The organism is Nostoc sp. DSM 114159 (assembly GCF_053470285.1).
The window spans coordinates 6,507,843-6,623,185 of sequence record NZ_JBPFEH010000001.1 but is presented as its reverse complement, the minus strand read 5'-3'; the positions used below and the strand labels follow the sequence as shown (position 1 = coordinate 6,623,185).

General features: G+C 41.6%; 96 protein-coding genes, 1 tRNA gene, 2 pseudogenes, 1 CRISPR repeat array and 1 riboswitch (2 of these 101 cut by a window edge). Of the genes and pseudogenes, 44 read left to right on the top strand and 55 right to left on the bottom strand.

Annotation, left to right across the window (positions count from 1 at the left end; genetic code table 11):
- From ACR5KR_RS27995 to ACR5KR_RS27955, 9 genes and pseudogenes are all read left to right on the top strand, one after another.
- Positions 1-975 carry the 3' portion of an amidohydrolase family protein gene (locus tag ACR5KR_RS27995; protein WP_448268761.1) on the top strand. It extends 564 nt beyond the left edge of the window, so the window shows 975 of its 1,539 coding nt (coding positions 565-1,539); its start codon lies beyond the left edge, outside the window; its stop codon occupies positions 973-975.
- A gap of 324 nt (positions 976-1,299) precedes the next feature.
- The gene (locus tag ACR5KR_RS27990; protein ID WP_445628498.1) at positions 1,300-1,968 is read left to right on the top strand and encodes a carboxylesterase family protein; all 669 of its coding nucleotides are present in this window, start codon (positions 1,300-1,302) and stop codon (positions 1,966-1,968) included.
- 151 nt (positions 1,969-2,119) lie between these two features.
- Positions 2,120-2,719 (top strand): GDSL-type esterase/lipase family protein, encoded by a 600-nt coding sequence (locus tag ACR5KR_RS27985; RefSeq protein ID WP_448268760.1) that lies wholly within the window; start codon positions 2,120-2,122, stop codon positions 2,717-2,719.
- 160 nt (positions 2,720-2,879) lie between these two features.
- Positions 2,880-3,878: an aldo/keto reductase gene (locus ACR5KR_RS27980; protein WP_448268759.1), complete on the top strand. Its 999-nt coding sequence runs from the start codon at positions 2,880-2,882 to the stop codon at positions 3,876-3,878.
- Between the two features lie 25 nt (positions 3,879-3,903).
- Positions 3,904-5,766 carry an ABC transporter ATP-binding protein gene (locus ACR5KR_RS27975; RefSeq protein ID WP_448268758.1) on the top strand — a complete coding sequence of 621 codons (1,863 nt, stop codon included), beginning with the start codon at positions 3,904-3,906 and terminating at the stop codon, positions 5,764-5,766.
- 635 nt (positions 5,767-6,401) lie between these two features.
- Entirely contained in the window at positions 6,402-6,638 is a 237-nt protein-coding gene (locus tag ACR5KR_RS27970) for a hypothetical protein (RefSeq protein WP_448268757.1), read from the top strand.
- Between the two features lie 14 nt (positions 6,639-6,652).
- Positions 6,653-6,901 (top strand): annotated as a pseudogene (locus ACR5KR_RS27965) (type II toxin-antitoxin system RelE family toxin).
- Between the two features lie 136 nt (positions 6,902-7,037).
- Positions 7,038-7,226 carry a hypothetical protein gene (locus tag ACR5KR_RS27960; protein WP_094347334.1) on the top strand — a complete coding sequence of 63 codons (189 nt, stop codon included), beginning with the start codon at positions 7,038-7,040 and terminating at the stop codon, positions 7,224-7,226.
- The gene (locus ACR5KR_RS27955) at positions 7,223-7,513 is read left to right on the top strand and encodes a type II toxin-antitoxin system RelE/ParE family toxin (RefSeq protein WP_448268756.1); all 291 of its coding nucleotides are present in this window, start codon (positions 7,223-7,225) and stop codon (positions 7,511-7,513) included. Before ACR5KR_RS27960 ends, ACR5KR_RS27955 begins: the two co-directional genes overlap by 4 nt.
- A 110-nt stretch (positions 7,514-7,623) precedes the next feature.
- Here the strand turns inward: ACR5KR_RS27955 and ACR5KR_RS27950 are convergent, their stop codons facing one another.
- From ACR5KR_RS27950 to ACR5KR_RS27855, 20 genes are all read right to left on the bottom strand, one after another.
- Positions 7,624-9,801, bottom strand: coding sequence for a tetratricopeptide repeat protein (locus ACR5KR_RS27950; RefSeq protein ID WP_448268755.1), 2,178 nt, complete (start codon positions 9,799-9,801; stop codon positions 7,624-7,626).
- Complete coding sequence (locus ACR5KR_RS27945) at positions 9,758-11,104, bottom strand: P-loop NTPase fold protein (RefSeq protein ID WP_448268754.1); 1,347 nt, start codon at positions 11,102-11,104, stop codon at positions 9,758-9,760. Before ACR5KR_RS27945 ends, ACR5KR_RS27950 begins: the two co-directional genes overlap by 44 nt.
- 822 nt (positions 11,105-11,926) lie before the next feature.
- A complete protein-coding gene (locus ACR5KR_RS27940) occupies positions 11,927-13,336 on the bottom strand; it encodes a hypothetical protein (RefSeq protein ID WP_448268753.1) in 1,410 nt (469 codons plus the stop codon).
- Between the two features lie 342 nt (positions 13,337-13,678).
- A complete protein-coding gene (locus tag ACR5KR_RS27935; RefSeq protein WP_448268752.1) occupies positions 13,679-14,674 on the bottom strand; it encodes a hypothetical protein in 996 nt (331 codons plus the stop codon).
- Positions 14,675-15,466: 792 nt separating this feature from the next.
- Entirely contained in the window at positions 15,467-17,725 is a 2,259-nt protein-coding gene (locus tag ACR5KR_RS27930) for a pentapeptide repeat-containing protein (RefSeq protein WP_448268751.1), read from the bottom strand.
- Between the two features lie 9 nt (positions 17,726-17,734).
- Complete coding sequence (locus tag ACR5KR_RS27925; RefSeq protein WP_448268750.1) at positions 17,735-18,742, bottom strand: zinc-dependent alcohol dehydrogenase family protein; 1,008 nt, start codon at positions 18,740-18,742, stop codon at positions 17,735-17,737.
- A 284-nt stretch (positions 18,743-19,026) separates the two neighbouring features.
- Positions 19,027-20,145, bottom strand: a complete 1,119-nt coding sequence (tyrA, locus tag ACR5KR_RS27920) for a bifunctional chorismate mutase/prephenate dehydrogenase (protein WP_448268749.1) — start codon at positions 20,143-20,145, stop codon at positions 19,027-19,029.
- A 108-nt stretch (positions 20,146-20,253) separates the two neighbouring features.
- The gene (gene aroH, locus ACR5KR_RS27915; protein WP_448270356.1) at positions 20,254-20,646 is read right to left on the bottom strand and encodes a chorismate mutase; all 393 of its coding nucleotides are present in this window, start codon (positions 20,644-20,646) and stop codon (positions 20,254-20,256) included.
- Between the two features lie 153 nt (positions 20,647-20,799).
- Positions 20,800-22,548 carry a cupin domain-containing protein gene (locus ACR5KR_RS27910; RefSeq protein ID WP_448268748.1) on the bottom strand — a complete coding sequence of 583 codons (1,749 nt, stop codon included), beginning with the start codon at positions 22,546-22,548 and terminating at the stop codon, positions 20,800-20,802.
- A 612-nt stretch (positions 22,549-23,160) separates the two neighbouring features.
- Entirely contained in the window at positions 23,161-23,313 is a 153-nt protein-coding gene (locus tag ACR5KR_RS27905; protein WP_448268747.1) for a hypothetical protein, read from the bottom strand.
- Between the two features lie 63 nt (positions 23,314-23,376).
- Positions 23,377-24,288: an SDR family oxidoreductase gene (locus ACR5KR_RS27900; RefSeq protein ID WP_448268746.1), complete on the bottom strand. Its 912-nt coding sequence runs from the start codon at positions 24,286-24,288 to the stop codon at positions 23,377-23,379.
- Positions 24,288-25,277, bottom strand: coding sequence for a hypothetical protein (locus ACR5KR_RS27895; protein ID WP_448268745.1), 990 nt, complete (start codon positions 25,275-25,277; stop codon positions 24,288-24,290). The genes ACR5KR_RS27900 and ACR5KR_RS27895 overlap by 1 nt, the downstream gene beginning before the upstream one ends.
- Before the next feature lie 195 nt (positions 25,278-25,472).
- Positions 25,473-27,578: a calcium-binding protein gene (locus tag ACR5KR_RS27890; protein ID WP_448268743.1), complete on the bottom strand. Its 2,106-nt coding sequence runs from the start codon at positions 27,576-27,578 to the stop codon at positions 25,473-25,475.
- A 137-nt stretch (positions 27,579-27,715) separates the two neighbouring features.
- The gene (locus ACR5KR_RS27885) at positions 27,716-28,864 is read right to left on the bottom strand and encodes a 3-oxoacyl-ACP synthase III family protein (protein ID WP_448268741.1); all 1,149 of its coding nucleotides are present in this window, start codon (positions 28,862-28,864) and stop codon (positions 27,716-27,718) included.
- 26 nt (positions 28,865-28,890) lie between these two features.
- Positions 28,891-30,693 carry a thiamine pyrophosphate-dependent enzyme gene (locus ACR5KR_RS27880; RefSeq protein WP_448268740.1) on the bottom strand — a complete coding sequence of 601 codons (1,803 nt, stop codon included), beginning with the start codon at positions 30,691-30,693 and terminating at the stop codon, positions 28,891-28,893.
- A gap of 53 nt (positions 30,694-30,746) precedes the next feature.
- Entirely contained in the window at positions 30,747-32,267 is a 1,521-nt protein-coding gene (locus ACR5KR_RS27875) for a class I adenylate-forming enzyme family protein (protein WP_448268738.1), read from the bottom strand.
- A gap of 185 nt (positions 32,268-32,452) precedes the next feature.
- Positions 32,453-33,877: a cytochrome P450 gene (locus tag ACR5KR_RS27870; RefSeq protein WP_448268737.1), complete on the bottom strand. Its 1,425-nt coding sequence runs from the start codon at positions 33,875-33,877 to the stop codon at positions 32,453-32,455.
- A gap of 18 nt (positions 33,878-33,895) precedes the next feature.
- Positions 33,896-35,599 carry an HAL/PAL/TAL family ammonia-lyase gene (locus ACR5KR_RS27865; protein ID WP_448268735.1) on the bottom strand — a complete coding sequence of 568 codons (1,704 nt, stop codon included), beginning with the start codon at positions 35,597-35,599 and terminating at the stop codon, positions 33,896-33,898.
- A gap of 76 nt (positions 35,600-35,675) precedes the next feature.
- Positions 35,676-36,776, bottom strand: a complete 1,101-nt coding sequence (gene aroF / locus ACR5KR_RS27860) for a 3-deoxy-7-phosphoheptulonate synthase (RefSeq protein WP_445628475.1) — start codon at positions 36,774-36,776, stop codon at positions 35,676-35,678.
- Between the two features lie 858 nt (positions 36,777-37,634).
- A complete protein-coding gene (locus ACR5KR_RS27855; RefSeq protein ID WP_445628474.1) occupies positions 37,635-38,447 on the bottom strand; it encodes a DUF3102 domain-containing protein in 813 nt (270 codons plus the stop codon).
- 618 nt (positions 38,448-39,065) lie between these two features.
- Between ACR5KR_RS27855 and ACR5KR_RS27850 the strand changes: the two genes are divergently transcribed.
- Together ACR5KR_RS27850 and ACR5KR_RS27845 are read left to right on the top strand one after the other, a co-directional pair.
- Complete coding sequence (locus tag ACR5KR_RS27850) at positions 39,066-39,746, top strand: HEAT repeat domain-containing protein (protein ID WP_448268734.1); 681 nt, start codon at positions 39,066-39,068, stop codon at positions 39,744-39,746.
- 75 nt (positions 39,747-39,821) lie between these two features.
- Positions 39,822-40,388: a phycobiliprotein lyase gene (locus ACR5KR_RS27845; protein ID WP_448268733.1), complete on the top strand. Its 567-nt coding sequence runs from the start codon at positions 39,822-39,824 to the stop codon at positions 40,386-40,388.
- A 74-nt stretch (positions 40,389-40,462) separates the two neighbouring features.
- Here the strand turns inward: ACR5KR_RS27845 and ACR5KR_RS27840 are convergent, their stop codons facing one another.
- On the bottom strand, positions 40,463-40,966 hold the full coding sequence (locus ACR5KR_RS27840; RefSeq protein ID WP_104905232.1) for a 2TM domain-containing protein: 504 nt from the start codon (positions 40,964-40,966) through the stop codon (positions 40,463-40,465).
- Between the two features lie 305 nt (positions 40,967-41,271).
- Between ACR5KR_RS27840 and ACR5KR_RS27835 the strand changes: the two genes are divergently transcribed.
- Positions 41,272-41,988 (top strand): ROK family protein, encoded by a 717-nt coding sequence (locus ACR5KR_RS27835; protein ID WP_448268732.1) that lies wholly within the window; start codon positions 41,272-41,274, stop codon positions 41,986-41,988.
- Between the two features lie 598 nt (positions 41,989-42,586).
- Positions 42,587-43,138 carry a peptidoglycan-binding domain-containing protein gene (locus ACR5KR_RS27830; RefSeq protein ID WP_448268731.1) on the top strand — a complete coding sequence of 184 codons (552 nt, stop codon included), beginning with the start codon at positions 42,587-42,589 and terminating at the stop codon, positions 43,136-43,138.
- Between the two features lie 167 nt (positions 43,139-43,305).
- On the opposite strand, the gene ACR5KR_RS27825 is transcribed toward ACR5KR_RS27830, so the two are convergent.
- The 3 genes from ACR5KR_RS27825 to ACR5KR_RS27815 form a co-directional block, all read right to left on the bottom strand.
- Positions 43,306-43,962, bottom strand: a complete 657-nt coding sequence (locus ACR5KR_RS27825; protein WP_448268730.1) for a DUF4276 family protein — start codon at positions 43,960-43,962, stop codon at positions 43,306-43,308.
- Positions 43,959-45,053, bottom strand: a complete 1,095-nt coding sequence (locus ACR5KR_RS27820) for an AAA family ATPase (protein ID WP_448268729.1) — start codon at positions 45,051-45,053, stop codon at positions 43,959-43,961. Before ACR5KR_RS27820 ends, ACR5KR_RS27825 begins: the two co-directional genes overlap by 4 nt.
- 403 nt (positions 45,054-45,456) lie before the next feature.
- Complete coding sequence (locus ACR5KR_RS27815; protein ID WP_448270354.1) at positions 45,457-47,877, bottom strand: sucrose synthase; 2,421 nt, start codon at positions 47,875-47,877, stop codon at positions 45,457-45,459.
- Positions 47,878-49,104: 1,227 nt separating this feature from the next.
- On the opposite strand from ACR5KR_RS27815, the gene ACR5KR_RS27810 reads away from it, so the two are divergent.
- Positions 49,105-51,798, top strand: a complete 2,694-nt coding sequence (locus tag ACR5KR_RS27810) for a two-partner secretion domain-containing protein (RefSeq protein ID WP_448268727.1) — start codon at positions 49,105-49,107, stop codon at positions 51,796-51,798.
- Positions 51,799-51,995: 197 nt separating this feature from the next.
- On the opposite strand, the gene ACR5KR_RS27805 is transcribed toward ACR5KR_RS27810, so the two are convergent.
- A tRNA-His gene (locus tag ACR5KR_RS27805) sits at positions 51,996-52,068 on the bottom strand.
- 124 nt (positions 52,069-52,192) lie between these two features.
- Between ACR5KR_RS27805 and ACR5KR_RS27800 the strand changes: the two genes are divergently transcribed.
- From ACR5KR_RS27800 to cobA, 3 genes are all read left to right on the top strand, one after another.
- Positions 52,193-52,576: a DUF4359 domain-containing protein gene (locus ACR5KR_RS27800; RefSeq protein WP_445628468.1), complete on the top strand. Its 384-nt coding sequence runs from the start codon at positions 52,193-52,195 to the stop codon at positions 52,574-52,576.
- A gap of 142 nt (positions 52,577-52,718) precedes the next feature.
- A complete protein-coding gene (locus ACR5KR_RS27795; protein ID WP_448268726.1) occupies positions 52,719-53,465 on the top strand; it encodes a sirohydrochlorin chelatase in 747 nt (248 codons plus the stop codon).
- Positions 53,462-54,241, top strand: a complete 780-nt coding sequence (gene cobA, locus ACR5KR_RS27790; RefSeq protein WP_448268724.1) for a uroporphyrinogen-III C-methyltransferase — start codon at positions 53,462-53,464, stop codon at positions 54,239-54,241. Before ACR5KR_RS27795 ends, cobA begins: the two co-directional genes overlap by 4 nt.
- A 186-nt stretch (positions 54,242-54,427) precedes the next feature.
- Here the strand turns inward: cobA and ACR5KR_RS27785 are convergent, their stop codons facing one another.
- The 6 genes from ACR5KR_RS27785 to ACR5KR_RS27760 all read right to left on the bottom strand — a co-directional run bounded on the left by ACR5KR_RS27785 (position 54,428) and on the right by ACR5KR_RS27760 (position 58,875).
- A complete protein-coding gene (locus ACR5KR_RS27785) occupies positions 54,428-54,982 on the bottom strand; it encodes a hypothetical protein (protein WP_448268723.1) in 555 nt (184 codons plus the stop codon).
- Between the two features lie 189 nt (positions 54,983-55,171).
- Positions 55,172-55,915 carry an SDR family oxidoreductase gene (locus tag ACR5KR_RS27780; RefSeq protein WP_445628461.1) on the bottom strand — a complete coding sequence of 248 codons (744 nt, stop codon included), beginning with the start codon at positions 55,913-55,915 and terminating at the stop codon, positions 55,172-55,174.
- Positions 55,916-56,219: 304 nt separating this feature from the next.
- On the bottom strand, positions 56,220-56,918 hold the full coding sequence (locus tag ACR5KR_RS27775) for a hypothetical protein (RefSeq protein ID WP_448268721.1): 699 nt from the start codon (positions 56,916-56,918) through the stop codon (positions 56,220-56,222).
- Positions 56,919-56,990: 72 nt separating this feature from the next.
- Complete coding sequence (locus ACR5KR_RS27770) at positions 56,991-57,236, bottom strand: hypothetical protein (protein WP_445628459.1); 246 nt, start codon at positions 57,234-57,236, stop codon at positions 56,991-56,993.
- A 137-nt stretch (positions 57,237-57,373) separates the two neighbouring features.
- Positions 57,374-57,781 (bottom strand): hypothetical protein, encoded by a 408-nt coding sequence (locus ACR5KR_RS27765; RefSeq protein ID WP_448268720.1) that lies wholly within the window; start codon positions 57,779-57,781, stop codon positions 57,374-57,376.
- A gap of 155 nt (positions 57,782-57,936) precedes the next feature.
- Positions 57,937-58,875, bottom strand: coding sequence for an NAD-dependent epimerase/dehydratase family protein (locus tag ACR5KR_RS27760; protein WP_445628457.1), 939 nt, complete (start codon positions 58,873-58,875; stop codon positions 57,937-57,939).
- Between the two features lie 89 nt (positions 58,876-58,964).
- Between ACR5KR_RS27760 and ACR5KR_RS27755 the strand changes: the two genes are divergently transcribed.
- Together ACR5KR_RS27755 and ACR5KR_RS27750 are read left to right on the top strand one after the other, a co-directional pair.
- Entirely contained in the window at positions 58,965-59,132 is a 168-nt protein-coding gene (locus tag ACR5KR_RS27755) for a hypothetical protein (protein WP_445628456.1), read from the top strand.
- Positions 59,078-59,484, top strand: a pseudogene (locus tag ACR5KR_RS27750) (CHASE2 domain-containing protein); the annotation flags it as partial. The gene ACR5KR_RS27755 and the pseudogene ACR5KR_RS27750, both read left to right, overlap by 55 nt.
- Before the next feature lie 135 nt (positions 59,485-59,619).
- Here the strand turns inward: ACR5KR_RS27750 and ACR5KR_RS27745 are convergent.
- From ACR5KR_RS27745 to ACR5KR_RS27735, 3 genes are all read right to left on the bottom strand, one after another.
- On the bottom strand, positions 59,620-63,693 hold the full coding sequence (locus tag ACR5KR_RS27745) for a beta strand repeat-containing protein (RefSeq protein WP_448268719.1): 4,074 nt from the start codon (positions 63,691-63,693) through the stop codon (positions 59,620-59,622).
- 309 nt (positions 63,694-64,002) lie between these two features.
- Positions 64,003-65,169 (bottom strand): DUF1822 family protein, encoded by a 1,167-nt coding sequence (locus ACR5KR_RS27740; protein ID WP_445628454.1) that lies wholly within the window; start codon positions 65,167-65,169, stop codon positions 64,003-64,005.
- A gap of 202 nt (positions 65,170-65,371) precedes the next feature.
- The gene (locus ACR5KR_RS27735) at positions 65,372-66,538 is read right to left on the bottom strand and encodes a sigma-70 family RNA polymerase sigma factor (RefSeq protein ID WP_448268718.1); all 1,167 of its coding nucleotides are present in this window, start codon (positions 66,536-66,538) and stop codon (positions 65,372-65,374) included.
- A gap of 184 nt (positions 66,539-66,722) precedes the next feature.
- Here ACR5KR_RS27735 and ACR5KR_RS27730 point away from each other — a divergent pair, with 184 nt between their 5' ends.
- The 5 genes from ACR5KR_RS27730 (at position 66,723) to ACR5KR_RS27710 (ending at position 76,513) form a co-directional block, all read left to right on the top strand.
- On the top strand, positions 66,723-67,157 hold the full coding sequence (locus tag ACR5KR_RS27730) for a hypothetical protein (RefSeq protein ID WP_448268717.1): 435 nt from the start codon (positions 66,723-66,725) through the stop codon (positions 67,155-67,157).
- A gap of 669 nt (positions 67,158-67,826) precedes the next feature.
- The gene (locus ACR5KR_RS27725; protein ID WP_448268715.1) at positions 67,827-68,252 is read left to right on the top strand and encodes a hypothetical protein; all 426 of its coding nucleotides are present in this window, start codon (positions 67,827-67,829) and stop codon (positions 68,250-68,252) included.
- Between the two features lie 292 nt (positions 68,253-68,544).
- Positions 68,545-69,330 (top strand): hypothetical protein, encoded by a 786-nt coding sequence (locus ACR5KR_RS27720; RefSeq protein WP_448268714.1) that lies wholly within the window; start codon positions 68,545-68,547, stop codon positions 69,328-69,330.
- Positions 69,327-70,961 (top strand): ATP-grasp domain-containing protein, encoded by a 1,635-nt coding sequence (locus ACR5KR_RS27715; RefSeq protein WP_448268713.1) that lies wholly within the window; start codon positions 69,327-69,329, stop codon positions 70,959-70,961. Before ACR5KR_RS27720 ends, ACR5KR_RS27715 begins: the two co-directional genes overlap by 4 nt.
- 335 nt (positions 70,962-71,296) lie before the next feature.
- Positions 71,297-76,513 (top strand): nSTAND1 domain-containing NTPase, encoded by a 5,217-nt coding sequence (locus ACR5KR_RS27710; RefSeq protein ID WP_448268711.1) that lies wholly within the window; start codon positions 71,297-71,299, stop codon positions 76,511-76,513.
- Here ACR5KR_RS27710 and ACR5KR_RS27705 read toward each other — a convergent pair.
- The 3 genes from ACR5KR_RS27705 to ACR5KR_RS27695 all read right to left on the bottom strand — a co-directional run bounded on the left by ACR5KR_RS27705 (position 76,467) and on the right by ACR5KR_RS27695 (position 79,000).
- The gene (locus tag ACR5KR_RS27705) at positions 76,467-76,808 is read right to left on the bottom strand and encodes a hypothetical protein (protein WP_445628448.1); all 342 of its coding nucleotides are present in this window, start codon (positions 76,806-76,808) and stop codon (positions 76,467-76,469) included. The two genes, ACR5KR_RS27710 and ACR5KR_RS27705, sit on opposite strands and share 47 nt — an antisense overlap.
- A gap of 420 nt (positions 76,809-77,228) precedes the next feature.
- Positions 77,229-78,416 (bottom strand): NADH:flavin oxidoreductase/NADH oxidase, encoded by a 1,188-nt coding sequence (locus tag ACR5KR_RS27700; protein ID WP_448268710.1) that lies wholly within the window; start codon positions 78,414-78,416, stop codon positions 77,229-77,231.
- A gap of 71 nt (positions 78,417-78,487) precedes the next feature.
- Positions 78,488-79,000 carry a hypothetical protein gene (locus tag ACR5KR_RS27695; RefSeq protein ID WP_448268709.1) on the bottom strand — a complete coding sequence of 171 codons (513 nt, stop codon included), beginning with the start codon at positions 78,998-79,000 and terminating at the stop codon, positions 78,488-78,490.
- A 413-nt stretch (positions 79,001-79,413) separates the two neighbouring features.
- On the opposite strand from ACR5KR_RS27695, the gene ACR5KR_RS27690 reads away from it, so the two are divergent.
- The 7 genes from ACR5KR_RS27690 (at position 79,414) to ACR5KR_RS27660 (ending at position 86,916) form a co-directional block, all read left to right on the top strand.
- Positions 79,414-81,069, top strand: coding sequence for an alpha-keto acid decarboxylase family protein (locus ACR5KR_RS27690; RefSeq protein WP_448268708.1), 1,656 nt, complete (start codon positions 79,414-79,416; stop codon positions 81,067-81,069).
- 485 nt (positions 81,070-81,554) lie between these two features.
- Positions 81,555-81,726, top strand: a riboswitch (cobalamin riboswitch).
- Between the two features lie 22 nt (positions 81,727-81,748).
- On the top strand, positions 81,749-82,165 hold the full coding sequence (locus tag ACR5KR_RS27685; protein ID WP_445628444.1) for a DUF1636 domain-containing protein: 417 nt from the start codon (positions 81,749-81,751) through the stop codon (positions 82,163-82,165).
- 2 nt (positions 82,166-82,167) lie between these two features.
- Positions 82,168-82,905, top strand: coding sequence for a cobalt-precorrin-6A reductase (locus tag ACR5KR_RS27680; protein WP_448270353.1), 738 nt, complete (start codon positions 82,168-82,170; stop codon positions 82,903-82,905).
- 89 nt (positions 82,906-82,994) lie between these two features.
- Positions 82,995-83,597 carry a PEP-CTERM sorting domain-containing protein gene (locus ACR5KR_RS27675; protein WP_448268707.1) on the top strand — a complete coding sequence of 201 codons (603 nt, stop codon included), beginning with the start codon at positions 82,995-82,997 and terminating at the stop codon, positions 83,595-83,597.
- A 756-nt stretch (positions 83,598-84,353) separates the two neighbouring features.
- Entirely contained in the window at positions 84,354-85,223 is an 870-nt protein-coding gene (locus tag ACR5KR_RS27670; protein ID WP_445628442.1) for an inositol monophosphatase family protein, read from the top strand.
- An 83-nt stretch (positions 85,224-85,306) separates the two neighbouring features.
- The gene (locus ACR5KR_RS27665; RefSeq protein ID WP_448268705.1) at positions 85,307-85,825 is read left to right on the top strand and encodes a GNAT family N-acetyltransferase; all 519 of its coding nucleotides are present in this window, start codon (positions 85,307-85,309) and stop codon (positions 85,823-85,825) included.
- A 110-nt stretch (positions 85,826-85,935) separates the two neighbouring features.
- Positions 85,936-86,916, top strand: coding sequence for a 2-dehydropantoate 2-reductase (locus tag ACR5KR_RS27660; RefSeq protein WP_448268704.1), 981 nt, complete (start codon positions 85,936-85,938; stop codon positions 86,914-86,916).
- 111 nt (positions 86,917-87,027) lie between these two features.
- On the opposite strand, the gene ACR5KR_RS27655 is transcribed toward ACR5KR_RS27660, so the two are convergent.
- The gene (locus ACR5KR_RS27655; RefSeq protein WP_448268703.1) at positions 87,028-87,234 is read right to left on the bottom strand and encodes a hypothetical protein; all 207 of its coding nucleotides are present in this window, start codon (positions 87,232-87,234) and stop codon (positions 87,028-87,030) included.
- A 387-nt stretch (positions 87,235-87,621) separates the two neighbouring features.
- Between ACR5KR_RS27655 and ACR5KR_RS27650 the strand changes: the two genes are divergently transcribed.
- Complete coding sequence (locus ACR5KR_RS27650; RefSeq protein WP_448268702.1) at positions 87,622-89,112, top strand: ABC transporter permease subunit; 1,491 nt, start codon at positions 87,622-87,624, stop codon at positions 89,110-89,112.
- Positions 89,105-89,839, top strand: a complete 735-nt coding sequence (locus ACR5KR_RS27645) for an amino acid ABC transporter ATP-binding protein (RefSeq protein WP_448268701.1) — start codon at positions 89,105-89,107, stop codon at positions 89,837-89,839. The genes ACR5KR_RS27650 and ACR5KR_RS27645 overlap by 8 nt, the downstream gene beginning before the upstream one ends.
- 341 nt (positions 89,840-90,180) lie before the next feature.
- Here the strand turns inward: ACR5KR_RS27645 and ACR5KR_RS27640 are convergent, their stop codons facing one another.
- The 3 genes from ACR5KR_RS27640 to ACR5KR_RS27630 are packed head-to-tail and all read right to left on the bottom strand — an operon-like array spanning position 90,181 to position 91,353.
- Positions 90,181-90,669, bottom strand: coding sequence for an NUDIX hydrolase (locus ACR5KR_RS27640; RefSeq protein ID WP_448268700.1), 489 nt, complete (start codon positions 90,667-90,669; stop codon positions 90,181-90,183).
- Between the two features lie 55 nt (positions 90,670-90,724).
- Entirely contained in the window at positions 90,725-91,114 is a 390-nt protein-coding gene (locus ACR5KR_RS27635) for a type II toxin-antitoxin system VapC family toxin (protein WP_445628434.1), read from the bottom strand.
- Positions 91,111-91,353: a hypothetical protein gene (locus tag ACR5KR_RS27630; RefSeq protein ID WP_322697324.1), complete on the bottom strand. Its 243-nt coding sequence runs from the start codon at positions 91,351-91,353 to the stop codon at positions 91,111-91,113. Before ACR5KR_RS27630 ends, ACR5KR_RS27635 begins: the two co-directional genes overlap by 4 nt.
- A gap of 161 nt (positions 91,354-91,514) precedes the next feature.
- On the opposite strand from ACR5KR_RS27630, the gene ACR5KR_RS27625 reads away from it, so the two are divergent.
- Complete coding sequence (locus ACR5KR_RS27625) at positions 91,515-92,099, top strand: NADPH-dependent FMN reductase (RefSeq protein WP_445628433.1); 585 nt, start codon at positions 91,515-91,517, stop codon at positions 92,097-92,099.
- 43 nt (positions 92,100-92,142) lie between these two features.
- Positions 92,143-93,263: a CRISPR direct-repeat array (repeat unit 37 nt; unit sequence GTTTCAATCCCTAATAGGGATTTTGATAAATTGCAAT).
- Positions 93,264-93,530: 267 nt separating this feature from the next.
- Here ACR5KR_RS27625 and cas2 read toward each other — a convergent pair.
- The 3 genes from cas2 to cas4 all read right to left on the bottom strand — a co-directional run bounded on the left by cas2 (position 93,531) and on the right by cas4 (position 95,577).
- Positions 93,531-93,818, bottom strand: coding sequence for a CRISPR-associated endonuclease Cas2 (gene cas2, locus ACR5KR_RS27620; RefSeq protein WP_152590239.1), 288 nt, complete (start codon positions 93,816-93,818; stop codon positions 93,531-93,533).
- Positions 93,819-93,849: 31 nt separating this feature from the next.
- On the bottom strand, positions 93,850-94,854 hold the full coding sequence (gene cas1d, locus ACR5KR_RS27615; RefSeq protein ID WP_448268699.1) for a type I-D CRISPR-associated endonuclease Cas1d: 1,005 nt from the start codon (positions 94,852-94,854) through the stop codon (positions 93,850-93,852).
- A 171-nt stretch (positions 94,855-95,025) separates the two neighbouring features.
- Complete coding sequence (gene cas4, locus ACR5KR_RS27610) at positions 95,026-95,577, bottom strand: CRISPR-associated protein Cas4 (protein WP_448268697.1); 552 nt, start codon at positions 95,575-95,577, stop codon at positions 95,026-95,028.
- A 230-nt stretch (positions 95,578-95,807) separates the two neighbouring features.
- On the opposite strand from cas4, the gene ACR5KR_RS27605 reads away from it, so the two are divergent.
- The 6 genes from ACR5KR_RS27605 to ACR5KR_RS27580 all read left to right on the top strand — a co-directional run bounded on the left by ACR5KR_RS27605 (position 95,808) and on the right by ACR5KR_RS27580 (position 99,184).
- A complete protein-coding gene (locus tag ACR5KR_RS27605) occupies positions 95,808-96,242 on the top strand; it encodes a hypothetical protein (protein WP_448268696.1) in 435 nt (144 codons plus the stop codon).
- Between the two features lie 105 nt (positions 96,243-96,347).
- The gene (locus ACR5KR_RS27600) at positions 96,348-96,923 is read left to right on the top strand and encodes a hypothetical protein (protein WP_448268695.1); all 576 of its coding nucleotides are present in this window, start codon (positions 96,348-96,350) and stop codon (positions 96,921-96,923) included.
- A gap of 380 nt (positions 96,924-97,303) precedes the next feature.
- Positions 97,304-97,543: a hypothetical protein gene (locus ACR5KR_RS27595; RefSeq protein WP_445628428.1), complete on the top strand. Its 240-nt coding sequence runs from the start codon at positions 97,304-97,306 to the stop codon at positions 97,541-97,543.
- A gap of 111 nt (positions 97,544-97,654) precedes the next feature.
- A complete protein-coding gene (locus tag ACR5KR_RS27590; RefSeq protein WP_445628427.1) occupies positions 97,655-97,948 on the top strand; it encodes a hypothetical protein in 294 nt (97 codons plus the stop codon).
- A 135-nt stretch (positions 97,949-98,083) separates the two neighbouring features.
- A complete protein-coding gene (locus ACR5KR_RS27585) occupies positions 98,084-98,404 on the top strand; it encodes a hypothetical protein (RefSeq protein WP_445628426.1) in 321 nt (106 codons plus the stop codon).
- 189 nt (positions 98,405-98,593) lie between these two features.
- On the top strand, positions 98,594-99,184 hold the full coding sequence (locus tag ACR5KR_RS27580; RefSeq protein WP_445628425.1) for a BRO-N domain-containing protein: 591 nt from the start codon (positions 98,594-98,596) through the stop codon (positions 99,182-99,184).
- Positions 99,185-99,311: 127 nt separating this feature from the next.
- Here the strand turns inward: ACR5KR_RS27580 and ACR5KR_RS27575 are convergent, their stop codons facing one another.
- The 3 genes from ACR5KR_RS27575 to ACR5KR_RS27565 form a co-directional block, all read right to left on the bottom strand.
- Positions 99,312-99,608: a hypothetical protein gene (locus tag ACR5KR_RS27575; RefSeq protein ID WP_448268694.1), complete on the bottom strand. Its 297-nt coding sequence runs from the start codon at positions 99,606-99,608 to the stop codon at positions 99,312-99,314.
- A 473-nt stretch (positions 99,609-100,081) separates the two neighbouring features.
- Complete coding sequence (locus ACR5KR_RS27570) at positions 100,082-100,306, bottom strand: hypothetical protein (protein ID WP_448268692.1); 225 nt, start codon at positions 100,304-100,306, stop codon at positions 100,082-100,084.
- A 59-nt stretch (positions 100,307-100,365) separates the two neighbouring features.
- Positions 100,366-100,731 carry a hypothetical protein gene (locus ACR5KR_RS27565; protein WP_448268691.1) on the bottom strand — a complete coding sequence of 122 codons (366 nt, stop codon included), beginning with the start codon at positions 100,729-100,731 and terminating at the stop codon, positions 100,366-100,368.
- A gap of 173 nt (positions 100,732-100,904) precedes the next feature.
- On the opposite strand from ACR5KR_RS27565, the gene ACR5KR_RS27560 reads away from it, so the two are divergent.
- The 4 genes from ACR5KR_RS27560 to ACR5KR_RS27545 are packed head-to-tail and all read left to right on the top strand — an operon-like array spanning position 100,905 to position 104,885.
- Positions 100,905-101,261, top strand: a complete 357-nt coding sequence (locus ACR5KR_RS27560; protein WP_448268690.1) for a hypothetical protein — start codon at positions 100,905-100,907, stop codon at positions 101,259-101,261.
- An 8-nt stretch (positions 101,262-101,269) separates the two neighbouring features.
- The gene (locus tag ACR5KR_RS27555; protein WP_448268689.1) at positions 101,270-101,683 is read left to right on the top strand and encodes a hypothetical protein; all 414 of its coding nucleotides are present in this window, start codon (positions 101,270-101,272) and stop codon (positions 101,681-101,683) included.
- Between the two features lie 2 nt (positions 101,684-101,685).
- Positions 101,686-104,067, top strand: a complete 2,382-nt coding sequence (locus tag ACR5KR_RS27550) for a hypothetical protein (protein WP_448268688.1) — start codon at positions 101,686-101,688, stop codon at positions 104,065-104,067.
- A gap of 2 nt (positions 104,068-104,069) precedes the next feature.
- Positions 104,070-104,885: a hypothetical protein gene (locus ACR5KR_RS27545; RefSeq protein ID WP_448268687.1), complete on the top strand. Its 816-nt coding sequence runs from the start codon at positions 104,070-104,072 to the stop codon at positions 104,883-104,885.
- 113 nt (positions 104,886-104,998) lie between these two features.
- Here ACR5KR_RS27545 and ACR5KR_RS27540 read toward each other — a convergent pair whose 3' ends face one another.
- The 8 genes from ACR5KR_RS27540 to ACR5KR_RS27505 form a co-directional block, all read right to left on the bottom strand.
- Positions 104,999-106,411 carry a site-specific integrase gene (locus ACR5KR_RS27540; RefSeq protein WP_445628414.1) on the bottom strand — a complete coding sequence of 471 codons (1,413 nt, stop codon included), beginning with the start codon at positions 106,409-106,411 and terminating at the stop codon, positions 104,999-105,001.
- 176 nt (positions 106,412-106,587) lie between these two features.
- Positions 106,588-107,424 (bottom strand): CRISPR-associated endoribonuclease Cas6, encoded by an 837-nt coding sequence (gene cas6, locus ACR5KR_RS27535; protein ID WP_448268686.1) that lies wholly within the window; start codon positions 107,422-107,424, stop codon positions 106,588-106,590.
- On the bottom strand, positions 107,414-108,034 hold the full coding sequence (locus tag ACR5KR_RS27530; protein ID WP_190894279.1) for a 2OG-Fe(II) oxygenase: 621 nt from the start codon (positions 108,032-108,034) through the stop codon (positions 107,414-107,416). Before ACR5KR_RS27530 ends, cas6 begins: the two co-directional genes overlap by 11 nt.
- Positions 108,035-108,113: 79 nt before the next feature.
- A complete protein-coding gene (cas3, locus tag ACR5KR_RS27525; protein ID WP_448268685.1) occupies positions 108,114-110,387 on the bottom strand; it encodes a type I-D CRISPR-associated helicase Cas3' in 2,274 nt (757 codons plus the stop codon).
- The gene (gene cas5d / locus ACR5KR_RS27520) at positions 110,380-111,138 is read right to left on the bottom strand and encodes a type I-D CRISPR-associated protein Cas5/Csc1 (protein WP_448268684.1); all 759 of its coding nucleotides are present in this window, start codon (positions 111,136-111,138) and stop codon (positions 110,380-110,382) included. The genes cas3 and cas5d overlap by 8 nt, the downstream gene beginning before the upstream one ends.
- A 2-nt stretch (positions 111,139-111,140) precedes the next feature.
- Entirely contained in the window at positions 111,141-112,169 is a 1,029-nt protein-coding gene (gene cas7d / locus ACR5KR_RS27515; RefSeq protein ID WP_448268683.1) for a type I-D CRISPR-associated protein Cas7/Csc2, read from the bottom strand.
- Positions 112,170-112,186: 17 nt separating this feature from the next.
- Positions 112,187-114,880, bottom strand: coding sequence for a CRISPR-associated protein Csc3 (locus ACR5KR_RS27510; RefSeq protein ID WP_448268681.1), 2,694 nt, complete (start codon positions 114,878-114,880; stop codon positions 112,187-112,189).
- A gap of 111 nt (positions 114,881-114,991) precedes the next feature.
- A protein-coding gene (locus ACR5KR_RS27505; RefSeq protein WP_448268680.1) for a DUF5615 family PIN-like protein crosses the window boundary here: on the bottom strand, positions 114,992-115,343 show its 3' portion. It continues 8 nt past the right edge of the window; the window shows 352 of its 360 coding nt (coding positions 9-360); its start codon lies off the right edge, out of view — the gene reads right to left on this strand; the stop codon is at positions 114,992-114,994.

Below are 115,343 nucleotides of genomic sequence, written 5' to 3'. Positions count from 1 at the left end.
GTGATTAATATCACTGGCGGTGTGAAACGGCCAATTAAAGCGATCGCTGATAAATATCCAGCCGATAAATTCCCTGAAATTGCCAAGTATGCTTCTTATATCGACTTCTACGGACTAGATAGTGAATACGACTACGATCCTTTCTGGGCAAAGGTCGTGGAACTTGGCGTACCTGTCACCACCCATTACGGCAGTCAGGGTTGGACTGGCCGCTCCTCCATCAGTAATTACATGAACAACCATATCGGTCACTTCGCTGATGGTTCGGAAGCATTTGCGAAGGCGCTGTTCTTCGGCGGTGTTACCAAGCGTTTTCCCCAGTTGCGTGTAGCAATGCTCGAAGGTGGTGCAGATTGGGGTGCGCGTGTCTACATCCATTTGGTAGATCGGTTCTTGAAGCGCAATATCAAGGCACTGCAAAACTACAATCCGGCGTTGACAAATGCCGACGAGTTGTTTGAAATATTTGAGCGCTATGGTGCAGAAGTTACTCAAGGGTATTCCCTCGATAAGGACGAATTGACCAAGACTGTACTGGGAGCTTCCTTCAGCCGTCATAGCCGTGCGCCGATTGGTAGCGAATTGGATGACTTTGCCGCCGCAGGTATTGAAACAATTGAAGACATCCGCGATCGCTGGGTGAATAGTTTCTTCTTTGGTTCCGAGTCAGACGATCGCACGATCGCTACGGCATTCAACGACAAAGCCAATCCCTTGGGAGTCAAAATCAATGCCATCTATTCCTCCGATGTTGGTCACTGGGATGTACCAGACCTCACCTCCCCCTTGGCTGAAAGCTGGGATCTCGTACAAGAAGACGTTATCTCCGAAGCCGACTTCAAATCCTATGTATTCGCTAATCCCTACAAGTTTTACACCCAAGCTAACCCCGATTTCTTCAAGGGTACAGCGATCGAATCTAAGGTAGGTAACACCGAATTTAAACAAGTAGACAAGAACCTAGTAGTGGCATAAAGAGTGCTGAGTACTGAGTTCCGAGTGCTGGCTGAGTACTTCTTAATTCACTCAGGACTTAGGACTAAGTAGGGTAAAAGGCGAGATGAGGGAGCAGAAGAGAAGTTGCAGTAATGTTTTACCTCTCTCTCTGCCTCTGCTCCCCTGCCCAATGCCCAATACTTCGACTTCGCTCAGTACAAGTGCTCAATGCCCAATGCCCAATACTTCGACTTCGTTCAGTACAAGTGCTCAATGCCCAATGCCCAATACTTCGACTTCGCTCAGTACAAGTGCTCAATGCCCAATGCCCAATGCCCAAATAATCAATTAGGAGTCATAACAATGCCTGTTGAACAACGCTCTCATGACACTAACAATGGTTCCTTGCCTTATCTGTTCTCACCCGTTTCTGACAATGCCAAGCAACCTGCACCTTTAGTATTGTTTCTGCATGGAGGACGCGATCGCGGGACGGATTTGAATGTGCTACTGAAATGGGGTCTACCTCGTTTCGTGGATTTATCCGACTCGTTACCTTATGTCTTTGCTGCACCCCAGATTCCGGCTGAACAGACTTGGGCAGATCGAGCCGATGATGTGCTTGCTTTGCTTGATGAACTGATCGTTTCTCAGCCTGTCGATCCAGCGCGGGTGATATTGGCTGGGTTCAGCTTAGGCTCGGCGGGTATCTGGCATATCGCTGCTTTACATCCCGATCGCTTCGCAGGTTTAGTACCTGTGTCTGGACGTGTACCGAAAACATTAGCAGAAAGCGAACTAGCTGCACTCAAAAACATTCCTGTTCAGATATTCCAAGGTGGACAGGACAAAAATCTGCCGATTGAGGATACAGAGAATTTTGTTGAGCGCTTACGCAAGGTAGGGGGGAAAGTTGATTTAACTGTGCTACCAGAAGGCGATCATTTTATTGCAGATGAAGTATACGGCGATCCGAAGTTACAACAGTGGCTAATTTCCCAGAATCGTCGTGAAATTTCTGTAGTCGCTTGAGGTGAAATATTCAAAAACTAATTTGCAATATTCTCTGAGGTAGGCAGCGTTCTGCCTGCTTAACATAACAATATATTAATATCTTCTAGAATCATGAACATAATGCTTCTCAAGTCAAAACCGAATTTTTTCGGCAAAATTTAGTTGACTTATGTCATCTCGCAAAGAAATCAGAATTTGTTTTATTGGTGAATCCTTTGTCAATGGCACAGGCGATCCAGAGTTTTTGGGTTGGACAGGTAGAGTGTGCCGCAATGCTGAGTCAAGAGGATACGCTATCACCCATTACAACTTGGGCGTGCGGGCAGAGACAAGTCGGTATCTCAAACAACGTTGGTACTCGGAAGTCTCCTATCGTCTCCCAAAAGAATCCGATGGTCGAGTAGTGTTTTCCTTTGGGGCAAACGATTCAGGATGGGCGGGAAAACAGCAAGGAATCGAACTTTCAGAGTCGATCGCAAATGCTCGCAGTATCTTAAGCCAAGCAAAGCAACTCTATCCGATTTTGATGGTTAGTCCGCCACCCTGTGGTGATAATCAAATTCTTGCCAATCTTTCTGAGGAATTCGCATTGGTTTGTAATGAACTAGATATTCCATATCTTGATGTGTTTTCTCGTTTGGTGAAGTCACCAATCTGGCTAGCAGAAGCAAAAGCTAATGATAGCGCTCACCCAAAAGCAGATGGTTATGCCGAATTTGCGGCGATCGTCCAAAACTGGGAAGGTTGGTTAAATTGGTTCACACCTTAAAAAATGCATTTATTGCACAGCGTTTTAGTTCTGTGTTAGCGTACCCCTCCGGGGATCTTGCTACGCGTAGCGTCTCGTAAAGAAGCGGGGCAAAACGCACGTCGCATTCTATTTAAAAATTTTAAAACTTTCTCAATCAACTTCAATCAACAACATATCTATGACTTTACCAACTACTAATCTCGGTAAAACTGGATTAACTGTTTCGCGTCTTTGTCTCGGTACCATGACCTTTGGTTTACAAACCGACGAAGAAACTTCCAGGCAAATTCTCGACACCGCCGCCGATGGCGGAATCAACTTTTTGGATACAGCCGACGTTTATCCCCTTGGCGGCGGACTTACTACTGCGGGACGCACTGAAGAAATCGTTGGGCGCTGGCTCAAAGGCAAACGCGAACATTTTATTTTAGCTACCAAATGCGTTGGTCGAGTCGGCCCTGCACCTTGGGATCGAGGGGCTTCGCGTAAACATATTTTGGATGCGATCGATGCTTCTCTGCGACGGTTGGGAACCGATTATATCGACCTGTACCAGTTGCACTCCGACGATGCTTCAACTCCCCTTGATGAAACTTTGGAAGCACTGGATGCAGTGGTTCGTGCTGGTAAGGTGCGCTACATTGGGGTTTCCAACTTCTTAGCCTACCGACTCGCCCGTGCTTTGGGTCGTGCTGAGACGCGCAATTTAACCAAGTTCATCTCAATTCAGCCCCGCTACAATTTGTTATTCCGCGAAATTGAGCGAGAACTATTGCCCCTGGCCAAAGAAGAAGGACTGGGTGTAATTTCTTACAATCCTTTGGCGGGTGGTCTACTTACGGGTAAACACGATTTTACTCAAGGCCCCACGTCAGGCACTCGTTTCACGCTAGGTGCTGCCGCAGAACGTTATCAAGAACGCTACTGGCGCGATCGCGAATTTAATACTGTTGAAGAATTACGCACGGTAGCCGATCTCGCCGGATTTTCCCTCACCACCTTAGCAGTGGCTTGGGTTTTATCTAATCCCATTATCACTGCCCCGATCGTTGGCGCTAGCCGTCCAGAACAACTTGCTGACAACCTCAAGGCGGTAGAACTAAAACTTGACGACAATTTGAAACAAAAGTTAGACGACATAACCGCCGAATACCGAAGAGGAGATTCTCTTCGTTAGAAACTAGGGACGCAGCGAATAACAAATGACAAAAAAAGCTAGACAATCCAAATCCTTTCAACGTGCCCCTGATGCACCAGATTTGCCATCAACTCCATTCAGGTTCATTTGCTATTTCGTTAACCAGTTTCGCTGGTGGTATGTGTTAATGGTGATCCTGGAAATCATACACGCAACCTGTGGCATTATGTTGCCTTATGCCATTGGCCAGATCATCCGGGGCGTAACGGGGACGGGACACAGCCAGCCCATTTTTGATGCCATGAAGCAACCCCTGATGCTGTTCATCGGCTTGAGTGTAGGTGAAGTGGTATTCGGGCGATCGGCTGGACTCTTGCAAACGATTCTCCATCCCATCCACCGACAGCACATTGTGCGATCGCTATATGCCTATTTACAACACCATTCGCATCGCTACTTAAGCAGTAGTTTTTCCGGGGCATTGGCACATCGGATTAGCGAAACTTCTCTGGGTGTTACCCAGACGATGCAAATGATGATTACTGAATTTATGCCAGTAATTGTTGTGTATTCCGTCGCTACGACAATACTGTATCGCGCCTATCCCCCGCTAGCTGCACTCGTGGGAATATGGGCAGTTCTCTTCATCAGTATTTCGTTCTGGCTGGCAACTCGCTGCCGATTTTATTCCCGGAAAGCCGCAGCCGCCAGAAGTGAGACAACTGGTATCATCGTAGATACAGTCACAAATCTCACTAGTAGCCGACTATTTGCTCGCTTTGGTTTTGAACGACGTTATTTGAACGAGCAATTAAGGCGCGAACTCAAACACGTGAGAGAGTCCAACTGGTACTCGGAACGCATTCGCTGGTTTCAGTTCATCTCAGCAGCTATTCTCAAAATTAGCACACTGTATTACTCGCTCTCTCTCTGGAATCAAGGAAAGATCGCTGCTGCTGACTTCGTTGTTGCAACCAGCCTCTCGCTATTGATTATCAGTGAAGCCCGGAATTTGAGCCGCCGCTTTCTGGAATTTTTTGAACATGTTGGAAATGTTGCCAATGGTGTTTTAACCATCGTTCAACCCCACGAGTTGATCGATCGCGATCGAGCGATCGCCCACTCAATCACTCAAGGTAAGATTGAGTTTCGGCGGGTGAATTTCAACTACACAGAAGAGAAGAAAGTTTTCAACAACCTTTCTGTAACCATCCAAGCGGGACAGCGTGTCGGATTGGTGGGCTTGTCCGGCTCTGGAAAATCCACCTTTGTCAATCTGATTTTGCGTTTGTTCGACCCACAATCTGGACAGATTATCATTGATGGGGTCGATATTCGAGACATGACTCAGGATGCTTTACACGCTCAGATTAGTTTGATTCCCCAAGATCCGTCTCTGTTCCATCGCACTTTGCTAGAAAATATTCGTTACGGACGTTTGGATGCAACCGATGAGGAAGTCATTGAGGCTTCGCGAAAGGCTCATGCTCACGATTTCATCGTTCAAAGTAAGGATGGTTACAATTCTCTGGTGGGTGAACGTGGCGTTAAGTTGTCTGGGGGGCAAAGACAGCGTATTGTGATTGCGCGGGTAATCCTCAAAGATGCGCCGATTCTAATCTTAGATGAAGCCACCTCTAGCCTCGATTCAATTACCGAAAAAGCAATTCAGGATACCCTCGATTTAGCCATGAATGGCAAAACGGTCATCGTAGTAGCTCATCGATTATCTACCATCGTCCATCTAGATCGGATTTTGGTGTTCGATAAAGGTCGGATTATCGAAGATGGTTCCCACGCCAAACTGCTGGCACTCGGCGGCGCTTATTACAGATTATGGAAAATGCAAGCAGGTGGATTTCTACCGGAAAATCTTGATGAGGTTCGCAGTGGCACAGATAACATCGAAAAGGGAATGATCGCTTGACATTTGCCGCTACTTGGGGCTTATTTGCAAATTCAATTCAAGAATTGTCCGAGAAAGAGTTCACAAAACTAAAGTAATGTAATTGAAGTAGTGGCGTGTCAAGACTAAATTTGTGCATTAGCAAACTCTTGTGGGATGGGCTTCTAGCCCGTCCTAATTTGCGGGCAAGATGCCCGCCCCACAAGAAAATTTATTGCAACATTTTAGCCTTGCCGCGCCACTACGTATATTTCAAAAATTAAATATGAGTTTTATATCATAAGTGCTGCATCGATCGCGAATATTGTTATTCTCTACATCTTCACAATCGGCTTGAATGTCTATTGTAAGTCTACCGATGCAGGTAACGGGGGAACTTTACCACCAGGGAAATAAAAGACAGATGCGATCGCTTCCTTAAGAGGAGCAACGTGAAAAAGTGAGATTATCGTGAAACGAGCAGGGAAGTAAAGGGAAATTTTGAGTAATTTTTACGACTGGTATAGGCGTCAATACACTTATTTATTTCCTCTCCCTATCTCAAAACCCCAAAACGCGATCGCATTTATAATTGAGTTACTGTCTTAGTTATAGCCTCAGTTGAGAATAAGAAAGACAAATTATAAACATATATTTGCAATAAAAGAGGTCTAAAAATGAAAAGTGAACAGGAACGCGAACAATTAATTAAAGAGATTAACATTCTGTTAAATCAAGCTTATGATAGTACTTTAGATGAGATTTACGCCCTACTTCAAACAATCGAAGAAGAAGAGGAAGAAGATTTAAAAGCCTACGACAAAGCGAAAAAAGAAGCTAGTGTTGAGAACTCATTGTCATGGGAAGAAGCTAAAAAAGAACTAAAGACAGGAATCAAAAAGGAAGTTGCGTAAGTTATAAGGTTGAAATATTGAGGGGTGCATTGAAGCAACTTAAAAAAATACCGTCAGAACTTCAAGAACGTATACAAATTAAAATTGACGATTTAGCTACAGAACCACGTCCGAATGGAGTCAAAAAGCTAAAAGTGAAAGAAAATGCTTACAGAATTTGAGTCGGTGAATATCGCGTTATCTATGATATTTTCGACGATCTTCTAGCGGTGAATGTTGTGGAAGTCGGACATCGTAAAAATATTTATAAAGATGAAAGTTGAGAAGCAAGAAAAACTTAGAGCGATCGCACCTCCACAAAGCTAAACGCGATTCCTACTGTCAGCTTTACAAAGTATACATTTCCCCAACTCGTGAGTTGAGCCTACAATATAGAAAAGCAAGTTATCTGTAATCTCTATGGAAAAGCTCAATATTAAAGAAGAAGCTCGAAAGCTAATTGATAAATTACCTGCTAACTCAACATGGGATGACCTCATGTATGAGATTTATGTTAGGCAAGTTGTGGAAGCTGGACTTGCTGAGAGTCAAGCTGGTAAAGTAATTTCCGTACAGGAAGTTAGGGCAAAATTTGGACTACCAGAGTGAAAGTTTTTTGGACAGAAACAGCCGTAGAAAACCTATCGGCAATTTATACTTACATTGCCCAGAATTCACTCCGGTACGCAACCAGGATTATTGACCGTATAACCAAACGTTCCCAGCAGCTTGCGAATTTCCCTCTATCTGGTCGAATTGTACCAGAGTTTGAAACCGAGCAAATTCGGGAAGTCATTGAAGGTTCATATCGAATTATCTATTACAACAAGCCCGAACAAATTGATGTACTTGCTGTTATACATGGGGCACAGGAAATTACACCAAGTATAGAATGAATAGCGATCGCTCTCCCCAACCAATCAAGCAACCGCGATCGCCCTTTCCCAAAAAACCCAAATGCGTAGACGCAACGCGGCTTATCGTTAAACTTTGCACATCGCCCCCCCTACTCCGGTAAAGCCTCTAAATTCTCTCGCGTTACCGTAGCCATATATTCATCCTGATACTCAATATATATCTCCAACGCTGTCTGCAAATTAGCCCTAGCCTCTGCATAGTTTTCCTCTGCTTGTGCAAGCGTTCCTAAACCATGAAGCGTGAGAGCTTGCGAATATCGATTGCCAAATTCGATATCTATTTCCAGGGCTTGTTGATAATAATCCCGTGCCTGGTCGTATTGGCGCAAATCTTGGGCAACCATTCCCAAATTGTGGTAAGTGTTAGCACAGTTATAGCGATCGCCAAATTCGATTTTGATTTCCAGGGCTTGTTGATAATAATCCCGTGCCTGGTCGTATTGGCGCAAATCTTGGGCAACCATTCCCAAATTGTGGTAAGTGTTAGCACAGTTATAGCGATCGCCAAATTCGATTTTGATTTCCAGGGCTTGTTGATAATAATCCCGTGCCTGGTCGTATTGGCGCAACTCTTGGGCAACCATTCCCAAGTAGTGGTAAGTGCTAGCACTCCAATAGCGATCGCCAAATTCAATATATATTTCCAGGGCTTGTTGATAATAATCCCGTGCCTGGTCGTATTGGCGCAACTCTTGGGCAACCATTCCCAAGTGGTGGTAAGTCCTAGCACAGTTATAGCGATCGCCAAATTCGATTTTGATTTCCAGGGCTTGTTGATAATAATCCCGTGCCTGGTCGTATTGGCGCAACTCTTGGGCAACAATTCCCAAGTGGTGGTAAGTGCTAGCACTCCAATAGCGATCGCCAAATTCGATTTTGATTTCCAGGGCTTGTTGATAATAATCCCGTGCCTGGTCGTATTGTCGCAACTCTTGGGCAACGATTCCCAAGTTGTGGTAAGTGGTAGCACTCCAATAGCGATCGCCAAATTCGATTGTGATTTCCAGGGCTTGTTGATAATAATCCCTTGCCTGGTCGTATTGGCGCAACTGTTGGGCAACCATTCCCAAGTGGTGGTAAGTGCTAGCACTCCAATAGCGATCGCCAAATTCGATTTTGATTTCCAGGGCTTGTTGATAATAATCCCGTGCCTGGTCGTATTGGCGCAACTCTTGGGCAACATATCCCAAATTGTGGTAAGTGCTAGCACTCGAATAGCGATCGCCAAATTCGATTGTGATTTCCAGGGCTTGTTGATAATAATCCCGTGCCTGGTCGTATTGTCGCATATTCAGAGAGACATTACCTAAATCAAACAAAGAATTGGCGACAGCAGCACGATTTTTCTGCTTTTTGGCAATATCTAAAGCTTGTTGATGATAGCTGTTTGCACTTTCAAACTGTCGTTGCTGCTGATAGCTTTTACCTAACTGATTGATAACTTCGATTTCTAAGGAATAATCAGGAAATTGCTGGGCAATTTTCCCAGCTTTTTCTAAATATTCTCTAGCTTTGATTGGTTTGTGCTGGCTTAAATATGCTTTGCCCAATTCATTTAAAATATTACAGCAATTGCGGAGATGTTCTGGGCGGGGTATTTCTCCAGTTGGGTTATATTCCATCAACAAGCCATGTAATAAATCGATACGTTCTTGTTGTTCTGGTGTTGGTAAGCGTTCTATATTTGTGTCTGCATTCAGAGTATTGGCAATTGCCTTATCTCTAGTCAATTCTGTGGTTTTAAAGCGAAATAAACCTGATTTCCAAGCCCAAAAATCGGGTGCAAATTTTGCTAACCGCGAAATCGCATAATCTGGCAAGATAAATAAAAGCGGATGAGGTACGGTTTGACGATAAGAATCGCGGACGAAGTTTAAATCCTGTAAAACTGGTGGATAATCTCCAAAAACACCAATCGATTTTTCTAAATTCCGAATTAATAAAACAAGTTTTTTATTTGTTTCTTTAGTAATTTTGGCTAATTGCTGTAACAACTCATCCCGCAGAAATCGCAAATTCTGATCGGGAAAATCTAAAACCACAAATTGGATTTCTTCACATTGAGGATTTTGTTGCAATCCAGCAATTAATAGGTCTATATCGGGTGTAAAGTTAATTTCAATAAAACCTAATGTAAAATTTTCTGCAAAATCGACAAATGTCACTAATTCAGCAAATTCATCTTGATTATAGGCAATAAATTTACCTATTTCGGCTTGAAGTTCACTGTTTTTGTGCTGATTGGAGAGCTTCTTGGAAGAACTCATTTCGCTTCACCACCGGATTTGGATAATTCCATCGTTTATCGCCGTTATATTCCAACACGGAAGTATTAAATAACATTAATTGTCCAATTTCATCTTTACTGACATTTTTAGTTAAACAAACCTGAGCCAAATGAGGGTAATGTTCTTCAGGAATAAACCGCTCAAAACTAAATTGTTGCTGTTTAACTGCATACTCTATATCTTCGGATATAATTTTTTCGTGTTTTTTGGTACTCGCTGTTTGACATGCAGAGCGCATCATTTGCATTAACTGACGCACATGACCACCACTTGCTTTTGCTAGTTCTAATAATTGATTACGGCTATTAAAAATTGCATCAATATCAACCCGCTTTTCAATTACACTTGCCATCGCATCTAAGCCCGTCTGATTGTAATCTAGATCGCATTTATGCCGTTCAAATTCATAGATATTAATCATCGGCACAATATGAGGATTACCATCAAATTGATTCAGGGGATTTTTTGGCGAACAAAGAATTGAAATTGGTACTGTATAAATAATTGTACAATTTAATTCTTGCATCTGAGCCGCATAATCAAAGAACAAATGTTCTGCTACGACAGGAGGAACCCGATCTAAATTATCGAAGATAATTAATAATCCTTTACATTCAGGAAATTTTTGCCGCAATTTTGCGTAAGCGTCGCTTAATAATAGATTAGTATCAGATTTGAGGCGAGATAAATCTTTTTCTAGAGTTTGCCGAATAGTTGTCTTTTGCTTGTCCGAGCCTTTAATTTGTGCCAGCAATTTGACCATTAGTTTGGCGAGAAATGGTGCAGTCGGGCTGAGAGTGGCTTCTGCCTCGACGTTGACTGATTTTTCTACACTTTGCTCGTTTTCTTGAGTAATGTCTTTAAACCATGATTCAAAACTTTTTAATAAAGCTTGATTAAAAGTCAAACCTAATTTTCGTAATTCAAATTCAACTTGTTTAATTACAATCAAATATAAATCTGTATACCGGGTATCATTAATATCTGTCTCTTCATTTGCTTCCAAATAAATTACCCGATAATTGTTTTCCCAAAGACTCTGAATTTTTTTTAACTCCGTACTTTTACCACAACCGCGATGTCCGGTAAATAAAATTGTTGTAAAATCACCTGCTTCTTGAAAATCCAAAATTGTACTGACATTATCAATAGCCGAAGTTTTCCGCACCAGCGACAGATCGACATAATACCGTTCCATTTCTGCTGGTTCAAGCGGCTCAACATTACAAGCCAAAAAAGCCGCTTTAAGAGTATTTGCACGCTGAAAACTTGAGTGAGGCATTCCTTTGAGCAGATAACAATCACCAACTTTTAAATTTTAAGCGATCGCCCATCAAATTTAGCAAATATAGCTATAGCACTCATAAAACTCCGCGCGCAAGTTCGGAATTTAGTTATGATTCCTAGAGTTATTGCACCCCAAACAGCCAAAGCTATGCTTTGTCTCCCCTTTCCTTGGTATCAACACTCGTAACTCGCTTAACCTTCAACAATAGTTGCCAAAATTGAAACGTTTGCAACAATTACTTGTTCATGTATAAGAAAGGTTTAAGTATTTCCAAGAAAGGTATAAGCAATTGCTGCAAAGGCTTCATACTTTGCAACAATTACTTGTTCATGTATAAGAAAGGTTTAAGTATTTCCAAGAAAGGTATAAGCAATTGCTGCAAAGGTTTCATGCTTTGCAACAATTACTTGTTCATGTATAAGAAAGGTTTAAATCATTGCAGCAATCGTTGTAACTAACTTATGAGTCGCTCTATAGTGCGTCACTTCGGCTCCTTTCGACTTCGCGGTAGTTGAGCGCAGTCGAAACTCAAGGCAAGTCGCTCAGTGACCATCGTAGACATCGCAAACCGTCTCCATGAGGATAGCTTGGCGCGGACAGCATCAATTCTCGCTAATAACTGCTGTAAGTCAACCTGGTAGAGAAACAGAAAGTGCGATCGCAATTAGCTGAGAAAGATTACACTTCTTGGCATTTGTAGGGAAAAGGGTAAGGGGGAAAGGGAAAAGGAATAAAAAAACCTTTCCCCTTTGACATGAACCCCTTTGACCGCAAGAGTGCAAAAGTTACTTTTGCAAGAGGTCTATTGAATTTACGTTAACAGTGTTGTTGTTTTTTGAACAGTGACAACAGCAAACACACCAGTCCCATTACTAACAATGGCACTGAAGAAGTAGATTCTGGGACAGGTTGAGGGTTTTGCACAGGCTGATAATTGATAAAATTTCCTTGAATTGGGCTGAGTGATGCCAAAAGTTGCTCAATATCGCTAGATATATTAGTGTCATTACCAACACTTTTAGAAGAGATGAGGCGGTTAAAGGTTTGGCTACTCGATTTATCAAAATCTCCTGTGAACCCAAGAAAATTTTTACCTATTTTACCTATAAGAGAGTCAATTAGATTGTTAACATCAGTTTTGATTCCTAGTGGGGATAACTTTAAACTGCTGAGATTATTGACGTTTCCAATCGTTGTATTGTCAGTCTTTGTTAACCAATTGCCATTACCAATAATTTCATTTCCATTGGTAAAAACCCAGTTACCATTACCAATAATTGTATTATCTTTACCGAAGTCCCAATTACCGTTTCCAATGGTTGCGTTGTCACTGCCAAAGTGCCAATTACCATTACCTAATGTTGAATTATTACTTCCATCGTCCCAATACCAATTGCCGTTACCAAGGGTTGTGTTATTCTTTCCAAATAGCCAGTTGCCATTACCGATGGTTGTGTTGTCATTATTAAAGTTCCAGTTACCATTACCAATGGTTGCGCTGTTACTGCCAGAATCCGAGTTAAAATTACCAATAGTTGCGTTATTACTGCCAGAGTCCTTATTACCTTTGCCAACCGGTGCGTTGCTCTGATTAAAGGTTTGGCTACCTGAATTAGATGTATTCCCAGTGTTACTAAAGGGTATATTGTTACCAAGGACTTCTTTCAACGGATCGAAAGGTGATTGTTGAAGCAAGCTTCCAGCACTTGCGATCGCATTACCACCACCTGCAAATGGGTTACTACCGCCTGCAAATGGATTACCACCGCCTGCAAATGGGTTAGTAGCCCCACTTGGAATCGCATTACCGTTACCTGCAAATGGATTAGTAGCTCCACTTGGAATCGCATTACCGTTACCTGCAAATGGGTTAGTAGCCCCACTTGGAATCGGATAACCACTGTTTGCAAAAGGATTACTACCTCCTGCCAATGTGTTGTCAATACCTTTGAAAAAGTTATCACCTAGAACTAACTTTAATCGCTCAAAGATTAATTTTTGAAGCCCACTACCAGCATCGCCTGCAAATGGGTTAATACCGCCACCTGGAATAGGATTGTTACCGTTACCTAATAACAGATTGCTACCACCCGTCAACAGGCTGCCTTTAGCAGCAGACAAACTGTCATTGGCAGCAAAGGAATTACCGTTATATAGGTTGCTAGCGCCACCTGCACTTAATGGATTAAATCCACCATTTATGGGATTGACAGCAGACGCTTCCATTGGCACTAATTCTCCTATTTTTAGTTAAAAAATTATGGGGTCTTCAGTACTTCTTATACCAATTATGAATTTGCTAAACCCAAAATATCTCTACAAAAAAGGCTTTAATAATCTTACCGTCAAACTAACAGAAGATATTGCCTAAACCTTTGCCTGAGAAGAGTTTCGGGCGTAAAATAGCAAACTAGTACAATAAGGCAGAAGGCACATCAGAGATAATACACGCTTTTCCGGTTTATCGAATAATATGTTTATTTGCGCCAAGCTGTACTAGCATACTATGTACTGAAGAACTCATCATTGTTCACTTCTATTTATCTGCTGATTTTCGCAAATATTGTATTAAGCGAAGGGGTTTTGTCCACCAGTTGGAAATGGCGAGGTTTGTCCACCAGTTGGAAATGGCGAAGTTTGTCCATCAGTAGGGAATGGCGAAGTTTGTCCACCAGTAGGAAATGGCGAGGTTTGTCCACCAGTAGGAAATGGCGAGGTTTGTCCACCGGTTGGAAATGGCGAGGTTTGTCCACTACCCACTTCCTTGTCAAGCTTTGAGTTAACTAGCTTGTCAATAGTGGCCCTCAAAGTGAACCCGTCCGGTATTTCAGTTGTGCTAATGCCATAAGTCTGGCTGTTACTACCAGTCAAAGAGTCGTAGCCACTACCTTGGTTTCCGCCACCTGTGGATGGGCTGCCACCACCTGTGGATGGAATACCGCCACCTGTGGATGGAATACCGCCACCTGTGGATGGGATACCGCCACCTGTGGATGGAATACCGCCACCTGTGGATGGAATACCGCCACCTGTGGATGGGATACCGCCACCTGTGGATGGAATACCGCCACCTGTGGATGGAATACCGCCACCTGTGGATGGGATACCGCCGCCTGTGGATGGGATACCGCCGCCTGTGGATGGAATACCGCCACCTGTGGATGGAATACCGCCACCTGTGGATGGGATACCGCCGCCTGTGGATGGAATACCGCCACCTGTGGATGGAATACCGCCACCTGTGGATGGGATACCGCCACCTGTGGATGGGATACCGCCGCCTTTGGATGGGTTGACACCGCCTGCAAAGATATTCCAGAAGTTGTCGCCAGCGAAAGGATTACCACCATAGGCTAAATCAGGCTGACTGCCACCCGCACCACCAGCAGCACCGCCACCAAATGGGTTACTGCCACTTTCTCCATTACCAACACCACTGAATAGATTTTTGACGCCTTCCTTACCGACAACTTCTTCCAAGCGACCGAAGGGTGATTGGCTAATCGAATTGTTCCCATTAGTAGAGGAGTTACTGCTACCACTATTACTTGAATTTTCTGCCATTAGATTAATCCTCATTATTGGATAAAAATTTTGCTAGCATCACAACATAAAATAGACTTAAATTTTGTCTATTGCATGGTTATTTTGTTGTCTTGATTGTTAGCAAAAATAGTTACTAGCTATGAAATTACTTGATTATCTTTGTTAAGTGGGGATAATCAGTTTTGAATTAATGCTACCTATTGACAATTACAATTTATCTGATTTAACTTGGAAGCACAATGAAAAATATTTTGATATTTTTATCAAAATCGTAGATATTTTTAGACAATAATTAAAAAGATTAACTGATAGATATGTTTGTAAGTAGGTGGAGATAAACAGACTTAAAATAAAATAAAATCTTTGCGATCGCTTCTCTAGGAGAGGCTGCACGAACGTTTAACTCGCAATAACGTAGTTATGAATTTTCCCGCCTACTTACCTATAACAAAAATTAAACTTGGTTAAACATTATATTGCAATGAACAATCTTTTGATAAATTTACCAAATTTTTAGATATTTAATTAATATCAAGTCCGGCTAATTAGTTATGATTCCCGAATCTATGCAAAAATCCAAAAACCCTTCCCCTCTGCCCCCCTGCCCCTCTGCTACCTTAATGATAAGTCTTTAACCGGACACGATATAATTTGCGTTTAACCGGGCTTCTATTACTTTTAGCCGATGTAATACCCAATTTATCGGGGAATTGAGGGGGATATAAAACGTTTTGTTACCGTCCAAATAACTTTGAAAACATTCTCTTAGCACCACTACAAAGTGTAGCGAAAAAAAGTTCAGTACAGGAGTTACTTTAGATAAATCAGCAAATTCAATCCCGGAATTGTGCGGGAAAGTGTCCACAAAACTAGCGTGATGTAAATTACACCCAAACTCCATTGATACCAAGCAAGTGCAGAGATGATGCCAGGTAGGTGTTCGTCTCGCAGGCGAATGTCGTTAAATCCTAATTTAACTAGGTTGTTAAGACTAAAATCATAATAGTTGAGCCAGTTCCAACGGCGATCGCCCAACAAAGGCATATATCGTTCCCGAAATGTCTGATTCCTTGGTATGACTGGCAAACGTCCAATCAACAATCGTAACTGGCGAAATGTGCCGTCTTCTGTGAAGTAAGAAACGTCCATTAAGTCATGATAACGACCTTGTTGGTAAAGTCGGATTAATAAAGCCATTGGGACGGGGACAAGAATTATCAAAAGACATCCCAATGTCAGCCAAGGTTGTTCGGCATTACGAAAGATTGCTAGTAAGCTGAAGAATTCTAAAACGCTAAAACTGACTAATATTGAAATGGTTTCGTAAGATGTGGGAATAATTGGTACGGGATGCAGCCGACGGTAGCGATCCACTAGCCAAAATAGTAAGCCGAAATAAGCGATCGCTAATCCTCCCACGCCAAAAACTAACCAAAAATTTGTCCCATAGCCACTCAACAATAACAATACACTCAACGCCAACCAACTCCAAGCTTGCAGCAACCATCCAACTATAGAAAGGGTTTCGCCAACAATTAAGCGATCGCTTAGTTGAGTATATTTTTCTAAATCGATGTCTGCAATGGTGAGTAACTCATTACTGTTGCGAAAGGATTTTACCAGACGACGCTGGGCGATCGCTTGGGCTTGAGTTGCAGAAAAACCCAGGTTAATCAAAGTTGCAACAGTTGCACTATTAATATTTGTAGCCGTCAAACGATGCCCAAACTCGATTAATCGCAATCGTTGTTTTGTGTATTCCAGTTCATTAGCATCGCCTACTTGCTGTTGCTGACGGAAATTTTGCCCCAAATTCCGCAAGACGTTTTGATTACCTTGCAATGTTGGGATGCAGAACATCTTACCAATCTCACCGGGATTACCTAAAATTTTCGCTTGGTTAGAGTTAAAAGTTAAACCAGGTACGCTTAAACAAGCCTCTTTAGCAAACTTGGCATCACTAAAATCTGCAAGGTTCAGAATATTTGCACCTTGCAGATTTATCAATAGGTTAAACTCCGCTTCTCGGAAGCTTACACCTTGCTCAAAAATCGCTTCTGTTAAAAGAAGAAACTGATTAAAACCTGCTTTAGTAAACTGGGCTTGATTGGCAAAATCCACTTCCGAAAAATCAGCATTTCCTTGCCATTGGACGCTACTGAATTTAGCCAACTGTTTAAAAGTTGCTTGGTTAAAGTTGGCAGTCGCCTCAAAGATACTACCTTGAAAATCAGCCAGTTCCCGAAATTTAATTTTTTTAAAGTTAGCTTTTTCAAAAAATATACTGCCCTGAAAATTGCTTGGTTGTTGGAAGTTAGCACTGGTAAAACTAACAGGACGAGCAAATCTCGTTTCAGTCCAGTCAGTAGGTTGGAGAAAAGTTGCACCTTGGGCATCAACAGACTGAAGAAAAAAAGTATTGGAGAACTTCACTTCGCCATTGAAGCGAGTTTGCACCAGTGTTAAGACACCACGAAAGACGGCGATTTCACTGGCTGGGGTTGACTCTGTTCCCAGAAGCGATCGACAATCTTTGGAGTTGGGTAAAGCGATGGCGAGTGACTCTAGACAAACGAAGCGCAAACGTTCTAGTTTTTCTTGTTCGGTAGCGGTGAAAATGGGTGCGTAGACGCCTCGCGGCTTGTCGCCAGACATCGCTTTTGCATATAATGGTGTTCTTAAACCCAAATCGCTGCCGACAAAATCTCCCAGAATCAAAGCATAGCTGAGGTCTAAACCCAGAGGTTTTGTACCGAGTTCTTTTCGCAGCAGTTGGTAAAAAGTATCACGGAAGCTGGCGTTTTCTGGGCGTAAATCGATCGCCATTTTTTGCAAATCTACGGTTAAATTTCCTTCGCGGAGTATGGGTGTGCGTAGTCGTTCTTGTAATAATTCTAGGGTTAAGGGTGTGCGTTCTGGTTGTGTTTGTGTTGCCGAAACTGGTAGAGGGAAAAGGAGTAAAACGCAAAGGAACGCTAAGGGAAGCGCAGAGGTACGCCAAGAAATTCCTCTGTGTACCTTTGCGTTTAACCTCTGCGTGCCTCTGCGTTTAAAAGATAAATTATGCAAATTGTTCGATCATTCGTCACTAATCAGCAGAACAATTTTACCTGCCACAGACCCGCTTTCAATTAATTGGTGGGCTTTAGCTGCTTCTTTTAAGGGAAATTTGTGACTCACATGGATTTTTAATTTGCCTTCATCGAACCAGGTGGCACATTGTTCGAGAATTTCTGCATGATGGTGGAGACTATCTTGTAATCCTAGCAAGGCTGGTGTCAGCATTAATTCTAAACCGATGCGGAGGTTGCGAGTTCTAGCAGTTTTCCAAACAGTATTGGCATCTGGTTCGAGAATGGTCACAATATCACCATAGACTCGCACTGCGGGGAAGGTTTTGTGAAAGGTTTCGCCGCCGACGGTATCAAAAGCCAAGTCTACGCCTTCGCCGCCAGTCCAATCTAATACCGCTTGCACAAAGTCTGTTTGTTTGTAAAAAATTACATTATCGGCACCAAGTTCTTTGACGAAATTAGCTTTTTCCTCAGAACCTACGGTAGTGGAAACAGTAGCACCTTTGAGTTTCGCCAATTGAATTGCTACATGGCCAACACCACCAGCACCCGCATGAATCAAAACCCGTTCCCCAGGCTCTAATCGTCCCCGTTCATATAAAGCTTCCCAGGCGGTGATTAATACTAAAGGTGCTGCTGCTGCTTCGGCAAAGGAGATAGAGGCGGGTTTACGTGCCACAAACCGTTCATCTACAACGGTGTATTCAGCGTAATTGCCTTGGTGTGCGCCCAAACCCCCATAGCAAAAATATACTTCATCACCTGCGCGAAAATGCTGAACGCCAGCACCCACTGCTTCAACAATACCTGCACCATCACATCCTAAAATTGTCGGCGTGCGATCGGGGTAGAAACTGCCTCGACTCCGAAGTTTAGTGTCAATGGGGTTAATGCCAGCCGCCACCAAACGCACTAAAAGTTCAGTATTCCCGACAGGAACAGCAGGATTTGGCACATCCTGCACTTGTAGAACGTCGGGATTGCCAGCTGCTGTCATCAAGACTGCTTTCACAACTCTTTCCTCCTGGCTTTAGATGCACATTCTTATGCAACTTTACCGCAAGAGGGTAGATCCAGAGATATTTATCAGCCAAAACTGCAATGTCTCCCACGTTTTTAGATATGTGTTCCCTTCTACCGTGTAGCTGGAAAGTGCTGAGTGGCGAGTAAAAATACTAGTAGTCTGCCAACCCAAAAATGCGCTTGTGAGGACTGGGGAAAGGGGAAAGGGAAAAGGAAAAAGGGTAAGGGATTTAAACCCTTTCCCCCTGCCCCCTGCCCCCTGCCCCCTGCCCCCTACCCCCTACTTCCTGCCTTCTGAATTACAAAAGATGATTGTTTTTGTCCAACTTCCTTCGCTGCTAGTAATACACTTAGGGCATTAATTACATCAGTGCTTTCCTCAGCAGCACTATTAATTTCTTCTCCTAAAAAGCTGTGTGCTAGTTTGAATTCGTGGATCAGAGTTTCGCGATCGCTTTGAATAATTAATTGTGCTAATCGATGATAAGTAGATGCTAGTCTACTTATGGCTGCACGTCGCTCTGGTGTAGCTAGCATAATGTCTACTATCATAGATGCAGACTGGCTGAACATGCGACTAGCCATATCAATTTCCAGACGGTAAACTGGGCTAGAGAAGTCTAAGCTACGACGAATGTCAATCTCTTCTTCTGCCAAGAAAACACCAAGGCTAAAGGTTTTAAAGTTACGGATTGCCTGAACAACCATCATCATTTGATCGTGTTCTTCTGGTGTAGATGTAATCACTTTGCCGCCATCATTGGCAATCAAATCTATAAACCATTGAAAGGCAGCATCTTCTCGACCTGGACAGACTACAACTTTTTGAGACAAGAAAGATTTTATCCCTGGGCCAAACATTGGATGGAAGCCCATGACCGGCCCACTATGATGCTCAAGCATAGCTTGTAAAATAGGAGTTTTAATACTAGCAATGTCAGCTAAAGCAGTAGTTGGCGTTAGGTGTGGAGCAAGTTTACGGATTACCTCTATTGTGTATTCAATTGGAACACAGACTAAAACTAAATCTGCTCCATCTAATAGCAATTTTGCTTGTTCCCAGTCACCGCGATCGAGAATACTAACGTGATGACCGGCAGCAGATAACTTTTGCTGAAAGAAGTGCCCCATTAGACCGCATCCGCCAACTAAAGTAACTCGTCGCGATTTTACCTTAGCAACAGGAAAATTTGCAGTTGCAACGGCACAAACACACCCCATAACAAGATTTTTCCAAATTGACTCTGGAACACCACTTTCTATTAAGGAAAATGTGAAATTAGTAGTTTGTTCTTCTAAGGAAATGTGTTCTAATTCAGCCAATACTGCAATTCTTTTCCCTAATAGATCGATCAATTTTTGGTCAATCTGTTTCAGTTTTTCTTGCAACATGAGACATTATAAATGTATTGATAATTTAAATAAAGTCTAAATAAAATCTCGCAAAGCGATGTCTGCGATGGGTGGTTCCTAAGCGTAGCCGAGGGGCTACGCCTACGCCTAACCTAAAAATGCTATATCTGGACGTAACTGAGCGGCACGGTGTAGATAGACTGGGCGTAATGCATTTTGGGGTAGAGGAGTGTTTAAGTGGATTAGCACCCGAATGCAGCGATCGAGGCTATTGGCAACCTGCATCTGTTGCACATCTAGCAAAGGAACTCGATCCCAACCAGGACGACGACGTGCAACCGCAGCCGGAAACATTGCATCCAAGTCTGGAGTTGCAGAAAAGGTAACACTGACGATTTCCTCAGAGTCTAAAACATTGTTTGTTTCTAAGGCGTCTAATAACTCATTTACAGCCTCAGTAATTGCTTTTATAGAGTTGTAGCTGACTGTCGTTGCACCTCGAAGTCCCCGGACTCGCCATTCTCCTACTACCTTTGCCATACTAGGATGTTGGTCTATGTGTGTTGAAAAGGTTAGCCGATCCATATTAGTTTGAAGGTTGAGTTTTAAGTTTTTTATGTACATAGCAATTGCCAAGTGTAAATCTCAATTGTTGATAGTTTTATTTGGCAATCTTAAATTCGCTACAGAGAGCTAGACAATCAAGAAATCGGCACTTGTAATAGTATTGACTTGTACTCCACTCAATACCATCAAAGGCTCGTTGCTGCTGGTAATATTAATCAAAGTATCATTTACACTACCACCAGTACCTTGATAGATTGTTAAATCAGCAAATGCCAGACCACCCAAAAGCCCAATAGAATCTTCCCCATCAGTAAAGTCAACAATGGTATCAATCCCCGATCCAGATGTAAAAGAAAATGTATCTTTGCCACTGCCACCAGTCAGAGTATCCCAACCAAATCCACCTACAAGGGTATCATTACCAGCACCGCCTCGGAGTATGTCATCACCACTCAACCCCGACAGATAGTCATTGCCACCCTGACCGTTAATAACATCATTAGATTTGTCAAAGCCACTAGTATTATTATTAAGATCGTTCAGGAATGTTACTGAGTTACGATTGTAAACACTACTCCTTTGTTCGTTGGCATTAAAGACATCAAAGCTATCTTGAAACCCCGTCTGCCCGTCAAACAAAATATTGCCAATATCCTCCGATGCACCTGTGGCTTGGCGAAGGTTATCTAGGTTTTGTAAGGCAAAATTTTGCAAGACTACCCCAGTATTCTCAACTCCCTCAAAGGTTATGAGCAGGTCATCTTGATTTTGAGTTAAGAGCAGATTTCTCGCAGTCAGCCCATTACCCTCAAATTTTAGAGTATCAATTTCCGCAGATACGTCTGTAGATGGACGAGATCCCGATCCTACACCACCAAAGTCAGTAATGGTGTCGATGCCGTTACCAAGTTGAACTGTAAACAAGTCTATATTTCCACCACCTGTAAGGAGGTCGTTTCCTTTTCCAGCAATAATGTTTTCACTGCTTTTCCCACCAATAAGGATGTTATCACTATCATCTCCAACCAGAAGAACACCATCTTTTCCTTTGGGTCGAGCGTCATTGTCTACAATTGTGAGAGTAGCCGTATTCTGCAATAGCCCAATGATTGCGCCACCTGTAGCATCGCTCAAGGTGAGGTTGATAGTTTTATTTGCTTCGATTGAATTATCATCAATAATCGGAATGTTTACAACTTTAACTCTTTCTCCGTCAGCAAAGTTAACCTTTATCTGTTGAGAACCGTTATAATCTTCGAGATATTTAGCAGTACCATCTTTTAAAGTGATAGTAGCGCCAACTGCCCCTGTATCATCTAACGGGCGGATCAAAGTTACTGCTGCTATGGGAGAACCATCTTCATTGACGCTGTATTCAGTGCCAGCAAAAATTATTGAGTCTAGGGGTACTGATGCATTGTCCTTAAAGGCTTGCACGATTTTATCGAGTCCTTCATCGGTAAATAGTGGAAAAGCCGCAGATATGTCTGTCCCTGGACGACTCGTATCCTCAATCAATTTATCAAGCCCGGAGGGAATACCTTGGATAAGCATTCTCGCTGGCTTATCTTCAAGATTGCGATAGGCGTGGGTTTGCCCTTTAGGCACATTCACAAAAGTTCCAGGACTTGCAGTAATAACTCGATCGTTCAACTGAAATTTTACAGTCCCCTCGACAATGTAAAATCCTTCGTCTTGCTGAAGGTGGATATGCGGTGTAGTCCCGACATTTGATGGAACGTAAGCATCAAATAGATCGTATTTACCACCAGTATCTTTGCCAGTTGAGATAAATTTAACCAAGTCTCCAACCACCCACAATGACTTATTCGATTTGTTGGCTGGTATCTGTTGAAAGCGATTATATTCTGTCATTCTTGTTCTCCTTTCGGGCTGAATTGATGGTGAGCTAGTGGTACGCCAAGGCAACTTGGCGGGGTAAAGGGGAAGGGGGAAGGGGGACCTTTCTGGGGCAGGTTTTTTTGATTAGACAAATTTTTGGAATTTTAAAACCAAAACCATTGTCTGAGAACTTAAAACTACGTTCAATAATTGAGAACATTCTCAACTATTTATCGAAAGCCTAAAAGCCAGCCCTTGAAAGGGAAGGGGGACAGGGTTTAAATCCCTTACCCTTTTCCCTTTAACCTTTACCCAACCTCCACCTAACATTTTTGGGTTGGCAGACTACTAGTTTTGGATTGATGTTGTAAGTGCAGACATCGGCTCTATTGCTTGGACATTCTCTTGTTTAGTCAAGTGTTGAGCATTTATGTCTGCATTTGTGAAGAAATGTGGATTTATTAATCTGGAACTTGACTTACAAGATTCAAGCTTGGTAGGGAATAGTTACGGATGATACTTATTTATCGCGTCTTTGTTTGAGATTTATGCAAAAAGTATGAGAAAATATTTGAAAGTTCAATACACTTGGGTTAAAGGTTATTGGTGTAGATAATCGGTCTTAAAAGACGCAATAAATCGCGTTTATACATGAGGATTTTGGGGCTGATCTGAGATGTATTGCTTTAAAATCTGGATTGCAGCAAGATTGCAGTAATTGCGATCGCTATTAAGTTTCACTCTGCATTTTTTAGGATTGCGATCGCCCATAAAAACCTCAATAGATGTAGATTCCACTCTTTTTGTTCCCATCCAAACTAGTTTGGATGAGATTGTTTGGATCGAACTGATGCTAAGAAATTACCTCGTTACCGCCAGCCCATTTTGGTTTGCCCAACGTCTAATCGAATCTCTCAAAGATGGAACGTCAGCAAATAAACGACGTTGCAAAGTAGTATCAGCTACATATTTACCTGAAGAAACATATTCCATAGCCTTATCAGTACCCCGAAACATAGGATTAATAACTGCCATAAACTTAAACAAGATTGTTTTGACCAAAGGTGGAATTGTTTGCAATTGCACTTTCTGTCCAGTTATTTCTGAGAGCAAATTAGCAATTTCTCTAAGATTAGTTGGCTGTTCAGTGCCCAAATCGATGCGATGTCCTACAGCTTCAGGTGTCTCAATTGCTAAGACAAGATACCGGGCCACATCATCTGAGTGAATCGTCGATGCTGGCGCGTCTGCATCAGCCATAGCTCGAAATTTGCCATTTTTGATATCTTTAAGACTAAAGCCCAATAGTGTATCAACGAATCCGCCTGGTCGCAACGATACAAAAGGAACTCCAGATTTCTCAATATAATCCTCAGTCACAGATTTCTGATAAAAGTGAGGTACAGATTTTGCTTTTTCTGCCGTCAAAATACTTGTAAAAACGAACAATTTAATTTGCATTTGCTTGGCTGCATCAACCAGATTGCGATTTCCCTTGTCGTCAGTGTTTTCTAAAGAGTCTCCTTTCTTTCTATGTGAGTAACCGTTAGCCGTTGTAATTACAACATCAATATCACGCATTGCAGGCAAAAGTGTTTCATACTCAGTGATGTCGCCCCGAACTATTTCCACACCTTGAGCCTGCAAGTGAGAAGCTTCAGTTCCAGGGCGAACCAAAGCACGGACTCTATGACCTTTTTGCAGCAGTTCTTTAACCACTTTGCCGCCAAGCAAACCAGTTGCACCAATTACGAGAACTTGACGCTGAAGCATTATCTAAACTCCTTAACTATAAACATTTTCTTTGACTTTTCAGACTTGATTAAAGTTCTATTTTTTTGTCTAGTTTTCCGTATGAAATTTGTAGCAATATAAGCAGTAAAGCCCAAAATCCCCAATGTAGAAGTTGGTTCTGGGACAGCGATAGAAGAAACTGGTAAACCAGGATAAGTAACGGTAAATTTTCTCAGAGAACTTTCCTCAGATTCCCCGCCTCTATTACGAACTTCTTGACTTAAACCTTTGATATAGTTTGTCCAACCCATTTCCGGAGGCCCCCCGAAATCACCACCAAAATCTCCAAATACATTAGTCAACTGTGTGACAGAGTTAGTATAAAATGTCAGCGTACCATCTGGGTTTTCTTTAAACCCAAATTTTCTTGAGCCGTTCACTGGATGTTTTCCTGTTACGCCACTGGTAATAGTTGATAAGGTAAAATGATCGTCGGTCAAATCTGTAAGCATCACAGAAACATCATCTTCGTAATTAGGAAGACCCAGTGCTGCAAAAAGGCGTAATTTTATATCATAAATATCGCCTACCTTTGGGGGTGTGGAGGTGTTCCTGGGAATTAGCTGATTGAGCGTATCATCACCGCTAGAGAGATAATCATCAAAAGATTGATAATTTATTGCGCCATTTGGGTCTTTAGCTATTTCTAAGAGAAAATCTGTAGGCGTTAGCCCTTGGGGCATTTTGTCAACCAAAACAGAAATTTCGTCATAAAAAACTTTTTTATTTCCAGTAAGTAACTGCAAGTTGCCGTTATCTGCTTGAAGGGCTGCCTTAACTGTGGGATTTTGAGACCAAGGTTCTGTAAACAATTCCAGATGGTTTTTCAGTGGGTCGTAGGGTTGTGATTGCAAACTGAATTCGCTAGCAAGAGCCGGACTACTAAAATAAATCACAGGAGTAGTTAAGCCCAAGGTCAATAAAAGTGGTATAAACCCTAAGAATTTGTGTCTGTAACGCAGTTTCATAATTGATTATTTCAAAAAAGTTAAGTTACAAAATACTAGGAAACTGGCACAGCAATGAATAAAATATTTTTTTGCTGCTGAAAATATATGCGATCGCTAAAGCCAGTTTCCCAGATTTTATTTGCAAGTCTCAATGTTGGAAATTTTCAATAATCTATCGTAAAAAACAACTGACTGGGAATTTCCTGAGACTTTTTAAACGCGAACGAAATAGCTATCACTCAGATTTAAACCTGTGACTCCTTGGACAGTAGCAATCAATTCCAAAGGCTGATTTGCTCTTTGTAAGAATATATCTGTGGATGCTACACCTGAAGGAGAGCTAGAACCTGTAGCTAAAACATAATTAGCATTAGCTACACTTTGCAATTGGATGAAATCTTCACTGGTTTTGAAGTCAGTAATAATCGCAGCATCATAAACATCAGAACTGCCACTATCATAAAATACATGACCGTTATTCCCCAGAATAAATGTATCTCTGCCTTGATTGCCGGTGAGCGTATCAACCTCACCACGACCAAACCCAAATAACGGATCGAATGGGTCAACACCAACAATCACATCATCTCCAGCTTCACCAGAGAGGAAATCGTTCCCGGATGCACCAACTAGTAAGTCTGCTCCTGCTCCACCGACGATAATATCATTGCCAGTACCACTATAGAGGTTGTCTTTGCCATCCGCGCCATTGAGGAAGTCATCACCATCTCCACCATTGATGATGTCATTCCCGACATCACCATCAAGTATGTCGTTACCTGCCTGACCTAATATCCGGTCATTACCTGCACCACCTAAAACTCTATCCTTACCTAAACCACTATAAATAGTATCGTTACCATCTCCGCCATTCAGGTCGTCATCACCAGCTTCACCATTGATTTGGTCATTGCCGATTTCTCCAAAAACGCGGTCGTTGCCATCACCACCTAAAATAACATCGTCTCCGACTCCCCCAAAAAGGTCATCAGTTCCAGAACCACCATCCAGGAAGTCATCGCCCTCGTCGCCTAATAATTGGTCAAGACCATCGCCACCCGAAATAATGTCATTCCCAAAACCTGCGGCAACGATGTCATCACCAGTTCCAGCTGAGACAACATCATCTCCAGCAGTAGAAACAATCAAATCATTTCCTGCCCCAGCATAAATAGAATCGTTGCCGTCACGGCTGTCGATCAAATCGTTGCCGTCTAAACCATAAATGTTATCGTCACCCGTAGTGCCACCGATAACATCATTACCATTTGTGCCAACAATTAATCCGGCATCGGCGGAAGCATAAACGAAATAACTATCGTTTAAATCCAGATTTTTCACGCTTTGCACGCTAGCAATCAGTTCTAGCGGCTGATTTGGCCGACTGATCAGTATGTCTGTGGTGTATTCATTTCCCGCAGTCGAATTAGGGCCAGGAGCTACTACATAAGTGCTACCATCTGTCAACTTTTTCAGCTGAATGAAATCCTCATCAGGGTTGAAGTCAACAATTAAACCAGCGTCAGAAACGTCAGAGCCACCTTTATTGTCATAGTAGGATTCAGCAACATCCCCAAGCACGAAAGTATCGTGCCCTGAACCGCCGACCATCTCATCTCTTTCAATACCGTCCAGCCCAGGTATGCGGATAAATGGATTACTGCCAATAATTACATCATCTCCAGAACCACCATTTACATAGTCATTACCGACCGAACCAACAACTATGTCATTACCTTCTCCACCAAAAACTCGATCGTCGTCAAAACCACCCAAGACGCGATCGTTCCCTAAACCACCATCTATATAGTCCTCTCCGGCGACACCAGAAATGTCGTCATCACCTTCTCCACCAAAAACTCGGTCGTTACCATCATCACCCAAAATTTTGTCATTCCCAAGACCGCCCAAGATGAAATCGTTGCCAGTACCACCCGAAATATCATCAATCCCGTCTTTACCATTGATAAAATCGTCGCCATCTTCACCAAGTATCAGGTCATTGCCGTTAGCACCCGCAAGTTCGTCATTCCCGACACCACCTAAAATGAATTGGTTGCCTCCTGTGGCCGCAACAGTATCATTTCCAGGCCCCGCAATCACTAGTTTATTTCCAGTCCCACTAACGATGAAGTCATCACCTTCACGTCCCGAAATGAGATCGTCGCCCGCCAAACCAAAAATTTGATCGTTGCCTGTACTACCAACCAGTATATTGTCTTCAAATGTACCAAAGAGTTGACCAGGTGCAGTTAAGGTTTTAGGGAAGTAGGAATTATTAGAAGTTTGAGCTTGTTTTTGTTTCTGATCTTGAGACATTTTTGTTCTCCTGATTGCGATCGCAAATTATGTAGGCAAATATTTTCAGTCTTCCACCAATAGAAACTGTGGAATTGTTGGTTCATTCACAGGAGTTTCTCAAAGAAACTCCTGTGGGGTGGTTTTGAGATTAATTGCTATACAGTAGTCAGGATGTTGCTAACTGACTTATTTAGATTGACTGCGGAAGCAGGGAGGGTTCCCAATTTGACTTCACCCCAGCGCATGACGGTGGCAGCAGCAGTAGATGCAGAACCAATAGTATAAACAAGCACTAAATCGTTTTCTTGAATTTTCTTTGATTGAGCGCCGTAGTACAGATTGGCAATGGGGAGGACAGGCCCAATGTTTGCATAATACGGGTAGAGATTGATTGTACGGTCTGGATCGATACCTAGTGAGCGGGCACACAGATTAGCGTACCAGGCAGTTGGTGTATTGAAAGCAAAGAACTTAATATCATCGAGACTAACACCAGCAGATGCGATCGCACCTTCACAGCAAGTACGGACAAGATCAACAGATGTGCCACCTAGTTGCTTACTGGCGCTTTCACCAGTCTGTATCCGCATCCTTGGCTTACCTTGAGAGTCTGTAACTAGTTCATTAAAGAAAGCACCACAAGTTGCTTGAGTGTGAACAATTTTCGTACCCAAGACTCCTTGGTTCGGTTTGACGGTACTAACTAAAAATGCACCAGCACCATCGGCCATAAACCACGAAAGGGTATCATCTTCGTCAACAAAGTGCGAATAGATGCACGAAATCACCACTAGGACATTGCGGTACTCTCCGGCTTGTACTAACGCCGAGGCGTTCTGCATTGCCACTAAAGCACTCGAACAAGTTGACTCTAGATTCCAAGCGGGGCAGTTCAGTCCTAATTTACGGGCGAGATAAGAAGCATTACCAGGAGCGATTTGCTCGGGAAACAGAGTAGTTACAATCATCAGATCGATTTCATCTGTGGAAAGTTCTGCTGCTTCCAGGGCACTTCTAGCCGCGCCGTACTCTAAGGCTAACGATGTTTCACCTGGAGCCAGCACCCGCCGCTCAACAGTACCTCGGAAGGGATCGGACAGATAAGGTCTTATAGCTTCAGACCAGAGGAGGTCTTGCTCTTTTTGGTTAACGGCAGGTTCAGCAGGTTTAAACAGCTTCGCGAGGGTTCTGCTCTCTGCCTCAGTTACCAATTTTGGGTAATTCTGTTGCCAATAATCGTTGGTACGCACAATGCTAGGGAAGTTAAGGGCAACTGAACGAATACCTACTGGTTGATGGGTCATGATATTACTCCTTCAAATTAAGAAAATTAAGATTCTTTTGCAACTTGTGAAATCAAACTTTGAATCCGAGTGCCAATTGGGGCAGGTCTGGTCGGATCGATTACGACATCAATCACAAAGGGGACATTGGAAATTAGCCCTTTTTCTAAAGCGGCTTCGACATCGGCTTCTCGCTCCACCCGGATGCCATCAGCTCCCATCCCACGAGCAATCATGACGAAATCTGTAGTGGGTATCTCTGCGTCTACACCGTTAAATCCCAACAAGGTCATCCCCTGGTCGCACATGTTGTAATAGCCATCATTGAGTACAATCCAAACGGCAGGAATTTTGTATTTGACAGCAGTGCTAATCTCGCTGTTCATGAGCATAGCTCCGTCCCCAAGAATAGCAACAGCTTTACTATTGCGTGCCAGTGCAGCACCGACAACACCTGTGGCAGCATGACCCATTGAGCCAAAACCAGTACTGACTCGATATCGTCTAGGGGTGTTAAACCGTAGCCAGTGGGTTCCCCAAGCAAAAGAGTTACCCGCCTCGGTAATTACTATTGCATCACTATTTTCGACAATTACACGTTGAATCTTATCCATCAGTATTTCTGGTCTAATTAAACCATCATTCTGAGAATCAATCGCCTCAAATTTGGGTCGGGGCAGCGATGAGACTGGTAATCGATCGGAACGCTTGGGAAAATGCTTCAATAATGCCTTAACAAATTCTCCGACATCAGACTGGATAGGCACTGTCTCAACAGATGGATAAGCAACTCCAGGTACTTCCGGGTCAATATCGACATGTATAAAACCGCGTGAGGGAATCATTTCCAGATTCCAAAATGAGGTAAATTCACTCAATTTTGTTCCCAAAACCAGTACGCGCAGAGGGCTTTGTGACTGCATGTATGTCAGAACTGAGGAATGTCCACCGAAGCCTGTCACACCGACAAACTGAGGATGATCTTCAGGAAATATACCCTTAGCACGGGGCGAACACATGACAGCAGATCCGGTTCTTTCGGCAAGTTGGCGGATTTCTTCGCCGGCATCCCTGGCACCAAAGCCCACCCAAATAGCAAACGGGCCTTCAGATAACAATTGTACAGATTTCCAAATCGTATCTTCTCCCGCAGATGGCAGAATTGGTGAGCTAGTTATACGAGGTATTGATGCCTTGAGAAAACTTGTTTGAATCACCGGGGGGACACTTAGATGTGCAACAAAGCTACCAGTTTGTCCTAAACCGAGGGCAAGTCTGCGAGCAGTTACTGGAAGTTCATCGCTGCCTTCAATAGTCGTTGCATAATGGAACAGCTTTCCTGAAGTAAAAATACTTGTATTAGACATTGTGTAGGCACTAGTTTCTTGAAAAGCCCAGCGTCCACGTTGCTGTGTTGAGGTAGAAGGAGAGAGAAAAATTACCTTTGCACCTTCCCAGCGTGCAGCAAACATTCCAGTTAGGGCGTTGGTAATGCCTGGCCCGGTTGTGGTGAATACTACCACAGGACGACCATTGGCAAAGTACGACTCAATAGCTGCAAAGGCTGCTCCGGTTTCGTGACGAAATTGCAGCACCTGGATTGAGCTTTGCTCTAGCATAGCTACCAGTGGCGTAATTCCACCTCCAAATAGACCAAAAGCTTGGCGTACTCCCAAATCTTCCAGCATTTTGACTATAGCTGCTGCAACTGTTATTTCAGTTGATTCTGAGTAGCTGGGCTTTCTATGAGGGGATAGCAAAGATGAGCTTGTGGATTGCGATCCAATAGCAGGTTCAGCTATTGAATGTTCAACTGACTTATGATTAGTTCTAACATTAGTATGACGCATCGATCAAACCTCTATTTATCTTTTTTATTTTGGTAGTTTGTTTGGGTTGTCAGTTAATAGGTAATAGTGGCGAATTGAGATGTTGATTGCTTACGTAAAACTCGCTTGAGTATTTTACCTGTAGGGTTTTTAGGAATTGAATCCACGAAGTTAATTACATGGGGGATTTTGTAGACTGCCATCCTTTGCCGACAGAATTCAATGATTTGCTTTTCTGTAACTTCAATACCCGATTTAGCTACAATATTCGCCTGGATTATCTCACCTTTGAAACTATCAGGAATGCCATAAATAGCTACTTCGGCAACTGCTGGATGCTGATAAATGACATTTTCAACTTCAGTTGGATATACCTTAAATCCAGAGACATTAATCATGTCTTTTAAGCGATCGACGATGTAGAAAAAACCGTCTTCATCCATTCGACCAATATCGCCAGTATATAACCAACCATTTTTAATGACTTCAGCAGTTTCAAATGGGCGATTCCAATAACCAAGCATGACGTTAGGGCCGCGGATGACAATCTCACCCAATTCACCAGGCTGTACCTGATGATCGTCAGCATCAACAATTTTCATTTCTACATTTTCAATCGGAGCGCCAATGGAACCGAGTTTATATTTCAAGTCGTGGTTATAACATGCACATGGTGATGTTTCAGTTAAACCATAGCCTTCATGAATCACTTTTCCATACTTTTCTTGCCAAATTTGAGCTATTTCAACTGGCATAGGTGCCGCAGCAGAAAAGTAATAACGTATGCTCTCAAAGGCTTGCTTAGGTATGTCGCTATTTAAAATTTTGATGAATACTGTTGGCACACCAAAGAACATGGTGATTTTATGAGTAGCGATCGCATTTAAAACTTGTGTCAGATCGAACCGCCGTTGCAGGACGAGGGTGGAACAAGTATTGAGCGCAGCATTGAGAATGGCGTTTTGACCAAAACAATGAAATAGTGGTAGAAAAAGTAGTAATTGGTCATTAGCTTGCATTCCACAACAACGATTTTGGGAATACATATTAGAAATGATATTGCCGTGAGAAAGAGTAGCTCCTTTGGGAAAACCTGTAGTTCCTGATGTGTAGACTATGCTAGCAGGAGCATGGCGATCCATTTTCACAGCGCGGGCATTCGGGGAAGAGGTTTCTATTAGTTGGGCTAAACTTATCCCCTTTTTGGCGCTACCTTCTGCAATCAAAATATGTTGTAATTCTGGTAAATCTGCCTCTAATACCTCCAAACTACCTGATTCTGTGGTGATGATGGCTTTAGCAGCACAATCGTGAAGGATATAGCTGACTTCAGAACTTTTCAACATCACATTTACAGAAACAGCGATCGCACCAATTTTGAGAATGCCAAGATAAGAAGTAATGAACTCTGGAATATTTGGCAAAAACAAGGCCACGCGATCGCCTCTTCTTATTCCCAATCCTTGTAAACTATTAGCTACTCGATTTACTAACCGATCTAGATGGCTGTAAGTAAAAGATTTATCTTCAAAAATCAGGGCGATTTTTTCAGGAAATAATAAATGACCGCGCTCGATATGATTGGCGATATTCATAACTTAAAAGTCTCTCTTTCATCTGAAGTATGGCAACAAATTAAGTTAACAAAACTTTCGGAATAGAATGGCACGAATCAAAGCTAAAATCATTGCTATGGCTGGGTGTAAGTGAAATAATTACCGCGTCAACTATTGTGATGTTTTTCCCTACACCCAAAAGCCAGTTACATTCAGGTTTGCGTTTATCTTAGTGTCATTCCTTTCTGAATACCTGGTACATAAACATCACCAAAACTGATTTTTGGTTCCAATGTCATGAGGATGCCGTGACGGGGACGTAATGTAAACATTGGCTCCTCTTCAACCGGATGTCCAGGTACTAGGTGCAGCCGATATTTTTGAGCTACCATTGCAACTATCAATTGCATTTCAGTCATTGCAAATATTTCACCTATGCATTGGCGTGGGCCGCCGCCAAAGGGGTAGTAAGCATAGCGGGGACGCGCAGCCGCTTGTTCTTTCGTGAAGCGCTCAGGGTCGAAGTCTTCGGGATTCTCCCAAAAAGCTGGTAGGCGATGGGTGACATAAGGGCTAATCATGATTACAGAGTTAGCTGGGATGTGATAGCCTCCAACCTCGTCGGGCTGTAAGTTAGTGCGAGTATAGACCCACGCACCAGGATAAAGCCGCATCGATTCTTCGAGTACCATCCTGGTATATTTCAGGTTTGGTAAATCTTCAAGAGTCGGGATACGCCCATTTAAAACACTCTTGAGTTCGTCTTGGAGCCGACTTTCGACGTGAGGATGAAGAGAAAGCAAGTACCAAGTCCATGCAAGTACAGCTGCTGAGGTTTCAAATCCACCGGTAAAGATGGTCATAATCTCATCGCGCAATTGCTCATCACTCATTCCCTGACCAGACTCTTCATCGTAGGTATCCATCAGCATGGAGAGCAGGTCGTCAGGACTATTACTATTTTCCCGACGGGAGCGAACGATCCGATAGACGATTCTATCCAGTGTTCCCATCGCTTGCACAAAGGCGCGGTTTTTCGGTGTGGGTACCCATAGAGGTAGTTTGAACACTGCCCATAGTTGACTACTAAGATACTCGTAAGCAGTATTCCATGCTTGATTCATCTCGGAAATTTCGTCTTCAGAATCAATGCTCAACAAACTCTTGAGGAGAATATTCTGGGCTAATTGCATCATCTGTGCAAAGACATCTAGGGGTTTGTCTGAGCCGATGCTGCTCCAGTTATCTAGCATTTGGCTAATGGTTTTAGTCATGAAAGTAACTAATGCTCCAACCCGATGGCGATGAAAGGTTGGTTGCATCAAGCGGCGTTCGCGCCGCCAGGAGTCACCCTCGGCGACTGCTAGACCATTACCGATTACCTGCTTAATTGATTTAAAGTTTTCGCCTTTAATGTAGTTACGGCTATTTTCTTGCAGGATGTACTTCAGATGATCTGGATGAGAGACTAAATAAAGTTGTTGAGGCCCCATTGCCCCCAGGTGGACTACTTCGCCATACTCCTGTACGGCATTCGTGAGAAACTGTAGTGGATTCCGCAACATTTGCGGGAGGTTGCCGATAATCGGGTAGCCGATAGGGCCGGGAGGAGCTTTGCTGATACTTGGTGAAATGCTCTGTTTGTGCATCTTAACTGTCCTCAAGATTTAATTGAGACTCGACAAAATATCTTGAACTGCTTGCACAATCTGCCCACCAGATGCGATATCTGCACTAATCCGAGCAATATGTTCGTCAAGAGGTTGTTCGTGGTCGTTCCAGATATAAGGACGGTCAGGTGAAGCTGGTTGTCCGATGACATCGCGCACTGCCATATATAAATCTCTGGTAGCGGGAGATAGGGAAGCACGGGCATCATAATGGTCTGCAACTAAGTAGGTGCGTAAATCAACCGCTTGTACCCCAAATATCAAAGCGATCGCCATATACTGTTGGAAGGTATCTACTGAACGACGCGCTAAGTTTGCCGAAGCAAAACCTTGGCTGTTGATATTTTGGTTAAATTGTTCAGCATGGGTAGGAAATCTGTCTGCGATCGAGTTTCCATAGAAGGTTAACAATGGCATGATCGAGTTCCCAGATATTTGCAGACCTTTTAGCCCCATGTTGACACTGCGTTCTCGGTTCCCCACTAAAGATGCTGGCAGTCCATTGTTAAATTCTGGCGCTACCAGATAGGCTATTTGCACATCCAAATGTTTAGCCAACAACCCGATATAGTAACGCAGCCGATCCATTCCTATACCGATGTACTGCCCTAAGAAATTACCGCCATGATAGCTAACTTGGTTCTCAACATCGATCAGTGGGTTGTCGGTGACAGAATTAATTTCTACTTCAATTTGTTTTTTAATGTGCTCGATCCCATCTACAATCGGCCCCATATATTGTGGTAAACAGCGTAGTGAATAACGGTCTTGAATTGGATCTCCACCCCGATAGTTGTGAGAACCATCTAGTTCTTCGCGGACTAAGCGTGAACCTGCTAGTAAGTTCAGCATTTGGTTCGCAGCCCATTTTTGCCCTGAATGTGGTTTGAGTTGATGAATAAATGGGTGGAATGATTGATTGGTACCATTCAAACCTTGAATTGCTAGGGCATGTGCCCCCATTGAGAGAGCTAATAAAACTCTGGTGTCGTAGACACAATTGGCAGCAATACCTGTCATGACAGAGGTGCCATTCATCATTGCCAATCCTTCTTTAGGAAGTAATTGTAATGGCTCTAAACCCAGATGACTCAATGCTGTCGGCGCGTCGATTTCTTCGCCGTTAAAGTCAACAGTGTAACAACGGTCTAAACCAACCAATGCCCCAGTAATGTAGGATAAAGGCACTAAATCACCGCTTGCACCAATAGATCCAAATTCATATACATGGGGTGTGACACCAGCATTTAAGAAAGTTTCCATACGCTGGATAAGTTCTAGACGAATACCAGATGCACCATGCAAGTGAGAGTTAGCACGCAAAAGCATGGCGGCGCGGACATCAGCTAGCGGTAATTTTTGTCCAGCTCCGGTTTTGTGATACCAAATCAGGTTGTTCTGAAGCAGTGCCGCAGATTCAGGGGAAATGACAACATTGGCCATGCCACCAAAACCACTTGTCACGCCATAAATTGGTTGACCAGATTCCACAGCATTACTAATGTAATCACACGATGCTTGAACTCCTTGCACAACATCTCGATTATCGGTTAAGCGTACTTGAACACCATGACGGGACACACTAGCTACATCATCTATTGTTAGGTCTTGGTTGCCGACAACTACAGTTTTAGTGGAATTTACTAGGGAGGTTACAGAAGGTTGAAAGGTCTTGTTTTTGTTGAGTGATGTTGTATTCATTGAACTTCCAATTATTATTTAGATTGCACAAATGATGGACTGATTGGATGTCCTTGTTGGTAGGGTAATGGCACGCTTATAAAGCCCTAATGGCGGTGGTAGAAACTCGTGCAGCAAACTTGGGGATAACGCTATGTTGTTTAGACCAACGACCAAAGAACTTAGCTAAAGAAGCCATTTCTAGCATTAAGTCTTCAAATGCTTGTGGTGTTAAAGACTGAGGTCCATCTGAAAGAGCCTTAGCTGGGTTAGGGTGAACTTCAATCATCAAGGAATCTGCGCCAGCTGCCAAGGCAGCCAAAGTCATCGGTTGAACAAACTCTGATTTCCCGGTGGCGTGGCTAGGGTCAATCATAATTGGTAAGTGAGTCAAAGTCCGCAAGACAGGGATTGCAGATATATCAAGGGTATTCCGTGTATACTGTCGGTCAAAGGTGCGAATTCCCCGCTCACACAAAATTACATTGGGATTACCTGCTGCCAAAATATATTCAGCTGACATCAACCAATCTTCAATTGTGGCTGACAGTCCCCGCTTCAATAACACTGCTTTACCAGTAGCACCTACTTTCTTTAGTAGGGAGAAATTCTGCATATTGCGGGCACCAATTTGGATTACGTCTGCTACTTCAACAATCTTGTCTAAATCAGCTGCATCCATAACTTCTGTGATAATACCCAAACCAGTAGCTTCGCGAGCTTTTGCTAACAAACCTAATGCGCTTTCGCCATGTCCTTGGAATGCATAAGGTGAAGTCCGAGGTTTGTATGCTCCACCTCGTAGAAACTGTGCCCCTGCTGCTTTTACTATCTGTGCTGTTTCAACAATCATTTCCTCGTTTTCAACAGAACATGGGCCAGCAACTACAACTAAAGGATGGGTTTGTCCAAAGGTAACAGCTCCATTAGGTGTAGGTACAACCACTTCACTATGTTCTCCATAGCGGAATTCTAAAGAAGCACGTTTAAACGGTTTTTTTACTCGGATAACCTGCTCGATAAAAAGGCTAATATTTTGAATCTGCCTAGTGTCAATTTCTGCCGTTTCACCAACTAAGCCAATTACTGTTTTGTGTTGACCTTGGCATACCTCTGGGGTGATTTCATAATGGCTGATTTCTTTAACAACACGCTCGATCTCTGTTGATGGCGTACCTAATTTCATAACTATAATCATTGCTTTGAATCTCCTAATTGCAACTATTGATTGAGTTGTGATGCCTAAACTTAAGAATGTTGTTTGTTGTTTGTTTAATCCTTCAAATAACAATCAGTCTATTCTTTGAGTTTTATGCAAGATCCTAGAAAATTTCTATTTGGTTAGAATTGCTCGAAGTAATTATCCAAAGTATCTCCGATATTTATTGCTAAATTCCAAACTTTTCACTGTAAAAGCCTCTCGATTCTACGGCTAATTATTGAAATTTATCTTGTCTTAATTGTTGCAGCATCATCTATCAAACTAATTGTCAATACGTCTACATCTAAAAACACGAAGTTCTTTATTCGTGTGCTGTTTGATTTTATATTTACCATTCTTTTCAAAAAAAAGCAAGTATTTTTATCATTTTCAATATATTGTTTTATTTACTATCAAAAAATCTATTTTTTAAATATTTTTTACTTGGTTGAGCTAATTGTTTATGCAAATCTAAAACTGGAAATTTTATCCAGCTTAGGAATTTATCAAAAATAGATTTTTAAATAAAAGCTAGATGTACAGAGCCTTAGTAAATGCTAGTAATGGAAGAGATTGTCAGATCGGGAATGGCACTGTGGAAGACGTTTTAACATCAAACAAATCAGGGGTATATAAATTATAAACTCATTACTTTCTGGCAAATGTTTATAATTGCAAGCTTCAAACGAGCATATGAAAAATATGAATATAAAAAAATGTAGAGATATAGCAATGCTACCTATATCTCTACAAGGTTTATGGATAATGCATATTTAATTTTTGAAGATATCTCTTGATTCTACTAGATGAAAGTTAGCTCAATAATTAGTACTTAGACAAGTATCAGAGATTCCTTTAAGTACTGCTAGCTTTACTAGTTTGTAATAAAGTTAGTTCTGAACGAAGTTTTGCAATATCTTGCTTAAGTTTCTGATTCTTTATTTGCAGTGCTTCTAGTTGTGCTTTATAAGTATCACGCTCCGCTACCAATTTTTGCAGTTCATTTTGTTGAAGTGGAGAAGAAAGTGGCAGATGATTAGTGGTTGTTTGTTCAATGCTATAAACCTCAGTCTTGGGTAATACTAATGCCTCTACTTGATTTGTATCCATCTGCTGACTAACTGAAGAAACTTTTTGTTGCTGTTCCTTTACTGTTTTAGAAGTTTTATATTTTTTGATGAGATTTTTAGCAACCTCTGGATCGACTACTTCGCCTGTTTTCAAAATATTTATTGCTTCATCTCTAGCCGCTTCAGACGTACTAGGAGCAGCCAGTTTATAAAGAGCAGTAGGAGTAATGCCATTAATTAAATTTCCGATAATCGGAATTTTAGACTCAAATGCTCTAGCAACGTGAATAAACTCATAGGCTGAAGTTTTTCCCATTCCGAACTCTTGTCGTAGCCAAGGTAGAAACTCGCCATGTTCGGTAATTTTTTGAGCTTCTAACAAGTTGACACCAATGCAATAAATGTCCATAGCACTTCGTTTCAGCCTCCGTCGTGTGTCTTCTGCTAGAATAGCTAGACGTTGTTGTTTTTCCTCTTTACTCTCAAAGTCTAAATTGCTCTTAGGTACTGAAGACTGATTGATAATTTTTTCTGACTGTGTAGGTGTTACTTGGATTTCTATCGGAAAAACTGTTGACTCATGCTTACTAATTTTCATACAATCTATTCCTGCTAGCATTTGTATTTTTTTCCAGAGAGATTTTTGCAAAGCAGTTTTTTCGGCTTGTGATTTTATGTTTAAGGGAACTTATATTAAGTTACTCAGGTCAAGCAAATAACTTTACGCAACTTCTTCTTATATCTTTACAAAAGTACATAATCGATTGCTACCCCAAATACTATTTTAAAAACGCTAATAGACATCTCCGGAAAAGATTTAGAAACTCCAGGCTTTTTCCCTCACTTCCATTCCTCTCCCCCACGGGGGGAGAGGCTTTGAAATCCAGTTTTAGTTTTTCTCTGCTTGTATGAAACCACCCTGCTTGTAGGGAAGGGGGAATTAAAGCCTCTCTCTGCTTGCCTAACGGCAGGCTGCACTTCGACTACGCTCAGTGACCACGCCAACGGGGAGAGGTTTAGAGAGGGGTATGGATGCGGGTGATTTTCCCAATTGGCAGACGCTTTACACCGATTTCCTTCACTGGTGTCAGTGCGATCGCTTTTCATTCATAATTGAGCCATTTTGTAAAGTCGCCAAACTCCTACTTAAGTATGGCGACAGCCTGATGAACAGATCGGGTAAATTAAGATAAGTAAAGAAAACGCTTTGAACTAAATGGCAGCTCTAAGCTTACAAGAAATTTCTACTCAGCTAGAAAGCCCGAATTTACGCGATCGCATGGTAGCCCTTGCTAATCTGCGTCATGTTGCGGCTGAGGATGCAGTCCCTTTGATTAAAAAGGTACTAGACGATGAATCTTTGCAACTGCGATCGATGGCAATATTTGCTCTGGGAATCAAGCCAACACCAGAATGTTATTCTATTTTGGTAAAAATTCTCGAAAATGACCCTGATTATGGTATACGCGCTGATGCCGCTGGTGCTTTAGGATATTTGGGTGATGCCAGAGCCTTTGAGGTGCTTTCACGGGCATTTTATGAAGATACTGATTGGCTAGTACGTTTTAGTGCAGCTGTTTCTCTAGGTAATATTAAAGACCCCCGTGCCCGTCAAGTTCTTCTTCAGGCATTGGATAGCAAAGAAGTCGTGTTGCAACAAGCTGCAATCTCTGCACTGGGAGAAATTAAAGACATCGAGTCTGTAGATAAGATCCTGCGCTTCGCCCAATCAGATGATTGGTTAGTCAGGCAGCGTTTAGCAGAAGCCTTGGGAAATCTTCCCACTCCCAAGAGTGTCTCAGCTTTAAAATACCTGGAAAAAGACAATCATTTCAACGTTGCCGAGGCAGCCAGAATTGGCCTCAAGAAGCTTGAGGAAATAGGCAATCAAGCTTAATATTAAAGGCTCCTGCTACCTTTTAATCATAATTAAGTGGGAATTTTAGCATTTTGATGCAGGGTAATTTCATTCATGAATATTGAAGAGTTTTTTCAGTTAAGTACTGGTAAATGGTTTTCTCATCGTACTAGTCAACATTTGGCTTTTAACCAATCGGAACATAGCAAGTCAGATATCATCATTGAGTCGCTAGCAGTAGATCATCCAGAAGTAATCAAGTTGTGTCAAAATTACAACATTAATCCTAGTGCTGCTTCCTCTGCTACCAAAATTACTTGGAACGGCACAATGGACAAGGATCGAGCAAAACACAGTGGTTCAACTGTATTAGTTTCGGTACCTGATGCGGATAATCCGTCCCAAGGCAGGTTACTGAGAGAAATAGTTGATGCCAATAAAACTCCAGTTCCCGGACGCTATAAATTTGACAGCGATGGTGCTTTGATCTTAACTACAGAGGATGAAAACATATTCTCAGAGGAACGCCTGTGGTTTGCTAGCCCCAATTTGCGAATGCGGGTAAATATCCTCAAAAGTTTTGGTGGATTTAGCATCACTTCCTTCACTTCAGAGATTCGCATGGGCGGCTTTCCACCCCCTGAGAAGGTTTCCGAGGCGGCTAATTCAGTATCTAGTTAAGTTCGATGCAAAATATTCCCCCCAGAAACGGGGGGAATTAAGTAGAGATGGGTTAGGGTTAGAGAAAGTTTTGATTAAGCCTGTAATACCTTAAACCACTTATTCAAAACTGTGCTGATGGTTTTCTTAATCTGATGGTTGCGGCTCCATTTTTGGAATGCCATTTCATACTCTTCGCCTTTGATTTGAAAGGTATTCCAGACATCAAGTGCTACAGGCAATCCGCAGAATAGTAAAATGTACAGCGACCAAGAAATTCCGCCACCAGTAATTAAATCAAGCAGTATAAAAAAGCCATTGAAAATTGCATATTTGCTTAAACGCTTCTGAAATCTTCTGATCCGGTAAGCGTCAAAAGCTTTTCGCTGTTGAACTTGACCCTGTTGTAATACCCAATCGCGCTCTGCTAATTTTAAAGACTCAGGTGAAATTTCTAACTCAGCAGCAATTTCTAATATGTGCTCATAAGAAAATTCTGTGTCTTTATCATCTGCCTGACGAGCGATCGCTAAGTGCAGAATTTGTTGGACATCTTCTTGGCTATACGAGCGGATGCTTTGAGGTTCAAACGCCGTCATAATTTTTTCTCTTATATTACTTTTAATAGAAATTTGCTGCCCGATAAATTTTAAGCAGCTACGCTAGTACTATTTCCATTATTCTTAGATTAACAAATCTAGATACTGTCCGGCATCGAATGTATGGGATTTTTAACTTTGGGCATAGGGTAAAGAGGCAGAGGGGCAGGGGGCAGGGGGGGAAAATTTACTGCATCTGCCCACTCCCTACCAATATAAAGACTCTCCAAACATCCAAGATATTATCAAATGCAGCAGAGCATAATTAATAACGAAATAACAAGCATTAACAAGGATGTAACTCAATGGTTGAAGAAAATGGATCGATTCGTACCTTATCAGTTGATATTGGCGGTAGTGGTGTTAAGGCTATAGTTTTGGATATTACGGGGCATCCTGTAACGGAAAGGGCGCGTTTAGATACACCTCAACCTGCGACACCGGAGGTTGTAATTAATGCAATTGTGGTGTTAGCAGCGGCTCAAGGTGAATTTCATCGCGTTTCGGTCGGTTTTCCTGGTGTGGTGCGGTGTGGAGTCACGGAAACAGCGGTAAACTTACATCCAGATTGGATCGGATTTGATTTGGAAACAGCTTTATTAAAACACTTAAACAAGCCTGTACGGGTGATTAATGATGCAGATATGCAGGGATTTGGTGCAATCGCTGGTAAAGGTGTCGAATTGGTGATTACTCTGGGTACGGGGTTTGGTTCGGCTTTATTTGTGGATGGTAAGCTGGTGCCAAATATGGAAATGGGGCATCATCCGTTTCGCAAAGGAGAGACTTTTGAGGAACAGTTGGGGCGTGCAGAGTTAGAAAAAATTGGTGAGAAAAGATGGAATAGGCGTTTAGAAAAAGCGATCGCATCCTTGCAACATCTGTTTAATTATGACCACCTTTACATTGGCGGTGGTGAAGCGGTGAGAGTGAATTTACAGCTCCCGTTAAATGTCAAACTCATCCCCAATATCACTGGTTTATTAGGCGGTATTGCTTTGTGGCGAGATGATAAAAGATGAAGAAGTACCGTGCAACAAGGTTGTGCGGTTTCATTCTTTTGAGGTGAAAGTGTGCGCTTTTCGAGAAGCGCTTGAAAGAGCGACATAAGTTGCAATACAGTTCAGAATGAGCAACAAAACTCTTATTGTAGAGACGCGATTTATCGCGTCTTCAAAGAGCAATAATCCTTAACAAAAGCGTATTTACATAAATTGTGATTGATAAAAAGTATTTGATATTAAAAGCTTTTAATCAATAGTTCAAAAACTGACTCTATGAATTGAGTAGTATTTTTACTGGCAGTATAAACATGATAAAAGCACATCAGGTATACCAAGTATGAACTAAATATAACTAGGTAAATTTATTTGATGGGATTCCCTAGCGATCGTATAGTATGTTATTGTCTAAACCATTGATTTAGATAATATGTCTAATAACTTGATGGCTTGATTAATGATATTAATCTGATTAAATGGAATTGGGGGTGAGCAAATATGAACATGAAAATATTACCTGGAAAAATTAGTACATGACTTTTTTAATCGGTCAGTATCTACTATCCCGGACAGCAAATGTTGGTTAAAAGAAATAGTGGTTGAAGTAAAATAAACGAAAATGAATGAAATTGGCCTGATGATGACGGGCGTGTTAACAATAAGACAAGCATCTGGAACCAATTTGCCACAGCAGCAATTATTACAGATGGAAAATGACGTAAACCAATCAAAACAGAGTCAGTTAGAGATAGCTGCTAAAGTTACGCCACCTGAATTTATGCAGACAGATGAGATTTCCCAGGCTTCTCTCTCAACGCTAAAACTAAAAAAAGAACACATACTTCAGAAAATTAGCAAAAAGAATCTGGGACTAATTTCTTCTAACTTCGGTAAGCCTAAGAAATCTTTTCAGTCTGAAGGTAAAATCCGTACAAAGGCTACAGGACGGTTTCAGAAGTTTAGTAGCCAACTACCAACTCTTTATTTTGGTAGTTCTGGTATTGCTGTCAGAGCCTTACAACAGTTATTAGTGTCTAACGGTTATGCTGTGAGAGTAGATGGGATTTTTGGCGCCCTAACAGAGACTGCTGTCAAAGCCTTTCAAAACCAGCAAAATTTAGGTGTGGATGGAGTAGTTGGTCAACGAACTTGGAGTGCGTTGACAATTTAGTGAGGAGTTAGGAGTTATGAAACTTCGTATTATTCATAATTCCTGATTCATTTATGAAAATCTGAGAAAAAATCACTTTTGTAAATTAGCAATAATGCTGAAAACTTTCTAAAATGTGGATTACACAAGTAACATTTTTACTGACTTTTGAGGGCAATATATTCTCTTCAACCGTGACTGCCGCTGATATTTTCAAGACGTGTTAACCATTGATTGAAATGCTGGCATTGCTGGCGTATTGTATCCAACCCAATATCCATTGCAATCAAGGAGCCATGTAATGGCTTTTCATATCCAAGGCAACATCTAATAATTCGTTTGGATGGGGCTGTTGTCGGGCCTTCATTAATATGTTCAGGTGAAATAAATAAGTTACGGTCTGCCTGTAGACTATCTACTATACTTTGGTCAAACCATGCGAGAAAAGCTTGTGGATTGCTGTACAGGAGTCCCTCAAACTCATGAACCAGTAGATTAGGCAGAAAATTTTGGTGTTTAATGTCTGCGCTCATTTGCTGCTCAAGATATTCAGCTTTCTGAAATGGGTCATTCGTACTAGGCAGAGAACTGCTTCCTGGAAAATCATTTGGCAATCGATATAAATCAAACATCGTAGTGACGAACGCTGAATCATCTTCAAGGCATTTACGATTCAATTGCGGCTTAATTTTTGCATAGCTCACTACACCGCCCTTATTTGTTGAGCTAGTTCGCACAAGAATGGGGTTGAGGTATATGTCTTTTCGCTGAAAATGTTCACAGAGTATTTCTTTTACAAAAGTTTCTTCCGTCTGTCCTTCTACAAAAACGTGTATTCGGATCATCGTGAAGGTCTCCCGCCAAGGATGTTCTTCTTCCACAGTTCTCCTAAGCTGTAGTCTTCAAGCCACTCGTATAAATCATCCTCATTCAATCTTCGGAGTGATGATTTACCACGATCGCGATCTACAACAATTACATCTTCCGCTCTAAATTCATTGAGTAGTTCAACCGACTGAGTTGAAACAATAACTTGTTTTTCTTTTGCGGTTGAGCGAATTAACGATGCAAGAACAGTAATTGCATACGGGTGAAGACCTAGCTCAGGTTCATCAACCAAAATGGTTTCGGGTTGAAGGGAAGTAGGTTGCAAAAAGACTGTAACCAAGCAGATAAAACGAAGTGTTCCATCCGAAAGAAGATGAGCTTTAAACGGAATATCTTGACCTTGCTCGACCCATTCCAACTCGATCGCCTCATTGTTTTGTGGAGAAGGGCGTAGATAGAAATCACCAAAGAAAGGAGCAACAAGTCGAATTGTCTTGACAATTCGCCGATAAGATTCCGAATAATTTTCACTTAACAAATATAAAAAAGCTGCAAGATTGCGTGCGTCAGAACGCAAGTAAACATTATCATTAATCCCGTGTGGTTGCTTCACATAAGCGCTGTCGCTTGTGTCATGGAAATGATAAACCCGCCACTGCCGCATGGTGGGCAATATGTACTGGTCAATTCTTGTCTTGGTGCCCCGTAAAGCCTTACTCTCAAAATGACCACTACCGAGTTCACGCTCACCGCTCATGTTCCACCAAAAAGACTCTTTGGTAAACATCAGACGGTTGTCTTGAGTTGGTTCAAGCGTTGCGAAGTACCCGTTGTTTCCAAAATAAAGCTCAATCTCTAATTGCTCAGTTGTTTTACGCCCAAAATGCAAGATCGCATCAGGACCACCCTGGCGGCTTACCAAAACTTGCAGATTCTTCTCAAGCATCTGCTGAACCATGCGAAAGAAGCCTATGAAGTTAGATTTACCTGCACCATTACATCCAATAAGTACGTTTAGTTTCAAAAGCTTAAGGTCACATTCAGCAATAGACTTAAAGCCCTTCAAAACAATCCTTGATAGTTGGCTGTCACTGGTCAGATATCTCATGCAATGGTCTCCTGATTTTTAAGCTTTTGGGCTGCTTATTTCACAAATAGACCTTAATAATAATTGTGATTTAGCTCATCTAGCTAGGGTCAGCACATTTCATCAAAAATTTATCATATATTCGGATTAAATATTGCTTGTCGACAATATTTTATACATAGGCGTAGGCCCTCGTAGCTATCGGTTTCGGATCTGGAACACTAATCAAAAGGTAAATTCTTCTTATTCCGTTAACACATAAATAAAGATTTTTGTCCAGAGTAATTTAGATATTCTTACTATACGGTTTAGTTAAGCCCGAAATCCTTTGTAGAGACGTTGCATTGCAATGTCTCTACATCTCAAAAATTCTTAACCCAATCGTATTGAGTTAAATATAGAACAGCTTATCCCTTCTAACTTATTATCGGTACTGATGCTGCTCTAATAGCTGTTGCGCTCTTGGCTTGTAAATTAAATAGAACAAAGCCTCAATATAGCGCAATAAATCTTCCCGATTTTCCATAGAGGTAAAGTTCCAGAAACCATAAATCCGTGCTAATGATAACAGCTTGCTAGTGTGAATTTTCCAAGTATAGGTGCTATAAACTCGGTCAATTCCTCGTTGGGAAATTTCACTCCAATAGTTAGGGTTTTGTTCGCATTTTGTGACAAAATCCACAATTTTGGTGGCTGTCTCTTCTAAATTCGTTGGGTTAATCAAAAAGCCATTCACCTTATCTTGAATAATCTCCAGTGGTCCACCAAACTGTGTGGCAAGAGTTGGCAATCCTGAAACCATCGCCTCTAAAATTGTTAAACCAAAAGCTTCAAATAAAGCTGGTTGGACAAAAATTCCCTGACGATCGGCAATGACTCGGTAAATTTCACCAGAATCAGTTTTGGAGAGACGCACACCCAACCAACGAATTTTCCCGTGGAGATTGTACTGGTCAATTATTTGGTAGAGTTTGATAATTTCGCTGCGTTCTTCGTTGTCATCTGATTCTTCGACGCGTAATTTACCCGCTACTAAAATTAAATTGCAATGCTCTTGTAATTCTTTACTTTGACCATAACATTCAGCCAAACCTGTGAGGTTTTTGATGTGGTCAAGACGCGCCATTGAGAAGAGAGGGCGCTTGTTAGGATCGTCGAGTTTGCCAAAGATTTGCGTGGGGTCTTCCAGAGTAAAGAGCATTTCTGTAAGGCGTTGGCGATCGCTCTCCACCCGGTCTTTATTTCGGGTGTAGGGGAAGTAATTATTTTCATTTACTCCCGGCGGTACGACATTAAATTTGGGACTAAATAATTCAATGCCATTGGTAACATGATACAACTCCGGCATAGTGAAGCACTTATAAGACTCGTACTGTCCCACACTATCCGGTGTTCCGACAATTTCTTGGTAGGTGCTACTAATCACAAAATTGGCAGCATTCATGGCAATCAAGTCAGCTGTGAATTGCAAGGAAAAATGATATTTATCCTCTAATTCTTGCCAGTAAAGGTTACTGAACAAGTATTTAGATTTTTCCAAAGCATGGGCAACATTGCATTGAGTAACTTTTAGCCGTCGCGCCAACAAGAATGCTACTAAATTTCCATCAGTATAGTTTCCAACTATTAAGTCAGGTGTGCCGTGAAATTCTGCCCGTAGTTCTCTTTCGGAATCAATGGCGAAAGTTTCTAGATAAGGCCAAAACTCAAACCGAGAAATCCAGTTTTGAGTCATATTAGGATTAAATTCCCGTAAAGGCACTCGCAAAATCCAGGCATTTTCGCTACCGTGAACTTTTTCTAGCCGTTGATTACATAGAGTACCATCACTATTGGGAATCAAGCGGGTGAGAATAATTACCTTTGGCTCGACATTCAATTTCTCTAAACCCGCAAGCAGGACATCTTCTTGTAACTGCTTCTCTAGGCTCTTTGCCTGGTCAAGGACGTAAACTACTTGACCGCCGGTATCAGGACGCCCTAAAACTCCCTCTTGCCCAAACCAACCGTGAGCTGACACTAGGACGATTCTAAAAATCATCGGGACACGAGAAATGAATGCTTCTAGGGTCTGAGGATCGGCAGAATCAATCAATTCATCGAGAATACTTAAGGTTTCCCGCACTCGCGCTGCGGTGTTACCCCAACCCGGCTCAAAACCCATTGACTGCAATTGGAAGCGGAATTGTTCGTAGGGTTCATCTTCGGGGCGATTATTAACAAAACCAATCGCCTTCTTAACTTGCTCGGAAAGTTGCTGCTGTGATTGAATGCGATCGTTGAGTAGCAGTTGCACACCGTTGTAGTGGTGCAGGCGCAAGAAATTCAATAAGCTGTCGAGCAATTGTTTGGAGTCTTGAAATATTTTGCTGGATAGATAGCGGTTGAGAAATTCTACCCCTTTACCAATATTTTTAGGGTCGCGGATGACTGGGGTGTAGTCATAAAACGGGCCGAAGTCCAATTCTAGCAAGCCGCCGTCGTTAGGATGAAATTTGTCCACCAAGCGATCGCGCAGATCCAACAAATCCTGCACCGTCATCGGCTCAATGCTTAAGTCTGATGTCAACCAATAAACTTCTTGGCTGGCAATCTTAGAACGGATAATGAAACAGAAGTTTGAGTCCTCTTGAATTATTTCCTGAGTATAGTAAATGAGTTTTCCCAACTCAGAGGAAGTGTAAAAAGTCTCAGGTTTCTGGGACTTGGAGCAATACTCACTATATACATTGAGTATGTCATTCCGCAGCAAGTACTTCTTTTCTTTTTGGCGTAATTCACTAAGAAAAGAACGTAAATCACTTCTCTCTTCACTATCTAAGACTGCTTGAAGCAATTCAGACATAGCAACTCCACTAAATGACGATGTTTGCATTGTTAACTTTCTAGGCAAGACAAATAAGCCTCTACCTTTTGTTAGACATATATAAACACGAAACAACACAGATAAATTATATTTACCTGTGTACATACAAGTATCAACTTTTTAGCAGACACTTAAAGCGTGTTCTTCTTTACCTAAAGTATCTATGACTCAGTATTTTTGGATCTCACTAAAGGAATACAATTTTTATTTCTTTTGATAGAGGTTACTAAATAACTGCATAATAATATTTGGGGCACAAATTATCACGCCCTCAATTGCTTAATGTAATCTTTACTATATCATTTATTTGCGTATATTTTGACGATCGGCACATACAGCATAATTCATAATTCAGGAGCAAAGCCAAAGACGTTTCCGTTACTTTGGTCAGAATGGGCTGCGCTAACAGAAGTAAAATAGGCTTTGAGACTTAGTTTGTGTAGTTCACTTTCCTTGAAATCTGCTGTATATAAGGTAAATAATTTTAAAAATTCAATATGATTCCTATATTGTGTTAATTTGGGTAATAATTGATAGTATTGCTATAATTACTTTTAAAATACTTGAAACAAAAGTTAATGGTTTTGTTGATATTTAACTATTTATTTAAACTTAAATGAATTAAAATCAATTTTTGTTCAAGAACAAACTAAGATTTGTTTTCCATAGTTATAATTTAGACAAAAGTTGTTTAAAATTGGTCAATTGATATGGATACCAATACAGATAAAATAACAGCTTCTGACCACAGCATAGGCAACATTTTGATTATGTCTTTACTTGCCTTCTGTGGGCTGACTTTGATCGTTCTTCTAGGCATTTTTTAAAATTTAAATGTGCGTTCAAAAACTTCTAAGGCTAGATTCCCGATTTTTGATAAAATTCGGGAATTTTAATATGAAGGAGAAAGAGTTTAAATCCCTTACCATGAATTCCCTTTCCCCTTTCCCCAGCCCTCACAAGCGCATTTTTGGATTGGCAGACTACTAGAGTGGTTTGCGTCGAATGCGTTGCCCCGTCCAAAACTATTAGGTCATAACATCGGTGTGCTTTATTCTAAATAGAACAAGTCGGATTTGTTTGCACGTAACATTTTGTCATCTTTAATATGAATCAGAACTGAAGGTATTAACTTGACGAACACTAATTGTGGTTAACTCAAAAAAGAGTTCATCTGTTACAAAGTTTAGAGGTGTAATGTTTGGGATGACTACTAATTGGTGTTTGGGTATTGCGATGGGGGGTGCGATCGCTTTGGGTGCAAATTATGCTTCTGCCCAAATAATCACCGATGGCACTCTGCCTAATAATTCCATTGTTACATCAGACGGCAGCACCCTCAATATCACAGGGGGAACGCAAGCAGGTGGCAACTTGTTTCACAGCTTTAGGGAGTTCTCTGTGCCTACTAACGGCGCTGTTTTGTTCAATAATGCTGTAGATATTCAGAATATCATCAGTAGAGTAACGGGTGGGTCAGTCTCTAACATTGATGGATTAATTCGCGCTAACGGTACAGCTAACCTGTTTCTGATTAATCCGTCAGGGATTATTTTTGGTCAGAATGCGCGGTTGGATATTGGTGGTTCTTTTGTTGGGACAACAGCTAATGCACTGCAATTTGGAAATATCGGATTTTTTAGCGCTACCGATCAAAATATCCCTTCACCATTGTTGACTATTAATCCTTCAGCATTGCTGTTTAATCAAATTAATCAAAACGCAGCGATTCAAAATAACTCAATAGCACCCACCGGAACAGATCCAGCAGGCTTTGATGCATTTGGTTTACGAGTACCAGATGGTAAAAGTTTACTGCTGGTGGGTGGTAATCTCAGTATGGATGGGGGACAATTAAATGCTTATAGTGGGCGAGTTGAGTTAGGAGGATTGGCCCAAGCTGGTACTGTAGCGCTGAGTGTAGATGGCGATCATCTCAGCTTAAGATTTCCTGAGAATGTTGTACGAACCTCGGTATCCCTTAACAATCAAGCTGCAATATATGTAGAAGGGACTGGTGGCGGTGATATTGTAGTTAATGCAGAGAATCTAGAGATATTGGAAGGAAGTATTTTAAGCGGTGGTATTGGCGCAGGTTTGGGGACACCTGAAACAATTGGGGGAGATATTACGCTTAATGCTACTGGGGAAATCAAAGTTGCTGGTGAGAGCATAGTTAGTAATCTTGTGCGACTTGGCAATGGGGGTAACATTACTATCGTTTCTCGTTCATTTTCGTTACAAGATGGCGCTCAACTTGTTGCCTCGACTTATGGACGAGGGGATGCGGGAAAGGTCAATATTAATGTTGATGGTGCTGTTGATATTGCTGGTGAAAAAAATGGTTTTCCTAGTGCGATTTACAGCAGGGTAGAAACTATGTCACTTGGCGATGGGGGTAATATTACTATCAATTCTCGTTCATTTTTGTTACAAGATGGCGCTCTACTTTTTACCTCAACTAATGGACAAGGGAATGCGGGAAATGTCAATATTAATGTTGATGGTGCTGTTGATATTGCTGGTGAAAAAAATGGTTTTCCTAGTGCGATTTACAGCACGGTGGAAACTATGTCACTTGGCAATGGGGGTAATATTACAATCGTTTCTCGTTCATTTTCGTTACAAGATGGGGCGCAAGTAGCTACTAGCGCATTAGGAGTGGGCAACGCAGGCAATATAATTTTAGATGCAAATGTAATTGCGCTTGATGGTGCCAAAAGTGGTGTATTCAACACACTAGGTTCTACAACCGCGCCAATCATTAAAGTCAATTTAGATGACTTAGGGCGTCCCAAAGTCACAATCGAGTCTGGCGAACAAACTATCAATCCAAATGCTACAGGTAATAGTGGAAACATAAATATCACATCTGGATTATTTTCTATCACTAATGGCGCTCGACTGACCGCTAGCACTTTTGGCATAGGAGACGCAGGTAGTATTAATCTTGATACCCAAAATGCAGTATTCACTGGTACTGATAATAGTGGTTTATCAAGTGGTGTCTTTAGTGCAGTAGAAGAAAAAGCCGTGGGAAATGCCGGAACCATTAGAATTACCACAAATGAACTAACACTCAAGGGTGGCGCTCAATTAGTTGCCAGCAGTTTTGGAGCAGGAAATGCAGGTACTGTAACAATTGAAGCCAGCGATAAATTTTTAGTAAATGGAGCTAATAGCAATGGCTCACCCACGGGTGTATTTGCAGAATCGAGAACAGGCAAGGGTGGAAATATTGGACTACAGATAAAAAATTTACTGATGTTACGTCATCAGGGTTTAGTCTCTGCCACTAGTGGTGTTGCTGGTAGTAATGGAGTTGACGGCAATATAAATATTGGCACTAAATTTTTAGTTGCTGTCCCTTCAGAGAATAGTGATATTGTTGCAACTGGCTTCGGACGCAGCCCCGGTAGTAATATTCAAGTCAAGGCAGAAGGAATTTTTGGCACTCAATTTCGGCAACAATTAACTTTAGAAAGTGACATTGTTGCAACTGGACAGGTCACATTAAACACGCTCGATATCGACCCTAACAGTGGCTTGCTAGAGTTGCCAACAATACCAGTTAACACTAAGTTAACACAAGGCTGCTATAGTGCAGGTTACGCCCAAAACCGATTTGTGATCGGTGGACGTGGCGGTTTACCCCGCAATCCCTATAACTTTCTTTCTCCTGATACAGTTATGGTAGATTGGGTAACGCTCAATCCCAGCACCAGAAACCGCAAGAGTCCACCTGTTACCATCAAACCTACTACTGATACGCCAAAACCGATTGTAGAAGCTACAGGGTGGGTGATAAATGCCAAAGGTGAGTTGGAACTCACAGCGAATGCACCCAGCACACCTCATGGTTTATGGCAGAATCCTGTATCTTGCCGTGTTCCTTCTTAGATGCTAATGTCCGTTTTAGAATACCCATACTATTAAGGATGAACTTGGTCATGACTTTAGGAGTGCGATCGCCAGTCTTAGGGTCTATAAAGCTACAGATCGCATATGCTTATCCTTGTTAAAGTTATGATTACGAGGATTTACACCATCTAACCCACCTTGCACAGGAGTCTAGATATTAATATTAAATTATGTAGGGCGAACGATGGGACTCGAACCCACGAATGGTGGTACCACAAACCACTGCCTTAACCACTTGGCTACGCTCGCCATTCAACAATTTGAATTATAGCAACAATTTGGCAAGCGATCAAGAGTTTTTCTTCAAGGAACGGACTTAGTTGATTTAGAGTCTCTGGAATCTAACAATTACAATGAATTTTACTTGGAAAATATGAAACCATTGACCATCATCGCGTATACTGGAGCAGCAGTAGGACTCGCCGCCTTGGGTGTGACAATGGCGAAAACCAATCCCAGTCAGGTTGAATATGAAGAATATGCAGTTCAACGGTTGACAAAATACTTAAAAACCGATGTATGTAAAAAAACTACGAATATTCTTGAAAATTTAATCCGTTTTAATTGTGATAAGTTAGTTGACTCGGCTAATCCACAAATCCAAAAAATTATTGCCAAGACCACAGAAAGGCAAGATTTCGTGATTTTTAGCATTTACCGTACAGATTTCAAAATAAACTCTTGGATACCTTCGTACAAATTTGAAACGGTAGGAGCTTTCGATCAATTTTATACTTACACTGCCGAAGAACAATAAGGTAAAGAGTACGGGGAGAATATAAAAGTGATTAAGAATACTTCTATTTAGTAATTAATAATAGTTTCAATAATTACCAGAGTACTTAATTATCCCCAGCTTAATCTTAAATAAGAATAGTAACTAAGAATTCAATTTACCGATGTCATCTGCCTATCTACTACTATCTCACGGAAGCCGCGACCCGCGCCCAGAAATTGCTATGCAGCAACTAGCTAGGCTGATATGTCACAAATTGTCAAAAAACCACAACTCAGCAAATAGCGAACATTTGGTTGGCATCGCTGCTTTAGAAATGAGTCCTCAGCCTTTACACGAGCAGATTCAACAATTTGCTAAAAGCGCTTTTGGCGATTGCCCACAGTCTCAAAATGAAAATCGCCTCAAAATTATACCGCTATTTCTACTGCCGGGAGTGCATGTGATGGCAGATATTCCTGCCAAAGTAGCACTCGCACAACAGGCTGCTGGTCAAGATATCATCATTGAGTTGGAACCATATTTAGGCTCTCACCCCAATTTAGAGAAATTGCTGGCAAAACAAATAGCTGCTATAAAAGCAGAAGCATGGATTCTCTTAGCTCATGGTAGTCGTCGCCCAGGTTCGCAAGAAACTGTGGAAGCAATGGCGGCGAGTTTGAAAGCCGTGACTGCTTATTGGGCTGGGCCTCCTAGTTTAGAATCACGAGTGAAAGAGTTGGTAGATGCTGGTTATCAGGAAATTGCAATTGTGCCATACTTTTTATTCCCTGGTGGAATAACCGATGCGATCGCCACCTCAATAGAGGAACTAAAATTACAATTTTCTGCGGTGAATTTCCAACTGGCCAAACCATTGGGAGCAAGTGCAGAATTAGCCGAGCTAATTTGGGATTTAACACAGAGATGAACCGCACAGAAAAACAGGATAACAAGTATTTAGGAAAGGTTTATTTAGTAGGTGCAGGGCCAGGAGATCCAGGACTAATTACCCTGAAGGCGAAAGGTTTATTGGAATGTGCAGATGTAGTCATCTATGATGCCTTAGTGAGTCCGGCAATTTTAGCAATGATTAATCCCCAAGCCGAGCAAATTAATGCTGGTAAACGGAGGGGAAAACATTCGCTGTTCCAGTCAGAAACAACTCAATTGCTGATTGATAAAGCGCAGGATAATGCAATTGTAGTGCGGCTAAAGGGTGGCGATCCGTTTATTTTTGGTCGCGGTGGCGAAGAGATGGAAGAATTAGTCAAAGCTGGAATATCAACGGAAGTTGTGCCAGGGATCACTTCGGGAATTGCAGCAGCAGCATACTCAGGTATTCCTTTGACGCATCGGCTTTATAGTTCGTCAGTCACATTTGTAACTGGTCATGAAGCGGCGGGTAAGTATAGACCGCAAGTAAATTGGAGTGCGATCGCTCACGGTTCCGAAACCATTGTAATTTATATGGGAATTCACAATCTGCCTTATATTGTAGAAGAATTAATCACAGCTGGGTTGAATTTAGAAACGCCGATTGCTTTGGTACGCTGGGGTACGCGCCCAGAACAAGAAGAATTAATTGGGACATTGGAAACAATAGTCACACAGGTAGAGGAAACGGGATTTGGTGCGCCTGCGATCGCAGTTATTGGACAAGTAGTAAATATGCACAGTATTTTGTCTGGTTGTCGTCCAGTTTAATGGTTGGTTTGAAAGTAATTGTATATATGCGCCCATCTGTACCAGTTTTTACACAAATCCTGAGAGTATGAGATTAAGTTCGCCCCGTCTAATAGAGCGATTGGTTGCTCGAATCGCTCTGATGGGTATGCCAACAGGCTAATAACCGACTAGGAATAACTTAGGAAACCAGCGTTTTGCCGCAGGCTATTTGATTTGAGTAATTTTTGCCGAGTAGAGATGCCATTTACGCTGCTCTGGAGTTGAGCCAGGAACATTATTGACTCGTCGCAGCACATAGCTGCCGCGAAATCGCTGTGGAGTTCCATTGGTGGTAACAGTAGTAATAGTAACCGGAATCTCAATGTAGATTGAGCCTGCACCTGGGTCTGGTCTACCAGGTTTTCCAATCTCTACAGCAACGGATGTGGTGTTGGCAAAACCCTGCTTGAACTGCTCAAACGATTGCTTGCTAGCAGCTCCATTTCCATCCCAAGCTGAGTAAGCTTGTTTATAGTCTTGACGGGCGATCGCACTGTAATAGTCACGAATGACTTGAACTGCTCGCTGCTCAGAGCTTTGTGTAGGAGAGGCTGGTGCTGGGGTTGGACTAGACGCAATCAGATTTGCAACCGATGGAGTATTCCCAGCAGGTGGTTGTGATTTCACAGAGTTATTACAGCCTGCGATCGCGATCGCAAATAGCATTGCTCCAACAAGCATACGGTGCTGTTTTAACCAGAGATATAAAGAAAAGTTCATTATTGACAAAGATACTTCCTTGGGATTCCACATATTGGAAATGCAATCGATACAATCATTGACAATTTTAGCTAAATATGCGGTTTTAACTAAAAATATCTCTGGCTAAAGGTTTCAGCATACTTGCAGTTAGTGTAGTTTCGCTGATTGCTGAGGATTTATGTTTGTAGTTGTCTACACCTGTGGCAGTTAGGCGCTGAATCCTCCATCAATCATTAGGTTTGCACCAGTGATGTAAGCTGCCTCAGACCCAGCCAGATAAGCGACCATCCCTGCAACCTCCTCAACAGTGCCGTAGCGGGGCAGTGCTAGCTGCTTTTTGAGCATCTCGGCAAACTCGCCCTCTGGGGGATTCATATCGGTAGCGATCGGCCCGGGCTGGACGTTATTGATTGTAATTCCGCGCGGGCCGAGGTCACGCGCCAACCCTTGCACAAGACCTTGTAGAGCAGATTTGCTCATGGCATAAACAGAGGCGCCAGCAAATGGCACACGTTCGGCGTTGGTGCTGCCAATGTTAATTATGCGTCCGCCTTCTTGCATATACTTGACTACGGCTTGAGCCGCCACAAATACGGCACGCACATTAATGGCAAAGGTGCGATCAAAGTCCGCAAGTGTGAAATCATCGATCGGGGACATCATCGCTACACCTGCATTATTGACGAGGATATCAATGCTGCCAAATTTGTCCGCTGTCTGTTCAACAGCAGCCACCACCTCACTGGCTTCAGCGCTGTCGGCTTGGATGGCCAAGGCCTGAACGCCGAGCGCCTGGACTGCCTCGGCGATTTCCTTAGCGCGATCGGGCGAACTGGTATAGGTGAAAGCGACATCAGCACCTTCAGTTGCTAAACGCTTAACTATGGCGGCCCCGATACCGCGACTGCCTCCGGTGACGAGTGCGCGTTTATTTTTGAGTGTGTAGTTCATATTCGATACCGTCGATTATAAATTGGATAAAATGCCTAGCGTCTAATGGGTAAAAGCTGCAAATTCTGCCTTCAAAAAGGGTGTGGGGTGCGGGGTGTGGGGTGTAAGGAACCCACGCTTAAAAAACTTGGGATTGAAGCAAGGACTCATTGCTTTTCCGGGCTACGCCAATCAAAGCAATTCTTTTTTTTACGCTCGCTTAAACCCAGCAACTTCAGTTTTTCTCCCTTCCCCACACCCTACCCCCTACACCCCACATCCTGTTCTTTGTAACAACCTAATCTACTCGTCGTGAAAGTCACAATTAATCGGAATATATTTGTACATTGTTGTTTTTTTCGTAGTTGAGCACTTTAGGAATGTCAAGCTGTAAAATGTTACCCAACAGTACCCTCAGAGAAATTATAGGATGTATGAGGCTTTTGGGGGAAGTTGTCAAGTTTGTCACCTTCAAAAATGCGATCGCCACTATTGGATCTCGTCGAGCAGCAACGTGCAACTTACTTATATACCAGTTGAGAAAGCGTACCTTGAAGCTGCGCGTCCCTTCCACTTGGGGAATACGCAGGTCGCCACCTACAGCAATACTCCAAGCGGTGTCTACTACCTTACTTGCCTCCTTGAAAAAACGCGCCCGCAGATTTTGACTACCTTTAGCAAGGCAATTTTGCAAAGCCAGGGACTCAAGAGCAGAAACCGTCATGCCTTGACCGTAGACTGGGTTAAAGCTGCAAATGGCATCACCAAAAACCAAGTAATTTTCGGGAAAACGCGCCATTCTTTCATAATGGCGACGCTGGCTAGTCGGAACCTTGTAAGACACTATTTCTGAGAGGGGTTCAGCATCTTTGATGACTTCGTAGAATTCGCGAGCAGGCATGGCCTTAGCGAATTCCAGGAAGCCTTTTTCGTCAGTGGGTGCGCGATCGCCCAGATAGCCAGCAATGCTAACGATCCAGCGATCGTTTTCATAGTTTGTTCCTCTAGTTCTTCTAGGTCGCAAAGGTGCTGATAATTTATTTGTCTGCAAAACAAAAGTCAGGAGCTTGTCTCTTTAATTACGAATTAGTAATTATTAAGTCTTGGGTTGGGCGAAGACACCCACCTTCAACGATTCAGGAATATTGTTCTCAACTTTGAACTCTCCCCAAACCAAGCCGTGACCTTTAGGATGATCCTTTCGCAGGTCTGGGCCTTTCTCGGCTTGAACTTTGAGATCGATGTCCACGATGGTATTGGTAGCTGCTTCTTGGGCAGCAGTGTCCAAGATGGTATCAGTAGCCGTTTCTTGGGTAGCAGTGGATAGATTAGATTGGCTCATGGTTCTTTCTCCTTATTGATTGTGAGTGTTTCAAGACTGAGAAAATGAGGGTTACCAAACAAAGTAAAAGTTAAAAGGCAAAAGAAAGAAAAAAATGCAAAGTGTTGTGATTTATGGGAATGATGATAGTTAGTAACTCATAAGACCTCCTCTGGTTGCTGGATTGTTTTCAATGCCCGTATACCAATCCAACATCCCAATCCATCTACTATTAATATGAGGATGGCTGTGATTTGGAAAAGCAGACCCCAACCTTGCCAAGAAACTTGAGAAAGATGATCGGGGCTAATTACGATCAAATGATTGTAAATTCCAAAAAGGAGCGATCCTGCTATTGAAAAGAGCAATAGCCAGCTACCAAGGCGATAGAACTGTGTCCAAAGTAAAACGGCTGCAATGATGGGAGTCAGAAAAATTACAATAACCACGAACGAACTCTGAAGCAAAGATAGGCCAACAGGGATTTCCACATGTGCTAAACCATGCATTCCGTTGGCGATCGCATGGACGATCGCCAACGCTGTTCCATATTGAGCAACCTTCATCTTTATTCCTCCTGAGTAGAAAACTTCAACAGACATCATTCATTGATGGCAGTGCGATCGCAGACCGTAAATATGCAATGCTGATTAAGTTAACTGGATTTACGGCGACGGAAAATTATCGATAAGTCTATTAGATTAACTTGTTTTGCTGTGAGTTAGCTTGCACTGACCACGGGTGCGTCAACCATCCATTCCAAAGGTCGCGGCTGAAAATTTAATTCGCGTTTTGCCTTGGCATTCGATGCGCCTCGCATCTGAGTACCGTAGTAGACGGCATCTGCACCACCGATTTGTAGAGCATCTGCAACCGATATCTGCGGAGGCGATGGAGCATTGAGCCAACGAGCAAAGGCAGGGAGCCACTCGCGCACCTCTAAAGGGCGATCGTTGGTAATCAGGTAAATACCAGGATTGCCTCGCTCTGCTGCTGCAACTGTAGCGATCGCTGCATCTTCAACGTGTAACCACGACCATACACCTTCGCCATTGCCGACGATCGGGAATTGTTGCTGCCGTACTTGTTGAGCAACGTCGCCATCGGCAGCAAACCAAGTGCCAGGCCCGTAGAAGAAGCCATAGCGTAAGGCAATCCCTTCTAGATTGGGTGTTTCGAGTAAGCGACGTTCGATTTCAGTCACCGTGCGAGCATCTGCTGCAACTGCCGGCGAAGCATCCAAAGATAGCGGTGTCTCTTCATCTGCCAATCCGCTACCGGGAACTCCCCAGAATGCGATCGACTGTCTCAAGTAACGACGCACGCCAGCTGCTTGTGCTGCTGCCAGTACATTAGCACCCCCTTCTTGACGAAGACGCTGGTTGAGTGGTGCTGCTGCACTCATTGACTCGCCAGTGTAAGTTTTGGGTAGAGCGGTAAGTTGTTCGATAACTACTTCCGGTTGAGCGCGAACGATCGCAGCTTTGACGGCATCGGCATCGAATACATCTGCGATCGCAGGTTCTACACTTTGTTCTACTAAAGCCTTGGCTCTTTCTGAAGAACGGGTCAACGCAACTACATCATGTCCTTGCCCCAACAATTGGGCGATTAGCGGACGACCGATCGCTCCCGTTGCCCCAGCAACAAAAATTTTCATTTATGACCTCCTGTTGAATGGCATACTTTTGCGTCCTTTAGACACTATAGGATTTGTTGTTCAAGCATAGCTAGAGGCAAGGCAGCAAGATGAGCCAGTGGTATCTAAATCTGTGGGTAATGGTAGGCAGTACTTTGTGGATACTGGGTTGTATTCAACCGATCGCAGCTCAAGTGATTCCCGATAACACGCTACCTGCCCTAGAGCGATCGCCAGAGGTTTACAACTGGCGATTTTTAACAGCTGTGATGGACTAGGATTAGTACGACAATTAGCATCGCTGCACATTCCCCAAATGATTGTGATGCGGGAAGTAGTACCAGATCGGGTTGCTCAAGAATTTTTGAAGCACTTTCTAGAAGCTTTGGCGAATGGAGAATCTTGCCAATAGTTACCGTTACTGAGGCTGATGTGCGATCGCAACCTGCTAACCAAAGAGGTGGAGCTTCATTATCAGACCGCGCCCTAGCTCAAATTGTAGAAAAATTAGAGCAGTTCCAACCGCAAGTTATTGGCTTAGATATCTACCGGGAGAATCACGTAGAACCAGAGTATAAGAAGTTGTCTAAATTCATGCAAAAGAGCGATCGCTTTTTTGCTATATGCAAAGTTAGTGAGGAAAACAAAAACAGTGGGGACATAAATATTATTCATTCTGACTTGCATTCAGCAATGGAATACGAGATGCTAAAAATAGCACCTCGCAAACCGTAGCGGTTGATGGCAAGAGAGCGCTAATTTCGATTAAACAACCACAAAATTCTTTTCGGTTAGTGACAGTCCAGCAGATAGTTGTGCAAATTTTATCTGACTAAACCCAGCCGCACTACCATCTTGGTCAAAGTACAGTCCACCTGTAATAAAGTCATAGATAAATCGTTGATTGCTTGTCGTTGCAGATGTTCCCAGGGTAAACTGATTAGCTGAAAGTGAACCTTTTGATAACCCGCCAGCAAAAGAAAAAGCTGATATTTGAATCAAGTCATTAGTGGCGTTGAAGTCATAAAGATCGTCAACACCTTCATTATAATTATAGAAAACAAAGGTATCAGTACCATTCCCTCCAATTAAGCTGTCATTACCCTTTCCACCTGTCAGGGTATCATTGCCGTTGCCCCCCACAATCAAGTCATTGTAGTTTGTACCTGAAATATTTAATCTTTCGACATTGTTGTAATTAACTAGATACGTATCTGCCCTAACCGATCCGGTGTTAGTACTAGCATTAAAAGTCGAAGTAATCCCTTTTGTAGCATAAGAGCAATACATGGATAACAAATCGTTGCCATTACCCCCATTTACTGTTTGAGTCGCTAAATCAGAGGGGATATCATCTGAGGATGTGATGCCTAAATTGAAGGAATCATTGCCATCACCCCCAGAAAGCAGGTTATTACCTTTTGCATTGGTAGCACCCAAAGTATCGTCACCTACACCTCCAAGTAGTGTGTTATTACCTGTGGAGCGATAGTCAGAGGAGGCGTTAAAGATGGAGGAGTAACTGTAGTCGCCAGAGATGTTAAGAGAATCATTGCCATCGCCTCCAGAAAGCAGATTATCGCCTGTTGAACCGCTACCATCCAAGGTATCGTTACCTGTACCTCCAAGTAGTGTGTTATTACCTGTGGAGCGAGAGTCGGAGGAGTCCCTATATTTGTTGTAGTTGCCAGAGATGTTAAGAGAATCATTGCCATCACCCCCAGAAAGCAGGTTATTACCTTTTGTATTGGTAGCATCCAAGGTATCGTCACCAGCATCACCGTTAAGGGTGTTATTAACTATCGAAAGAGTAGGGTCGCTGCCAGAGATGTTAAGAGAATCATTGCCATCGCCCCCAGAGAGCAGATTATTGCCTGTTGAACCGCTACCATTCAAGGTATCGTTACCTGCACCTCCAAGTAGTGTGTTATTACCTGTGGAGCGAGAATCGGAGGAGTAGTCAAAACCGGAGGAGTAATAGTAGCCGCCAGAGATGTCAAGAGAATCATTGCCATCACCCCCAGAGAGCAGATTATTGCCTGTTGAACCGCTACCATTCAAGGTATCGTTACCTGCACCTCCAAGTAGTGTGTTATTACCTGTGGAGCGAGAATCGGAGGAGTCGCTACTAGATCTCTTCATGTAGCTGCCAGAGATGTCAAGAGAATCATTGCCATCACCCCCAGAGAGCAGATTATCGCCTGTTGAAGCGTTAGCACTCAAGCGATCGTCGCCGACACCTCCTTCTAAGATGTTATTACCTATTGAACTGTTAACATTCAATATATCGTCACCTGCATCTGCGTCAAGGATATTATTGCCTGCACCACCAATCAGAGTATCATTGCCTGCACCGCCAATCAGAGTATCATCGCCTGTACCACCTCTAATGATGTCATTACCACTCAATCCGTCGATGATGTCATTACCTCCTTGACCATTGATGACATCATTAGAGTTGTCAAAAGCCGTAATATTGTTATCGAGGTCATTCAAAAAAGTAACAGTGTTCTTATTGAACAGGTTAGCTTGAGTGGAATTTGCATCAAACACATCAAAACTGTCAGTGACAGTAGTTTGTCCATAAAAGAGGATATTGCCAATAGCAGGTCGTGAAGAAGTTGCTGGCAAATTATCCAAGTTTTCTAATTTGAAGTTTTGCAGAATGACTTTGCTATAAGTGATATTTTCAAAAGTGATTTCTAAGTTGTTGCCATTTTGAGTTAATTGCAGATTTTGAGGAGTGAATCCAGAACTTGTAAATTGCAAGGTGTCTAAGGAGGCAATTACCTTTGCTGAGGGATTTGAGCCTTTACCCACACCAGCGAAATCGGTAATAGTATCAGTATTTTTGTTGTAAACCAATTCAGCGTTGTAAACAAATTCATCATTACCAGCGCCACCAGTTAAAGTATCATTACCACTGCCCCCGGAGAGGGTATCGTTGCCACTGTTGCCCACAATTCGGTCATTGTAGTCTGTACCTAAGATATTTAATCGTTCGATATTCTTGTAATTAACCTGATTCGTACCCGACCTAATTAAGCCAGTGTTAGTAGTGACGTTGTAAGTTGTTGCGATCGCCGCACTACCGTTGTAATTGACGGACAGTACATCGTCACCCTCACCCCCATCTATGGTATCATTACCACCATTGCCCGTAGAGAGAGTATCGTTGCCACTGTTCCCCACAATGTTGTCATTGTATTCTGTACCTGAGATATTTAATCGTTCGATATTCTTGTAACTAACCTGATTCGTATTTGCTTTAATTAAACCAATGTTAGTAGTAGGATTGAATGTCGTTGTAATTCCCTCTGTAACATTATTGTAATTTACGGACAGTACATCGTCACCCTCACCCCCATCTATGGTATCATTGCCACTATTGCCCGTGGAGAGGGTATCGTTGCCACTGTTCCCTACAATGTTGTCATTGTATTCTGTACCTGAGATATTTAATCGTTCGATATTCTTATAATTAACCTGATTCGTACCCGACCTAATTGAGCCAGTGTTAGTAGTAGGATTGAATGTCGTTGTAATCCCTGCTGTAGCAGCGCTGTAATAACTGTAATCAACGGACAACAAATCGTCACCCTGACCCCCATCTACCGTTTGATTCTCTAAATTTAGATAGAAAGAATCATTGCCATCGTCCCCAAAGAGGAAGTTATTTCCTGTTGAATCCTCAGCCCTCAAAGTATCGTCACCAGCACCACCGTTGAGAGTATTATTGCCTGAAGACAAGTCTATAAAACCGTAGAAAGTGGGAATACCAGAGATATCAAGATCGTCATTGCCATCGCCACCAGATAGCAGGTTATTGCCGGATGAAGCCTCAGCCATCAAGTAATCGTTACCAGCGCCACCATTGAGGGTGTTATTGCCTGATGAGATAAAATTAGGAGCAGCTCTATAAGTAAAAACACCAGAGGTGGAGAGAGTATCATTGCCATCGCCACCAAATAGCAGGTTATTGCCTTTTGGAGATTCAGCATCCAAGTAATCGTCACCAGCGCCACCGTTGAGGGTGTTATTACCTGATGAGGCTGTATAATTATAAGGGTTTTGAGAAACGTAAGAGGTGGAGAGATTATCATTGCCATCGCCACCAAATAGCAGGTTATTACCGGATGTTGCCCCTGCATTCAAGTAATCATCATCAGTGCCACCGTTGAGGATGTTATTGCCTGTTGAATATTTAACATCTAAGATATCATTGCCCACACCACCAATCAAAGTATTATTACCTGCGCCACCCCGCAGAAAATCATTGCCACTTTTGCCGTCGATTTTGTCATCACCCCCCTGACCATTGATGACATCATCTGAGTTGTCAAAGCCGCTAACATTATTGTTCAGGTCGTTAAGGAAGGTGATTGTATTCTTATTGAAGATAGTACTTTGAGTGGAGTTGGCATTGAAGACATCAAAGCTGTCAGTAATGGTAGTTTGCCCATCAAATATGATATTGCCCAAGTCTACAGTGGCTCCTGTAGATAAGCTTAGGTTATCCAGGTTTTCTAAAGCAAAGTTTTGCAGGATGAGTTTGGGGCTATAGTCCGCCGCGTCAAAGGTAATTTCTAGATTGCTGCCATTCTGGGTCAGTATTAAATTTCGAGCAGTAAAGCCGTCGCTCCCAGCGAAATTTAGAGTGTCTACTTCGGCAATGACTGCTGCTGAGGGGTTTACACCTTTACCTACTCCACCAAAATCGGTGATAGTATAATTACTATCATAGTTGTAAATATCGTTACCACCTCCACCAGTCAAGGTGTTGTCATAGCCATTGCCGTATAGGGTATCGTTACCGTTGGTTCCAATGATATTTGCCATAACTTTTACCTACCTCAATCGATTTTTTTAGTAATTTCAGTTTTGAAAGGAGCTGTTAGTGGGACTTAAACAAAAAGTAGCCAAAAAAGAGCCGAAATGCTATATGCGGATGTGTATTTTCTTTGCTTTGCATAGGTTTCAAGCTTGTTTCTGCCTCAAAAATGTTCTACCAACAGCTAGTCTCCTAAGTTGGCGAGGCTGTTGGGATTGCTGACAGTGAGCCTTACTGGAACGCATATTTGAACCAGTGGCAGGTTTGGGTTAACTTTGGGAGCGGGTGTCGTCACTCCTGTTTTGAACCAAGGAACTTTAAAACTTGAGTATTTCCCAATTATAATTGTCCGGAAAAGGTTCTATTTCCCAGACTATGCTTTCTCCTGCTTCTAAGGCAACTTCTACGTAGAGTTGTTCTACAGCCGTTGCAGCTACATCTTCATTATTGGGAAAAGGCTGTAAATCTTCGGTAAGTAATCGGAGTTTAAAACCACCGGGAATAGCTGCACCGATCGCAGCATTACGTAATTCAAAACGCCAAATAGTTGCATCTGGCTCGCCTTGTGGTATAATTAAAAGTTCGTAAATTTGACCTGCGATCGCCAACCGACGAGAGAGAATAGTACTTAGTTGTGTGCCTTCCCCACCCCGCGCCCCAGCAGCACTTAGTTGTAAATCAAAGCTTCCCCAACCAACAGCCTCAGCAACTTGGGAAACACCGCTTTGCAACCATTGGATAACTGACCACTGTTCTGGTAATCCTAAGCGTCGTTGATATAAATTTTGTCGCCAGCCGCCATGTTGAATTAATCCACCCCACAGTTGAAAAGGGATTTCTTGGCGGGGTGTAAGTATTTCCGGGTTTCCCAGACGGGCAATTAAATTTTGGGCCTGTTGTGGCGATAAGCTCGGAATCTTTTCAATAGGCCTACGGGTGGGTTCTTCTGGGCACAATTGACGCGCTGTAGCTAAAACGCTGATGTCGTTGATTATATCAGTAGCATCCAGAGAATAAGTGCGATCGCTGGCATCATAACTGCCTTGAGTTTTCAGTTGTTCATGGCTACAATAACCCCAAACCTTAACATAGCCTTCGTCTGGTTCAACTTGCACAGCTAAATAATAATCACCTACCCAACTAGGAATATCCACCCATTCTTGAGGTACTCGCAATTCACTCAAATCAATTGCTTCACTAGGAACTAAGACTAATCTTGTTGTCTCAAGCGTGAGTGCAATTCCATTAACCAGTTCCCAGAAACTGGGTAAAGCTGTGGTAGTTGGCCAAACCTTTGTCTGTGGTGTCCAATCTTCTTGCAACCATAGCAAAATAGCACCCAGGCAAAGTTGATTAATATAAGCTTGATAGCGAGAATTAGGATTAGAAAAAGCTTGGCTGTGTAAATCTGTTTGGTTTTGGGTAGTTGTAGGGATTTCCAAAACCATATCTGTTGGGTTAGCGAAAGTAAATACAGTAGTCATAGGAGTTGGGGATTGGGGTTGAGGTTCTAAGTTCAGCTTTGCGTAAAATCGTTGCGAATTGAGGGTTGAAATTTAAACGCATAGGTTCGCAAAGGGACGTAGAGAATTCACTACGAATTAATGAAATGTTGTAAGTAGCTAGATTAACGAGGTTTTGAGGTGGATGAACGAGGTTTTAACTCCCCTTGTCCCCACTCCCCAGTTATCCACCATAGTAATTTTTCAACCATTCCTCCATTAGTATGTTTATACTCTTGAGTAGGTCTGAAGTAACGGAAATATGCAAACTATCTTTACTCCAATTAGCTAAAAAGCGTAACAAAGTTTCTTGGGCTTTTTTTAGTCGCCGCGAGACAGTATATTGCTGTATTTGTAATTGTTTGGCAATTTTGTCTTGAGTTAGTTCTTGAGCATAATAAAGTTGTAAAATCTCTTGTACTTGCGGTTCGAGTTGAGCGATCGCAGCCACTAAAACTTTGTTAATCTCAGTTTGTTGAAAGTTTCTTGTTTGTTCTTCTTCTTGGGCAAGAATTTCATTAATTAGAGATTCTTGTTGTGTTCCGGGAATATTATCAAGCCACTCCCACGAATCATCATTCCCTTTAGGGATATTGAGAGAGTCAACGGGAAAATAACGATAGCGGCGTGCGGCTTTAGCAGCAGTTAAAAGCCACTTTTCTAGGGTTTGAGAATTGACTTGCTGACCACTTTGTGAATTATAAGCTTTCGCGATCGCCTCCCAAATCTCATTGTCTGGTTGAGGAATTTGGCGAGAAGTGCCTTTTTGTGTTGGGATATATATACTTTTGAAACAGTTCCAAGCAAGGACATAATCGTTAATATCTTCTGGCAATAAACCTGCATTTTGTAAAGACTCTACCAAAAACTTTTTAGTGATTTTTCGTAATAGTCCCCAATCTGTACAAATATCAATTTCACGATTTTGGCGTAAATTTTCCCGAATAGCACTGCTAAAAAGGGCACTAGCGTAGTTTTTTAAAATAAAGCCTCGATCTGGATTAAATCCTTTGAGGACTTTATCAACTTGAGCGATCGCAATTTGAAAACAGTCAGATAACTTGTACTGAGTACTCGCAAAACTGTTAACTGTTTTTTGGGATGCCCAATAACAGGATTCTTGCAAGTAAGCCGCCAGATGCTGTTTAGCTAGTAGCGTTGTTTCAGGAACGAGCCAAAATTTATACCAATATAAAATCCAAAAATTTTCCGAAGTTTCTTGAGGCGTGCGGTTGAGACAACTTTGCATACTGCGACGTAGCTTTGATTCCGTCGCCCAACCACTGAAGCGATCGGCGTCAAATTGCACAAAAGTCGAAAAAATTTCAATGATGCTTTGCCGAGGGTGCATAAAAAAATGGAACCCAACCTATAGGAAGACTGAAGGCGTTAAAGGACGCCTACACAAACTTTACTACAAGGTGTGAGGATTATATTTCGACTTCGATGAAATATTTTATACTTAGCCAACTGGTAATCGTGTCTACTTATCAATAAATTACAAAAACAATTACGAATAATGGAGTGTGACTAAAATGTTGAAACGTTCTTTGAGTATTATTGCTGCTAGTAGCATCTTAACTACCGCTTTAATCAGTCCTGCTTTAGCTGTACCTGCTGACTTTATTGGTACTTGGGTAAATAAAGATGCCAACACTTCTAATATTACTCGTTTAGTAATTACCTCAAGTGGTAGCAATAAATTAAATATTAAGGTGTTTGGCAAATGTCATCCTAGTGATTGTGATTGGGGAACTGCACCATTAGTTACCTATGGTATTAATGTCCAAGATACTAATCATAAATATGCAACAGCCAACTATAATAAAGGGTTCGCAAATTCCTTCTTAACCTTAGGATCTGCTGGTCAAGAATTAATGTTGCAAGGCTATACGCAGTTTTTAGATAATAGTGGCAGGCAGAATTACTATTCTCGTGAATACTTTCAAAAGCAAACAAGAGTGAGATAAGCGATCGCTAAAAATCAGCATTAATTATTACTCTAATACCAATTCTGTATGAAGATGCACATAATAATACCCCCCTGTAGTCCCCCCTTGATAAGGGGGGACGGCGATAGCCGGGGGGTGAATTATATGCAGCTTCACAAAGAAACGGTATAACAACAATAGAGAAGTTTGCAAGTAAGTGAAGCAGCGCACTCTTCGGGGTTCCCCCCATGAGCGACTGCTGAACCCGCAGGGTGAGGTACACAAAGCAAGACTGAAAATAAGATAGAAATAGTTTCTAGTTATTGCCTCAAAATCCATAGCTTTGTACTTCAAAACTGCTGCAAAATGTAAAATTTATCCCAGCATTAAACCTCGCTTTTGCGGGGTTTGTCTATTTGTATTCAAAACTGAATTATTCTCAAAAAACAATTTTCAAAAATTTTGCCAAGACTGCATAAAAATATCAAAGCAAACCTATTGAGTAAGTGAAGGGTGAAAACTGAAAACTTTAATTTGATTTTTTCAATAGTTTTCATACGATCGCAATTTACTTAATAAAGTAATCTTTTTTGAACCTGTAACGAATGAGTTGTAGGAGAAAAAAAGATGAAACTTAAGTAGCCGTATAAACTTGAAAAATTCAGTCACAACAACAAAAGCAATAAACCAACTTAAAGGAGAATCAAAATGAAAATTACAAGTTCAACTTCTACACGTTTAGCATTAGTAATAGGTTTAGCAATAGCTAGTTCAATTATTAGTACTGTAGCTAAAGCTGAATCTATCCCCCAAGTAAATTCTCATGGTAGCGTATCCAATAAGCCTTTTATTACTAATTCTGCCCGTCGCGATACTCTTCATAATTTGAATCAACGACCGTTGAATAGTATTTTAGAAACTGACGGTGGTAAAACAAAAGAATCGAGTGATAAAGGCAAAGATTCTAGCGATAAAGGTAAGGATAGTAAAGAGACTTGCGAAAGTGGTAACTGTGGTGGTGCTTTTCTAGATAGAGTCAATCCAGTTATTTTACCAGCAGATCAACTGAAAGTTCCTGTACTACAAAATGTGCGTCCTCAAACTTTAATTAAAGCTAACAAGCCAATCTTCTAAAGAATAGAGATTGAAAATACAGATTCTCGACTTTTTGAAGAAGTCGGGAATCTAAGAGGTTGTTTGAAAAGTGGTTGACTGTGCTTTTAATTACGTTTTTACCCCCCCTTAATCCCCCCCCTTCGACAAGCTCAGGGCATCGCTTATAAAGGGGGGAAACAAGAAAAATCTGGTTTCCTCCCCAATACATACGGGGAGGGTTAGGGAGGGGTAAAAAAATATTTGATACATCAATCATGACTTTTCAAACATCCTCTAAGCCTTCCATGAAAGAAACGAGCGACTAAATACTATGGATTTATTAATTATTGGTTCGAGTGATGACATTTTTTGTCAAGCAGTTAACGAATTGGTTAGACAAAAAGGTTATACGAGTCAAGTTTTAGATGTTTGCAATGCTGCAAGAATGTTTTCTATCAGTGTTACTTCTGAAAAATTATCTATTACACCAGAAATCCCAGTTATTTTACGTATTCCGCCACAGACGCCGATTCGCACTAGTTTTGATGATTCTTTTATTTATGATGAGTGTCTTGCTACTTTATGGGCAGCGATGACATTATCTAAATCAACAGTAATTAATCGTCCAACCGCAAACAGTCTTTGGGGTAATTTATCATATTCTTCTAACTTGACTAAATTAAAGGCTGGTTATACTAGCAATCTAGAAGTATTCTCTTCACAAGTTCCACCATCGCCGCAAGCATTACTTGATAAACAATGGTATCTCCAAGATTTAACTACTTATAATACTGCTGCGTATCCACAAATCCCTGAAGGGGTGGGGCCATTTCGCGCAAGTTGGGTTTCGGCTAACCTGGAATATGAAATTGTTGTTGTTTTAGAAGATAAAGCATGGCGTTGCACCAATACATCTCTAGAACATTTACAGTTAGAACAAAAAAGTATTTCGCTGCTAAGAAATTTAGATTTGGTATTTGGTACTGTAACTTGGAGTATTGATAGCAACCTAGAAAGTGCCAATATTGCTCGTATCAACCCTTATCCATCTTTGGAAGAAATACAGTTTGTTTGGTCGGATTTTGCTCCCGCACTTTTGGAGACTATTTTCTCATGATTTATGCAATTGGCCTTGATTCAGATCGCACTTTTTGTCATTTTGTTAACTACGCTAAATCTCGTGGTGTCGAAGTACAAGTAATTAATTTACGCGAAGTGATTCAAAATGGAGATTGGCGGCTAGCATTACCCGATGATAATCAAAGTTGGATAAGTTTTTCTAGCGAAAAGTACATATTAAATCCTCATGGTTCTTATTATTGTCGCTTGATTGACCTTTCAACCGTACAATCAGATTTACAAGATGCGATGCGATGGAAAAGTCTTCTTGCTGCACTTTGCTGTTGGCTAGAACATATTCCCGGTAACGTAATTAATCGCCCTGGTGCTGGTGGTAATAATTTCTCAAAACCGCTTCATGAATTTCATCTGCAATCTTTAGGTTTTCAAGTTGCTGATAGCGTTACCAGTTCCAATCCAGAAATTCTAGCTGAGTTTGCTAACGCTGGATTAACAATTGTTAAGACAACATCGGGTGTTCGTGCTGATAGCAGATTGGTAAAATCAGAGGAGTTTCTCGATTTCCACCCAGACGCAGGCCCAGTTCATTTACAAAGATATGTACAGGGTGCTGATGTGCGCGCGCACGTAGTGGGTAATAGAGTTCACGCAGAATTGATAAAATGTCCACAGGTAGACTATCGCCATTTTCATGAAGAAGCTGAGTATATCGAGTGGGAGTTACCAGAAGCTTTACACCAAAAAATTATTAATGCAACTGCCGCATTAGGGTTAAAGTTTGCAGGTTGGGATTTTAAAGTTACTAACTCTTTAGAATACTGGTGTTTAGAAGTTAATCCAATGCCGGGATACGATGGATATGATATTCGGGCAGATGGTAAAATAACAGATTCGCTATTAGCTTTGCTGACAGAAGATATTACAGGAAATAATATTAGTTGGTATACAGATTCGAGTAATGAAATTTTCTCAGAAAAAATTGTGACAGTCGAACAGTGTAATGATATTTGTTCTGTAATTCATAGTTTAAAAGAATTATGGATAAAACGAGGAAAATCTCCAAAATTTTTCTATACTTTAGGTACGGCTAGTTACTTAGATTTCTTAAATGAACCTAATTTTTCTAGAGATTATTATACTATAGCTCGCGAACATAATCTAATACTAGAAGAACGTTTAGGTTGGCTTTATAAGTTAGTCAAAGAATATTTAGAGCAGACGCTTATAAACCCTGTAGTGTATAAAGCAGGTGCAGCATTGCCAGGTTTTCATATTTGGCAAGATGCTAATCTTATTACTAAACCAAATGCCACTACACATTTCGATTTGCAGTACCGAAACCTCAAATGGGATGAAGATAAACTCGATACTGTAAACACAATATCCTTTACTTTACCAATTAAACTGCCTAAAAGTGGCGGTGGCTTGAATGTTTGGGATTTTAACTATATCAATGATTATAGCCAAGCGATCGCAGGTGATATAAACATTGTTAAACGATTTAGAACTAGAACTTTTCATCGTTACAAAGTTGGTGAAATTGTTTTACACAGCGGACATACACTTCATCAGATTGCACCAACTACTTACATTTATCCTGACGATGAAAGAATAACTCTACAAGGTCATGGGTTATTTTGTGATGGTCAATGGTTACTGTACTGGTAAGATAATCCTCTTAATATATCACAATTCTTTAGATAGAAAAGTTAGCGGCTGAGGACTACAATTGAGCTTTGATTAATTCTGTATAGCAATCTTATCTAAGTTGTAAGTTTATGCTAGTTTTAGCTTACAGTACAAATAGCATATCATTACGAATGAAGGACTTTTTGAGAAAGTTTTAGCATCTTTACAAATATTTTGGTGCATATAACAAGACCCCCCTATAGTCCCCCCAAGGCATCGGGGGACGGCGACAGCCGGGGGGTAAATATATGCAGCTTCACAAAAAAAATGGTATTACCCAGTAAAAACCTGAAACCTCATTTAGGATTACTATAATGTCACCAATTGGGATTCCCAGTCGCTCAACTTCAGTCAAACAAACTGCAATTCCTAAGCTATGGTTAATGTTGGTGGGAGTCAATCAATATCAAGATGACGGACTACCCAGCCTTAGTTATTCAACAGTAGATTGTCAAGGTTTAGCAGAAGCATTAGTAGATGCTTCTGCACAATTTACTCAAACAGAGGTAACAATACACCATGATTTTGCACCGCAACCACCATCTTTAGAAAACATCCGTGCCAGTCTCCGCCAAATTACCACTGCGGCTCAACCTATTGATACTATTCTATTTTATTTTTCTGGACATGGGATTGTAGAACTAAACACACAGCAAGCATTTTTGTGTTTAGCAGATACTCAAAAATCCGATCTGCAAAACACAGCTTTAGCTTTGCAAGAACTTTTGCTATTGTTGGGTAATAGCGGAGCGCAAAATCAGCTTGTTTGGCTAGATGCTTGTCATAGTGGCGGGATGACACTCAGAGGTACAACAATAGAATCATTGCTGAATGCTACACCAAAAATGGTTGAAGTATTACAGCAGCGTGCTGCTAAAAGTAAAGGTTTTTATGCTTTGCTTTCTTGTGATGCTAACCAGCAATCTTGGGAGTTTCCCGAATTGGGATATGGGGTGTTTACTTATTATTTAATGAAAGGATTGCAAGGTGAGGCAGCAGATAGCCAAGGCTTAATTTATGTGGATAATTTGTATCGATATGTATATCATAAAACTCTCCAATATATAGATAAAAGTAATCAACAGTTACGGCTGATTAATCAGCAGAAAAAAAATAAAGGAGAAACTCAAATTTTTCGAGAATATCCGTTGCAAACTCCCAAACGAATTGTTGAAGGAGTCGGAGAACTAATTGTAGGCAGAGGATTAACTACAGTAACTCTTGGGATGCGTCGGATAGGAATAGTAGTAGAGGGATTATCAGTTAGCAAAACAACGCTAGATATTAGCAAATTTCTCGGAAATACAGGGGATTTTACACTAGAGTATTTGCCAGCAGCAAAAGTATCTGCCGATCGCCTCAAAGAAGCGATCGCTAGTCATTTACAACAACCAGCATCAGAAGTTATTCTACTTTATCTGCGGGGACGAATTGAAGAAACTGAAACAGGCGAATGCTTATTACTAGGAGAAAATATCCGTATCAAGCGTTCCTGGTTGAAACAACAGCTGCGTCTTTGCAACGCTCAACAAATTATTATCCTCGATTGTCCTGTAGCTAATACATCCTTGCAAGATTGGGTAGAAGATTTGCAAATTGACTCCCACCAAGGACAATGTATCATAGCCTACGCCTCACCTGCTGATGCACCAGAACGCTTCGCCCAAAAATTTCTCGATACTTTGATGGCGGCAACGCAAACAGATGGACTCTCAGCCGCCGGAGCGATCGCTCAATTACAATTATCCTTGGCAGGTAGCGGTGTGACTCTTTACATCTGGCTATCAGGCACACAAGGCATTATAGAAATTCTCCAAGCAAAAACTTACGGAAACACGCCAAAATCAACCACAGGATTAGATTTGGGAGTATGCCCTTATATGGGGCTAAGTGCTTTTTCTGAAGAAGATAGCCAGTATTTTTACGGTAGAGAAGCCTTAACTCAGGAATTGATTCACCAACTACGCGATCGCTCTTTTTTAGCCGTCATCGGTGCTTCTGGAAGCGGCAAATCTTCAATTGTCCAAGCTGGTGTAATTCCCCAACTGCGATTGGGTAAACAAATACCCAGTAGCGAACAATGGTGGATTGGAAGTATTCGCCCAGGAGGAAATCCGCTTGAAGCTTTAGCGCGGCGGCTTGGGGGAGTGGGGGGGCAGGGGGCAGGGGGCAGGGAGCAGGGGGCAGGGGGCAGGGAGCAGGAGGAGCAGGGCGCAGGGAGCAGGGCGCAGGGGGAGAATTATTCTTCATCTCCCGATCTCTTGTTAGAGGGAATATTTCATCAAGGGGTGGAGGGATTTGTTTACTGGATACGCAATCAACCCCATCGAGTTGTGGTGCTAGTGGTGGATCAGTTTGAGGAACTGTTTACCCTAGCTCCAAACCCAGACAGAGAGCTATTTTTAGAATTATTGCTGGGAGCAGTGCAATATGCTGGCGATCGCTTCAAAGTAATTATTACTTTACGGGCAGACTTTATTGCCTCCTGTTTAGAAGTACCAGCACTGGCTAAAGCTTTGCAGGATTTCAGCGTGTTAGTGCCACCGAAGCTAAGTTTGGATGATTATCGACGGGTGATTCTCAACCCGGCTCAACAAGTCGGGTTAAAAGTAGAACCAGAACTGGTGGAAGTATTGTTGCGGGAGCTAGATCGTTCGCCAGGAGATTTACCATTACTAGAATTTGTTTTAGAGCAATTATGGCAACATCGAGTTGCTGGTGAGTTGACTTTACAAACCTATCAAGAGCAACTAGGCGGAATTCAAGGAGCATTAGAGCGATCGTCTCAGGCTGTTTACGAAAGTTTCGATCCTCAAATGCAAGAATGTGCTAAATGGATTTTTTTATCTTTGACACAATTAGGTGAAGGTACTGAAGATACTCGCAGGCGGATACATAAATCAGAGTTAATAGTCAAAAAATATCCAGCCGCATTGGTAGAAAAAACCCTCAACGCCTTAACTGCTGCCAAGTTAGTAGTGATGAATTTAGAAGAAGAAGAAGTAACAAAAGGACAAAGCAGACAAGGAGAACAAGAAAAAATTTCTCCCCCTACTCGCCCTGCTCCTATAACAGTAGAAGTTGCCCATGAAATCCTCATCCGTCATTGGTCAACTTTACGCTGGTGGTTAGAAGAAAATCGCGATCGCTTGCGAAAACAAAGGCAAATTGAACAGGCTTCCCAATTGTGGCTGCAACGCAGTCAGCAAGCTGATTTTTTGTTGCAAGGAGTGCGACTAGCAGAGGCAGAAGATATCTATATTAAATATACCGACGAACTTTCTGCTGATGTACAACGGTTTATTGAAGCTTGTTTAGTACAAAGAAAACAACAGCAACTACAAGAGAAAAGAAGACTCAAGCAAGCCCAAAGGGCTGTAGTTGCACTCAGTGTTTTGGGATTAGCGGCAGTCTGTTTCGGCTCTTTAGCCTATTGGAAATCCCAAGCAGCCCAATTACGAGAAATTGAAGCATTAAATGCCTCATCTCAAGCTAATCTTTTATCACATCAGCAGCTAGAAGCATTAATTGCCAGCGTTAAAGCAGGCAAACAGCTAAAAAACACTTTTGGCGCACCAGCCGAGGTGCAAACTCAGACTCTCAATGTTTTACAACAAGTAATTTCTGGAACCCAAGAGCGCAACCGTTTGGAAGGGCATAGCGCTGAAGTATCGAGCGTGAGTTTCAGTCCTGACGGCAAAACAATTGTATCGGCTAGCAACGACAAAACAGCCATAATTTGGGCAAGAGATGGCACAAAGCTACGAACATTAACAGGGCATACCGATATAGTGCGGAGTGTCAGTTTCAGCCCAGATGGTCAAACGATCGCAACTGCTAGTTTCGATCGTACCGTCAAGCTGTGGAGAACTAGGGACGGTGGTTTAATTAGAACGCTAAACGGTCATACTAGGGAGGTTTTGAGTTTATCTTGGTCTAGGAACGGTAAGACGATCGCCACTGGTAGCGCCGATCGCACTGCTAAAATTTGGCAAGTTAGCGATGGTCATTTGCTGAGAACTTTTAGCGGATATAAGGATTTTATTAATAGTGTCAGTTTTAGCCCTGATGGGGAAATTTTGGCGATCGCTAGTGCAGATAAGACTGTTAAACTTTGGAGTGTTAGCGATGGATTGTTGCAAAAAACCCTACTTGGGCATAGCGCCGGAGTTTCCAGTGTCGCTTTTAGCCCCGATGGTCAAATAGCTTCAGCTAGTAAAGATAAAACCGTGAGACTCTGGCGCAGAGATGGTACACTGCTGAAAATTATTGCAGCGCACAATGCAGAGGTTCTGGGCGTCAACTTCAGCCATGATGGTCAAACCCTAGCTTCCACCAGCGCTGATAGCACAATCAAACTTTGGAGTTCTAAGGACGGCTCTTTACGCCAAACTTTATTAGGACATAGTATTGCAGTATATAGCACCAGTTTTAGCCCAGATGACCAAACTTTAGTTTCGGCTAGCGCTGATAAAACTGTTAGACTTTGGCAGCGAGATAATCCTCTATTCAAAACTCTCACAGGATCTCAAGGTCAACTCTATAGTGTGAGTTTTAGCCCCGATGGGCAAACTCTAGCTACCGCAGGTCAAGACACTACGATCGAACTTTGGCGGACTCGTGACGGAACTTTGCGCCAAACTCTAGAAGGTCATAGTACTTCAGTTTATGGACACAGCGATGAAATCTACGGTTTAGCCTTTAGCCCTGACGGCGAGACATTAGCCTCAGCTAGTCTTGACCATTACATTAAACTTTGGCGGACTCGTGACGGCTATATGATTAAAACCCTCCAAGGTCATCGCAGCAATGTCAATAGTCTTAGCTTTAGCCCTAATAGTCAAATTCTGGCAAGTGCCAGCGCTGATATGACCATTAAACTTTGGAATATTCAGCAAAAAGCTTTAATTAAAACTCTTCAAGGACACACGGCTGAAGTTTTGAGCGTTCGTTTCAGCCCTGATGGTCAAGTACTGGCCTCAGCTGGTAGAGATAACAAAGTTTTGCTTTGGAGAGTTAAAGATGGCAAGTTACTGTATAATCTTTCAGGACATACTAATGCTGTCAACGCCATCAGTTTTAGTCCTGACGGTCAAGTACTCGCCTCGGCTAGTGCTGATAAAACTATTAAACTCTGGCAAGTCAGCAATGGAACTTTACTACAAACTCTTACAGGACATACTGATGCTATCTACAGCGTCAGCTTTAGTCCTGATGGTAAGATAATAGCCTCAGCTAGCGGTGATGGAAGCATTAAACTTTGGAACCGTGATGGCAGAGAACTCAAAACTCTCCCAGGCCATACTGATGCAGTATTGAGCCTCAGTTTTAGCCCTGATGGGAAATTTTTGGCTTCTGCCAGTTTTGATGGTACAGCTAAACTTTGGCGTCTTCAAAGCACAGAACTGCAAACCCAAGATTTAGACAATCTACTGATTCGCAGTTGTAAATTGCTGAAGGATTACCTCAAAACTAACCCGAATATTAGCGACCAAGAACGGGGTTGGCTATGTTCAGATTTACGGAGTTAGACTTAATCGTATTTTGTAAACCTGTACCCAGTTGCAACAATGTATCTCTGCGAGGAGGTCTGGGCCCTGGGCCTTTTACCGGCGAGCTCCCACCGGTTGGGCCTGGTGATTGGCCATCTCCTGGGTTAGAGAGTTGATTCTCAATTACAGGAGTTTGAAACTCTCCCTTGACCACAACTTGTTGTAAATTACCAACTTTAGGTGTAATGACTTGTACAGGATTTGCCAAAGTAGGTAATGCAGTGAATAATATCGTTGGTAATGCGATCGCCAAACCCAAAATTTGCTTTTGCATATCAAGCCTTTTTCCTTTTAATATATACTTTCAACTGAACTACTAGGGAGCCTGTACCTCTGTAGATACTTAGCTACAAAGGCAAGCAACAGTATTCCAGATTTTGGGTTTAAAACCCTTCACTGACTTAATAGATCCAGTTGAGTTTTTTTATGCAGTTTTCTGAGTGGTATTTCCAGTACTTATGTCCATTAAATAATTAAAGCGAATTTTGGGGAAAGCGAACTACTAGTTCTTATATCATGTCCGCCTAATTAGTTATGATTCCTGCATCTGTGCAAAAACCAGGAAAACCTCTTTCCCCCTGCCCCCTGCTCCCAGCAAGAACTGCGGTCTTAATGATAAGTCTTTAACCGGACATGATATTAGCCCCTAGTCTCTCTTTCAAGTATGCTGTATGGTGTATAAAGTTTACGACAGCTACTTACGTTTTTGACGTTTGACTGCATAACCATAAGGTACAGGCCAGTTCGGTGTTTCATCCAAGCTAGACTGAGCATGAATAGACCAGTATGGGTCGCGCAACAATTCTCGACCGATGAGAACTAAATCTGCACAGCCACGAGTAATGATTTGATTGGCATACTCAGCATTATTTATTAATCCTACAGCTGCTGTATTGATTTGAGCTGATTGCTTGATTTTGGCAGCAAAAGGCACTTGATAACCTTTCTCTACAGGAATTTTCGCTTGAGGCACTAACCCGCCTGTAGAAACATCGATTAAATCAACACCTAATACTTTTAGTTCACGAGATAGAATCACTGATTGCTCAATATCCCAACCGCCTTCTACCCAATCAGTAGCAGAGATGCGAACAAAAAGTGGCATACCTTGAGGCAAAATATCTCGTATCCGTCTTGCCACCTCTAGCAATAGACGTATTCTATTTTCTAACGAACCTCCGTAAATGTCTGTTCGCTGATTACTGAGCGGTGAAAGAAAAGAATGCAATAGATAGCCATGAGCGGCGTGGATTTCGATAACTTGAAAACCAGCTTGCAGCGCCCGCTCTGCTGCTTGCACAAATGCGATAATGGTTTCTTCAATACCACGCTCATCAAGGGACATGGGAACAGGACTATTAGCATCAAACCCAATTGAGCTTGGTGCAACTATAGTCCAAGCGCCTTGTTCGGGTGTTAAAGGTGAACCCCCTAGCCAAGGAACATTACTACTTGCCTTTCGCCCAGCATGAGCCAATTGAATGCCTACAACCGCTCCTTGTTGACGAACAAAGCGCACAATACGTGCTAATGGTTCAATCTGAGTATCATCCCAAAGACCGAGATCGCCAGGTGTAATTCGCCCAATGGATGTTACTGCTGTTGCTTCCACCATAATTAAACCAACACCGCCAGCTGCCCTGCTCCCCAAGTGAACAAAGTGCCAATCATTTGCTATTCCATTCTCTGCGGAATATTGACACATTGGTGACATTGCCACGCGATTTGGCAAGATTAAATCTCGAATTTTTAGTGGACTAAATAAGTCTAATTCAGGTATATCCTGGTCGTGTAAACAACCTGATTGACTTCCATAAGACTGTAGAGATTCTAATCCCTTAGAAGTTACGGATGATAAATTTGTTAAATTCTCTGTAGACATCTATTTGTTAATTCCTCTAGACTTTGAGCTAACAATTAATTCTTGGCGTATATTGCCAAAAGCAATTTATTTTAAGCACTAGTTGGCTCTGCATAACCTTGAATATTTTCCGGCTCAAAAGAGCGTAAGATACCCGTAGCACGTCGGGTTAGCTCCTCTGTTCCTTTAACCACTATTAAATACTTGCCTGCATTTAAACGATTGCGATATGGCAAAGCATCACCACTACCTACGGTAAGACCAACTCCACCACCTACTAGATAAGCCCCTAAAACACCAGAAGCTGCTCCTAAAATTCCGCCAATAATATGGCTGCCAATATCACTGAGCGCAAAGATTTCAATACCAGTTAGATAATTAAAGGCATAACCAGCAATAAACCCAAAAGGTACTAACCAGTATAATAATCGCTTTGCTCCTTTACGAGCTTGTTGATTCGGATCAATCAGGTTGTAATCATCAGCACTTTTATAACCATTGCCCAAGATATCTACTTGGTTTGGAGATAAACCATCATTTGTTAAGGCAGAATAAGCTGCTTCTGCTTTTGATTTGTTTGGTAAAACTGCAATGAGGTAATTCATAGAACAAAATCCCACTAGATTATTTTCAAAAATTTTATCAACACTAGGCTATTTTCTAAGTACTCGTTATTTCGGCTACTTTAGTATTATTTTTTCATCGAGCTAAATAGAAAAATCAATTTTATATTTGAAAAATGAACAAACTAAATTGTACATATTAACTAGGACACCAAACCCTAGTCTTGAAAACATCTTTCTCAAGAACCACTTACAAGAAATACTTTTAATTCTTTAGAAATAACTATTTATCTTGATTTTTAACCTTCCGGTAGAAGTTCTTCTTAGATAAACGTCTATGATTATGCTCAGTTTTTAAGCTGAACGGCAAAAGTCACAATCCTATTCTTACTTCAGAGATACGCATCTAAGTTAAAGTTTTCATACTCTAAAGGGGTAAAATTTGGGCTTGGACAATGGCAAAGTTTACTGTTAGCGACTATTTATTGCTTCGTCTGGAGCAAATCGGCATCAAGCATATCTTTGGCGTTGCTGGAGACTATAATATGGAATTTCTCGACTATATTGTTAACCACGATGGCATCGAGTTAATTCCTACTTGCAACGAACTTAACGCATCTTATGCTGCCGATGGTTATGGTCGGATTAATGGTGTTGCGGCATTAGTAACTACCTTTGGTGTTGGTGAACTCAGTGCTATTAATGGTGTCGCTGGCGCTTATGCTGAACACGTTCCGGTTGTAGCGATTACTGGTGCTCCTGCAACTAAAATTCAAGCTCTTGGTTCACTTGTCCATCATACGTTTGGTACTGGTGATTTTTCAATCTTTGCCCGAATGTATCAACAGGTAACGGTGGCTCAAGCATATTTAACAAAGGAAAATGCAACAACGGAAATTGACAGAGTTTTGGGTATCTGTTTGCTGAAGAAATTACCTGTTTATATTTCCATACCTATGGATGTTGCTCTCACAGAGGTTTCTGCACCATCTGATTTGTTTATACCCCCTGTATTTCAGAGTGATGGCGCTACAATAGCAGAAATAGTTGATGTCTGTGTAAATATACTGGAAAAAGCTTCCCAACCTGTGATTATTGCTGATATTGGTGTAGCTCGTTATCACTTGCATGAACAATTGCGAGAACTGCTAACAGCTACCGGATACCCTTATGCCACGATGAACATGGGCAAAGGATTGCTAGAAGAAAGCCACCCCCAATTCATCGGCATATATAATGGTGCTGCCAGTGAGGAATCTGTTAGAAAACGTATTGAGCAGGCAGATTGTGTTTTAACTATCGGTGCTTTGATGACTGATTTCAACACAGGCAAGTTTTCTGCCAAACTCGATCCCAGCCAAACTATTGAAGTGCATGGGGAGTATGTAAAAGTTAAACATGCTTTATACAACAATGTCGCTATGGCAGATGTGCTTTCTGCTTTAAGCCAACGGTTGCAGCACCGCGATCCTCAAACGCTTTACTTCAAATCAGCAACAGAGAATTTAGATCCTGGTTTTATAGAGCCTATCGTTGGCGACTCTTCGGCACCGATTTCGCAGCAACATTTTTGGTATAGATTTGCTCATTTTCTCCAAGAAGATGACATTATTGTTGCCGAGACTGGAACTTGTTTGTTTGGGGCTTCTACCGTTCCTTTACCAAAAGGAGCTACTTTCGTTGGGCAAGTACTTTGGGGCTCGATTGGTTACTCTGTTGGTTCATTACTTGGTTGTGCCATTGCCGCATCACAACGTCGCTCTATCCTACTAGTTGGTGACGGGTCTTTCCAAATGACTGCACAAGAACTTTCAACCATCTTACGCTATAATCTAAAACCGATTATTTTTTTACTCAACAATGATGGATATACTATAGAGCGTGATATTCACGGTGAACGTATGCCCTATAACGACATTCAACCTTGGAATTATCATCAGCTTCCTGAAGTTTTCGCTGGCAATGCCTGGGCAATTAAAGTTAGTACCGAATCCCAGTTAGACAAAGCATTACAAACAGCTCAACAAAACCATGACCAACTTGCTTTTATTGAGGTTGTCATGGATAAAATGGACAGCCCAGAGGTTCTGTTGAAAATGTTACAACAATAAAGCAACATACTGCCTCATCAACTTACATCTAGTTCTCTACCTTGGCTTGATTTATTAGGTACAGAATACGGCGATGCTTTGTGTTGTTCGCTCAAAATTGTAGATGTCCACCCCTTAAGTTCTAACTGATACAGTTAAAGTAACGTGAGTTCGACAAGCCCTTTTTTGACCTCTCTCCCAACCCCTCCCCGACACGGAGAGGGGAGCCAAAACCCTAATCTTTCGTAGCTCCTCCCTTTGCCTGTGGGAGAGGGAGGTTGTCCGGGAGAAGTTCATCGAACTCCTAAGAAACAAGGCAGGAGGCAGGAGGCAGGAGGCAGAAGGGAAGAGGATTTGACTTGTTTCTTTCGCCCTTCCCGCAGGTGCGCCTCCGTTGGAGACTCACGTTAAAGTAGTAAAGATGCACAGTATTTTATCTAGTTGTCGTCCAGTTTGAGCGTGAGCGCAAAGTTTGCTGTTTCGTATTCTCCGATAACTTTAGTGTACGATCGATAAGGTTATTCGGTTCTGGTGGGAGTCAGCCACCAGAGGTAACGGGGAAAGTTCGGTGCAAATCCGGCACTGTCCCGCAACTGTGAACTAATTTGAGATTCAGGAACTAAATCGAAAATCTCAAATTGAGTGAGTCAGGATGCCCGCCGAAATAGATTTATTAGTTTCACATATCTGCGAGGTACAGATGACTACGACTGTAAATATTTCCCCAACCAGTCCAATGGAAGTTGCTGAACATACTTTATTTGTTTGCAAAACCTGTGCCAGTGTTTGGCAAAATGGAAAACGCTTAGGTGAAAGTGGTGGTGAAAAACTTTTACACCAACTTCAGCAGCTGGCACAAGATTGGGAGTTACGAGATCGATTCCCGATTCAGGAAGTTGAATGCATGAGTGCTTGTAATCGTTCTTGTGTAGTTGCCTTTAGTGCCAAAGGCAAATTAACATATTTATTTGGTGATTTAGCCGTTGATGGGAGTGCGTCTGCGGTATTGGAATGTGCTAGTCAATACTATGCTAAAGCAGATGGTTTGCTGCCTTGGTCAGAACGTCCAGAAGCGATGAAAAAGGGGATTTTAGCAAAAATTCCACCTTTATCTTAATGATGCGCGTTTTGATTCTGGGTGGGACAGGTGATGCAGCAGAATTAGCTGCCAAAGTTACGACTATCCAAGGGTTAGAAGTAATCACCTCTCTAGCTGGCCGCACCCGCGAACCGTCAGTACCTCTGGGCGATTTACGGGTTGGAGGCTTCGGCGGTGTGGCTGGATTGGCTAGCTATCTGCGAGTCATGCAAATCGACTTATTAATTGATGCAACCCATCCTTTTGCTAGTCAGATTTCCTGCAATGCGGCAGATGCAGCAACGGAAGTTGGAGTTCCCCGTTTGATGTTAATCCGTCCGCCTTGGGAAAAAGAAAGTGGCGATCGCTGGATTGAAGTTGATAGTGTTGCAGCCGCAGCAACCGTGCTGCAAAATCAGTCACAGCGAGTGTTTTTGACAGTTGGTAGGCAAGAACTCGCCGCTTTTGCTCATTTAGAGAAAATTTGGTTTTTGATGCGGATGATTGACCCTCCTAGCGATGATGCTTTAGTACCGCCGGGGATGGTATTGTGCGATCGCGGCCCTTTTACTCTCAATAATGAAAGACAAATTCTGATTCAGAATAACATTGATACCATCGTCAGCAAAAATAGCGGTGGCGATGCCACAAAGCCCAAGATAATTGCAGCGCGAGAACTCGGCGTAAAGGTTGTGATGGTAAATCGTCCAGCGATCCCGCCAGGGGAGCAGGTTAGTAATGTTGATGCTGCTTTGGCGTGGTTATGCAATCGCTGCTAAGGAAATAGCCAAGATTGATAATACTATCTTTCCTTCCGTATAATACACGGGAGCCTTCTACAAGATCCGCGATCGCAGTAACGACTTCCATGAAAAATCTAACTCTATCTGCCATAGCCCTCGTCACCACATCTGGATTAGTTTTCGGGACAATGCCATCTGCTTCTGCTTTAAGTTGGAGTTGGAATTATTCTGGTACTGGCATAGAGGCGAATGGTACTTTCACCACTAATGACACCCCTAATGATTTGGGTTTTTACTTAATTACTGGAATTACTGGTACGCGAAATGGTGAAACAATTACTGGTTTGCAACCCGCTGGGACTCCGATCCCCGGAAACGAACCTTTTAATGTTGATAATTTAATTAGTCTTAATACTCAGCAGTTAACAGGTGATGGTTTTGGGTATTCCACTTCGGGAGGAAACTATTCTAGTCCATTTTTTGCGAGTTTTTTGCCGACACCAGGTTATTTAGAGGTATTTTCTGCGCCGCCAATCATACCAGGTTTTGAAAATTTAGGATTAGAAGATAGTGAGTTACCTATTAGTTTTTCTGCAACTATAGTCACTGTTCCTGAACCTACTTCTATCCTGAGCTTACTCATTCTTGGTACTCTTGGCACATTTTCAGTACTCAAAGGCCACAATCTATCCAAATTTACTCAGAAGAAACTCGAAAAAGTTTCCTAAAACCATCAATAACAATTCAAAATTGTACCCTTATAGGGATCTTGCTACGCGTTTATGTGGCGGCCAAGATGCCATTGGTGTCAACTTAAGTTAAAAAGCCTTTTCAAATCTCGTTTCCAGCCTAGAGGCTGGAAATGTTGCTCTTGGCGGCTCTGCCGCCAGCAAGGGAGGCGGAGCCTCCTTGACGGCATTCCCAGTCGGAGACTGGGAACGAGACAATATCTAAAAGCTGGTTATAGGCTGACTTTCACGTTAAGTTGACACCAATGGCAAGATGCTCACCCCACAATATTGGATAATTTATTTCTTGGAGTTCCCTTAACAATGCAAGCCACCGCATTAACAATGTAAGCCACCGCATTAACAAGGCCGCCGATCCATTAACAATGCAAGCCGATGCATTAACAAGGCCGCCGATCCATTAACAATGCAAGCCGATGCATTAACAAGGCCGCCGATCCATTAACAATGCAAGCCGATGCATTAACAATGCAGCCGCCGCATTAGCATTGTAGGGTATGGTCAAATTTAATTCGCGATTATTTAATGAAATACTGTACTAAGTGTTGACGTTCGGTCTTAGACTCTTAAATTTACTAGAAAACTTGCGATTTTTCTATGGTTCATTGAAACATACAGATTAAAGTAATATAGCAACGGTGGTATCATTGCATCCAAATGATACCGTAATTTTGTCTAGATATAGAATTCTATCGCCTGCTGACGATAGACTATTTCTAAAAGGAGTTTGCTGCAATGTCCACAACACCAACTACTCGATTAATTTTAGAGACTTTACTTCCCCATCTGAAAGTAGCAGCAGCCTATGCCCATTTTCTACAACCAAAAATTGCTGCACTTCCTGCCAAAGAACAAGCAAACAACTTTTTTAGTGCCGCCCTTACTGATGCAGATGTGGCTATTCAAAATCTAGTAGAAGTAGTATTACTAGGAACTTTTCCAGATATTCGCTTTTATGGTGAAGAATATGAAAGTTCTAATAATACCAAATATTTTCGCGCTATCGAACTCGGTTCAGAAGGTGATTACTTAGTAACACTTGACCCGATTGATGGTACGAAGTTTTATATGGATGGACATTCTAATTATCAAATTATTCTCAGTATTCTAAATGCGGATGACTTTGAAGCCGTAATTGCCATTTCTCCTGCCCAAAACGTTTATTTTTACGCCCTTCGAGGTGAAGGTGCTTTTAAAGGCACGCTAGACATGAACTTAGAAGCCTGTGCCCCATTAGATATAACATCCGCCAAACCTTCTATTTTATTGGGGTGGGGAATGAATTCCATCGCACATTTATTAAAAGATCGATATAAAGTAATCGATATAGCGAATGATTACTCTAGTGATATTCAAATCCCCAATCTCAATGGTATTCTCAGTGGCGATTTGAGTGGGGCAGCGATTAAATCGGGCAAATTTCTTGATAGTGCTGCACTCGCTTTTATTGCAAAAGAGGCTGGCTGGATTGTAACTACTCTGGACGGTTCGACTTTACCGCCACTGCATACTTGTCAAAATTATAGTATGCCTGGATTGATTGTAGCTGCCTCAAAATCTGTTTATCAAGACCTGCTGTCAGCGCTGCAAAGCGTAGCTGTTTGAGGGTTAATCAATATCGGGTACTGTTACATTCACAGATTGATGTTGAAGGTAAGCTAGTCGAAGGTATTCGGTCTAGATCGCAAATGAAAATGTACTCTCAACGACTCTGTTTAGAACCACTAGAACCATATCATGCCGAACTGCTTTTTAATGGATTACAGAGTGCTAGTATATACAAGTTTATTGAAGATGTGCCGCCACAAAGCGTTCAATTGCTTCGCGATCGCTACGTGGTTTTGGCACGTCGTCAATCACCGGATGGAACGGAGATTTGGTTGAACTGGGCTGTCTGGTCTATTGTGGAGAAATGCTACGTTGGATATGTTCAAGCAACAATTACTATAGATAATAGTGCAACGCTTGGATATGTATTTTTCCCTAATTTCTGGGGAAAAGGTTATGCGCTCGAAGCGGTGAAGTGTATGATTAATTATTTAGTTGAGACATACAAAAATCTTGATTTTAGTGCTGACGTTGATGTAAAAAATCACCGTTCTATTGCCTTACTACAGAATCTAGGGTTTGTCAGATCGACATTTTTTAAAAATATTGAGTCTAACCAAGATGAATTCAACCACGAAGTACAGTACCGCAAACATTGATAGATAATTAATTCAGATAATACCACTTTCTATAAATCTCACCCCGCTTTTTGCTGAGGGTAAAAGCGACTGGATACCGTATTCCACGACTTAATAATTCTTTTGAACAAATGAAAATCTGTATTGTTGGCGCGGGTGCGATTGGTGGATATTTAGGGGCAAAATTGGCACTAGCAGGTGAAGAGGTGACATTAATCGCGCGTGGTTCTCATTTGGAGGCAATTCAAAAAAATGGGCTGAAGTTGTTCATGGCAGATGGTTCTAGCCAAATTGCTACTCCATTTCTGGCAACTAGCGATATCCAGTCAGCAGGGGCGCAAGATGTAGTAATTTTAACTGTGAAGGCTCACAGTGTTCCGGCGATCGCACCTTTTCTCCCAGCACTCTACGATGCTCAAACAATGGTGGTGACAGCCCAAAATGGCGTTCCTTGGTGGTACTTTCGTCAGCATGGCGGTGAGTTTGAAGGTACGCGAATTAAATCTGTCGATCCAGATGGGATTATTGAAACTAGTATCGGTGCTGAACGCGCTATTGGTTGTGTGGTTTACCCGGCAACTGAGATAATTGAACCAGGTGTAATTAAACATATTGAAGGCGATCGCTTTACTCTGGGTGAAATCAACGGTAGTAAAAGCGATCGCATCCAATTATTGGCACAAACTTTAAAACAGGCAGGATTCAAAGCACCAATCCGCAATCAAATTCGCACGGAAATTTGGATCAAGTTGTGGGGAAATGTGGCATTTAATCCGATCAGTGCCTTAACTGGCGCGACTTTAGAGGATATTTGCCGCTATCCCCTCACCCGCGAACTAGCAGGGCGAATGATGAGTGAAACTCAAGCGATCGCAGAAAACTTAGGTATAAAATTTGGCATCACTTTAGAACAGCGAATTAATGGCGCAGAAAACGTTGGCGCACACAAAACCTCAATGTTGCAAGATATTGAAGCCGGACGCGCTACGGAGATAGATGCGATCGTTGGCGCGGTGGCAGAATTAGGAAAACTTACTCAAATTCCCACACCTTATATTGATGCAATTTATGCCAGCGTTAAGCTGCTGGAAGCGACTAAAGTCAGAATTTGACAGTCCCGAAGTTTTCATGGGATTAAGGGACTTCCAAGTAATAAAATATCACAATATTTCTTGTGGGACGAACATCTTGCCAGTGGTGTCAACTTAAGCTCAAACTCCCTTTCAAACCTCGTTTCCAGCCTCTGGCTGGAAATGCTGCTCATTGCGGCTCTGCCGCAAGTCTTGAGGCTCTGCCTCAACGACGAACATCCCCAGTCGGAGACTGGGAACGAGACAACCGAGACAATATCTAAAAGCTTGTTCTCGGCTGGCTTTCACGTTAAGTTGACACCAATGGCATCTTGCCCGTCCTGTGAATTGAGCGCTCATGTTGCCCACCCCACAAGATTGAATAATTTATTGGAGTTCCCTAAGCAGAGACTTTACCATGCATTAATTAGGGCTTGTAAGTCGATGCAATGGCATAACATGTCGATGCAATGGCATAACATGTCGATGCAATGGCATAACATGTCGATGCAATGGCATAACATGTCGATGCAATGGCATAACATGTCGATGCAATGGCATAACAAGCCGATGCAATGGCATAACAAGCCGATGCAATGGCATAACAAGCCGATGCAATGGCATTGCAGGGCAAGAAGTAGGGAAATATTTAGAAAATTTGTGTGTACACCATAGCCATTCAGCGGACATGATATCACAGGTATTATTTGCTCGATTGATGTAGCAGTTTAAGGTGCGGAATATTTTATGAAGAAAAAAAAAGGATGGCTATTAACGATACTGGTTGTAGCAGCAGTAGGAATCAGCATCATCACAGGACATAGTAATTCTCTAAAAGCTGCTTCATCTTTGGGTAAAGACACGCTGACGATGATTACTTCCCCAGATTATCCTCCTTATGAGTTTTATGATACGAAAGGAGGCGATCGCCAAATTGTTGGCTTTGATATAGATATTGCCAAAACCCTTGCTGAAAAACTAGGGTTTAAACTTAAAATAATGGAATCTGATTTTAATGGGTTAATTCCTGCACTCCAAGCAAATCGCGCTGATTTTGTCATGGCTGGGATGACTCCGACTCCAGAACGTCAGAAAAATATTGATTTTTCAATTATTTATTACGAAGCTAAAGATACTATTGTCGCTCCTAAAGGTAGCAATCTGAAGCAGCCCCAAAACTTATCAGGAAAAAAAGTTGGGGTGCAACTAGGAACGATACAAGAACAAAATGCTGAGAAAATTGCTAAAAAAGTTGCGGGTATTCAGCTAAAGCAACTCAACAAAGTGCCGGAAGTAGTTCAGGAAATCAAATCTGGGCGAATTGATGCCGCAATTGTTGAGGATACCGTCGCGAAGGGATTTGCCCAAGCTAACCCAGATTTGGAATTTAATACTATTCCCTCAGAAGAGGCAAGTGGATCGGCGATCGCTTTTCCTAAAGGTTCTTCTTTTGTAGAACCGTTTAACAAAGTCCTTCAACAAATGAAAGACGATGGCACATTGCCTAAACTAGTAACCAAATGGTTTTCACAGAATACCGCCGCCAATTCTGCATCTTCAACTCCTGCTAAAGGCGGATTGAATCTCGACTTCACCAGAATTCTTCCCGACATTCCCTTTATTCTGCGGGGAATCCCATTAACTTTGTTGTTTACCCTATTATCTGTAACCTTGGGGTTAATTTGGGGAACAATCCTGTCTCTGTTAAAAATTCTCGGCATCAAGCCGCTTACCTGGGTTGCGAACGCCTACACCTCTGTTTTTCGAGGTACACCTTTGCTATTACAGTTGGCATTAGTTTACTACGCAACACCCCAGCTTACAGGCTATGATATTTCTGCATTGGAGGCTGGGGTGCTAACTTTTACCCTGAATTCTGGCGCTTATATGTCGGAAACCATCAGGGGTGGAATTCAAGCGGTGGATAAAGGACAAAGTGAAGCGGCGATGTCTATGGGTGTTCCCTATTGGTTGATGATGTGGGATGTGATTTTGCCCCAAGCATTGAAGAACATTCTCCCCGCATTGGTAAATGAAACTATTGGACTACTCAAAGATTCCGCGCTGGTGTCAACTATTGGGGTAGTGGAAATATTACGCAGCGCCCAAATTGTTGGTGCAAACAAATATATTTATTTTGAACCACTGCTATTTGCAGGGTTAATCTACTATGTTTTGGTAATGGGTATGACCTTGGGTGCATCCGCTTTAGAAAGGAGGTTACGGGAAAGTGAGTAATGTAGTCATTCGCACGGAATTCTTATGTAAATCCTTTGGCAAACTCGACGTACTCAAAGATATTTCCACTGAGTTTTACCAAGGGGAAGTGGTTGCCATATTAGGCCCTTCTGGTTCAGGTAAGTCTACCTTTCTGCGATGCATAAACTTGTTGGAACAACCCACCAGAGGCAGAATCTACTTTCACGACCAAGAAATTACCAATCCCAAGGCCAACATTGCGAAAGTACGCCAGCATTTGGTGATGGTATTTCAACATTTTAATTTGTTTCCCCACATGAATGTGCTGGAAAATGTCACCTACGCGCCCATAAAGGTGAAAGGAGTAAACAAGCAAAAAGCAGCAGAACATGGCTTAGAATTGCTGAAGAAGGTAGGTTTAGAATCAAAAGTGTCTGTGTATCCATCCAAACTATCTGGGGGACAGAAACAGCGAGTAGCGATCGCCCGTGCATTAGCAATGGAACCTGAGATGATTTTATTTGATGAACCCACCTCTGCACTAGATCCCGAAATGGTCAAAGATGTGCTGGAAGTGATGAAAGCTTTAGCACTATCTGGAATGACAATGGCGATCGTTACTCATGAAATGGGCTTTGCCAAAGAAGTTGCCAATCGGATTATGTTTCTCGATCGGGGAAGTTTAGCTGAAGATACTACTCCTAGCGAGTTTTTCCAAAATCCTCGCTGCGAGCGCGCCAAGCAGTTTTTAGAAAAAATGCTTTAGGGACTGACAAATAAAAAAATATCCCAAATTTTATTGTGGGATGGGCATCTTGCCATTGGTGTCAACTTAAGCTAAAACTCTTTTCAAATCTCGTTTAAAACCTCGTTTTCAGCCTCTGGCTGGAAATGCTACTCTTGGCGGCTCTGCCGCGAGGAGAGGGAGGCGGAGCCTCAATGAGGGGCATTCCCAGTCGGAGACTGGGAACGATATAATCTGCGAAAAGCTTTTTCTAGACTGGCTTTAACCTTAAGTTGACACTAATGGCATCTTGCCCGTCCCCAATATTAGGACGGGCAAGATGCCCATTCCACAAAATGGATAATTTATTTTTTGGAAAACTCTTAGAATAATTGAAATTCGCCGCTTTTTTTGTATTCTTGAAACTTTTCTAAAACGGGGCGATCGTTTGGCATTAATGTAGGTAAATCTATCAAATCAAAAAATTCCAGCGCCAGCGATTCTCCATCTAAGCAAGCGAGACTACCTGACCATTCAACGGCTCGCAAAATTAAAATGAAATTTTGGACGCGATCGCCATTAGGATAAGTTACAGCTTCAAAGGATGGGTTAGAAGAAAATCCCACAGCTGCAAAACGCTTAACCGTTAAACCAGTTTCTTCAAAAACCTCTCGTGCTGAACATTCTTCGGCAGATTCACCTATTTCAGGACAACCGCCAGGTAGCCCCCAAAGTTTGAAATCACTCCGCTTTTGCAATAAAACGCGCCCCAAATTATCCTCGATAATCACGCGTGCCCCAAATAATAGAAGTAGGCGATCGCCTACAATTTGTCGTAACTTGCCGAGATAAGAATCTGACCAATTCGCCATAATCTGAGAGAAAGTTTGTAAAGAAACTCTAAAAGTAACAAATAGCGATCTAAATCTACTTCAGTGTTTTCACACCAGAGTAGTTAATAATCTTGGTATCTGAAGTTAACAAAGGACAATCATAAAATCTGGCTGTAGCCACAATAAGTTGGTCAAATGGGTCGCTATGGAAGCCGTTTAATTGAGTTGAGTCAATGATTATCGGCACAGATAAATCTAATAGTTGTACTCCTGGATAACTCAAAGCAGCTTCTAGCCATTTGTCAATAGCCAAAGGTAAAACTAGTCTTTTTTTTTCTATCAATTTGGCTACTTCCCAACAAGAAAGAATGCTGATTCCTAAACCATCAGACTTGTAATCTTGTAACCATTGTCGCTGTTGCTTAGTCAGTCGTGAATCGTTCTGAACCCACCAAACCCAAATATGAGTATCAAGTACAATCATTGCAAAACTTCCCAGTCCTCTAGGGCGACGGGTTCTGTTGGATCGTCATAACGGTATGGCTGTGTGTTGTGTAATAGATTTGGATTTGTCTCAAATTTGGGTTTAGGCGCTGCTTGGTGGTGTGGAGTTTTCGTTTCCAGAATAATCACTTCCACAGCATCTCCGGCATGAAAGGGTAAACCGCGTAGTGTCAAAGTTCCATCTTCAGTTAAAACGACTTCTATCTTGTGAGCATTCATATTTCGACTCCAAAGGCAAATTTTCAGTCTTCACTAGAATTAGTGTAATTTTGTAACTTAGAAAAAGTTTGTAAAGAAACTCTAAAAGTAACAAATAGCGATCGCCTGAAAACAGGATAATGCAGCTGAACAGGTTAATCCTTCCCATTCAACCTAGAATTATGGCATCTACACCGAAAATCCTCGCCTTTGCTGGCAGCACCCGGATAGATTCTTACAACAAAAAACTGGTAAAAATTGCGGCGGCTGGCGCTAAGGCAGCTGGCGCAGAAGTGACTTATATAGACCTCCGCGATTTGCCCTTACCTCTGTATGATGAAGACTTGGAAGCTCAAGAAGGACTACCAGCCAACGCCCGCACGTTTAAGGACTTGATGATTTCTCATCAAGGATTGCTGATTGCTTCGCCGGAATATAACAGTTCACTCACAGCAGTTTTGAAGAACGCCATTGACTGGGCATCTCGTCCATATCAAAATGAAGCACCTTTGGCTTTGACTGCTTTTGCAGGGAAGGTTGCTAGTATTATGAGCGCTTCCCCAGGCGCTCTTGGTGGTTTGCGGGGGCTAGTTCACCTACGCTCTATTTTGGGAAACATCAAAGTTTTGGTGCTTCCCGACCAAGTAGCAGTATCCAAAGCTTATGAAGCCTTTAATGCTGATGGCGCATTAAAAGATCCGAAACAGCAAGAATCTATTGAGCGGTTAGGCGATGGCTTAACAAAGATATTGCTGAAACTTAACTAAATTCTTCAGGTGTTCAGTAAATAATGAACACCTATAAGTAAATATTTTAATCCCTAATAGGGATTTTGATAAATTGCAATTATTTTTTATTGTATCAATCGAGGCAGTAAAAGTGTTTCAATCCCTAATAGGGATTTTGATAAATTGCAATAACCTCTGATTCTTTAACTACACTAACAAATACAGTTGTTTCAATCCCTAATAGGGATTTTGATAAATTGCAATTTTGCTCATTTTTCAATTCCTTACACCGATCGCTTATCCAGTTTCAATCCCTAATAGGGATTTTGATAAATTGCAATAGCGATGGAGGAAATGCGGCTAATCGTTCACCGAGTTTCAATCCCTAATAGGGATTTTGATAAATTGCAATATTAATGCCTAACACCGGAATTTTTAGGAATGTTGTTTCAATCCCTAATAGGGATTTTGATAAATTGCAATAGTTAATGATTTTCCACCTGATGATTAATTATTTGTTTCAATCCCTAATAGGGATTTTGATAAATTGCAATGAAGAAAATTCTCAAGAATCAACAAATTCTCAGTTTCAATCCCTAATAGGGATTTTGATAAATTGCAATACTCAGCATTGAGGTAAAATCCAGCATCCTTGTTTCAATCCCTAATAGGGATTTTGATAAATTGCAATAAAAATCGCGCCGGCCGGAGTGTACCTAGATAATTGTTTCAATCCCTAATAGGGATTTTGATAAATTGCAATAGGTATTGCTGATACTGCCAAAGATGAGGTGAAAGCGTTTCAATCCCTAATAGGGATTTTGATAAATTGCAATTCTGGAAATTGTTGTAGGTTCTCAATCAGTTCTTGGTTTCAATCCCTAATAGGGATTTTGATAAATTGCAATTAATTGCATCGTCTACTGTAGGCAGTGGGCTATCGTTTCAATCCCTAATAGGGATTTTGATAAATTGCAATTATAAATTGCTCTAGCTCGTAGAGGGCGAGGCTTCTAGCTCGGTTTCAATCCCTAATAGGGATTTTGATAAATTGCAATTTTGTCGCCTCTATCCTTCTTTGCTTTAATAATGTGTTTCAATCCCTAATAGGGATTTTGATAAATTGCAATCTACTGCTGTCTCTTCAGCCGTGCCAGCGAGAATTTGTTTCAATCCCTAATAGGGATTTTGATAAATTGCAATAGCGGGAGCCTGAAAGCCAAGCTGTATTTAGTTTTCAAGGTGCGGTTGCGCGATTCTGGAGCAATCATAGCATTAGAGAATTCGTTTGGAAAGAGTGCCAGGAAAATTTAAAGGCTGAAATCGTATTTTGATAAGCATTTCAGGGATTGCGCGGATGAGGATTAGGGGAATAATGGCTTCAAAGCCTTACTGTAGTTGGGATAGAAGCATTTTTTTTGGCTGTGAAATTTCTACACCTACCCCTCCGCGCATTTGAGATGCAGGAACCTAGCTAGAAGGAGACTCAGCAAAGAAAATTGTTTCGTCTCGTGGCTGTTCTCCGCCAATGCGTTCGACTTTTCGCTGACAACAGCCACAGAGAAAATAAAAGCGCACGCTATCGGTGTCGGGTTTAATCAATTTAGATAAACGCGATCGCAGTTTAGCATACTGAGTAAGAGTGATATCGCACTCAAACACACTCAGTTGCATCCATTGTCCGTAAGACTTGAGAACAGAATGGATTTTAGTACGACGTTTATCTTCTGGAATGTCGTAGCTGACAACAATATACATAGTAAAGTACGGGAGAGGAACAAATGACAAGTTATTTGAGAATTAGGGGAGGATATTTATCGATTTCGTTCATTAGGTATTTACTTAATAATCTCGCTTGAATTTCAAAGGATTCTTGATAGGTGCATTTGTTTCCCATGACTGGATGTTTGAAACTTGATAGTTTCTTTTGTTGATAAGCACGAAGAAATGTATGCAGTCCTTCTTTGGTTAAAGACACAGCACCACTGAGCGGTTCGGTGGTAAAGTCAGTTAGGGTTAGCGATCGCTTATTAATCAGCGACAACACTACAGCATCCACTATTAAAGGACGAAATTCTTCCATCAAGTCTAAGGCTAGGGAAGGTCTACCATAACGCTCGACGTGTAAGTATCCTAGATAAGGATCGAAGCCAACAATATTTAAAGCACTTTGCACATCATGACGTAGCAATGAATACCCAAAACTCAGTAACGCATTAACTGGATCGGTTGGTGGGCGGCGGCGTCTGGCTTCAAATATAAATTCTGAGGTTTTGATTAGCTGTTGAAAACAACCAAAATAGGCTGCACTACCAGCACCTTCTAAGCCTCTGAGAGAATCAATACTGTTAGTGTTTTCGATTGGTGCGATCGCGTTTTCTAATCGAGTGATGTTATTATTCAGGTCAGTATCGGGATGTTCTCGCTGAGTGCGAAGTAAGCTATGGCGGTAATTTTTTAATTTCCCCCGCACAAATCCTCTGACTAAATGGATTGCTGGTTCTGATTCTCCCACAGCTTGCCATTGGGCTTTCCGAACAAAGATATTTTTAGTAGTTTCTGGTTCTAAACGCCCTAAATATCTTCCGTTTTGTGTGAGAAATGTTAAACAAATGTGACGTTCTAAAAGTTCATTGACGACGGCGGGAGAAATAGTAGCCCGTCCTAGTACTACAATTCCCTCTATTTTAATTAAAGGGATATCCAAGATTGTTTTTTGTTCAGCTTTGACGGTGAGACGTTCGTCAACTTTACCGATAAAAGCATCGGCTTGTGTTACGTAAACTGTTCCCATTTTTGATGATTCCTAGTAATAATTGGAGATTGGATAAAGAAAGTTATCGGGTATAATTCAATCCAGATTAACAAGGGTTATTGGTGTAGAGAATTGGTCTTTAAAGACGCGATAAATCGCGTCTCTACATGATGGTTTCGTTGCTCATTATGAACTGTATCGGGGTATAATTTAATTTACTTCTTGATAACTTTTGACTTTATCGGTTGCTTTGGGTAAACATTGCGAATAAAGACTGCATCCTTGGCAGCGTTTGCTGTAAACTGGTTTTGGCATTGTTCCTGTTTCTAGGAGATTTGTCACAGATTCAATAGTTGCGATCGCACTTTGCCGTAACTCTTGATTAATCTCTACTAATTGCCGTTGATGGGAGTGGGCATAATAGATATATCCAGTAGTAACAGTTTCTCCTGTCATTTCTTCTAAACATAAGGCTTGGGCACAAACTTGCAACTCATCGTTATCCCATTCGCCTTTGCGTCCTCGTTTGTATTCCACTGGATAAACTTGACCTGATTCGGCTTCAATTAAATCAGATTTGCCGATGAGTTTATATTGCTCAGACTTCAGCCAAATTGCTCGAACTTGCCAAGTTTCTCCTCGCTGTATATCGCTTGTGGTGTGGACGCGATCGTGTAATGTTGTGCCTTCAATTGTGTATTGATTATCAGTAAACTCCCCTGCACAAAACATCCGCCAACAGCGATGTTGGCATAAAAGCACGTATTATCAATACTTTCAGTTTTTATTCTCTTAAAGATGCTCACCTAATGCTCAAACTGCGATTTTTAAGTACAAAATACCCTTTTTAAGTAGTTTTTGTTACACAGTGGTAATGTTCAAACAATGCTCAAATCTAGAGAACTTTATGTGTTCATAACCTGCAAGTAATAACATCTATTTAATCGTTTTCCATCTAAATATACAGCTTGCATTAAACAGGAGTTCCAATAATGGTGGATAACAAGGTAAACTTGATTGCAGATTTTTTAACACTTAGTTGTCATGAATCACCTTGCATTGTGGATGCTCGTGAATACATCAATGATAGTTGGATAGTAAGAGCTACGGATGAAAGGATTATTAGTAAAGGTGTGATGACAGTTAAATGGCAGATGGTAGTCCCGCAGGGGAAAAGAGAAGCCGTGCGAATAGCAAAGAAAGTATTGGACATTTATGTAGATTTTGGGCGGTTCCTTGTGACAGATGAGGACTACTCAGAAGTAGAAAAGGAATGCATTAAAACTCATGACGTGCAAGGGTTACGTATGGTAGTAGCACTATACCAAGGGGATGATAAATTGTACTACAAGAAGAAGATTGAGAATCTTATTAAGGTTAATGGACTAAACAAGCCACGCAAAAACGTAACCAGCAACTCACCGTAGTAGCGCAAGGTAGGGTATCAAGCAAAAGTGACATATTTAGATGACATATTTTTATGTCACTTTAAGTGTCACTTTGATTTACAACATACACAAAGGATTGAAACAATGAGTAACTTAACATTCGATAAATCACTTGCACTTTCCCTTTACCAGTCTGATGAGCAATTCCCTATCAATATCAACGATGCTTGGCAGTGGTTGGGATACACGAACAAGCGTACCTGTGCTGATACGCTCAAAAACAACTTTATTATCAATGAAGACTTTTTGAGGGGAGGCTCGAAAAGCAGCGGTGGTAGACCTTCCGAGGTTTTACTACTCAGCATTGAATGCTTCAAAATGTTGGGAATGCTGGCGGGTACAGAGCAAGGCAAAGCTATCCGCAAGTATTTTATTGAGTGCGAGCGTATTGCCAAGGCTTCTGCTGTCGAACAACTACCACTAGCTAACACGTCAAAACTTACTGAATTAAGGTCTAGTGAAGCGCTAATACGCCAAGACATTAAAGTACTTGAGAATGAGTTAGCCGACCAAAAGCGCAAGTTACAAGCTATTCAGCAAGAGCTATTTAATGAAGCAAAAAACGTGTTTGACACAAATCCTGATTTAGTGAAACAGGTGCTTGATGCCAAGGAAATAATCGAACGTGCAAAACAGGCTAACAAGTACCTCAATGCTTGAGATGACATCAAAATATGACACTCTGAGTGACACTTTTAGATGTCATCTACGAACACAGGGTATACTCGATATCGCTAAAATATCTGATGCCAACTATTGAGAATGACCTTATTTACCAAGGATTGTAGCTTACAAAAAAGCCTTAAAAACACAACAAAAACATACCTACAAGTCCTTGTTGACAATTCAAACTAAGTTTTACCTTAAAATCAAGTCACAGTATACGTTGTAGCTTATTGTTTTATTTATCTGTTATAAATAGTTGACGTTTTTTATTTATCTGTTATAAATGATATAAGCAAACAACAGCAAGGGACTCAGAGATTCATCGATTCCATAGCGCTGTTAATGCCCAGTACACCCAATCTAGGGAGCATATTGTGTTATCCCCTAATTACGAACTAGAGACTATCCAGACCGATACATTTGAGGTAATTGCCAAGTCACGAGAGCTAGGGTGGCTTGTTTTTGGGCTAACAGATGAGGTAACACCTCAAACAATGATTGAACAGTTTGCTGAACTAGACAAAGCTTATCAATCCCTAAGAAGTCAGATTGATGCCGTTCGGAACAGTCTAGACAATGGTCATGACCCTGACCGTCATTTGTTCAACTACTGATTGTTTTTCCCGTTCATACACACAATAAAACGCGCCGTCCAATGAGTTCGCACCTCATAGAACGACGACTTCCATCTCACGTAATCAACCTACGCAAGAGGCTAAATTATTATGACCGTTATTCAACAAACCGTCCATCCTTCTACTATCTCTATACCCTCTCCCCTTTACAGAATTGGTCAGCGAGTTGAGTGGATTGACGGTGAACATCCTTTTGTATGCGAATTCACAGGGATTGTTACTGGACAGACTTACCGTATTGATTGCATCGGTGGTAACTGGAGGTTTACTATGGTAATTACAAATGCAACAACTGCCGGACAGTTACAAAATCATTATATTGGCGGACATTACCCTGATGTGGATGAAAATCGTTTGCGTGCCTGTATTGGTATGAGTGAGTGAACATTTTCTAAGCTCTGGCTAGGGTCAAACATCGAATTTTCCCAACAATCTATAAGTTGAAACAAGGCAATGCATTCCACTGGTTAGTACTAGTGGGATGTGCAATAGGTTCTAAAAACAATGAGGTTTTAATTTATGCCTAGAGGTATACCAAGTAGCGGTACGAGAAAGCCGGGTTCAGGGAGGAAGAAAAAATACGCTGGTGAGGTAATGCAAAAATATGTCCCAATCTCTATCGCTGACAAACTAGATGATATCTATCAACTCTTGATTGACCTAGAGAAAGAGGTTGATACGTGGGAAAAAATCTGTGATGAAAAAAGTACTTCACCACGTTATGAGCAGGCACGCAAGCTTGTATCAACGCTTAGGCTTCTTTTGAACAGACTGGGGATTGATGCCAGTGCTATTTATGCACAAGGTAATAAAGAAAACAAATCGGGGGATGAATCATGAGTTAATCAATATCCTCAGTTAGGCTTTTTTCTAGCTTAATACCCTACATTTTCAGAGTGACATATTTTAGTGACACTAAAACTGACATTTTTGAGTGTCACTTCACAGATACAAGGTGTGAAAGGTATTACCCATGATTGGGAATACTAGGATTTACGCTAATAACTAAAAACTACTCACAAAAAAACAATGACAGACTTAACAGTTTTCAATTTTGAGTCACACGAGATACGATTTGTCGAAGGCAAGCCAATAGGTAACGATATCGCTTCTGTCCTGGGGTATGTTGACCCTAGCAAAACCGTATCAACAAAGGTCTCTAAAAAGAACAAAGGTGTTACCAAAACGGTAACTCCCGGCGGAATCCAGTCTGTAACCGTGCTTGAAGAAGCTGGTATCTATCAACTCATTTTTGGTAGCAAGCTAGAATCAGCAGAAAAGTTCCAAGATTGGGTCTTCAGTGAAGTGTTGCCATCTATCCGTAAAACTGGTAGCTACAACGCGGTATCACAGTTACGACATCAACAACCATCCGATAACTCAGCAAAAATAAACCAGCTTACCACCAAAAAAGCCTCTATACAAGAGGAAATTAAGCAACTTGAAGATAGTCTTGCTACTAAAAAACGAGAACTACAAGAGGTTTCAGAGTCCCTAGTGATAGAAGCTAAAGCATATTATGATGCCAGTCCTGAGACGTTCAAACAAGTAATCGCTTGCAAGGAAATTCTTGACCACGCCAAACAACGGAATCCTTATCGCTCCTTACCCTCTGTTTAAGGTAAGCCACAGGAACCCCATTAAACGACCTATCTATCAGAGAACTCAAAAAAAATAGCCACAGACCTTAAAATTAAGGGCTATGGCAGCATAAATAAAAAAGCATTGGTGGCAGCTATTATTAGCGCTAGGGAAGTTTAGCTTCCACACGTGCTACACGCTCACTAAGAGCGTCCATCCTATCATCTACCCTATCAAGCACTACAGACATTTTCTCTGTAGTGTTTTTTAGTGCATTCATGTCACCTTCGATAAGCACATACGCTCTTTCCTTTGCCATGTAATCAGCTTGTCTTTGACGTTGGTGTAATGCTCTCTCTTGTAGATACAACACCAACAAGCTAACGAACGCTGGGAAACTTAAACCTATAATCCACATAAGACCCTCATTCATAGTATTTACCTCTACTAAATCAGATGACACTTTTTTATGTCACTTTAAATGACACTTTTAGATGTCACTTGGCAGTGCATACCCTTGTACTCAAAAAAATATCCATCACAGCATAAAACTATGATGGATACACGCAATCAATTCCTTGTTTATCAGTGCGCTAGATGCCGTCCAGTCCTTCCCACATCCTAATGGTTAAGTCGGGAATCCAGGGCTTCGGTATTATCTCAAGCCCACCAAGTATATCTTCAGGTTGTAGGTTGATTACCTGTCTCCCTATATACAGCCGCCGCCAATTCGTATAAGCTCTCTCACCTATTGATGGTATATAAACATAGGGTGCTAGATATCCGATAAATCGGTAATCCCATCCACCTATCTTGCCCGTTTCCACTGCAATGATATTGCCCGTGAGATTATGAACTATATCGATTTTTGGACGCTTAGGAACCTGAAGATTGTAGTAACTACGCTCAAATATCTTATTCCAGATAATCACTTTATCAAGGTGTCAAGGTAATCGTTTCATCAGCAGCAAGCTTGACGATGTCAACGTCAGTGTTAGCAGCCTGTACACTACCTTGTACAAAACGAGCATCAGTAATCTGAGTAATGAAGTCTGCATCCAGTAGATCGTTGTCTGTTCCACCAGCGGTAAAGGTTGTGCCTGTCCAGTATGCGGTGACGCTACTTCCGACTTTTTTTGCGATAACAAACCCAGCAGCCATGTTCTTTATCCTTTATGTTTCAAGTGTTAGTAAAGACCGATGAAAAAAGAGTGCAATTTTTAGTAAACGAACTTACGGCGGCGAACTGCGGTAACACGGATAACTTGACTACCCGCATAAGTACCGGATTTCGCTTCTGTGGCAATCGTGTCAGCCTTGGTTGGGGAGACAAGTACGATAGCACGTCTTTCAGTACCACCTTTAGAGTAATAGACTGCAACGGGAAAACAGCCATTAAGTAGTGCTTCGGATGTGCCAGTACCCACTAAGGTCTTCCCATCGGGAACCTCACCAGTAGTACTTTCTGTCCATCCCAGGTTGTCCGCTAGGTTGCCAACACTGGCTTTTACTGCCTTGATACGTATAACTTTAGTGGAAGAGACATTGATGAAATAAGTTGTCTTCTTTTTTGCGGTAGCAGCCATTCGGTTTTAGACTCCTTCTTTGTGTATGAACTCACTGTAACTCAGTCGCGGCAAGCTTCTCACTATATGGATGTCTTAAGGGTTCCACAAATTCGTACGTAAATCAAAAAAAATACTTGACATCAGGATAGTACGGAAATACTATTTAACTTATAAGTATAAAAGGAGACACGATGTCAGAGCCAACACTAGTACAGATTTTCGGCGCAGGTGCAACACGCTTATCGAACGGTGCTACAACTACTACGTCAGGCTTATTTATTCCTGATAGTGCTTTTGTGGCGGCGGGATTATCAACTCCTGCCACAGCATCAGCAGAAGCACACTTGACATCAATTGTGGTCAATGCTGAAAGTTACCTCACCCAAGCAAACTTTGACTCCAATATTGATCAATCGTTGATAGTTGCCGATGGATATCCTGGGTTTACTACCAGAGGTACAAACAATACTCAGTATCGACTAGACCAGAAGACGATATCATTTGCCAAGGTTGATACTGGTTCTACTATTAACCCTGGAGATTATTAGGAGAAGCCATGACTCAAGGGTGGTGTATTAGCGGCGATGTAGTCACAGGTCGGAATCAAAGCACAAAACAAGCAATTTATTATGCTAGCGAACCTCAAATTACTTATCATTCCAATGCTAACGATCAGGCTTATTGGGGATATGCGTATACTTCCTTCAATAATGCTGAGTCGTTCGCTGATGGAACTTACACGATTTACCGCTCTGACTCTGCATCTTGTCAGATATTGCAAAAATACGATTGCATCAATGGGGCTTGTGTACCTTCAAGCGCTCATGGCACTTTTGGTCTATATAATTCCTTGTCGGATTGCGAGATTAATTGTGGGAGTAAGGGATGTAGTGGACAATGTATTAGCAGCACTGATTGGGCACGAATAGAGGATTTGGCAGGTAAGTTAAAGAATCGGAGTTGTGATTAACTATGAGTACTTCCGGCGTAATTGGGAGTATGCAATCTGCGCTCGATTGCGCTGGCAAGTGCGATTGCTGTGATAAGCTACAAGCACAAATCAATGACGTCAAAGCACAACTTGCCAGACTAAAAAACGTAGATGAAGATTCAATTGTCCGCCGCTCGGTGAAGGCTTCTGAAGCAAGTATTATTCCGCAAATTCCTGGCATAGCTGAAGTTGCTGCAACTGCAATTGCATCAGGGTTGATTGCTCCTCTCCGACCAAAAATACAAGATGCTGTTGACAAAGCATCTGAAGCTATGGGTGTAGCAAAATCAGCAGAAAACTCAGCATCTAGCGCTATCAGCCGAGCTACAGTAGCCGACTTAAAAGCGGCTCAAGCAGTCAGAGATGCCGAAATAGCGACTTTTAGAGCGAACGTAGCGAACGGAGTTGCAACCGAGGCAGAGAGAAGGGCTGTAGCTGCTTACGACAAAGCGATAGGCGCAGAGGTTAAAGCAGTCACAGCAGAGAGTAGTGCCGCCCGCGCCATCGGGGAATCCGGGAAAGCTATCGCCGAGGCTCAAGGTGCGACAGCGAAAGCGGTGAGTGCAACGAATACAGCATTGGAGGCAAATTCAGCGGTAGGTGGTTTAAAGGGTGTAGTTGAAGGGCTTAAAGGTCGTATTGGTGCGCTAGGGGAGGCAGTTGCAAGGGCGGAAGCCTTAGCAAGTAAGGCTGTAGTAGCAGCAGCGAACGCCGTGGGCATTAGCACCGAAGCTCTTAATGGCATAGGTAGGCTTGCAGGGCGGATTGCTGAAATTTTCAACATTATTGGTACATTTGCAGTGTTATTTGAACAACTAGCAACACTTAACGTACTGGGTGGTCGCATTGATGCTGTAGAGAGTGGCTTGGCAGCATTAGGCAATTCTGTATCAGGAATTCTTGGAAAACTACTAGGTTTACAAAATCGTATAGGACGCAACGAAGCGCTCACTGCTGAGGCGAAAAATATCGCCCTTGATGCCAAAGGTATTGGTGATGACGCAAAATTGCAAGCTGGTGCTGCACAAGTAACAGCTACTCGTGCAGAGAATTTCGCGCAGATTGCTAACAGCAACGCCAAGTCAGCACAAACAACTGCTGACGGTGCGGTGAGGAATGCTGGAATAGCAAACGAAAATGCTACTACTGCTTATAGAAAAGCATCCGAAGCTCAGGGGATAGGGGAACAAGCAAAGCGGATTGCTGGTGATGCTTTGAGTAAAGCAGGTACAGCACTGACTACTGCACTCACTGCAATCACACTTTATCAGGGCGTAAAATCACTGCGTGGATTACGTGGATTGCAGGGCGTACCTGGAATACCTGGTAGGCAGGGTGAGAGGGGATTACAGGGATTACAAGGTGTACCTGGGCGAGATGGTATCACAACAGTGGTACAGGTACCTGGTGTACCCGGCAAAGATGGGAAAAATGGCATAAATGGATTACCTGGCAAAGACGGAAGGAACGGCAAAGACGTGAATCCAGTAGATGTAGCAAGCTTAAGAGCGCTGATAATCAGCCAACACGCGCAAACTCGCACCAATATAAACTCAACTTCAGCAGGTCTTGTAGGAGGCGTGAAAGCGTTTTTTACCACACAACTAGCAGCGATAACAACGTTGATAACGGCGATTGCTAACAACACGTATGTTGAGAAAGCGCTAGCGGTGTTAACTTTTGCCACGACAATGCATAACGCATTAATGCTAAGTAGCAACCTAGGGCAAACGCTTGGGGGAATTATTAATACAATACTTGGGTTAGTACTTCCAAAGGGACTTGATGGTACGCCAATTGACGTTTTTGGGATTATTGGCAAGACCACGGAAACACTTATAAAGGACGCAATAGGAAGTGAAAACTATACGAAATTAAGCGCTGAGTGGGCGGCGGCTAATAGAATATATCAAGCGACAATTAATGTTTTTAATGCACTACAGAACGCACAAAATGTCACGATGAATGCCTTAGAAGTTATTGGTGGACAAACATCGAAAATTGGTAATGCTCTCAAAAAGTGGGGTGTTGTGGGTGAGAAAGCTTATGAATGGTTTAACCCACAACCTAACTACCATAATCGTGCAATTGTAGCACTTGAGAATGCACAAATAGCAGCAAGTACTATCGAGACAGTGGTACAAGTACCACTGAGTATCGTGGACGCAAAAACACAAATCGAACAAGCTGATGCGGAATTCAAGGCAGCAATAAAGGGTGATAAAAATCCTGATGGAACAGATAAGACACCAGGCATAGCCGTAGAAGAAAACAAACCTAAAAAGGATGAATTTGACTTAGGTAAATCTATCTCGCAAGCTGTTGATGCATTGGCAGAAGATTTATTTGATGGGGGTGATTAGAGATGACCTTACCTGAAAATTTTGACCCTTGGGAGCATCTACAAGGACAGTACAACCTACAATTCAATAGACTTGTACGCTCGTATTTTTCTGACCACGAGCCAGGATGGGAGCCTAATCTTAGTGATGCACGGAGTAGTTTACGCGTTGCTTGTACGATGCTAGATGATGACAGTGATAGCATTCGCAAAATGAGGCATGATTTATTCTTTGATTTACTGGGATACAGCAAAAAAAATCTTGCAGTAATTCATGGAAGTGCTGAGAATTTTGATGCACCTGTTGAAGGGCATCCCAAGGTAAAGCTGTATTTTTCACAGGATGCTGAGAGTGTTCCTAAAGGATACACAAAAGTGGACGCTGAAATCTCTTTTCGACTGATGAACGAAACATCGGCAACATTTACACCTGACAATGCTCATACATTAGCAACAAAAATAAAACAGCAATTCGTAAGCGCTGGGAAGGGTGTTCAGTTCACCAAGGGCAAAGATATATACGCCTACAAGGACACTGCTAAGGGGTATAGATTGCAAATTTACTGCACAACTGAAGCAGACGCCGTAGACATTATCAGAAGGTGTTTGGAAGTCCAGGACGTAGTGTTCTCAGAAAGCAATCTGACAAAACATGAACCTAAAAAGACTTCACAACCTAAATCCCCTAAAAAGACTATATATGGTAAACAGCGTGAAGGTAAAAGATTTAGACCTATTGCTAATGTCCGCTTTAGGTATGCGGTAGTTGAGATACCGGGCATGAACAAGGAAGTAGTGCTTTACGATGTAAACGGTAGGCTTGGTGGGTTAGTATTCTGAAGTGACATTCAGAGATGACACTTTTTTTGACATAAAAAAATGACACTTTTGAGTGTCACTTTACAACAATACCCCAAGGTAGCACTACACTATCCTGGGGTATTTTGTGTCGGCTATTGCTTGTCTTGTAGTAGCCTGTCAATCAGTTCTTGTTGCTTGCGTAATTGTTCTTTAAGTAGGTCAAGTTCTGATTGTTGTTGTGAGTGTTGGTTAACTGGTAGCTCAGGGTTGATTTGTGTTGCATATCTTGCAATATCTCTATAGTGTTTTCTTGACATCTCTTCACTGTGTTCACACCATGCATTGACTATTGCTGCATCCCTGCCTAAATCAAATATTTGGTGAGTAATGAAAGTGTGACGTGTATTATAACAAGGTAGGTATCTTTTGACCTTACCCTGCTTGATTAACTCAGGAATAATACCTTTATTGCGCGACCCCTCATACCCATGCCATACACGTTGTAGTGAATCAGAATTTATCGCTTTACCTGCCTTATTTTTGAATAGATTCTCATTCGGTTCCCCTTGTGGGATGGATTTTAAGAGATTCCATAGTTCACCGTTTTCAGGCATGGGAAACATACGCGTTGTATCGTTTTTAGTGGATTTATAGATTTTGAGGCGATTGTTGTAATTTCTTCTTAGTAGTATTCTTTCTTTATCCCATTCAACATCTACCCACCAAATAGCAATTGCTTCACCCGTCCTACAGCCAGTGAGAAATTTAAATTTAATGAGATTGTAATAATGCTTGACTCTACTGCTGTCACTTTGGATGTATTTTAGTATTTCTTGCGCCTCATCCCATGTGTAGGCTTTGCTCTTGTCTAAAACGTCGTCATCATTTTCTATTTCCTTGTTTTGGTCGATAATGCGCTCACGCTTGGTCTTGGTGTTAATATCCTCTGCCATTCCATCAAAAAGATTCTCATTGACTTTTTTTTGCTTAATAGCTAATCGGTAGGCTTCTGACAAACAAGATAGAATTCGTTTAACTGTTGAATGACTGTAATTGATTAATAGCCAGTTACGCATCTCTAAAGGAGACTCCCCAGTTTCGTCAAGCGATTTTTTTATAGCACGCAAATACTCTCCTCTAAACTTCAATTGATACACAGTTTCAGACAAGCTCTCTCTCCTGAATGAACAGTACATATCCCAAACTTCCATGATGGACAATTCAGGCTTGGGCGGTAGTTGGTCGTCTAAGGTAGCTTCACTCTTCACCAACCTCAACCTTGCTTGTAAACCGTATTCCTTTAAAATCTCCTGATATCGTCCCAAGTTAAAATTCCCTTCACCGTCATCTAGTTTTCCATCCTCAAGTTCGATTTGTAATCGCCTCTGTAGCTGACTGGCTTTACTCTCCCAACCATCTATTAGTGAAATACCAGTTGCTAGTTTTATCTGTCCCTTGTTGCAGTAACTTCTAGGGAAACAGGCTTTGATACTCCCTGAATCTATCCTTACCGCTACTTGTCCTTTTTTCGTTTTACCAGTTGGTGTTTTGCCAGTGTTTACCATAATGCTCACTTAATGCTCAAAATGTGGAATTCAATTTTTAAGTAACCAATGTTTAAGTATTGTAGCAGACTTATTGTCCGCATCGATGCGGACAATAGGCATATTGATTCAATGCCGCAATGGAAACATATTCAGTTTGATTCATAACTTAGATGGTTTTTAAATGATGATTGAAATTAGGGAGAATACAGCCGCCGCGTCATTCCCATACCCATAGTTGTTTTGCGACCAATTCCTGCATACAAAGCAAAATCAGCTAAAGCATTAAGTTGCTTAATTTGTATGGGTTCAATTTGTCCCAAAATTTTGTAATTAACTTCGCCAATAATGCCAATAAATTTGCTGCGAGAATCGGCTAATATTTCTGTGTGAATGTTGACAAAAGAAGGAAAAATTGACTCGATCGCAATCTGAGTAAATTCTATACCACTGTATTTATTCCACCGCGAAAGTAGGGAATTGAAAACAGATTCTCTGGTAGGAAGGGTAGTATCATACTGTCCTTGACGAAAGGCGGTAGGCGTGGAAAAGGTAAGGTTAATGGAAGAATTGCGCTCGCTAGCTTCTTCGTATAATTGAGCATAAGTACTGGCATTAGCCCAAGGTTGAATAGATTGGGGTGTGCCTTGAATGCTGGTAATATACAAGTCAGCCGGGCCAAGATGCCAAGGGCGATTGGGATTAAGATTTAGCCAGAGTTGGGTAAGTTTGCCAAATAGAGTGTCATCTAATAAAGAGATGCGCCACCAACAAGGAGTTCCGGCGGGAATGGGTTGTTGATGTGAATATTGCAATTTAGATCCCCCTTTACCACCCTTCAAAAGGGGGGAGTTAGTTTGAAGGGGAGAGAGAGTAAAGGCTTTGTCTGCGGTGGAATCGTGCAAGCGATCGCCTAATTCTTTATCTACAGAACTAACAAGGGTTAAAAATAGAGCGTGGAGATGTCTACCTGTGAGATACTGTGGTGGAATAGGCGATTGAGGTAGCAAATTCAACACTAAACTATGAGGCATACTTTCTTTTTTTGGTTGTAGACTGAGTGCTTCTTGACTCTACAGTAAACTCAGGGATTTCCTGGAGTTCAGCATCACTCAAACTATACTGTTCGCAAACGAGACTTAGACGATTTCCTGGGGTTTTGACAGCGTTAACCGAATGGGTTAAATCACCTTGAAAATAAACTAAAGTATTGAATTGGGGCTTAATTTGCCCAAGTTGGCGTTTGTGCGATCGCAATACCAGTTCTCCCCCTTCCATATCCGCAGGTACGCGCACATAAAGCACACTCACAACCGCAGGCGGTTCAATGGTTTTAGAGTAGGAACGCAAAGAGCGATCGATATGCGGATCGACGCGGGAGCCTTCTTTGAGTTGTAAAGGATTGAGGTAAAAAGCATTACAATTCGGCTGGAGAGCCAAATCGAGGTAAGGCTTGAAGTAGGGAAACTGCTGTTCTACTTTTGCTAATCCAGAACGCTGAAATACTACAGAAAATCCTTTAGTGGCGACAAAATCGCGGTTGAGGTTGTTGATAGCAAAGTAAGGACAAGCTTGGATTTCTCCCCACAAGTTGTTTAGATAATCGCTGGGGAAGGCGTTGGTTTGTTGTTGATAGTGTTTCACAGTGGATGTCAGAGAAATATACTTATAAATCGATGTTCTATAAATTCTCGCACCATTGGTGCGAGAATTTAATTACTTATCACACAATCAAAACTTCATCATCTGGGAGACGTAGCTGTTTAAACTTCATTGCCATTGTTAAAATTCCTGACAATCCTGCTAAAAGCTCATATTCTTTTTCACCATCATCACAAACAATATTTATGGGATAGGAAATAATTCCTTGTTTACGTAATTGAAAAAGAGCAGCAGCATTAGCTATGGGGCAAATAATTACTCCTGGTAACAAGTGTTTTGACAATGCCTGTAGTTCAGGTGTTGGTCGTACTGCTTCTCCAATACTGCGGATAACCGTACAATTTTGAAAAGCTGTTAACTTATTTAGCTCTGTATTAACAAACTCTTGCCGAATACCAATGAAACGCATTCTAAAGCTCAGTTTATAGGTTTCAGTAGCACGACTTTTAATTTCGATGAAATCTCCATTCTGAGTAAATTCGTAATAGCGTAATAAGTGAAAAGGATCTATTTGAGTTTCTTCTGATTCATCTAGCAGTAAACCATGAGGATCGCGGATGGGAAGGCTTTCAAATAGACTATAGCGAAAACTGAATAATGGCGCATAACTGGTACTAAAAACCTCAGCAAATTCTTTGAGTTCAGCTAATATTTTATGTTCTTTAAACACATCCTCGTATGCTTCTATGTTTGTGCGTCCAGCTTGTAAATCATCCGACTCTTCAGGCGACTTTACCTTGATATAGGTTCTGACGAAAGCCTGACCGCCTTTGATATATTTCCAATCTTTTTTTAATTTTTCTAAAGAAGTTTTAGCAATGTTTTCAGCACCTCGTAAAACTTTGATTCTATAACTATAGTCTTCCCAAGTGCGATTTCCTCCCAATACAGATTGTAGAGTCTCAAATAATTTAGGTATTAATTCAGCACCTGAAAGATTTTGCAAAGCTTCTTCAAATTCTAACAAGGGACGTGCGATTTCTAGAGATGCTTCTGAACGCCAATAAGCTGTCAAAAAAGGCTTATCCAAACAAGGAAGTGTATTAAGCACCTCTTTTAGCGCTGTACGTCCCCCAATAGTATCTAGAGAGGTTAAGCCTTCTTCCCAAGCGTTAGCGGGTAAGTAAGCAATGGCTTCCGAATCAATATTAGTTTCAGATTTACCCAAAACACGCCCTACTCTACCAATTCTCTGCCAAAATGCCGCGCGATCGCGTGCTGAAAAAATTAACCAATCTAAATTTTGTCGTTTCGGTTCAGGATGTCTTTCAAAGTTAAATCCTACATCTACTGTGCTAGTAGCCAAAATGATTTTACATTGCATAGCCCTTTGTCTATCTTTTTTAGGTGCAGGGCCTGTAATGCGTCCAATGTAATCACCAAGTCCTTGCTGTCTTAAGGAAGTTGATAGACAATCAATATTATTAAGCGAGTCCAGAATTACAGCACCATTTTCATTAGGTCTTTCTCGAAAACGTTGGATAACTTCTGCTTCTAACTCTGCTAGCCACTCTTTATTACTATCTGGTTTTGGTCTTAATTCTAGATTCACTGCTGTTTGTGATGGTAAAAGATTAGTATTACCTGCTTCTCCATTAATTATTGCTATTTTCACACCAGCTTGTTTTAAATTCTGCAATGCTAATTCACAAGCTGGTTCTGGTGTTGCTGTGAGTAAAACTACCTTGCGTCCATTTTCAAAAAAGCGAAAAACATGAGAATAGGCAAGATAAAACAGCATTCCTACTAACTGTTTAGCATCGTAGAGGTGAAATTCATCAAAAATGACTGTCGAAAATTTGGTGTAAAAACCAGCAGCAATATTACCTCTATCCAGATTATTATATGCAAAGAAAGTTGCATAGTAAAAAATATCAGGATTTGTTACCAATAGAATTGGTGTATTCGCCCCAACATCATCGAAAACTGTAGCAGGATTTCGCAAAACATTATATAGCTTTTCTCCTGAACGACGACCAACTTTATCGTCAGGCCAGCTTTTGATATCTTTAGCTGAGGCTGATTTCACAACATGAGGTAAATTAGCATCACGAACGAACTGTTTTGCTGCTTCTGTTTGCTGTTCAATTAAAGCATTAGTGGGAGCAATGTAAACAGCACTTCGATTTGACTGATGTTTTAATACTGTTAGTCCGGCTTTAGTTTTACCTGTGCCAGTTGGTGCTAAATCAAGGATAATGTCTGCATCCTTAGATTGTTCAAATACATCTAGTTGGTGTTGAAGTGCATTCTTTATGAAAGATATTTTATCTGGTGATGCACAAGCTGAAATACTGCGGGGTTCTAATCTGATAACTAAGTTTTGATTACTCATTGCTACTTTCTCTACCGCAAAAATGTAAACCTGCTGGTACAATCATTTCTCCAATTTGCCAAGCAGCACCCCGAAAACGAAGATTTTTAATGATGGGTGCAGGAGGAATGGAAATTAAATCGAACGCTAAAGCCTCTATTTGCTGTGGTAAATCAGCAGCATTTAGATAATGTTGACTTTGATATTCATCTTCTGCTAGTAAAGTCACAGGAAATTCATTCAGCACATTCACTTGAACTTTACTCATGAATTTACCAAGGCGAATATAAGTTGGTAATTGGTGATTTCCAAATACCAAAGTTTGAAATTTGTTTCTGCGTTCAATCATCCGCAGTCTTCCAGTTTGCGGAAAATTACTTGGTCTAAATGAACTTGGTTTTTTACCTTGGCGTTGTAATGGTAAATCTTCCCGCGCCGTAGCAACACGGTTATTAGTCATTGCATACCAGTAAGCATCAGAAAGAGCATTAAAACGTTCAAATCTGAATGTAATTCTACCTACTGGTGAAGCTGGTAAAATATAAAAATCTTGCGCTATTGGTTGGAAATCTTCTTTGTAGGTTGGTCGTCCTGTAGCCTGACCTTGGAGGCGATAGGGGGAATTTACTCTACCTAAAGCATAAGTAAGAGCATAATTCCCAATTACCCCCTCAGTGTAATAGGTATCAGACAACTCCCTAGAGGCAAAAAAGACTGGTTCAAGACAGTATAATTCAACAAGTTTTGCCTGCTGAAAAGGAATTGTTGGCATATTTAACTCTCTACTTCAACTGGTGTATTTTTTCCTTTAGCCTTAGCCTTTTTCTTTTCAGTTGCGACGTGACGGAAGGGTTCATAAGATTGGGTTAAACGCTTAAGAAAATTATCACGTTCGGCTTCTGACCAATTAGTTTCTACATCAGTTAGTAAATTTGCTAATTCTTCTTCAGATAGCTGCACAGAAACCCCTCTCTTATTTTTCCAATTAGCAATTACTTGTTTGCTTGCTGTAATTAATTGATTAATATTCAAAGGATGTTCTAAAGGCTTACCTAAGACATCATAAGTAGCTTGTACAAGTTCCAGAGAACTAGGAAGTTCGGTAATACTACCAAATACACCTAATATTTGGTTTTCCATTCGTCCAACACGACTAGAAACTGCACCATAACGACTTGTGAAAATAATGTTACCAACGATATAGCGCAGTTCATCAGCAGTTACGTCTTTGAGAGTCACAACATCCAGAAAATGCACGCCTGGTTTAATGTATTCGCTAGTATTTAAAGCTGTTGAGGCGTTACCTTTCTCATCGCGCATTGTGCCATTTTCGTAGATGGCGTTGATGGTGCGATCGCCTACAACATCGCTAGCAGGTAAAATACTAAAAGCATCTTCAGTCCAGATGCGACTTTTTTGAGCGCCACCACCACCAGCCGCGAAGCCGTAGAGAAAACAATCTACACACATTTCACAAGGTGCATTAGTATTTAAAGAACAAAGAGAGCCATCTTTAGAGTTAGTATATAAAAGCTCATGCGCTCTTAAATGTTCTCGTCCATAGCGTCTTTCTGGTGCTACTTGTTTGCGCTTAGTCATTACCAAGCGTTGAATTATAGTTTTTTGATTTTCACCCTCAAAACCAGCTTGGACAAATTCGCTAGACATTGGCTCACCGGAACCTTCTGTGCGAAAGATAGTTTCAGAATGGGTTGTTCTTAAAATAACTAAAGTTATAAAACGCCCTTTTGGAAAATTCTCATAACTTGTTGCTAGTACTGGAGAAAGTTTTGAAATTGACATGATAAACTCCTAATTATTTAAACAGTTGCAGTTGTTTCGACAAAATCATCTTCAGATTGGTTTTTAAGCTGTTTACGCGCTTCTTCAAGGAAGAATAAATAAGCAGCTTCTAAAGTTTTTTGGTCAGATAAAAACTTTTCAGGACGTGCTGAATAAACCTCCTCATATAGTTTTCGTAATAGCTCGTAATAACGCTTGACCTGTTCATACTTTGTTGCACCTACTCCATGCTCCCGGATACGGTCTAAGCGAGTATGATATTGCTGTATTAAAGCAGCAAAAATTACATCTAAACCCAAATAAGGCTTTTGAGAACGAATAGCAGCAATAAAGGCTGTAAACGGTTCTGCTTGAGCAGTTCGTTTAAAAGAACTTCCCCAAATTTTTCCCTCTGCTGCAACTTGAGCAGCTTCTCGAAGATATTTAGTTAAGAGTAAGTTTTCATCCGGCATAAAGCTCTCCAGTAAAGTATTTAACGGTTCACAAATGCGGCTCCAAATAACACTTAAGTTTGGTTCGTCTTGTTCTCGCAGAGTCCAACGTAGCAAGACATAATAAAGTTCAATTGGTCTGACACAAGCACGAGCCAAATCATACAAACAATCATCAGCTTTCTGAATACTTGCAATAGATGTTGCTAGTTTGCCAATGCAACGTAGTCGCTCAAGAATTTTTTCTGCATCTTGGCGTTGCTGATATTGTCCATTTCCTAATAAAGTTTGCAGTGCAGAAGGAATTCCCTCTATTCGTCCGTAAACATCATTAGATAACTCCACTTCTAAATTGCTACTCAAGGTAAAAGCAAAGCCAATATCTAAAGACAAGGAAATTTCTAAAGCAAGTCTCAGTGATTTTAGTAAAGCTAAAGAATTATTAACATCTCCCCAAACTAAAGGAACAATGACAGATGTATGAACAAAATCAGGACGTTTTGGTAATGCTAAACCAACTACTTTGTTAGCTTTAAATTCAAGCTGGTTATCTTTATATAATTTCAATTCATCAACTGTGACAGTACCTCCTTCAGCATTTGTCGCTGCGAGTTTTTTTAAAAGTTCACGCCAAATTCTCAACAGTTCTGGAGCAGAACCTTTCGGTAATGCTAAGTGCAAATAAAGAGGGTCTTGTTTTTTAACAGCAGGAAAATTCGCCCCGACTGCCATTAATTGGTAGGCTAAAGCTGCAATTGAATCTGCTTGTCTTTTCGGTTCAGCACTGATACCACCCGGTAAGCGGTTAGAAAAAGCTTGTACTTTTGTACCAGGAGGCATATTATCTGAAATTAGCTCATCTATATCAGTAGAAGTAGAACCTAAAGAGCATCTTTGTCTGGGATTTGCTTCTACATAAGCATTTAAATCATTGCCTCCATTTAACCGAATAGCAAAAGGTAAATTTACCATTCTGCTAACGGCTGCAATCATTTCTTCAGATACTTCTGTTTCTTCAGATATTTGTGTACTTTCCTTTCTTAGCTGGAAAGATTCTTGTAGAGCTTCTTTAATACCCTCAATGCCTTTAACAGCAGCCTTAGCAGCAAATAAAGGTCGCCCATATTGACCATTAAACGGCTCAATTGCAGTGCGCTGAAGTTCGGATATACCCGTATGATGAGCGATTTTATCCCAAACTTCTTTAGGGCTTAATCCGGCTTCTCTATAACTGAGGTAAGCTGCCTTTAAACCTTCAGATATAGCAAATTCTTCTGCATTACTTACAGGTAATAATTGAAGTTCAGCCGCTTTTATTAGTGCATCTGCACCAGCCGCTTCACCCCACTTAGTTACATCTTTAGCAATCTTGTCTGATTTATATCCAGCTTTTTTCCTTTCTAAAAGAGCCTCAACATTTACCAATACTTCCTCAATATTTTGTTGGATAGCTTGAGAAGTAACTTTAATACCATCCTTGGTAGCTCTAACAAGTCTTTCAATATTATTACCAAAAACTTGGTCAATTTTAATTTGCCAAACAACAGCGATTTCTTTTGTCAAATCTACATTTGATAAAGCTTCTCCTTCAAAAAGTTCGCCATCAGGGAAAATTGCTAAAGGATTTAACCCATATTTTTGTAAAACTTCTTCGCAAGCACCCAGCAATAGGGCTGTAATATAGCCTTTATCTTCAGAGATGCGGATTCTAAAAAGATTACAGCTTCGTCCAAAAGCAACGGTTAATTCTTTTTCCAGTTTGCGAAAACGTTGTGCATCTGGAATTCCTAAATCAAACAAGTCCGCAGCTGTCAGCATCGCCGCCCAACGTTCAATATTTGGGTCTTCTGGTAAAAATCTTGCTCCATCACTAACGTTATGACCTGAATGGCGTTCAATTAGCTTTCTAACTAACTCCAAATCATTTTCTGAGACAACAAATGTAAGTACACAAGCCTTTTCAAGTTGTTCTCGTAAAAATTCCTGATTTCTAGCTAAGGTTTTTACTTTTCGTTCTTGAGGGTCTAATTTATTCAGGTCATGTACAGCAGTTGCAGCTAGTAGCAAAGGTCTTTTATCTTCTGGAACTTCTGCTATTCGGCTGACTGTCAAAATGAACTGACACGCAGAATCGAGGTGTTCTGCAAGGGTTGTACCCTTTCTTACGCCGTACTGGTGATGATGTGCATGATTTTCGTAAAGCTGGGGGCGAATTTCAGTGAAATAAATCTCCTCCAAGGTTTTGGGAGGAGCATTTAAAAGCCGACTGCGCTTAATCATGTTGAAAGATATGAATTTAATACCAAACTCAGTCTCACAAAGTGGTCAACAAACACCATAGTCTGTGTTAATTTATTGCGCCACTAGTACGAGTTTTTACTGAATGAATTTTCAAGCCCTATTTTCAGGTGGGCGAATTCTGACTCTATCTAATTCAGCAGTTACAATTGCACCAGAGAATAATTCGTCTCCGTAAAGCTGGAGTACCTGCAAACAAACTATTGATTGTTCTTTGGTTGAGAGATTAATTAAGCGCAAGATACCACAGTGAAGATTTCCCCGCAGAATTGCTAACTCTCCAAAATCTTTATCAAGGGTGACTAAAATCCTACTTTCACGATAGGCGGTTGCCAAAATTTCCTCGTCACCTGGGTCTTTTGGCCAATCTCCAGACCAAACTACATCATACCCAGCCGTTTGTAAATCGGTACGCACCCTAGCATTAATGCAAGTATCTAGTAGT

Coding starts and splice junctions, on each gene's coding strand:
- aroF (WP_445628475.1), bottom strand. CDS start 36,776: ATGATTATAGTTATGAAATTAGGTACGCCATCAACAGAGATCGAGCGT.
- ACR5KR_RS27560 (WP_448268690.1), top strand. CDS start 100,905: ATGTCAGAGCCAACACTAGTACAGATTTTCGGCGCAGGTGCAACACGC.
- ACR5KR_RS27840 (WP_104905232.1), bottom strand. CDS start 40,966: ATGACGGCGTTTGAACCTCAAAGCATCCGCTCGTATAGCCAAGAAGAT.
- ACR5KR_RS27940 (WP_448268753.1), bottom strand. CDS start 13,336: ATGGAAGCGTCTGCTGTCAATCCCATAAATGGTGGATTTAATCCATTA.
- ACR5KR_RS27910 (WP_448268748.1), bottom strand. CDS start 22,548: ATGACAGAATATAATCGCTTTCAACAGATACCAGCCAACAAATCGAAT.
- ACR5KR_RS27815 (WP_448270354.1), bottom strand. CDS start 47,877: ATGTCTGAATTGCTTCAAGCAGTCTTAGATAGTGAAGAGAGAAGTGAT.
- ACR5KR_RS27550 (WP_448268688.1), top strand. CDS start 101,686: ATGAGTACTTCCGGCGTAATTGGGAGTATGCAATCTGCGCTCGATTGC.
- ACR5KR_RS27585 (WP_445628426.1), top strand. CDS start 98,084: ATGCCTAGAGGTATACCAAGTAGCGGTACGAGAAAGCCGGGTTCAGGG.
- ACR5KR_RS27680 (WP_448270353.1), top strand. CDS start 82,168: ATGCGCGTTTTGATTCTGGGTGGGACAGGTGATGCAGCAGAATTAGCT.
- ACR5KR_RS27570 (WP_448268692.1), bottom strand. CDS start 100,306: ATGGCTGCTGGGTTTGTTATCGCAAAAAAAGTCGGAAGTAGCGTCACC.
- ACR5KR_RS27935 (WP_448268752.1), bottom strand. CDS start 14,674: ATGGCAGAAAATTCAAGTAATAGTGGTAGCAGTAACTCCTCTACTAAT.
- ACR5KR_RS27635 (WP_445628434.1), bottom strand. CDS start 91,114: ATGATTGTACTTGATACTCATATTTGGGTTTGGTGGGTTCAGAACGAT.
- ACR5KR_RS27950 (WP_448268755.1), bottom strand. CDS start 9,801: ATGAGTTCTTCCAAGAAGCTCTCCAATCAGCACAAAAACAGTGAACTT.
- ACR5KR_RS27795 (WP_448268726.1), top strand. CDS start 52,719: ATGTCATCTGCCTATCTACTACTATCTCACGGAAGCCGCGACCCGCGC.
- ACR5KR_RS27780 (WP_445628461.1), bottom strand. CDS start 55,915: ATGAACTACACACTCAAAAATAAACGCGCACTCGTCACCGGAGGCAGT.
- ACR5KR_RS27660 (WP_448268704.1), top strand. CDS start 85,936: ATGAAAATCTGTATTGTTGGCGCGGGTGCGATTGGTGGATATTTAGGG.
- ACR5KR_RS27900 (WP_448268746.1), bottom strand. CDS start 24,288: ATGCTTCAGCGTCAAGTTCTCGTAATTGGTGCAACTGGTTTGCTTGGC.
- ACR5KR_RS27600 (WP_448268695.1), top strand. CDS start 96,348: ATGAGTAACTTAACATTCGATAAATCACTTGCACTTTCCCTTTACCAG.
- ACR5KR_RS27715 (WP_448268713.1), top strand. CDS start 69,327: ATGATTTATGCAATTGGCCTTGATTCAGATCGCACTTTTTGTCATTTT.
- ACR5KR_RS27890 (WP_448268743.1), bottom strand. CDS start 27,578: ATGTCTCAAGATCAGAAACAAAAACAAGCTCAAACTTCTAATAATTCC.
- tyrA (WP_448268749.1), bottom strand. CDS start 20,145: ATGTTGCAAGAAAAACTGAAACAGATTGACCAAAAATTGATCGATCTA.
- ACR5KR_RS27685 (WP_445628444.1), top strand. CDS start 81,749: ATGACTACGACTGTAAATATTTCCCCAACCAGTCCAATGGAAGTTGCT.
- cas3 (WP_448268685.1), bottom strand. CDS start 110,387: ATGAGTAATCAAAACTTAGTTATCAGATTAGAACCCCGCAGTATTTCA.
- ACR5KR_RS27700 (WP_448268710.1), bottom strand. CDS start 78,416: ATGTCTACAGAGAATTTAACAAATTTATCATCCGTAACTTCTAAGGGA.
- ACR5KR_RS27970 (WP_448268757.1), top strand. CDS start 6,402: ATGAAAAGTGAACAGGAACGCGAACAATTAATTAAAGAGATTAACATT.
- ACR5KR_RS27625 (WP_445628433.1), top strand. CDS start 91,515: ATGGCATCTACACCGAAAATCCTCGCCTTTGCTGGCAGCACCCGGATA.
- ACR5KR_RS27850 (WP_448268734.1), top strand. CDS start 39,066: ATGGCAGCTCTAAGCTTACAAGAAATTTCTACTCAGCTAGAAAGCCCG.
- cas5d (WP_448268684.1), bottom strand. CDS start 111,138: ATGCCAACAATTCCTTTTCAGCAGGCAAAACTTGTTGAATTATACTGT.
- ACR5KR_RS27895 (WP_448268745.1), bottom strand. CDS start 25,277: ATGAAACTGCGTTACAGACACAAATTCTTAGGGTTTATACCACTTTTA.
- ACR5KR_RS27975 (WP_448268758.1), top strand. CDS start 3,904: ATGACAAAAAAAGCTAGACAATCCAAATCCTTTCAACGTGCCCCTGAT.
- ACR5KR_RS27690 (WP_448268708.1), top strand. CDS start 79,414: ATGGCAAAGTTTACTGTTAGCGACTATTTATTGCTTCGTCTGGAGCAA.
- cas7d (WP_448268683.1), bottom strand. CDS start 112,169: ATGTCAATTTCAAAACTTTCTCCAGTACTAGCAACAAGTTATGAGAAT.
- ACR5KR_RS27580 (WP_445628425.1), top strand. CDS start 98,594: ATGACAGACTTAACAGTTTTCAATTTTGAGTCACACGAGATACGATTT.
- aroH (WP_448270356.1), bottom strand. CDS start 20,646: ATGGCAAAGGTAGTAGGAGAATGGCGAGTCCGGGGACTTCGAGGTGCA.
- ACR5KR_RS27740 (WP_445628454.1), bottom strand. CDS start 65,169: ATGACTACTGTATTTACTTTCGCTAACCCAACAGATATGGTTTTGGAA.
- ACR5KR_RS27885 (WP_448268741.1), bottom strand. CDS start 28,864: ATGACCCATCAACCAGTAGGTATTCGTTCAGTTGCCCTTAACTTCCCT.
- ACR5KR_RS27800 (WP_445628468.1), top strand. CDS start 52,193: ATGAAACCATTGACCATCATCGCGTATACTGGAGCAGCAGTAGGACTC.
- ACR5KR_RS27545 (WP_448268687.1), top strand. CDS start 104,070: ATGACCTTACCTGAAAATTTTGACCCTTGGGAGCATCTACAAGGACAG.
- ACR5KR_RS27820 (WP_448268729.1), bottom strand. CDS start 45,053: ATGAGATATCTGACCAGTGACAGCCAACTATCAAGGATTGTTTTGAAG.
- ACR5KR_RS27945 (WP_448268754.1), bottom strand. CDS start 11,104: ATGCCTCACTCAAGTTTTCAGCGTGCAAATACTCTTAAAGCGGCTTTT.
- ACR5KR_RS27735 (WP_448268718.1), bottom strand. CDS start 66,538: ATGCACCCTCGGCAAAGCATCATTGAAATTTTTTCGACTTTTGTGCAA.
- ACR5KR_RS27745 (WP_448268719.1), bottom strand. CDS start 63,693: ATGGCAAATATCATTGGAACCAACGGTAACGATACCCTATACGGCAAT.
- ACR5KR_RS27510 (WP_448268681.1), bottom strand. CDS start 114,880: ATGATTAAGCGCAGTCGGCTTTTAAATGCTCCTCCCAAAACCTTGGAG.
- ACR5KR_RS27985 (WP_448268760.1), top strand. CDS start 2,120: ATGTCATCTCGCAAAGAAATCAGAATTTGTTTTATTGGTGAATCCTTT.
- ACR5KR_RS27555 (WP_448268689.1), top strand. CDS start 101,270: ATGACTCAAGGGTGGTGTATTAGCGGCGATGTAGTCACAGGTCGGAAT.
- ACR5KR_RS27640 (WP_448268700.1), bottom strand. CDS start 90,669: ATGGCGAATTGGTCAGATTCTTATCTCGGCAAGTTACGACAAATTGTA.
- ACR5KR_RS27855 (WP_445628474.1), bottom strand. CDS start 38,447: ATGAAAATTAGTAAGCATGAGTCAACAGTTTTTCCGATAGAAATCCAA.
- ACR5KR_RS27675 (WP_448268707.1), top strand. CDS start 82,995: ATGAAAAATCTAACTCTATCTGCCATAGCCCTCGTCACCACATCTGGA.
- ACR5KR_RS27730 (WP_448268717.1), top strand. CDS start 66,723: ATGTTGAAACGTTCTTTGAGTATTATTGCTGCTAGTAGCATCTTAACT.
- ACR5KR_RS27565 (WP_448268691.1), bottom strand. CDS start 100,731: ATGGCTGCTACCGCAAAAAAGAAGACAACTTATTTCATCAATGTCTCT.
- ACR5KR_RS27665 (WP_448268705.1), top strand. CDS start 85,307: ATGAAAATGTACTCTCAACGACTCTGTTTAGAACCACTAGAACCATAT.
- ACR5KR_RS27810 (WP_448268727.1), top strand. CDS start 49,105: ATGACTACTAATTGGTGTTTGGGTATTGCGATGGGGGGTGCGATCGCT.
- ACR5KR_RS27760 (WP_445628457.1), bottom strand. CDS start 58,875: ATGAAAATTTTTGTTGCTGGGGCAACGGGAGCGATCGGTCGTCCGCTA.
- ACR5KR_RS27980 (WP_448268759.1), top strand. CDS start 2,880: ATGACTTTACCAACTACTAATCTCGGTAAAACTGGATTAACTGTTTCG.
- ACR5KR_RS27755 (WP_445628456.1), top strand. CDS start 58,965: ATGAGCCAGTGGTATCTAAATCTGTGGGTAATGGTAGGCAGTACTTTG.
- cas2 (WP_152590239.1), bottom strand. CDS start 93,818: ATGTATATTGTTGTCAGCTACGACATTCCAGAAGATAAACGTCGTACT.
- ACR5KR_RS27825 (WP_448268730.1), bottom strand. CDS start 43,962: ATGATCCGAATACACGTTTTTGTAGAAGGACAGACGGAAGAAACTTTT.
- cas6 (WP_448268686.1), bottom strand. CDS start 107,424: ATGCCTCATAGTTTAGTGTTGAATTTGCTACCTCAATCGCCTATTCCA.
- ACR5KR_RS27770 (WP_445628459.1), bottom strand. CDS start 57,236: ATGAGCCAATCTAATCTATCCACTGCTACCCAAGAAACGGCTACTGAT.
- ACR5KR_RS27875 (WP_448268738.1), bottom strand. CDS start 32,267: ATGAATATCGCCAATCATATCGAGCGCGGTCATTTATTATTTCCTGAA.
- ACR5KR_RS27695 (WP_448268709.1), bottom strand. CDS start 79,000: ATGAATTACCTCATTGCAGTTTTACCAAACAAATCAAAAGCAGAAGCA.
- ACR5KR_RS27785 (WP_448268723.1), bottom strand. CDS start 54,982: ATGAACTTTTCTTTATATCTCTGGTTAAAACAGCACCGTATGCTTGTT.
- ACR5KR_RS27650 (WP_448268702.1), top strand. CDS start 87,622: ATGAAGAAAAAAAAAGGATGGCTATTAACGATACTGGTTGTAGCAGCA.
- ACR5KR_RS27990 (WP_445628498.1), top strand. CDS start 1,300: ATGCCTGTTGAACAACGCTCTCATGACACTAACAATGGTTCCTTGCCT.
- ACR5KR_RS27655 (WP_448268703.1), bottom strand. CDS start 87,234: ATGAGCGCTCAATTCACAGGACGGGCAAGATGCCATTGGTGTCAACTT.
- cobA (WP_448268724.1), top strand. CDS start 53,462: ATGAACCGCACAGAAAAACAGGATAACAAGTATTTAGGAAAGGTTTAT.
- ACR5KR_RS27835 (WP_448268732.1), top strand. CDS start 41,272: ATGGTTGAAGAAAATGGATCGATTCGTACCTTATCAGTTGATATTGGC.
- ACR5KR_RS27705 (WP_445628448.1), bottom strand. CDS start 76,808: ATGCAAAAGCAAATTTTGGGTTTGGCGATCGCATTACCAACGATATTA.
- ACR5KR_RS27865 (WP_448268735.1), bottom strand. CDS start 35,599: ATGAATACAACATCACTCAACAAAAACAAGACCTTTCAACCTTCTGTA.
- ACR5KR_RS27710 (WP_448268711.1), top strand. CDS start 71,297: ATGTCACCAATTGGGATTCCCAGTCGCTCAACTTCAGTCAAACAAACT.
- ACR5KR_RS27590 (WP_445628427.1), top strand. CDS start 97,655: ATGACCGTTATTCAACAAACCGTCCATCCTTCTACTATCTCTATACCC.
- ACR5KR_RS27540 (WP_445628414.1), bottom strand. CDS start 106,411: ATGGTAAACACTGGCAAAACACCAACTGGTAAAACGAAAAAAGGACAA.
- cas1d (WP_448268699.1), bottom strand. CDS start 94,854: ATGGGAACAGTTTACGTAACACAAGCCGATGCTTTTATCGGTAAAGTT.
- ACR5KR_RS27720 (WP_448268714.1), top strand. CDS start 68,545: ATGGATTTATTAATTATTGGTTCGAGTGATGACATTTTTTGTCAAGCA.
- ACR5KR_RS27670 (WP_445628442.1), top strand. CDS start 84,354: ATGTCCACAACACCAACTACTCGATTAATTTTAGAGACTTTACTTCCC.
- ACR5KR_RS27630 (WP_322697324.1), bottom strand. CDS start 91,353: ATGAATGCTCACAAGATAGAAGTCGTTTTAACTGAAGATGGAACTTTG.
- ACR5KR_RS27870 (WP_448268737.1), bottom strand. CDS start 33,877: ATGCACAAACAGAGCATTTCACCAAGTATCAGCAAAGCTCCTCCCGGC.
- ACR5KR_RS27765 (WP_448268720.1), bottom strand. CDS start 57,781: ATGAAGGTTGCTCAATATGGAACAGCGTTGGCGATCGTCCATGCGATC.
- ACR5KR_RS27845 (WP_448268733.1), top strand. CDS start 39,822: ATGAATATTGAAGAGTTTTTTCAGTTAAGTACTGGTAAATGGTTTTCT.
- ACR5KR_RS27725 (WP_448268715.1), top strand. CDS start 67,827: ATGAAAATTACAAGTTCAACTTCTACACGTTTAGCATTAGTAATAGGT.
- ACR5KR_RS27880 (WP_448268740.1), bottom strand. CDS start 30,693: ATGCGTCATACTAATGTTAGAACTAATCATAAGTCAGTTGAACATTCA.
- ACR5KR_RS27830 (WP_448268731.1), top strand. CDS start 42,587: ATGAATGAAATTGGCCTGATGATGACGGGCGTGTTAACAATAAGACAA.
- ACR5KR_RS27605 (WP_448268696.1), top strand. CDS start 95,808: ATGGTGGATAACAAGGTAAACTTGATTGCAGATTTTTTAACACTTAGT.
- ACR5KR_RS27960 (WP_094347334.1), top strand. CDS start 7,038: ATGGAAAAGCTCAATATTAAAGAAGAAGCTCGAAAGCTAATTGATAAA.